The following is a 115,343-nucleotide window of genomic DNA, read 5'->3' as shown; positions in this document are numbered from 1 at the left end:
AATAAAAATGTAACCGAAATTTTCCCGCCGGATGTTCGTGATGAGCTCGTCACCCATATCGAGGTCAAGAATAAAAATGATGTCGTTTCGGATGTGATGATTCAATATTTATGCAAACCGGATATTCGTATTGAACGGATTCATAAAAATGGTTTGGTTGGAACGTTATGTCTTCCCGCCGGAGAGGGGCCGTTTCCTTCCATTTTAATTCTGAATGGTTCCGGTGGTGGTATAAATGAACCGAGGGCGGCAATTTGGGCTTCCCATGGTTATGCAGCATTTGCATTGGGGTATTTCAAGGTAGAGGGATTATCGAATTATATTTCAAATACGCCGCTCGAATATTTCAAAAAAGGTCTGGATTTTTTACATCAGGAGGTTCGTCCTCGCGATGATTTTGTGGCAATTGCCGGTCAATCGCGCGGCGGTGAATTGGCTTTGTTAATCGCCAGCCTTTATCCCGAAGACATTTCCGCTGTCATTGCCTACCTTCCCGGCAGTGTGGTTCACAGTGGTCAAAATGCATCCGATCCGGCAGTTGGCCGAAACGGTCCGGCATGGTTGAAAGACGGCAAACCCTTAACGCATTTGATTGATGGTAACCGGACAGCAACATGGGAACCGTTTGACAATGGCCCTGAGCCGCACCGCCATGAATTGGCATTGCGCACGGCTTTGGCAGATGACGAGGCAGTGGAACGCGCACGCATAAAGGTAGAAAATATTAAAAGTCCGATCATTTTGCTATCGGCTACAGATGATGGTTCGTGGCCTTCAAGTTTCTATTGTTCAATGGTTGTAAACCGACTTGCAGCATCAAACTACCCTTATAATGTCGAATGGTATGACTATTCGGGTGCGGGACATGCAATCGTCTTTCCATATGTTCCGACCACTGCCATCAGTTATAGCCATCCGGTTTCCAAAAAGGTGAGTACCGGCGGTGGAACGCCGGAACGCAATGCATTTGCCAATGAGGATTCATGGAATAAAGTATTGTCTTTTGCAGAAAGTGCTTCAAAAGGGTAAAAAATAAAGAGAGGAGGAAGGGGGGGCGGTAGAAAGCGTTTTGCAAAATGTCTCGATGCATAGATTTTTATTAAGTGACGACTGACAGGCGCTAAACTCCAAATCTTCAAGCATTGTAGCCTCTTCCTGCCTTGGCTTGATGATACGATCACTGGCTACAATCAACAGTTGACGTATCATTCCTTTCACTTTGCTAAGTATATGACTTAATGGCTGCTTCAGTCATTGTTACTTTGCTTGTCGGGATAACGTGTTGTAACTGCAAGCCGCGGCTGGAAGCTGCGTTACGAATAAATGAAGCCGCGTTAGGAATAAATAATGTGGCCTTTGAATATCCGTCCTTAAGTTGCCTGAAAGGACTTTGTTGGTCTGAAAAAGCCGATTTTCCATCTCTTCCGACGTATTTGTTTCTTCAGTTATCAAATGTCTGGTCTGAACGCGGCGGTATTTGGAACTCGTTCAAACGCATGGTAATAGCCACTACTATTGCGAATATTGACCACAATAAGTTTGATGTTTTTTCGCAATAGGACGTGCGTAATATCTGCAATCTTTCCTGCAATCGGGTTCTTGCGCTGGTTGCTTAATTTATTTGAAGTTTGCAACGAGAGATAAGGCGCAATTACCACCAATATTTTGGCCAGTTTTTACCCGCGCCGATGTTGTTCACAACGAATGCAATAGCAACAAGAATGACAGAGCCAAGGAAAACAGGTGCGAATAGAAATGACCAACCGGGACAACTCGCCAAAAACACGACTATTGGATCCGCGCCGGCGGGAGCATGAATGGTTCTGGTGAACTACATGAGACCTATAGCCAAACCGACAGCAAGACCCGTTTCCCAAACCCCGTGACCGATCAGGTGGAAAACAGCCAAGCCTACGAATGTCGAAAGAAGATGACCGCCTATCACGCTTCCAGGCTGCGCCAGCGGAGATTCGGGCAATGCGTAGAGCAATACGCATGTGGCGCCAAAGGGAGCCATGATGAGCGGAACATGATAATGCCCGGACATAAATGCCAAAATTGATATGCTGACCATGCCACCGGCAAATCCTGTCAGAATTTGCAATGACGAAGGTCTGGCCGGTGCTTTCGAGGTAAGGAAAAACGTCATTCGGCTTTTGGGGGCATCGGTAAGATCACTCATTTAGCTATTTCTCCGGTAAGGGGTTGAATTTTGTATAAGAATGAGATTAATGTTAAGACTTAACAGACCTGTCTGTTATTTTTGAAACTTAACAGACCTGTAAGTAAATTATCAATATGCTGCAATCATAGATGTTGCGTGTAAATGGAAATATTTTTCTAAAAAAATGGCTTAAGGTAGAATAATGACACTAACTAAAGAAATGCCATCAAAAAAAGAGGCAGGGCAACGGGTAAGTAAAAGACAGGTTTTATTGGAAACCGCCTTGCGACTGTTCAATGAACATGGTTACGCCAATGTTGGTGTGGACCGGATAGTAGGGGAAGCAAAGATTGCAAAGCCGACATTATACGCCCAGTTCGGAACAAAAAATGGTCTCATAGAGGAAGCTTTAAAGCTCCGAGATGATAATTTTATGGACAGCCTACAAACTTATGTTGACCAAGCGCCTGACGGAGCTGTTTCAAAAGTTACCGCTATTCTGGAGTGGCATAAAAAGTGGTTTACCGAACCCGATTTTTTTGGCTGTATGTTTATAAAAGCTTCGGAAGAGTTCGGAAAAACGAATGAACAGATTTCCGCGATCGTAAAAAAACATAAGGATTCTATTTATAACCTGATTCATCAGGTGATAGAGCATGATTGCAAGGAAAAAACAGATCAAGTCGCTTCAGTAATCATGATTATACTGGAAGGATTGATTGTTAATTATAATATTTACGGTGATTTAAAGCCGTATGAAGTAGCAACCACAACTGTAAAAGAATTGCTGAACTCAATAAGTCATCGACTGAACAAGGATGAAAGATAATGTATACGCTTCACATTGCAAATAAGAACTATTCGTCGTGGTCCTTAAGACCGTGGGTTCTTCTAAAGACACTGCAAATACCATTTAAAGAAAGCCAACATTTTCTTTCAGGGGACACCACCTATCGCAATTTCAAAACCTTTTCTCCATCAGGTAGAGTGCCGGTTCTCTATGATAACGATACCATCATTTGGGATAGTCTTGCGATAGTCGAATATCTTTTTGAAAAACATGACAGTGTTTGGCCAATGGATCGTCGTGCAAGAGCTTGGGCCCGAAGCGCAGCAGCAGAAATGCATTCTTCTTTCGAGGCGTTGAGAACACAATGCCAGATGAACTGCTCCGTCGAAGTGAAATTGAATGAAATACCCGAAAACCTCAAGAAGGACATTGACCGTATCGACGAGTTGTTTGAAAGTGGGCTGGATCAATTCGGTGGGCCTTATCTTTCGGGGCACGAATTTACTGCTGTTGATGCATTTTTCTGTCCCGTTGCATTTAGAGTTCGGGCATATAACTTACCTTTAAATACAAGATCCCGAAACTATCTGGATAAATTATTACAATTGCCTGCCATGGAGGAGTGGTTTGATTCAGCGATTAAAGAACCCCGATATGATGTCTACGAGCAGGCAACCAAACAATACGGCTCCATCATAAAAGACATGCGTATTTAACTCTTCATTTGACAGGCTGTGTTCCATATATTTTCGCTATAAACCGGCTTTTACTGTAAAAAGCTTCAAACTACATTCTTTATTTCTTAAGAATTCGATATTTGAAGTGCAATTGACAATCATTGCGTTTCCTCTTGGCCGGACTGAGGGAGAAAAAAATCATTGTGAAATTTTTTAATTATCAGTCAGCTTCAATCCGATGTCGGTTTGTGGCGAGGAACTTTGCAAGTTTAGACATGAACGGGTTTTATTATCGATTGTTCATACAAATCTCGAACAAGAATCCGAGCGGCTCTATTCTTGCATTGAAAAACTGTTACGCTATTTCGTAAGCGTCAGGCGAGGGAAAAATGTCTATACCGCAAAATAAAGATGAATTGCTGAATGCAATCGAAACGACTTTTTCCAAACTTGCTGAAGATTTGCGTAAAGTACCGGCAGATGTTTCCGGCTTGCCGTTGATGGAGGGGCATTCAAAAGGCGAGCTTATGACTGTTTCAAATCTCGTTGCCTATCTTTTGGGGTGGAATAGGCTTGTCCTTAAATGGTTGAAAAGGGATGAAAAGGGCGAACCCGTCGATTTTCCTGAAACCGGCTTCAAGTGGAATGAACTTGGTGAACTCGCCAAAAAATTTTATTCCGATTATCAGAATGTTCCTTTTGCTGATCTTGTTGATCGGCTTTGTCAGGCAAAAGACCAAATTGTTGTCGAAATTTCCAAACGGAATAACAAAGAGCTTTACGAAAAAGAGTGGTGCGGAAAATGGACAATGGGGAGGATGATCCAATTGAACACCTCTTCTCCTTATTCCAATGCGAGAAACCGCCTGCGGAAATGGTTGAAAAATCTGGCTGCTCAATAGCGATGATTTCAGAGTGCATAAATTGGAAGGCGAATAGACCGGTAGTCGGGCTTTTTAAAACGGCGATCAGGGAAGAAAATTCTGTGAGAAAAATAAAATGCCGCGGAGAGCAAAGAGCTTTCCGCGGCAATGATTTTAGAGTTTAACAGGCTATTCGGATTTATTGTCGCCTTTATTTTGTTTGGCGCTGTCGTCCGTCAATTCATACCACATCGCATTCAATATTGCGAAAGCGGCAGCAAGCGGAAGGCCGAGAGCCCATGAAAAATACCACATGGAATTTCCTTTCAAGAGTAGCAATCAATAGGATTGCTTGTTTCCTTCGATTGTTTTGACGCTGACTTTTCCCCAAAGGATTTTGTAAACCCAGCTTGTGTAGGCCAAGATTGTCGGAACAAAAATGATCGCGACAATCAGCATGACAAAGAGGGTGAAATGGCTCGAGGAAGAATCCCATACCGTAAGGCTCATCACCGGATCAATCGTTGAAGGCAGGATGAACGGGAACATTGCAATGCCAACGCTTGCAATAATGCCGGCAATGCCAAGTCCGTTTGCGATAATGGCAAGAACCGGTTTTCTCATGGACAAGCATGCTACTGCCAATAGCGGTGCAACAAGTCCGATAATCGGAACAAGCCACAAGATCGGTGTTTGATGGTAATTGTCAAGCCAACCGGAAGCGTTGGTTGCAACCTGTTTCATCAACGGGTTTGAAGGGCCATTGGCAACCACACCACCGTTAATATGATAGCCGGTTGTTGCAAGGTTCAACAAAAGCCCGCACAAACCATAAAGAATGGTTGTGAGTACACCGGTAATCATGCCGATTTTGCGTACACGGCTGAAAATCGGATCGTCTGTTTTGACTGCAAGCCAGCTTGCCCCGTGGGTGAGCAGCATGACAATCGAGAGAACCCCGCAAAGGATTGCAAACGGGTTCAACAGTCCGAAGAACGAGCCGCGATAGAAAACCTGCATATCGGGTTTAATCTCGAAGGGAACACCTTGAAGCACATTGCCCATTGCAACACCGAAGATCAGGCTTGGCACAAAGCCACCGACGAAAAGCAGCCAGTCCCAGGTTGACCGCCAGGTTTTGCTTTCGCGTTTGCTGCGGTATTTGAAGCCGACAGGGCGCAGAATAATGCCAACGAGCACAAGGAACATGGCAATATAAAAGCCCGAAAACGAAACGGCGTAAAGTTGTGGCCAAGCGGCAAAAATTGCACCGCCTGCCAAAATCAACCATACCTGATTGCCTTCCCAAACCGGTCCGACTGTGTTGATGACGATGCGTCGTTCAAGATCGGTCTTGCCCACAAAGGGAAGCAACATACCGGTTCCCAGATCGAAACCGTCCATGACTGCAAAGCCGACAAGCACAATGCCAAGCAGCAGCCACCATATGATACGTAACACGTCATATGAAATCAAATCGTGCAAAATCATGATTTTATCCTTTAAGATAATGCTGTGGCAGAGGCGTTGTTTTGAACCTCGCTGTGCTCGTTAAGAACGTCCGGACCTTTTCTGATATATTTCAGCATCAAGCGGACTTCGACGACAAGAAGCGCAGTATAGAGGGCAACAAAGCCGCAAATTGTCAGGAACACTGTCGTAACGCCGAGGTTTGAAACGGCAACGGCGGTCGGAAGAATTCCTTCGATAATCCAGGGCTGACGTCCGATTTCGGCAACAACCCATCCACATTCGACAGAAATCCACGGAAGTGCGATGGCGCAAACAGCAAGTTTAAGCAACCAGCGCCTGTTTTCCAAACGATGACGTGCCGACAGATAGAAGAATGTCGCCATAATCAGGATAAGGGCAAAACCACAGGCAACCATGATACGGAAAGCCCAGAAGATAACCGGAACTTCCGGAACAAGATCCCATGCCGCTTTGCTGATCTGTTCGTCTGTTGCTGTACGCGGATCATCGACATAGCGTTTCAACAAAAGCGCATAACCGAGTGAACGACCGTTATTTTCAAACTGGTCGATTGTTTCTTGCGGAACGGCTGCGCCTTTTGCCTGCTGGATTTTTTCCAGTGCATCATAAGCAAGGATACCTTGTCTGATTTCTTTTTCCGATTGTGCAACAAGATCCTTGATGCCCGGAATCTGTTCGTCAAACGAACGTGTGCCGATAATGCCCATTACCCACGGAATGTGGATAGCAAAATGGGTTTCGCGGTTTTTGACATCGGGAAGACCGAACAATGTGAAAGAAGCCGGAGCTTTTTCAGTATCCCACATGGCTTCGATAGCAGCGAGTTTCATTTTCTGGTGTTCGCCGGAAAGATAGCCGCTTTCATCTCCGAGAACTACAACGGAAAGTGAAGCAGCAAGACCGAATGATGCCGCAACTGTCATCGAGCGTTTGGCAATTTCTTTATAGCGACCTCTCAACAGGTACCAGGCTGAAACGCCAAGAACGAAAGCAGCGGCGGTTGTATAACCGGCTGAAACTGTGTGAACGAATTTCGCTTGCGCAACAGGGTTCAAAACAACCGAGGCGAAGTCGCCCATTTCCATACGCATGGTTTGCGGGTTGAAGGTGGAGGCAACCGGATTTTGCATCCAGCCATTGGCAACCAGAATCCACAAAGCCGAGAAGTTGGAGCCGAAGGCCACGCACCATGTGGCAATCAGGTGTTTAACCTTTGACATGCGGTCCCATCCGAAGAAGAACAGGCCGACAAAGGTTGCTTCCAGAAAGAAAGCCATCAAAGCTTCAATAGCCAAAGGTGCGCCGAAAATATCGCCGACATAATGGCTATAATAGCTCCAGTTCATGCCGAACTGGAATTCCATAACCACGCCGGTTGCGACCCCCAGCGCAAAATTTATACCAAACAGCAGTCCCCAAAACTTGGTCATATCCCGCCAGATCGTTCGACCTGTCATGACATAGACGCTTTCCATAATGGCAAGCAGGATTGATAATCCTAGTGTGAGTGGGACAAACAGAAAATGGTAAAGCGCAGTCGCGGCGAATTGGAACCGTGATAGGCTGACAATGTCAATATCCATAATTCAAGTCCTTACATTGAGTGTTTGTCATAATTGTCCTCGCGTAAACTTTCTAAAACGCGTTGATAGTTTTCGTTCGACCGCTCATAGTCGCCGGTGATGCGGGTGTGATCGAGTGTGATGATGCGGTCGCAACAGGTTGCTTCCCGTTTCAGGTGGGTGACAAGGAGCCAGCTTTTTTCACGCCCATAGTGCTTCATGCGCTCAAGAATATCGCGGGCGGTTCCGCCATCTATATTCTCTGTCGGCTCATCAAGTAGCCACAGGTCGCGTTTCTGCAGGAAAAGGCGTGCCAATGCGAAGCGTCGAGCCTGACCGGTTGAAAGACCGGTCTGGTTTTCACCGACGCTGCTATAAAGGCCGTCTTTGAGATTATCGAGATAGTCGTGTAGCCCCGCGCGCTCCATGGCCTCGACCATGTCTTCGTCAGAGGCGGTCACATTGGCAAGTTTCAGGTTCTCATGCAGAGTGTCTCTAAATATATAGGTATTTTGTTCCAATAATGCTGCTTTTATCGCTGCAATTTTTCCCTCGACAATCATATCTTTTGTCATGAAGAGCGAAATAAGCGAACTTTTGCCAGCACCATTGGGGCCAACAAAGGCTATTTTTTCTCCAGCGCTGACCGTGAAATGAATATCGTTCAAAACTGCCGGTAATTGTGGCTCGTAACTTGCCCGCTTGATGTCGGCCACAGCTACATAACTACATGGCGGTAACTCTTCGCGGGGTTTGGCGGGGTTGGTATTTCCACTTTCGACAAAGGGCGAAAGTCTGCGCAACGCCAATATATAGCGGCCAATCTCACTACACCCCTGATAAAGCGGTTTGACAAGGTCATAAAGTGTCAGTGCGGCCAATATAGAAAGTACAGCAAGCGGCAGGCTGATCGAACCATAGCGATAGAGGAGAACGCTTGTGAGAATAAGCCCGACAAAAATGAGCTTGTCGACAAAAGCACTGATTGCTTCAAGGGCGAGTTGCCGTCTTTTCAACGAAACATCACTTGTTGCAAGGCTGTCTTCCGTGTTCATGACATGATTGGTGAAAGATTGCTGGCAGCCATTCATAACAAGGTCGGTCTGGCCGGAAAGAAGTGCGATCACACGTGTGCGCAGGCTTTCACGGCGTATTGCAAGAGAGGCTGAACGCTTTTCGTCAAGTTTTATGGAAAGGCAGGAAAAAACAATGACAGTGGCAAAAATAACAAGTCCGAAGCCAAGCCCCAAGCCCAAATGAACGGAAGAAAGCACGACTATAATTGTAAAAATTGCAACCAGTGCAACAATGGAAGGGACGATAAGTTTCAGATAAATAAGCTCGTAACTATCAATATCGCCAGTTAGACGGTGCAACAGCCGTGCCGGACGCATGGCAAGATCACGCAAGGATTTTCTTTGGGCAATTGTTTTGAAGAGTTGCAGCCGCAAGCCTCTACTTTGCATGAATGTCGCATCATGATTGACGAGCCGTTCTGCGTAGCGTGCACCGGTTCTCAAAAGCGCGAAAAACCGTATCGCAGCCGAGGGCATAAAAACATCGAAAACACGTGTTGCCGCAATCGTTAAGCCGGCTATTCCGGTTGCTGTAATAAACCAGCCGGATAAGCAAAGAAGACCGATTGTCGAAAGTGCTGTGAGAATGGCAAAGAGAAGCCCCCACAGCATTTTTTTGCGGATAATTTTGTCGCGAGGCGCAATGAGAGCGAGAATGGTTTTCATCTTTCGCTCTCCCTGCAATTCACTTCCGGCGAAAGTTCGATCACCCTGTCCATACGCTTGAAAAGTTCCGGATCGTGGGTTGCAACAAGAAGGCTATTTCCTCCGGAAATTTTTATGAGTGCATCTATAACAATCTTTGCACTTTCAGGGTCGAGATGGGCAGTCGGTTCGTCAATGAGAAGGATATTGCGGCCTTTTTCCAGTGCCAGCCGCACTAAAGAAAGGCGGGCGGCTTCCCCACCCGAAACGCCGGTTCCACCTTCACCAAGGCGCTGGTATTTGCGCTCATTGGCGAAATCGTGCAAATTGGCAAGATCAAGATAATCGTCAATATTATCGAATTTTCTGTTGAACGTTATATTGGATAAAATTGACTGGTCGAACCAATAGGGTTTTGCTCCCATCCAGCCGATTTTGGCTCGGATTTCATCTATATTTGTGCCATTGACGGTCAAGCCGTTGACTTTGATTACCCCCTTGTCGGTCTGAATGAGACCGGCAATGAGCGCAAGCAAAACCGATTTTCCCGCACCACTTTTTCCTGTGAGTGCAACTTTTTCTTGCCTGCCGATTTTGAGCGAAAAGTTTTTGAAAACCGGTTTTTCGGGAATAAAGCCGAATGAGATATTATCAATTTCGATTGCAATGCCACTTTTCGGGGAAGCTATTTCTTTTGGCTTGCTGTCATATGATGGCTGAACAACAGGTGATTGTTGAACATTTTGTAATTGCTCAACATTAGAAGATTGATGAACAATCGTCTCTCCCTTGCCAACAAGTTTTGTGAAATTTTCCATGGCCGCTTTACCTGCAACACGGTCGTGCCAGACACTTGCAAGTTCGCGCAAGGGTTCAAAAAAACTCGGAGCAAGCAAAAGAATGAAGAGGCCTTCGGCAAGGCTGAGCTTGTTTCCCCAAAAGCCGATGGTAATGACACCTAAAAGATGAAAACCGATATAAACGGCCATCAAAGCGACACCGAGAGCCGAAAAAAGTTCCAGCACTGCCGACGACAAAAAAGCAATGCGTAACACCTTCATTGTGCGTGTGATGAGGTCGTCGGATTGGCGGGCAAGGCGTTTCGCACTCCAGAAAGTGGCATCAAGAATGCGCAATGTCTTTATGCCGCGCAAACGATCAAGCAGATAGCCGTTCATCTCGCCCATTTCCTGCCATTGCTCTTTTGCCGCTTTTTGAGCTTTGGCGCCGATAATGGCCCAAAAGAGCGGGATGATCGGTGCGGTTATAAAAAGCAGCAAACAGGCAAGCCATGAAAACGGCAATACCAGACAAAGGATGACAAGCGGAACAACAGCAGCGCGCACCATCAGGGGGCGGTATTTCGCATTCCATGAAACGAGTGTCTCTCCCTGATCGACAAGAATATTGGCTGCCTCGCCGCCCGGCATACGTTTTTTACTTAGAGGAGAAAGAAAATTGAGGTGGGTCAAGCCGCGTTTGCGCCACCCATTCAGGTTCTCGCGGGAATTTTTGAAGAGGTCAAGTTCGCTATAATAGCCGAGACAAGCTTTGATTGCTGCAAGTACAATAATAGCGCAACCGGCAATGATGATGGTTGATAACGCCCCGTCTGCTTTGGCAACAATCAGGCTTAATAAAGCAGCTTCGGCAATCCAGAAGAGTGGCAAAAGACTGAATATGATTTGCGGCAGGGTAAGCCTTGGCTGGAGACCGGCTCTTTCATTTTCCATATCAATTTGACCCGCTTTCACAGTCAAAACATATAAGATCGTTGCGGCAGATTGCCGCAAACACTTACGTCCTCACTTCTTTGTATTTCAGGATTAGGCGTTATCGAATGAATGATAATTATATAGGTATGAGCTCTTGAGCTTTTTATACAAGAGCGGAACGCGTTTTAAAAATTGTATTTGCAAATGTGATTTATTTCTTTAAGCTATAAATCATAAGAGGGAACACTTGGGGAACGACTGATGAATCTGGCACAATTGAATTATGTTCTCGCTGTGGCACAGACAGGCAATTTTACTGTGGCGGCAAAAAACTGCCATGTGACGCAGCCAACCTTGTCAAACAGCATTGCCCAGCTTGAAGACGAGTTTCAGGCACGCATTTTCTCGCGCACGACGCGCCGTGTCGGCCTTACGGCTTTCGGGCAACATATTATGCCCTATATCGAAAAGCTGATCGAGGCTAATTTCAATCTCGTCGACGAAAGCAAAAAATTCAACAATCAGGAAACAAATGTTATCAGAATTGGCAAATCGCCTTTGATGAGCTGCCAATATCTTTCAGCCGTTATGAATGATTTTCGCTCTCGAAATCCGGACAGCGAAATTGTGTTATGCGAACGCAATAGCGGCGATCTCATCGACTTGCTGGAGCAAGGCGAAGTCGATTTTGTCTTTGATGTTGCGCCGGAAAAAAAGCCGACAAGAGCAAGCGAGTTTCTTTATGAAGAGCCGCTTTATTTCATACCGAGCACGGCAAAGCCGATCAGAAATGTCAATGTGGTGCATTTTTCCGATATTGCCGATGAAGTTTTTGTCATGGTCGACGACGAATCCGGTTTGACCAAGTTTATCAGGGAAATGTTCGGGCACCACAATCATGTTCTGAAAGAATATACCGGTAAAACAGTTTCCTATCGTGAACTGGAAAACTGGGCACATTGCGGGCTGGGCGCAGCACTCCTGCCAAAATCGGCAATCACTATGACATCCGGCCAACGTTATATTTTGTGCGATCAGGATGAGCGCCCGATACAAATCCGCTATGAAGCAACGTGGAGGAAAAATATTCCGGTTGCGAGCGGAAAATTGAAAAATTTCCTAAAACAGTAACTAAAACAGGAATTTTGAACAATCAACGAAACTTCTAGCTCTATTTTAGAGGAATATTTTTCCAAAATATCATTGTGATGCGAATCATATCGCTTGCTAACGCTATATAGAGAAAATTTTACCTGAACAGCGATCAGGGAAACCGACATGCTCAGAGCTATCCAATTATCCAAGTTTAAATGAAAGTGGAATTTTCAAGGTTGAAAACCTTGATCGGACAATGTGATTTTCGGGTAAGAAATATCGGTCGATTTCTGTGTTCATCGAAACTGCTTGAAGGTTAATTGACTTTGATGCTCATCGTCTAAGCTGTTTGAATGTGGGGCTGTTTCTAAACTGCTTGAAGGCTAACTGAAGCGTATACTGCTTGAACCTTAATTAACGCCTGCGCCGCTTGAATGTGGATAGACTTTGACACAGATTGACTTCGATAGAAGGAGACATGAACATCGACCGGCTTGAAAACTTGCCAGTTTGGACGTTTGAAGATTTACATCGTTCGTCTTGAAAGTCGGGCGTTTTGAAACGTCAGTGATTTATATCAGTCGGTTTGAAAGTTTGTTACTGTGAAACCTTAACGATTTACATCAGTCGACTTGAAAGCCTGTCAATGCCGACACTCAAAACTTACACCGGTCGCCTCGAACGCGGGTGATTTGAATATTCAGTGATTTATACCGGTCGATTTGAGCACTGCTTTAATCTAAATATTCAAGGCTTATACCCGACGACTTGTTGACGGTCGGCGCTAATTTCCGGTCGGTTTAAACCACAGGCATTTTATCATTCGTAACGCTTCCGCATCGCAGGGGGAGGGCAGTTTAAAAACCGGAAGCATGAGATATTTAATATTGAAGCGCGACATATTTAATATTTTTGATTGCTGCGGAGTGGGAAAGTTTGAGATTTTCTTGGACTTCCGGAAGAGATGCTAAATCTGTTCCGGCGATAGAAAAAATCATCCGGCTTTGAAATGTTCGTGTCCGGTTATTTTAACGACACTGATTATAAAATTGCTGGAATTGCCAAAGGCTTTCGCCGTCATTTTTCAAACTTTTGAAGATGGCGATAAATGATAATCTTTCACAAGATGCTGCATGTCATTTTGTTTGGTCTTGCCTTATAGCTCTGGCCTTGTGGTTAGGTCATGCATTATATTTTTCCCCTCCCGAAGGAGGGAAAAAGTGGGGGACTGAAATGCCCCGCCGAGTGAGAGGGCTTGATTGCCCCTTACAGTCAATTCTTTATTTGTAGCTTAACGGGCAACAGTCCTTTAATTCCTGCTTTGCCTGACGTTTTGCAAAAAGGCTTGAGAGAACAGCGAGGAAAAGTGCTGCAAATGAAAGGCCGGCACCTGCCCAGTTCGGCGAGGCATAGCCGAAGCCAAGGGCGATCACCAAACCACCGAGCCATGAACCCAGCGCATTACCGAGGTTGAAAAAGCCGATATTGACTGCCGAAGCAAGATTGGCACCGCCAGCAGCTTTTGCTCTATCCATAACAAGGCGCTGGATTGGCGAGACGCTCGCAAAACCGAAAGCAGCCATGAAAAATATAGAAAATACATCGGCAATTTTGTTGCCAATTGTAAAGTAGAAAAACAGCATCACAACGGCTTGAGCGAAGAGCGTAATATAAAGAACCGGCATTAATGCACGGTCGGCAAATTTGCCACCCAAATAATTGCCGACAAACAGGCCTCCGCCAAAAATGAACAGAAGAAATGTAACACCCTGATCGGAAAAATGACCAAGCTCTTTGGCCATCGGGGCAATATAGGTAATCGAGGTGAAAAATGCTGCGGGGCCTAAAATAGTAATGCCCATGGCAAGAAGAACATGAACATCGCCAAAAACAAAAAGTTCATTTTTCAACGATTGTTCATGATGTTGTGGCTGTTTTGGAACCAGTCTCGACGTTGCAACAAAAGCAAGCACACCGATAAGCGTAATGAGATAAAAAGTGGTGCGCCATGACGTTACATGGCTGAACCATGTACCGGCAGGAACGCCAATGAAATTGGCTGCTGTCATGCCGCTGAACATGAAGGCGATTGCGCTGGTTCGCTTTTCTTGAGGGACAAGGTCGGCGGCAAGCACAGAAGCAATACCGATGAAAACCCCGTGGCAAAGCGAATTGATAACCCGTCCGAAAATGGCGGTGGTGAAATTGGGTGCAAGCGCCGTCAGAAAATTTCCGACGATGAAAAATGTCAATGCAATAAGCAGCAGTTTTTTCTTTTCGACATTGCTTCCCAATATGATGATAATCGGTGTTCCGAAAAATACACCCAATGCATAAAAGGTTGCCATGAAACCGGCAGCCGAAACCGAAATATGAAAATCTGCCTGAATGGCAGGTAAAAGGCCGGAAATAATATATTCTGTTGTGCCGATACCGAAAGCGGCGATTGCAAAAGCCCATAAAGCAGCTGGCATAATGATATTCCCTGATTTGTTCGATATAGTAAAACAGCTAGGTGAGTAGTGAAAAATATGCTAGAAGGTACTTGTTAGGGACATAGATACCAAAAGGTGACTATTATGCCAAAAAACACCAATGAAAACCTTGTCTTTGTCGAAACCTGTCCGGCACGAAGAATTATGGAATTATTTTCGGTCAAGTGGAAAAGTATGCTTTTGCACGCATTGTTCCATTGGCCGAATGGAAAATGTCGCACTGGTGAACTGCAACGCGCTTTACCCGGAATTTCCAAAAAAATGATGATCCAGACATTGCGTGATCTTGAACAAGGGGGGCTCGTTCGCCGCCATGTTTATACGGTTGTTCCCCCAAAAGTTGAATATTCGCTCACCCCGCTTGGAAAAAGATTTTGCGAGCCGGTTGAAATGCTGTTTGATTGGGGAAAAAGCAACTGCGACGCATTGGAAAAATTTGAAAAAAACCAGCAGAAGAACGCAAAACAGGAATAGAACTCCGTTCATCAATGGGTGACAAAACCAAAGTGAAAACACCCGCGCAAAGAGCTGGCAAAACAATGGCTATTTTTTTTGCTTACCTTTGCGGAAAACATCGGGCGAGTAAGGGAAACGCAAAAAAATTTGTCTTTGTATTCTTGTCTTTTCTGTTTGCCACAGTCAGGCTTTTCAAGGAACAAAATTGTTAGCAATGCTCATGTGGTGGATATTATTGCGGCTATTCATCCCCACATATGTTTTATCCGGTTTTTTAAAACACTCATGTAAAGGAGGGGGATTTTCATTCCCGTCCTTTTAAAATCCGGTTCAAGTCTTCTTTATCAACCGGGTAGCGGTTAACATCAGCCAAGGCGGCGGGCAGCCGCACGAACCGCGCTATCAAGCAAATAGCCGATCAATCCGATAAGCAGGATGGTTGACATCAGCTCAGGATAAGCAAGCCGGTCGCGTGTATCGAGAATGAAATAGCCAAGGCCTGCCGAGACACCCAACATTTCACAAGGCACAATGATAATCCATGCAATGCCGATAGCCAAGCGGATCCCCGTCATCATATGGCTCAGAATCCCCGGAAAAACCACATAGAGCAATGTTTCACTTTGTGTTGCAGCAAGGCTTTTTGCAACCAGCAGAAAATGCCGGTCAAGTTGTTTGACACCTGCTGCCGTGTTGAACATAATCGGCCAGACGGTGGCAAAAGTGAGAAGAAAATAGATCGGCTTGTCGCCAATGCCGAAAACCATGACGGCAATCGGCATCCATGACAAAGGCGAAATCATGCGCAGAAACTGGAATGCCGGACCGGTCGCTCTTTCCACCCACGGCTTGGCGCCGATCAAAAGCCCGACAGGCACACCGATGATGAGCGCAAAAACCAAACCGACAATAATGCGTTTAAGGCTGATGAGAGCGTGAAGAAATAAGTCCGAGCCGGTTAACAAGTGCCAGAAAGTTGGCAATGTTGCCTCAACCGAAAAGCGACTTGCAAAGCTGTTTTTGGCACTCAAAACATCTGTTCCAAGCCACCAAAGGAAAAGAAGTACAACAAGTCCCGACAAACCGGACAAATGGCGAAGGCAGCTTTTCATCACGCTTTCTCCCCGTTAAACTTCAATCTCTTCATTGCGCACGAAACTGTCTTTCATGCCGAAAGCGGGAAGTCCGCCAACTTCGCTTAATGCGTGTTTGACAAATTGGTCATCAACAAGGTCTTTTGCCGCAAAAGCCGGATCAAGTGTTTCAAGAAACGCGTTATCACCCTCAATCAAAGTGTCTTTCAGCCGTCTTACCAGTTCTTCCGTGTAGCTCGGATAAGGATAGGGTTGAAAATCTATGCGCTTTTCAAGCCAGTCTGGGTGAATGATTGCACCCGATTTTTCATAAAACCGGTTATCTTCTTCGCTTGAAACAAGAACACGTTTAAGAACATCGGAACCGAAAGGCATATATTTGTTCGGATTTTCTTTGGAAAGAAGAAGCGCTGTTTCCTCGCGGTTCTTTGCTGTCCACAATTGCGCTTTGACCATGGCGGATACAACTTTTTGCGACCATTCGGGGCGCTCTTTCAGGTCGTTTTCCTGCATACATACAAGACAGCAGGCATGGTCACGCCAGACATCGGCTGTAAATCTTGCAAGTTTTGAAACTTTGGCCGCTTCACCCGCCGCATTGAAGGGTTCAGCAACGATAAAGCCCGAAACCTGACCATTGGCAACCGCCGGTATCATATCCGATGGTGCCATTATCACCATATTGACTTCATTTTTTTCAATTGTGCCGCTTTTTCTCGAAACAGGTGTCAAGCCGTTTTTGCGCAAGATCATTTGTAAAACGACTGTGTGGATTGAATACCAGAATGGTATAGCAACGTTTTTGCCACCAAGATCGGAAATGGAATTGATGTCATTGGCGACAGAAAAACCTGAGCCACTCATATGGTTCCAGGCAACGACTTTAAGCGGCGCTTTGCTTGAATAGCGTGCCCAGATGGCGATTGGTGAAAGAACATGCATCACATTGATCTGGCCGGCAAAAAAAGCTTCTACAATTTGTGACCAGCTACGGAAGAGAACCGGTTTTTCAGCTTTCAAACCTTCGCTTTCAAAAAAACCTTTACCATGAGCCACAAGCAGCGCTGTTGCATCGGTGATTGGCAAGTAGCCGACTTTTACCGGCTCATCCTTTTCTTGTGATTTTGCTCTTCCAATATTTAAAAATGGCAAAGCGCCACTTGCCGTCAATAAAGCCGATAGCCGCAAAATGTCGCGGCGGGAAAAATATTCATCTTTCATATTTCATCTCTTTTTTTAAGTCCTGCATCTCTTAAAGCTGCAAGAATTTCGATACGGATTTTGCCGAGTTCTTCGACAAAGTTATTGCGCGGTTTGGGGAAATTGATTGTCCATGTGCCGATGATGTTTGCCGGTTTTCCGCCAAGCAGAATAACCCGTTCGCTAACAAGCAATGCTTCGTCAATATCGTGCGTGACAAGAAGCGTTGAGGCGGAGAATTCTTTCACCAGTTTAATCAGCAGATTTTGCATATCCTGCCGTGTCAATTCATCAAGTGCGCCAAACGGTTCGTCGAGAAATAGCACTTCCGGATTTCTTGCAAAACAACGCGCCAATCCTGCCCGCTGTGCCATGCCGCCGGAAAGCTCGGAAGGGCGTAGTTTGCGCGCATAATCAAGCCCCACTTCGTGGATCGCTTTATTTACCCGATTTTGCCGTTCGCTTTTTTCAAGCTTTTCACGGTTTTTGAAATCAAGGCCAAAGGCCACATTTTTTTCCAATGTCAGCCACGGCAATAAACCCGGATTTTGAAAGGCCACCGCAATATTCGGATCAACACGGGTAAGTTCTTTACCGTGAACAAAAATATGGCCGCCATTCGGCTTTTGCAGGCCGGAAAGCACACGTAAAAGGCTCGATTTTCCGACACCGCTTGGCCCCAGAATGGAAACTGTTTCATTTCTTCCGATTGCAAGGTTGAAATTTTCAAGAATAGGGGGCGCATCGTCGCGATACCGCAAAACGATGTTTTTTGCTTCAAGAAGGGGAGCTTTTTCTGTCATGAATTAGAATGCATAAAAGGGTTAATCACGCCAAGGCTTTTTTAAGCTGCGTGACACTGGGGGTAATAATGGGAACAAAACTTGCTTCGCGCAAACGACGGGGAAATCCTTCGGCAGTATTCATGAGATAGGCGCCGCCACCACGGGTTTCCAATTCAAGCAGAACCGCTTTCCAGAGCCAGTCTGTCAAACTGATGCGGAGCTTGAATAGATCTTCGGGAGCACTAACAAAATGGTTGTTGTTTACACCTTTGATAAGTGCGTCGCGCAGGCTTGAAAGCTCTTTTTCTGTCTCGTCTATCTCGCCTTTGAGCGACGTTCTTCGGGCATTGAAATGCTTTTTGGCTTCGTCAATAAAGCGCGCTGCCAATCCTGAAAACAGACCGCATTGAAGCGCGATAAAAGCCGGACGCAGTGTTTTTAGCCATTCGGCAATATTGTCATGCAAAATCCTGTCAGCCGTCAAAGCGACTTTATCCATAATGATCGCTTTTGTACCGCTTGAACGCAAAGCCAATAAATCGAGCGATTGGACCTTTACCCCCTTGTCGCTGTTTTCAAGGCTGAAAACAACAGCGCGCCCGTTATCAAGTTCGGCGGCACAGGCTGCAAAAAAGCCTTGGCAGTCGATATTTGTAATCCACGGCATTTTGCCGGTGAGGTGATAAATGCCATTCTCGAACGAAGCAAAATTTTCCATTTTTTCCAAGCCGGAAAGATGCTTCATCAAATTGGAAAGACCGGCAGAACCGGCCATTTTACCTGATGTCAAAAGCGGCAATTGGCGGTGTTTGAGTGCTTCATTCGGGCTTTGCAAAACGCATTCGATATAAGCGCGGTGCGCCCATAAGACGAAGGCAGCCGTGAACGAGGAATAGGCAATGTTGGAAATCGTCAAAATAGCGTCAACAATGGTTTTGCCATCGCCACCGAATTTTTCCGGTACGCCAACACCTGTCAAATTTTCTTCTGCCAAGTGCTTCAATATAATTTTCGAGGATTGAAACGTGGTGTCCCATTCCTCTGCATGGGTTTCAGCCCATGGATAGAGCTTCGTAAACCCCTTCGGATCAGACGATAACACTTTCAAAATAGCCTATTGATGAGGGGGGAGGTAAAAGACAAGTAGCGCTTTTTCTCGCCGCTTTTTGAAGAAAGGCGCGATTGAAAAACGTTGAATTGTAAAGGAAGAGACATTTTAATTCCCCGCAAACTTGCTATGGACGCCGTTAATATTTCTTTTTTTTCAGAAATGTTCAACCTCTAATTTTTTTCATTAAGAAAATCCGCATGAATTTTTTAAAAATTTTAAATGAAAAAAGCCGTTTTAAAATCGGAGACGAGGCGAAAAATCACATTCCTCTTGCGCAAAGGAGGCAAGTTTGCGCCGCACAAAGCCTGAATTATTCTGTTGTTGAACAATTTACGATTAGCAATACGGTTTTTTAAAAAAAATAGTTTTTTAAATTTCCGGTAAAAACCGGAAGCGACATAATTTTTGATGAAAAGAGGGAAACCGGCAAATCGCCATTCATTTTCCAAACGGCAAATTACTGCAATTACGTTTTGGATAAAGCAAAAAACAGGCAATGATTATCATAAAAAACAAGAACTGCTAGAAGGGGATTGCAAGAAGAGGACTGCGAGAAGGGGACAGCGAGAGGGAGACAGCGAGGTGGAGATAGCGAAGTGGGGACAGCGAGAGGGAGACAGCGAGGTGGAGACAGCAAGGTGGGGATTGCGAGATTGGGACAGCGAAGTGGAGACAGCGAGATGGGGACAGCGAGGTGGAGATAGCGAGGTGGAGACAGCAAGATGGGGATTGCGAGATTGGGACAGCGAAGTGGAGACAGCGAAGTGGAGACAGCGAGAGGGAGACAGCGAGAGGGAGACAGCGAGGTGGGGACAGTGAGAGGGAGACAGCGAGGTGGAGACAGCGAAGTGGAGACAGCAAGATGGGGATTGCGAGATTGGGACTGCGCGATGGTGTCACCATTCGGGCAGTCCTTTTTTCAAAAACAATTTTCAACAAAGAAAAAAGAGATTTATGAGGTTTTGATACATTCATCAAAAAATCGGCTATGTCGAGATTTATGCAGTCTTAAATCTCGACACAGTTTTTCAGTCTTTGACGAGCATATCCGCATTGATGTCGGTTATTTTCTTGGCTCCGGTCAGCGTCATGGCAACACGCATTTCCTGAGCTATAAGATCAAGCATATTGGCAACGCCCTTTTCGCCATCGGTCGCCAATGCGTAAGCAAAGGCACGGCCAAGCATAACCGTATCGGCTCCAAGAGCAATCATGCGCACAACATCAAGGCCTGAGCGCACACCGCCGTCAACGAGAACTTTGAGATCGGGTTTCAAGACTTCCGCAATTTTTGGCAATGCCCTGACGGTAGAAGGCACGCCATCAAGCTGGCGCCCGCCATGGTTGGAAACAATAACCCCATCTGCTCCGAAACGCACAGCATCGCGGGCATCTTCAACGTCGAGAATGCCTTTGATAAGCATTGGTCCTTTCCAGAATTCACGAATCCATTCAAGATCTTTCCAGCTTATCGACGGGTCGAAATTGGCGCCAAGCCAACCGATATAATCTTCCAGATTGGTCGGTTTTCCGCGATAGGTGGAAATATTGCCAAGGTCGTGCGGCCGTCCCATGACGCCGACATCATAAGCCCAGGCAGGATGAAGAACGGCTTGTGTGTACTGGCGCAATTTCGCAAACGGGCCAGACATGCCGGAATGGCGGTCGCGATAACGGGCACCGGGAACCGGCATATCGACAGTGAAAACCAGCGTTTTGATTCCTTGTGCGACAGCACGTTCAAGAACATTTTTCATGAAACCACGGTCTTTGAGAACATAAAGCTGGAACCAGATCGGGTTTGGAACTTGTGATTGGACTTCTTCAATCGGGCAGACAGAAACAGTCGAAAGTGTAAAGGGAATGCCGCGTGATTGGGCGGCCTTTGCAGCCTGAACTTCACCTCGGCGCGCATACATGCCGGTAAGCCCCACCGGTGAAAGTGCCACCGGCATTTTCATCTTTTCGCCGAAAAGCTCGGTTTCAAGACTAAGTTCCGACATATTTTTCAAAATGCGTTGGCGAAGCGCAATATCGGAAAGATCGGTTGTGTTGCGTTGCAGGGTACGCTCTGCATAAGCCCCGCCATCAATATAATGGAAAAGAAATGGAGGAAGTTTGCGCCGCGCACCTTCGCGATAATCCGAGATAGAAGATATAATCATTTCGTTACCCGTCTTGGTTGTGTTATGGCTCGAATGCCGGAGCCAATTCGGCAAAGAGATGAATAAAAATTTTATCCTTTGAAAATGTTGATATTAACATTGTGTGTTGTTCGGGGGGCGTAATAAAATTCACCTGTTACGCGCCCCCCGAAAAACCGCGTGATCTTCCCGTTTTATTTCTATGTTTCAAAAAGACTTTCAGTATTTCCGATATTAACAAGAAATAGTAACGGGAAGTAAAATCAATATTACGGGATCATCCACGAAAGAACATATCCCTGAAGCGTTGTCATAATACCGGCAATGGCACAAAGCCCCAGCGAATATTTGACGGTGTAGCGGAAGAGGTCGGATTCTTTCCCGACAAGTCCCACAGCCGCACAGGCAATTGCAATCGACTGCGGCGAAATCATTTTGCCGGTAACCCCGCCTGTACTGTTGACTGCAACAAGCAGAATATCGGAAACGCCGATCTGGTGGGCTGTGGTTGCTTGCAAAGCACCGAACAGAGCATTGGAAGACGTATCCGAACCGGTCACAAAAACACCAAGCCATCCGAGAAATGGCGAAAAGAACGTAAAACTTTTGCCCGTGTGGGACAAAGCCAGTGCCAAAGTGGAAGAAAGCCCCGAATAATTGGCAATGAAAGCAAAAGCAAGAACAATGCCGATCGAATAAATCGGAAGGGCAAGTTCTTTCAGCGTCATGCCGAAAACGCCAATGGCACGAGCAGGGCGCATTTTCAAAACAAAAGTACTGACGATTGCGGCAAGGATAATCGCAGTTCCCGTAGCGGAAAACCAGTCGAATTTATAAACGGCGCTGATTTTGGCATCTGTTGCAACAATGGGCGCTGTTTTGACAATGATATTATTGAGGAATGATACGTCGAAACTCAACACCCAGCTTTCCAAGGCGCCGCCTTTGGCAAAAAGTTTTTTGAAAGGCGCAATGCTCCAAACCATAACAAAAATGGTCAATATGATAAAAGGCGACCATGCTTTGATAATTTCTCCCATTGAATAATGGGGAACATCTTCTTTGGGGGCAGCTTCGTTTTCGTCAAAACGGAAAATGCGTTTTGGCTGCCAGAAACGCAAGAACAGCGGCAAAACAACGAGTGTGGCAATAGCGGCTGTAATATCAGGCAATTCCGGCCCGAAATAATTGGAAGTCAGGAATTGGACAATCGCAAATGTGCCGCCACCGACAAGCACAGCAGGCCAGGTTTCACGGACGCCACGCCAGCCATCCATGATAACGACAAGCATGAAGGGAACAAACACCGAAAGAAAAGGCAATTGGCGCCCTGCCATCTGGCTTAATAAAAACGGGTCGAGATTTGAAACCTGTCCGGCAACAATAATCGGAATGCCCATAGCGCCGAAGGCAACCGGAGCGGTATTGGCAATAAGACAAAGACCGGCTGCATAAAGCGGGCGAAAGCCCAATCCGGCAAGGAGCGCCGCAGTAATGGCAACCGGTGCACCGAAACCGGCAGCACCTTCAAGAAAAGCGCCGAAAGCAAACCCCACCAGAATGAGTTGCAAGCGCTGGTCTTCGGTAATCCCTAGAATGGAATGACGAACAATGTTGAAGTCACCGGTGACAACCGAAATTTTATAAAGAAACACTGCTCCAACAATTATCCATGCGATTGGCCAAAGACCGTAGAAAAAGCCATAAATCGCAGAAGAAACCGCCGGTCCTATCGGCATACCATAGACAAAAACGGCAATCAGGAATGACAGGATAACAGTGATTGTACCAGCCACATGCCCTTTCATACGAAGAAGAGTCAAAGCCAGAAAAAAGAAAATAATCGGTATTGCGGCAATTAATGCCGAAAGCCAAATATTTCCAATCGGAATATAATTCTGCATCCACGTCATTGTTTTGTCCTCCCAATACGTGCGCGATAAATGTTGTCTGGTAAATAATAAGGCTGAATAAAACTAAAACGTCAATTTATTTAAGTTTAAATTTTTCGTATATGAACCGGAAATGTTTTTTTATTGGAAAATATGTAAATTTTTATTGTAAAAATTGTAAAAATGGACGTTTTTTTAAGAGCAAATCCGTTTTTTAAGACATTTGGCAATCGTGTTCCATGATTTTTTGCGGCTATACGCTTAAGCTTCTACAAAACAGGTGGATAGGTATTGGTTTTCCGTGTGCCGCAAAGCGGATAAACACGGTTTTCCTATTAAAGCGGCAATTTTTTGAATAAAGCCCCAATTTTTGAATAAAATGCCGATCTAACAAAGAAGTGTGGTCTCGAAGAGAAGTTGACTCTTAAAAAGGGATAAAGGCCGGTTTTGACGAGTGCTGTTTTTTTCACCTTTATAGCGGAAAAGGGGAAAAGGAAAATCTGACTTCTTTCACTTCTTTGACAGTCGAAAAAGGCCGGGCATTTTTTAAAAAAGGGCGACACCACTTGTTAGAGCCAGTATGTCACCCATACCGGCTTTTCTTTCACTTATATTTTTCACTGGTCACTGGTTACGTGTCAGGTATTTATCACGGCTCGCCAGTCAGGTATTCATCACCGTTCAGGGGCGAAGGGAATCTCGTAGATATTGATGTTCTGTTTTGGCCTTTCCAGCTATCAAGCCGGAATGTCGAATTCATCAAAATCTTTTTCGGTTTTTCCCTGTGCAATAAGTTCGTTATAATATTTGCCGCGAATTTTTTCTATTTCCGTGCTGGCAAGCCCAAGACGCCAATATCCGATGGCTTTGATATTCTGCTTTTTCACATTGCAGTTCACCATAAAGTGTTTCCTGATTGCACGGGCTTCTTCCCGTTCACAGGCAATCCAGATATGGCAATTTTCGGCATCGGTCATCTTTTCAGCCGAATGAACAAGAAAACCGGTTTGCCCCGGATGTTCTTTTTCCTTTCTGACATAGCTATGTATGTCTACCCCCTTTATATCGGGGAGTTCACCGGCTGCTTCTGCCGTGGCGGATTCGATATAGATTTCGGCTTCGGTGTTTTCCGGCCAATGGGAAAGAATGGAAAAAACGGCTGGAATGGCGGTTTCATCGGCAAAGAGCTTCAGTTTTTTATTTTTATATTCTTCTGTTGAAAATTGCGGGCGCGGACCAATCAGATAAGCATGCGCACCGGCTTTCAAAGTTTGAAGCCAGTTGATAGCGGGGCTTTCCCCTTCATGTTTGACAAAATCGACTTCGATTTCATGTGTCGCGGGATCAAAAGAACGGATTGTATAAATCCGGTAAACCTTGCGGCCTTGTCCGGTTTCGCCAATCTCGAAGCGTACGGCAACATTTGCCTGTTGCCATTCAATCGGGTTCGTCGGGTTGATTGTTCCGGTCAAGCGGACGAGATGGGGAAAAGGTTCATAAATCCGGTTGACCGTGAGTTCGAGACGCTCCATCCCGTCCATGTGGTTTTCCGGCGTTAGTTCAGCCGCATTCCTGTTTTCTGTTTTTTCCATCTCTTAAGCTCCCGTGCCGATTGTTTTTTTGTCATAAAATATAGATGAATAAAAATGAATGTAATAGTCAAGTTTTAATAAACCGGTATTGAAGGAAATATTCATGTCTGTCAATCAGGTTTTCATGTCGTTTACCGGCTTGATGGAAGTTTGCCAAAATGAACGGTCCTTTCATTGGAAGACCGGTAAGACAAAAAATGCCAAGTGCCTTCAAATTGCGCCTGTTGGCGGACAAGGTGACGATTAATTTTCCCACAAAAAGCGTGCCTTCAATTTTCCCATAGAGAGCATATTATCGCAATCTTTCCGGCAAAGAGCGTGCTGTCCCATTCTTTCCGGCAAAGACTGTGCTGCCCGTATTCTTTCGCTCAAAGAGCGCGCTGTCGCATTTGGCAAGTCTTGGGGACAAAGCTTGAAGACCAGCTTTTCCAGCCCAAAAAAGCTTGAAAGTTCAAGCTTGATTGGCGGCTGGTGACCCTGCTTTTTGTTCACCTTCGGTTTAATTCAGAATGGCTGCGGTTGGAGGGAATACGCCACGCGCTTTATTCTGGTTATTCCATAATTTTTGATAGAGGCCATCGGCTTTCACCAATGTATCATGGGTTCCTTCTTCGACGATTTTCCCGTTTTTCAGAACGATGATATGGTCTGCCCGACGAATGCTGTTCAGCCGGTGGGCAATGACCACGACCGTGCGGGTTCTGGTTAATGCATTCATGGCGCGTTGGATTTCTGCTTCCGCCGACGGGTCAAGACTTGCGGTTGCCTCGTCAAGAAGCAATATCGGGGCGTTTTTCAAAAAAGCGCGGGCAATGGATATGCGCTGCTGTTCGCCCCCTGAAAGCGAGCTTCCATGCTCGTCAAGCACTGTGTCATAACCTTCCGGCAATGCCATAATGAATTGATGGGCTTCGGCTTGCTTTGCCGCTTCGATGATTTCTTCGCGGCTCGCATCTTCCTTGCCGATTTTGATATTGTCATAAACCGTTCCCGAAAAGAGAAGCACATCCTGAAACACCATGCCGATCAAACGATGAAGATTTTCCGTCCCTATGTCTTTGAGGTCGATATTGCCAATCGTGATTTTACCTTCCGTTCTTTCCCAAAGACGGGCGATAAGGTGGACAAAACTTGTCTTTCCGGCACCGCTCGGCCCAACTATTGCCGTTAATTCCTGCGGCCTGATAACACATAAAATATCATCAAGGACTTTATGTCCGGCCATTTTTGTGTTGCCCGTCTCGTCTTTGTTATTTGTTTCTTTTTTATCATAGCTGAAACCCACATGGTCGAAACGGATTTCATAGTTTTCCGGCATTTCCGGATGTTGCGGCTCTGTTAGTGTCGGTTCATGAAGCAGCGCTTCAATGCGCATGAGTGAACGGTTTGCCAGACGCAACATCAACATTGCCTGACCGACTTCATATAACTGGCGGTAGGCGGGCAATGCAATGATAAGGAAAATCAACAATTGAGCGACTGTGAGCTTGTCATTTGCCAACCAATAAATGCCGAAAATAACCAGACTGATATAGCTCATTTCCAGAACAAAACCGAAGCATGACAGGAAAGGCGAGGTTCTTGTTTCGGCGTGGAACCAGGCATTGCGCTGGTCGTCGAGGATTTTTACAAGTCTTTTCCAGCTATTGCCGAAACGCCCGAAGCTGCGGATAACAGTGATACTTTGCACATATTCAAGCAAAGCCGATTGCACGGCACTATTGGCTTTTGCAAGTTTCAAACCGGCGCTTTTTCCCATAGCGAGCGTCCATAACAAGGCAAGCAAAGTCAAAGGAAAGCCGCAAAGCATGACAATTGCCAGACGAAAGTCGACAAAGAAAAGAAAAATAGTCAGGAAAACCGGCATTGAAAAACCGGCAACAAATGGCTGGATAAAATGCGACCACATATGTTCGACAAAAGTAATATCGGAAGTCAGTCTTCCTGCAAGGTCGCCGCTTCTTTGTTTGTTGAACCAACCCATGGGGAGTTTGCGCAAATGTTCTGCCACATTAAGGCGTGCCTCGCCCATCATTGTGAAAGCACCATTATATATTTTCGGTGCGCCTATCGCGCTTGCACCGATGCGCAACAAAAAGCTCAAAACCATGCCGCCCCCGAAGAAAATAGCGGCTTTGATTGTCAACTCTTTGGCAAAGGCCTGTGTCAACATCATAAAAAGGAAGACAAAGGGAAGAGCTGCAAAAAAACCTTCGACAATCGTCCATAAAATGCCGTGAACGAGTTGTTTGTCGCGCGTTTTCGACAGCCGGAAACCGGACGTTAAAATATCGATTATCATGACTGCCCGCCTTTTTCTGCCAAATTATCCTGTTTTTTTGAAAGGGTTTTGTTGTCTTGCCCGTTGGTGTCGGTTTTTTCTTCGGCTTCTCCTGCCTCTTCTCCGAGCGACCACTCTCCTGCCGAAAGCTGGTCTTGCCATAAAATCCGGTAGGTCTGGCAGTTTTTCAAAAGCTCTTCATGACGGCCTTCGCCCGCTAGCCTGCCATGATCCATCACAATAATCTTGTCGGCAGAAACGAGATTTTGCAAATGATGGCCGACAATGAGAACCGTGCGATTTTTATAAAGTGTTTCGAGTGCCTCATGGATGAGGTTTTCATTTTCCGGATCAAGACTTGAAGTCGGTTCATCAAGGAGCAGGATTGGCGCATTTTTCAAAAAAGCGCGGGCAATCGAAAGCCTTTGGCGTTCGCCACCGGAAAGTTGCGAGCCGCGTTCCTGAAGGAGCGTATCATAACCTTGCGGCAGGGCTTCGATAAAACCGTCTGCTTTGGCAAGGCGGCAGGCCTCTTTAAGTTCTTCATCACTCGCATCGGGTTTTGCAATGCGCAAATTATCGGCAACCGTTCCATAAAGGAGAACAACATCCTGAAAAACAATGCTCGTCTTGTCGAGAAGGTCATCAAGCCGCCAGTCGCGCACATCAAGGCCACCTATGGTTAAATGCCCATGGTCGAATTCATAAAGTCGCGCAACGAGTTTCAGAAGTGTACTTTTGCCCGAACCGCTTGGCCCCACCAATGCCGTAACCTTATCGGCTTTTGCGCTAAAACTGACATGGTCGATCGCCAGTCTTTTGCCGTAACTATAAGAGACATCGTCAAAAACAATTTCATACGGGCCTTCAGGTGTTTTGCTATTGTGATTTTCGATAAGCGGTTTTGCGGTCAAAACTTCATTGATATGATCCATCGCTTCGATATGGTTCATTTTCTCATGAAGTGCCCCTGAAAGGGTCAACAAAGGTTCAAGCACCAGTGGCGAAAGAAGCAAAAATAACACAAAAGTAGCCGCGTCAAGTGAACTGTTCACATAGAATATGGCTCCGATCGGGGCGACCAAAACAAGATTGCCGCGCAGTAAAATAGCAAATGTCATAAACGAGCGCGTTACTCTGGCAGCAAAACTATGCGCCCAGTCCACCGCATTATGGATTGTCTTTGAAAGATTGCCAAAAGAACGCGTATCGAGACCGAAACTTTTGATAACATGTACACCACGGATAAATTCGCTGATCTCGCCTGAAATTTTTTGCTGCAAACCGATCCATTCACGCATGTCATCACCCATGCCGCGTGTCATCCACCATTGGGCAAAAAAGGCAATCGGCAAGGGGATCAAAACAATAATGGCAAGCCGCCAATCGGCAAAAAACAACAGGATAAGCGCCGAGAGTGATACAATAGGAGCAGAACTCAGATTTGGTAAAATATGGGCATAAAGGCTTTCGAGACTGTCAATATCATCATAAAGCGTGCGCCTGAGTTTTCCCGAAGACTGGCTTGCAAAAAACGACAGTGGAACCTCGCCCAGTTTTTGCGCTGCTCTTTTTCTGAGTGTGAAGAGAATGGTGAAGGCCCCTTTATGGGCAAGCATGTCACTTAAAGATACGAATATCCATCTAAGCAAAACAAGGCCGGTTGCAACACCTGCAAGATACCAGATTCTAGTCGTGTTCACCGTCGGTTTCAAAAGCTCGCCGGCAATAAGCGAAATCACATAGAAGGGCGCAATGCTCAAAGCCGCAGCGATAATGGCCGTGATGATGGCGGATCCTGTAAAAAAACGCGAATAGCGTAAAAGCCCCAGAAAAGTGGCAGGCTTTTCACTTTCATAAAATGTCGAATTCATGGATGGTTGTTGGCTCATCACAGCTACCGCAAAAATTGTTAAAAATCGACTATGACTTATTTTTGATAATTTTGGTATAGTTTTATTTGTTTTACCCATGAAAAACTTTTCTTATCCGTTTTATTGCCAGCGATTTCTCATGGATAATTTCAGTGTTCCATGCGGAAAACCGGTCTTCTAACAGGATAATTTTTATAAAAAAAACGCGATAAATTTTATGAAGTTTCCATCAGGCTTTTCAAACCTGTATCACAATCAATCGCAAATATTAGACCAGAATTATTCTTGTTATCCATTTTCTGGAAGTCGAAAAAAATTTTGCATGAGAAAGCTTCAAGGAACTGGCAGAAAGGTCGCAGACTATAAATCGGCGTTCTCGACCGTTAAAAAGGTTTTGTGTCAAGCTTGCAACGTTAGTTGACGGTTTTGATACCCGTGGCACTCAATTCCGCTGTTTTGATGAGGCATAATTTTTAAAAAAATTATGCCTCGAAACATAAGCTTAAACATAATAGGCAAAGTTTGCTATTATTTGTCTTAACTCTACAAATGGATTTCAGAACTTGAAATCGGCTTTTGCCCAGAAGGTGCGCCCCGGTTCTCGCACTTGATAATGGGCGGGAAAACCGAAACCGGCGTCGCCATCACGGTTCAGATGTTCAAAATAATCCTTGTTGAAGAGATTATCGACGCCGCCGGTCAAAGCCACATTTTTTGAAATCTTGTAGCTGCCATTCAAAGAAAAAACACCGAAACCTCTACTTTTATCAAAGTCTTTCCCCACAACGTTGCCTTTGTTTTCGGCAATGCGCGGTTGATCGGCAACAAGCCTTAAAAGGCCGCCAATGCTCCATTTTTCTTTTTGATAGGTGAGGCCGAGCCTTCCCTCCAAGGGTGGAATTTGCGGCAAAGCTTCATTGTCTGTGGTGTTTTTCCCCCACGAATAGGCAAGGCTTGAATCAAACTTCCAGACATTGAAGAACATATGGGAAAGTCCCAACTCGCCCCCCATAATGGTGGCATCGACATTCGATGCTTTTGACTGCCCGCTTGAATAGTCGAAGAGAATATAGTCATCAATCCGGCCGACATAGGCGGAAGCCCAGATATTGCTATTTTCCCCATTATATTGCGCACCGAAATCAAGCTGGGTGGTTTTTTCGGGCTTTATGCCGTCAAATGCATTGAGGGAGTTAGCGTCGGATTGTTTGGGGGAAAACAGTTCCCAATAATCGGGGAAACGCTCGGCATGGCCAAGCCCGATATAGGTTGTGAGCGGTATTTGATCGAGGTCGCGCTCATAACGGAGAAAACCGCTTGGCAATGTTCTGTCACGCTTGTCGCCATCTGTCGGACTTGTGCTTCTCTCATCTTTGGCAGAAGCCCGATCAAGTCTGCCGCCAAAAACAAGGCGTTGATTTTCGGCAAAGGTCCATGTCGCTTCGCTAAACAGTCCGTAATCGAAAAATACCGCATCCTTATCCCAACCGTTAATGCTTATCATATTGCGGCTTTTTCTTTTGCGGTGGGTGTTGGTTTGGAGATCAACACCGCTCACGAGTGATAAATCGCCTAAATCCCAATTGGTGGTAAAGTGGCCGCCCATTGTGCGCCGGTCAAGGCGCGATTCCATCGGCATGGACGACATATCCATCGTGCCACCAGCACCCCCCATACCGCCCATTCCGCCCATGCTTCCCATACCGCCCATTCCACCCATGCCGGTCATCGGATTTCCGCCTCCGCTCATGGCATTTCCCGTCATATGGTTCATATCCATGGCCCCCATAGCCGACATATGCCCCATATGACCGGTTCCCGTTTTGCCTGTGCTGGTGATACCGGTTGGCAGTGGGGAAGCGCTGGCGGCAAGGTGGCGCAAACGGAAATTATCCATAATGTGATCGGCATAGTTATAGTAGAATTGCGCGTCGACCTTGGTAAGCTTGTCATTGATATTTTCTTTGATGAATTTGGCACCAAGCGATTCCCGCTTGAATTGGCTGCCATCCATGGCGCGGCCTGCATAACGGGCTTCACCATCACCGCCGCCGCTCGAAAGCTCGAACAATGTATTTTCGTCTGGCGTCAGCCCCAAAAACATATCGCCATTCCATTTATCCCATTTTGAGGGAACACTATTGCCATCGCCATCATGATAATCATGGGAAAGTGCTTTATTGCCGATAATCCGGACATAGCCGGGGCGTGCCCCGACAGTGCCATCAAGGCGGGATTCAAAACGGCTATTGGAACCGATAACAATACTGGAATCGCCTTTGACGGTCGGTTTTTCAAAATGTTGCGGGTCGCGTTCAAACAAAATTGTTGCCGCCGAACCGGTGGGGCCATAGCGCACGGTTTGAGGCCCCTTCACAACCGTCAGCCGGTCATAGCTTTCAGGCGAGATATAGGATGTCGGATTATCCATCCGTCCCGGACAAGCGCCCATAATCGTGCTGCCATCATTGACAATATTAAGACGCGAGCCGAATTGGCCGCGAAAAACGGGGTCGCCATTGGTGCCGCCATTGCGAATGGTTGCAAAACCGGGAATGGTTTTGAGGTAATCGGCACCGTCCGAAGCGGGAATAGGTTGGCGTGGGGCTTTCGGATTGGTAACAACAGTGACCGGTGAAGACATAGCAGCCGATGTAACGATAACCGGTTTGAGAACCATGTTTCCTTGGTCCTCGGCCTTTGCTGCCTCTTTTTGTGCAGGACTTGTTGTCGGGTTTTGAAGTGGCGTTATCGTGCTCTTCTCATTATTTGCAACCGTTTCGGCTTTTGCGCCCGTCGGCATTAGGATGAGCAGGGTGGAAAGAGTAGCAATTGCACCAATCACGGCAGACGATGATTTTAGTGCGTTCGAGCGTGCACTAAACCGCCTATCGGTTTGAAAGAGAGAATCCATTTTTTAAAATCCATAGAGAAAAAGTGGATTGAAACTTTGTCAGGCATGGAAAACAAACGGGAATTGCCATGGATGGCATTCTCCGAGCCCCGTTTTTTGTGAGGCCATAAACCATGCGTTTTGACGGTGAAAAAAACAGGCTGACCAAGTTTTATAATCACAATTGAAAACTTAAAAAAAATAGCAGCAAACATTTGCGCCACGTCGTTAAAAAGACGGCGCCATTTTTTTAAAAATTCGATGTGATGATATGTTGAACCTGTCAGCTTATGAGTGACAATGGCGGTGAACGCGGCGAGGCGTTGGACTTTACAAAAAACGTGCCGAAGGTTACCGCATCATAGGGCAGTAAAATCTCGACGAGAAAGAGGTTATGTTCGCCGATTTCAACACTATCGGGCGGGGTGAGCATTGATGCGCCGATGCGGCAGGCGTGACACGCACCCAATTCATGACATGAATTGTCATTATGGTGTTTTTTGCTTAATTTTTGCGGTTTTGAAGTTGCGTTTTTTGAGCAAATGTCGCTATCGGAAACCATATGCGAATGGTTCTGCCGAACGCTTTCATGATGGTGAGACGAGTTGCTTGCAAAGCTGTTTGGTAAAACCGGAAAATTGCGATTATGGGCAAAGGCGAGGTTGAGCAGTGCGAAAATGCACAACACCCTGATAACCACGGAAAATGGTTTGCTCGTCCCGACCATTTCTAAAAAACTTTCCCTTTTAAGGAAACTATTCTCCAGTTCGGTTTTTTTTGCAAGATAGACCAAAACAACCAACAGGAATTTTTAAAAAAATCGGCAAAGAAGCGGGGAATAGAAGACCATCGGGAAGTTCGGTAAGGAGGCGGTCAGAGGGGAAATCACACAACGAACGGGAAAGGGAAGCGAGTGTCATAAAAAGGGGAGGGAGGGTGAAGAAAAAGGAAGGTTAAGCAATTCTGAGAAAGAGAGAGGCTTGTCCCACGGATTCAAAGCTTATGTGCTTTTTTCCCCATATATCCGTACGTTTTATTTTCGCGAGTTTTTTAAAAGAACGTGTTTCAGGTAAAGCCCGCTCCTTTATTAATGAATTTTTCTAATAGGCTTTGTGAAAAGAGGCCGGTTTATGAGCGGGCTTCAAGCGTTTATAGATCAAGAAGACATTTCAAAGAGCCTTTGCTTATCTCGTTGCTCTTTCATGATTTTATTGTTCAAGGAGAAATCATGCGCCCTTTTATAATTTGTCATATGATGACATCAATTGACGGAAAAATCGTGGAAGATCATTGGACTGCGCCTTATGACGGGACAAAAAATGATGAGACGACCATTTCCTATTATGACCTTAGCGACAGTTTCAATTGCGACGCGGAAATGCTGGGGCGGGTTACCGTTCAAAGGCATTTTGTAAAGCAGGAATTTAATGACCCAAATCCTGTAAGAGTGATTGACCCGCAACCTTTTATCGGTAAGCGCGAAACAAAACGGTTATGCATTGTTGTGGATCGCCATGGGCGCATCAAATATGAAGGCGACAAAATTTGCGGCGAAAACATTATTGTTGTTTTGGGCAAAAAAATATCGCAAGCCTATCTGGAACATCTTCGTAGCTTGGAAATTTCCTATGTCTTTGCCGGTGAAGATGGAAATGATCTTGTGGAAGCCATGGAAAGTCTTGGGCGTTTCTTCAATATGAAGCGCATTGTTTTGCAAGGTGGCGGCACGATTAACGGAGCATTTCTGGAAAACGGGCTTATTAATGAATTGAGTGTGATGATCTATCCCGGTATTGACGGGCGCAAAGCTGCACCATCCTTATTTGATTGGTCACCTCGCACGGATAATAGCGGAACGGGAAAAACGGTTTTGGTGACAGGAAATCCGGCTGCCGGCCAGTCACTCGAATTGCTGGAGGTAAAAAATGCCGGTCAGGGTGTTATTGCACTGCGCTATAAAATACACCGTGAGAAAATCGGGAATAATAAGCGTTAAAAGCAATAGATCGGGCTTTCGGCGACGTATTTAACAGTTGCCGATGAAAAAACGCAATCATTTAGCCGTTAGAGCATGAAGGAACAGAGTCGATAATTTTGCCGAACGCAATTGATCTTCTGGTTAAAAATTTTTCTTTTGACTAAAACGCATCTTCTGAATGAACCCATAGCACTTTAATATTCGGCTTTGACGGAGATTTAAGAAAAGGGTTGTTTCATCTCTTTTAAAAGTCGGTTGAAGCGGCAAGTTGTTCCTGCCCTTTGAAGTCTTCAAGCCGTTTTTCCAGAACTTCGATGGTGGTTTTTAAAGCACCTGAACCGAGCACCATGCGTAATGGTGCGGGCGTTATATCGACACTTTCGATAATGCGGGCAGCCATACGTTCGGGATCACCTGCGGCCAAACCGTTTTTCCGATCAAGCATTTTCTGGAAAGCGTGGGCAGGCGTGTTGTCATAAGCTTTTATAGGCTTAGCAATTTTTGCGCTTTTATAGCGGAATTCGGTTCTTGCCCCACCGGGTTCGACAATCGTCACGCCAATATTGAATGGCGCCATTTCTTGTGAAAGCGAGTCACAAAATCCTTCTATGCCCCATTTCGTCGCGTGATAAAGCGAATTTCCGGCAAAAGCAACTTCACCACCATAGGAAGAAATCTGGATGATGCGCCCATGTTGTTTTTTCCTCATAACGGGCAAGAAGGCGCGGATAAAGTCGATCGAGCCGGTGAGATTGGTTGCGATAATGTCGTCAATTTCTTCATCCGCCAATTCTTCGGCAGCTCCGAACAATCCATATCCGGCATTGCTGACAATCACATCAATTGTTGAAAACAATTCTTCGGCTTTTTGCCCAAGTTGTTTCACGGCTTTCCGATCTCTCATATCGACAATTTCGACATGAAAATTATCAGGATAGCGGTTAACCAGCTCTTCGACAGGTCGAGTTTTGCGCACAGTTCCCAATACGTTATCGCCGCGGCTTAAAACCTGTTTGACCATTTCATAGCCGAAACCGCTTGAAACGCCGGTTATTACCCAGTTGCGTTTGACCATCTTTTGAAACCCTTTGACAAAATGCACATTCAAATTTGCACAATCCTGATCGACAATGCGTGGTTGCTTATTATGAGCGAGATTAATCCGAAAAGCATGTCTTCTAAAAGAAGGCACGGCAGACTAGGCTTTATGCAAAATTTTCATAAAACAAGCTGATTTGCCAATGTTTATTGCCCGAAAAATTCTTCCAGGCGACAATGGGAGAATGAAAGGGTTAAGCAGTGAGAACAGAAAACTGTAATGAAACAAACCGGAATGGCAAATGGAACGCACCTTTTTAGAGGTCTTATCGGAAAATGAAATTTAAAATGCGCGGGGGCGCGCGCACGCACTCTTATAAAGCCTTATAGCGCAAACAATCGATAACCAGTTGAAAAGCGGCGGTATGTTGGCGTCGTGTCGGATAATAGAGATAATATCCCGGAAAAGGCGGACAATAATTTTCAAGAATGCGTTTAAGCCGCCCTTTTGCTACCCGTTCCACCACAGCATCTTCGGTTGTGTAGGCAATACCGAAACCGGCTTCGGCAGCGTCCAATGCCTGATCGATTGTGTTGAAGCTCAATTGCCCATCGACCCTTATTTTGCATTCATGGCTATTTTCTTCAAATTCCCACACGTAAAAACCGCCGGATGTCGGCAATCGCAGATTGATGCACTGATGCTCAAGAAGATCGCGCGGCGTTTCAGGAACGGAATGGGTTTCAAGATAGTGTGGTGAAGCGACAGCCGCCATGCGGAGATCCGGCCCGATTTTGAGCGCGATCATATCTTTCTCGACCTGTTCACCAAGCCGCACACCGGCATCGAAACGCTCGGCCACAATGTCGGTCAAAGCGTAATCAATTGAAATTTCAAGGTGAATATCAGGATATTTTGCAAGAAGCGGGCAAAGCTTCGGCCATAAAATGGCTTTTGCCGCATAATCGGGCGCAGTTATGCGGATTGTGCCGGATGGGTGGTCGATTGTTTCACAAAGGTTTTTAAGCTCGCTTTCCATCGCCACAAGATGGGGCGTGTAAAGTTCCAAAAGCCGTTCGCCAATATTGGTCGGCGCAACCGAACGTGTGGTGCGGCGCAACAATTGTAAATGCAGGCGATCTTCCAGATTTTTTATCGAATGGCTCAAAGCCGATTGTGATATGTTGAGCTTGCGGGCGGCCTTGGTAAAGCTTTTTTCCTCGGCAACAACCATAAAGGCCATAAGATCGGCGATATTTTCTCGAAGCATAGGCACGCCCTTTGTCATTATGATAAAACAAGTCTAGCATGAGTAACAAAATGGGCTAGCCTGTTTTAATAAAAGCAACATCTATATTTGCCTTGAAGCCGTTCGGGAAGCTCTATTGAACAGTTTGAATAAGCCATAATATATAAAGAACAAAGGCAAAATTGAAGCGAAAACCATTGGCACATTATCCGGCAATAAGAGGCGATAGTTTACAAAGGAACATGACATATAGTTTTTGTGTCATGAACGGTATCAACAGATCAACCGCCAACTGTTCATGAAAATAGCCGGCATTTCCTGTAAAAACACGGTAGAAAATACCGGTGTGGGGCAAACAATGTAAAATGCCGGCGGGATATACGACGTGAAATAACACGCTGAAATACACGACGCACGAAATAAGAAAAAGATAACGACAGACCGGAGAAGCGAGGCGTTATTTTTGCAGTGCCGTATAAGCTCTCATAATCATCCTTTCGGATTGTTTCAGATAGACTTTGAGGAGGCGCGCTGCTTTCTTCGGCTTTTCTTTTTTTAAGCTTTCGACAATATTGCGATTCATGACGACAAAAGGCTGATGAAGCGAGCGCAAGTCGGTCACAAGGCCGAAGATTAATCTGAGTTCGATTGTGAGTTCGACAAAAAGCCGGTCAAGACGCGGGCTATTTCCAAGGCTTACCAGTAATTGATGAAATTCCATATCGGCTGTGCCGACATCCTGCCATTTCTTTTCCTCGCAAAATTGTTCCGATTTTTCCACCACCCGTTCCATCAAGCTGATAGAGGGATGAGGGAAATGCACGTTGCGCACCGCCCCCACTTCGATAATACGGCGCGCATTATAGACATCGACAATCGTATTGAAGTCGGGAACCGCCACAAAAACACCGCGATTGGCACGATATTCGACAAGCCCGTTTTTGGTCAGTATCCGGAATGCTTCACGTAATGTATTGCGTGAGACCGACAGTTTTTTTGTAAGCGTTGCTTCGCTCAAATGCTCGCCCGGATAATACTGGCCATTGATAATACCCGTTTCAATCGCTTTGACAGTCTGGTCAGCAAGCGATATTTCATCTTTGCTGGTTTTCATAATCCTTCCCACCCCTCGATTTTCAAGCGAGTGCAAGCGCTCGCGCAAAGTCTTGAATTGAAATGCATGAAACCGGATAGCAGAACCGCAATCCTCCCGCTTCACCATCCTCCGAATATATTTACAAGTTTATTTGAGAAAGAACATGATTGCAATGTCTAACAATCAAAGTTAGATTGTTCAACAATATAAAATAAACAAGAATCTATATTCGGCAAAGGGAGGGTAGAATGAAATCTATTGATTTGAACAGCGACCTTGGTGAAAGTTTCGGCCCCTGGAAAATGGGGGAAGACAGCGAAATGCTTTCCATTGTAACCAGTGCCAATGTTGCTTGCGGTTTTCATGCCGGTGATCCGGCGGGAATCTTGCGAACACTTGAGGCAGCAAAGAAGAATAATGTGCGCGTCGGTGCCCATATCGGCTATCGTGATCTTGTGGGCTTCGGCCGCCGCAATATGGACCCGACCGATAGCGAATTGACGGGCGACGCCATTTATCAGATCGGAGCGCTTATGGGGCTTGCCAAAGCGGCAGGAACCAAAGTTGTCTATGTCAAGCCCCATGGCGCACTCTATAATACGATTGCCCATGATATGCGCCAGGCAAAAGCCGTTATCAATGCGATCAAGGCGGTCGAGCCGTCACTGGTATTGATGGCATTGGCGGGGTCAGCTCTTATTCCTTTTGCCCGTGAAGCCGGACTTGTTGTGGTGGCAGAAGCTTTTGCCGACCGCGCCTATAATAGTGATGGTACACTTCTATCCCGCCGCGAAAAAGGTGCGGTACTGAGTGACCCCGCTATTGTCGCCGAACGTATGGTGAAATTTGTCGAGACTGGGAAAATTACCGCGATTGATGGCAAAGAGATTACCCTTGATGCACAGTCAATTTGCCTCCATGGCGACAGTCCGAGTGCGGTATTGATGGCCAAAGCTGTCAAATCCGGTCTTGAAAAAGCCGGTGTTTCCTTAAAGCCGTTTGTTGATTGAGGGAGTGTCTTTTTCCCATGCGCTTTCTTGGTGTCAATAATTCGGCCTTTCTGATCGAGCTTGCCGATCTTGAAGAAACATTGGCTTTGTTTGACCGCTTGCAGCAAGAAATCCGGCGCGGAGAGAAAAATCTGCAAGATCAAGAAAAGTTTCAGAGTCAGGACAATCTGCAAGCTATTGTCGAAATTATTCCGGCAGCGCGAACTTTGCTTGTCACTTTTGATCCCCTGCTTGCCGATGAGACCACGTTGGAAACAAAAATTGCGGGATTGAAACTTGAAAAAGGGCAGCAAAAAAGCGGCAAACTTGTCGAAATACCGGTTGTCTATGACGGGGAAGATCTCGAAGACGTTGCCACTCTTTTAAAAATTGACCGTGAAGAGGTTATCCGTCGTCATACGGAAAGTCATTATCAGGTTGCTTTTTGCGGTTTTGCTCCCGGTTTTGCCTATTTGACGGGCGGTGATCCACTTTTTAATGTTCCAAGACGCGCGTCACCACGAAAATCTATTCCTGCCGGTTCTGTAGCACTTGCTGGGAAATTCGGTGGTGTCTATCCGCAACCAAGCCCCGGTGGCTGGCAATTGATCGGGCGGACAGATGTTAAAATGTTTGATCTCGACCGCGACCCGCCTTCACTTCTGAAACCCGGTGACAGAGTGCATTTTGTCGATGTGACGAAAGATTATTCGGCTCGTTCCAATGGGACGACAAGCTTTTCCTTTTCCCCGAATGAAAAAGCCGGAAAATCAGTGCCGGATAGGTCGGGTAGCAAAGCTTTAAAGAACGGTGCTGCAACGAAAGCGATAGAGCAGAATGAAAAGGCCGGTTTGGCAAAAACGGGTGATGAAACCGAAGCGTCAGGAAGCGCGAAAGCAGCAGGCAATGGTAAAGCAGGCAGTCATGACAACGCCGGAATTTTTGTTCCTGAAAAGAGCTTAACGCCTGAAGAAGATGCGGTTTTCAAATTGCTAACAACATTGATGCCGGTTACGTTTCAGGATCGCGGGCGCTTGCTTCAATCCTCGCAAGGGCTTTCCCCTTCAGGGGCACTTGACCAGAAAGCAATGGCCAATGCCAACCGGCTTGTCGGCAATCCTCTTGAACAACCGGTGCTGGAATTTACCTATGGGAATGCGCGTATAAAAGCATTGCAGCCATCGGTTATTGCTTTTACCGGTGCTAACCTGCCAATTACCGTCAAATCGGCAAAAGGCACGGTTTTTGTTTTTGAAAAAAACACACCGCTTTCCATTGATGAAGGCGATGAAATCATTCTTGGACAACCATTGGCAGGCTTTCGCAGCTATATGGCTTTGCGCGGTGGTTTTAAAGTTGAACCGGTTTTAAAAAGTGCATCTTTTGACAGTCTTTCCAATTTGGGGCCAAAACCGCTATCAGCAGGTGACAACATCTTTATAGCCAATGATAGCCCTTTGCAGCCGGTTTTATTGTCGCTTGATGACCCTTACTTCTTGCCGGAAGCAGGCGATCAAGTGGTGCTTGATGTGGTTATGGGGCCGCGTACCGACTGGTTTACAGAGCATTCGATTGCGATGTTTCTTGAAAAACCGTGGCAAGTGACGGCAGCTTCCAACAGAATTGGCATAAGATTACAAAGTGATGCCCGTCTTGAGCGCTCGCGAAGCGATGAATTGCCAAGTGAGGGCACAGTAACGGGTGCAATAGAAGTACCAGCAAATGGCGAGCCGGTTTTGTTTTTGCGTGATCGGCCTGTTACCGGAGGTTATCCGGTCATTGCCAATCTTGTGGAAGATCAGGTCGACCTTGCGGCACAAATTCCGATAGGGGCTTTTATCAAGTTTCGCGCCGTCAAAAATTTTTATGACAGCGAGCAGAAAAGCTTGAAAAACGCTGCCGATAAAACTTCAAAAAAACCATGAAATCAAATGGAAATGGCAAGAACCGGAAAACATAAAGGCGAAAGGCCGTTTTTGGTAAGAAACAAGAGCGCAGGCTCGATCAAGAAAATGATAAATTTACAGTGTTGGGGACGTTCATGAAAAAAATACTGATTGCCAATCGCGGAGAAATTGCATTGCGCATTGTTCGTGCGGCACGCGATTACGGTGTTTTGTCGGTTGCAATTTATGCCGATATTGACAGTTCGGCGCCTTTTGTCAAAGAAGCCGACGAGGCTTATAGCCTCAACGGTAATCGGCCGGAAGAAACCTATCTTGATGGTAACAAAATTATTCAAATTGCCAAACGTTCGGGGGCTGATGCCATTCATCCGGGCTATGGCTTTTTGTCGGAAAGTGCCGAATTTGCCAAAGCGGTAATTGATGCCGGTCTCATCTGGATAGGACCCGATCCGGAAGTGATTGATCTTTTGGGCGACAAGCTCAAAGCCCGTGCAGTTGCAAAAGAGGTAGGTGCGCCTCTTGTTGCCGGTAGCAACGGTATGATTAGAAGTGGCAAGGATGTTGTCGCTTTTGCCGAAAAATATGGTTTTCCTGTTGCGATCAAGGCCGCGCATGGCGGCGGCGGGCGCGGCATGAAGGTTGTTTGGAAACGGGAAGAGGCTGAAGAGCTTTTCCGGTCGGCTGTCCGCGAAGCCGTTCAGGCTTTTGGCCGTGGCGAATGTTATGTGGAACAGTTTCTTGATCGTCCCCGCCATGTCGAAGCGCAGGTCATTGCCGACAAAATGGGGCATGTCGTGGTGCTTGGAACGCGTGATTGTTCATTGCAAAGGCGTAACCAGAAACTTGTCGAGGAAGCACCGGCACCGTTTATTTCCGAAGCGGTTGAAAAACGTTTGAGAGAAGCGGCTACAAATATTTGCCGCCATGTCAATTATAGCGGCGTCGGGACTGTCGAATTTCTGTTGGGGCGCAATGATGTTGTTTCCTTTCTCGAAGTCAATACGAGATTGCAGGTCGAGCATCCTGTGACAGAAGAAACAAGCGGGATTGATGTGGTGGTTGAACAATTCCGTATTGCCGAAGGTTTGCCTTTGACAATTGATAAAACGCCGTCACCTATCGGCCACGCCATCGAATTTCGCATCAATGCCGAGGATGTCGGACGCGGATTTTTGCCGTGTCCTGGAAAAATTACAAAGTTTTCGCCGCCGTCTGGCCCCGGTGTGCGGCTTGATAGCGGTGTGGTCGAAGGCGGTATTGTTGCCCCGCAATTTGACTCGATGATTGCAAAATTGATTATTACCGGAAGAACCCGCGAAGAAGCGTTAAAACGTGCCGCACGGGCTTTGCAAGAATTTGAAATTGAAGGGGTTGCAACGGTCTTGCCATTTGACCGGCTTGTTATTCAACATCCGGATTTTATTGGAGAAAACGGCTTTAAAGTTTATACACGCTGGATCGAAAACGATTTTGCCGAAAAACTGGCTATGGAAAAAAGAGCCGATAAAACTGAGCCGCAAATCGAGCGTTTCGATATTGAAATCGACGGAAAGCGGGTGGAACTCGGTTTGCCGTTCCGGTTTTTGAAATTGCTTGAAGGGGCGGGGAGTGCAGTCAATGGAGCACAAAATCCGCATTCCGAAGGCGGAGAAATCATGAAGGCCGATAAGGGCGCTGGTGATATTGCCGCACCAATTCCCGGAACGATCAAAGCTTGGCTTGTCGAGGACGGCAAAAAAGTCGAAGAAGGTTCGACTGTAGCCGTTATGGAAGCCATGAAAATGGAAACCGGTATCAAAGCCGAAACAAGCGGAACACTGGACATTATAAAACCGGCGGGCAGTATCACCAATGCCGGGGAAGTGATCGCCCGTATCCGATAGAAATCGGAAGCTTTAAAAATCGGCATCCGGAATTTAAAACCGTTTTTAAACCGGAGAAGCCAAGAACGGAAAACCTGCCGGTTTGGCACGTGAAACAAGCGTTCTGGAAGAGAGACCAGCCTATAGAAAGAGGCCGGTTTTCTTCAAGAATGTTAATTTTACAAGTTCAAGCAGTGTTGCGGATATTTTGACTGCCAATTCCCACCATGCTGTGTGTTTTGAGCCGTTCGTTAGAAGCCGGATGTCGTCAGAATATCGGGGGCTTTCCCTTAAGAGAGCAAAAAAAATTCCACGCCCGTAATGCTTTTATAGCCGTCAGCGCCTTTTGTAACAGCGTATTTTCCGATTTTGATCGGGCAATGACTGAAATAGCACGCGCCATGACTGCAAACTTGAGAAAAGATAATTGTTTCTGCCGATCATTCAAAATTTTCAAAGCGGGAGCCAGTCCCGGTTGCACCTATAGAGGATATTGATTATCTCGTAACTGATAAAAAGCCCGATATGATATCGGATGAAGTTTATAACAGTTTGGCGGCAAAGCACTTGTGTAGCTCTTGATCCTTGTCGCAAAAACCGCATTGTTGTTTCGGAGTTCTTCGCGAACATTGCCGTTTTGGAATTTTTCGGCAACAATGCAGGAAAGAGTTGGAAAGGTTACCCGTGTCACCTAAAAATGATTGTTCTAACCCTCTGCCGGAACATTATGTCACCCGTTATTATAAAAGTGGTCCGCTCAATGCGCTCACCGATGTTGCCGGTGTCAAAGTAGGCCATGTCACGATCAAGGAAGGGGATGCTATCCGCACCGGCGTCACAGCGATTGTTCCGCATTCCGACAATATTTTTAAAAACAGGATACCGGCCGGTTTCAGCGCATTTAACGGTTATGGAAAATTTGCAGGCTCTGTTCAGGTGGAAGAACTTGGCGAGCTTGAAACACCGATATTGCTCACCAATACACTTGCAACCGGTCGTGCGATTGAAGCACTGATCTATTACACTTTGCATGAAAAGGGCAATGAAAACGCAACTTCGATTAACGCTGTTGTCGGTGAAACCAATGATTCACGGCTGAATAATATACGGGCTTTGCGTCCGAGCTTTGATGAAATGCTCGAAGCTTTGAAAATTGCCCGCTCCGGCCGTTTTGAAGAAGGGGCGGTGGGAGCCGGTACCGGCACAGTGGCCTTCGGCCTTAAAGGTGGTATTGGCACGGCCTCGCGCCTCGTTAAAATGGGTGACAAAACCTATACAATCGGCATTCTCGTGCAGTCGAATTTTGGTGGGCATCTTGGAATTCTCGAAAAGAGCGACATAAATTATTCCGTACCGGGTGCTGATAAAGACGGGTCGATTATGATGATTGTTGCAACCGATGCGGCCCTCGATTCAAGACAATTGAAACGGCTTGCTAACCGGACATTCGGGGGGCTTGCCAAAAGCGGAGCGGCGTTGAGCAATGGCTCGGGCGATTTTGCCCTTGCTTTTTCTACGGCAAAAGAACTCCGCCATAGGGAAGAAGAATCGCACATGGTTGCTGTTCCCCATATTGACGACCGCGCCCTCTCGCCCATGTTCGAGGCGGTGATAGAAGCAACAGAAGAAAGCATTTTACGGTCTTTATGGATGGCTGAAGATATGTCGGGCGTTAATGCTGCAACCATGAAACCGTCGCATTTTATCTCGCTTGCCACACTTATCAACAATGCCGCAACAAGCTGATTTTTAAAGGAAAATAGGAAGCCCTCAAGCAATTTATATGCCAGTTTTAAAAGTTTTTGAAAAAAACACTTGAACGACAAGCACGATTTAGTGAATAAAACCGGCTTTGACGGTTTTAAAAAAAGGTAAAGCAGGAATGCGCCCGCAAAATATATATTCGGCGGCATTTTTAATCGTGAGCGATCTTTTCTTGTGCCATGGCGGCCAAGAAAGCAAGATTCTGGTGATTGTATCATAGCAAGACAGTTTAAAGGCGTTGTCCATGACAACGGGTTGCTCTGTCCTTGGTTTTGCCTAAAACAACCATAGTGGGTAGAAAGAATTTGAGAAAAAACCTTTCGTTGAATTTTGAGTACGTTAAAAAAGCGGGTGAAGTCAGCTTTTTCAAACGCGTTCCGGAAAGCGGTTGAAATGTCGGAAGAAAAGAGGTTGGTCAATTTGGATGCGCCGCTGTTAAACGTAAAAGGCCTTGATGTCGATTTCAAAACCGAAGACGGCAATTTCCGTGCGGTGAAGTCGCTTGATTTTTCGGTCAATGCCGGTGAAACATTGGCAATAGTGGGCGAAAGCGGTTCAGGAAAATCGGTGACGTCGCTCTCTATCATGCGTCTTATCGAATTCGGCGGTGGTAAAATTTCTTCCGGCGAGGTGCTCTTTAACGACAAGAATGCAGTGCGCGATCTTACAAAGCTCACCCAATCGCAAATGAATAGCGTTCGCGGCAAAAATATTGCGATGATATTTCAGGAACCGATGACATCGCTCAATCCTGTTTTCACCATAGGTGACCAGATTGGCGAGGCGATCCGCCTTCATCAGGGGGGTACGCACAAGGAAGTGCGTCAGGAAGCGCTTGCCATGCTTGAAAAGGTGCGTATTCCCGATGCCAAGGGGCTTCTTGATCGCCACCCGCACCAGCTCTCCGGTGGTATGCGTCAAAGGGTGATGATTGCAATGGCACTTGCCTGTCGCCCGCAGCTTCTCATTGCCGACGAACCGACAACCGCGCTTGATGTAACAATTCAGGCGCAGATTTTGCGCCTTATCCGCATGTTGCAGGACGAGCTTGGTATGGGCGTGGTCTTTATCACCCATGATATGGGTGTGGTTGCCGAGGTTGCCGACCGCGTGCTTGTGATGTGCCGTGGCGACAAGATAGAGGAAGGCACGTCGAACGAAATTTTCAAGCACCCGCAAGCACCTTATACGCAAGCTTTGCTTGCCGCAGTTCCGCAACTTGGTGCACTTGCCAATGAAAAATTGCCACGTCCATTCGATATACGCACAACCGGTAAAGATAAGGTTCAAGCACTGCCGCAGAATACAGTGAGGCAAGATGATGTTGTGCTTGATGTGAAGAAACTTGTAACCCGTTACGATGTCAAAAAGAACTTTTTTGGCAAGGTGACAGGGCGGGTTCATGCTGCCGAGCAGGTGAGCTTTTCCATTAAAGCGGGTGAAACGCTGGCACTTGTCGGTGAAAGCGGTTGCGGCAAATCCACTGTCGGGCGCACGATCATGCAATTGACCGAACCGAGGAGCGGCGAAATTCTGCTTCACGGGCGCGACATTTTAAAAATGGATAATGCCGAGCGCCACAAGATACGCCAGAACATCCAATATGTGTTTCAGGATCCGTTTGCCTCGCTTGATCCGCGCTTGACTGTCGGCTTTTCGATTGCCGAACCTTTGTTGACGCATAAACTCGTTCCCGCAAACAAGGTTGACGAGCGCGTGCAGGAATTGTTGCAGGCGGTAGGCCTGCCGCCACATGTGGCGCGCCGTTACCCGCATGAATTTTCCGGTGGCCAGCGTCAACGCCTGTGTATTGCCCGCGCATTGGCCTGCGGGCCGGAACTCCTCATTGCCGACGAGGCAGTGGCAGCCCTTGATGTTTCCATTCAGGCGCAAATTGTCAATCTATTGATGGACTTGCAAAGAAAATTGGGGTTATCCTATCTTTTTATCAGCCATGATATGGCTGTGGTGGAGCGTATCAGTCACCGTGTGGCGGTGATGTATCTTGGCCAGATTGTCGAAATCGGTCCAAGGCAGGCAGTATTCAATCATCCGCTTCACCCTTATACGCAGCGTTTGCTTGCCGCCGTACCGATAGCCGATCCGGCGCGCCGTTTTATCGAGCGGCCACTTATTGAAGGGGAAGTGCCAAGCCCTGTAAGGGAACCGGGTAATGAACCTTTGGTCGAGCCGCTCATTGAAGTAGAGCCGGAACATTTTGTTGCCTGTCATCCGGTGGGCATTTTTGAACGCGTTGAACAATCGGGTCTATTGTTTGAAGGAGAGGGAAAATGAAGCTTGTTAAACGATATTTTGCAGCCGGACTGGTTTCGGTATTGGCAGCAATGCCGGTTTGGGCTGAAGCCAAACCTTTGGCTGTCGGTGTCGAATTCAACCTCACCAAACTTGACCCCACCAATATCAATGACACATTGACAATGACATCGCTGCGCACAGTCTATCAGGGGCTGTTGGGTTTCGACAAGGATTACAAGATTATTCCGCTTCTGGCCGAACGTTATGAAGCCTCTAGCGACGCCAAGGAATTTACCTTTTATTTGCGTAAAGGCGTCAAATTCCATGACGGTACGGATTTTAACGCCGAGGCAGTGAAATTCAATCTTGACCGTTTGGCCAATCCGGAAAACAAATTGTCGCGGCGGGTGTTGATTTCGATGCTCGACCATGTCGACATTGTCGATGATTATACAATCAAAATTTATCTCAAAGAGCCTTATGGTGCGCTGCCTTCCTCGCTTGCCCACCCCGGCACAATGATGATTTCTCCGGCAGCAATCAAGAAATATGGCAAGGATATTGATCGTCATCCTGTCGGAACCGGACCGTTCAAATTCAAAAGCTGGAGCGGTGATATTTTCGAGGTGACAAAGAACGAAAATTATTGGGGTAAAGTTGCCGATGTCGATGGCGTTGTCATCCGCTCGGTTCCCGAAAGTGGCGCCCGTTTTGCCATGTTGCAGGCCGGCGAATTGCAATATGTGCCGGATTTTCCTTCCGAACTTGTTGAAGTTGCCAAAAAAATACCGACACTTGACGTAACAACAGCCCCGTCGATCTATGAATTTTATACATCGATGAATGTCATGAAAAAACCTTTTGACGACATCAGGGTTCGCAAAGCCCTGAACTATGCCGTCAACAAGGAAGCTTTCTGCAAGGTTGTCCTGAACGGTTATTGTGAACCGGCAACATCGTCGATTCCGCCGCTATTGCGCTTTTATACCAATGTCGGGCAATATGAATATAACCCTGAAAAAGCCAAACAATTGCTGGCCGAGGCAGGCTATGCAAACGGTTTTGAAACAGAGGTTTTTTCAAGAAACAGCACGGCCGTTATTCGTGCCATGCAGTTTTTGCAACAGGAACTTGCCAAGGTCAATGTCAAGGTTACGGTAACGCCGCTTGAAGCCGGTGTCGAGGCTGACCGTGTCTGGGGGGCCGAGACACCTGAAAAATCCGACGTGCAAATGCTTTATAGCGGCTGGTCGGCTTCAACAGGTGATGCCGATTATGGTTTGCGTCCGCTCCTTGCCAGCGAAAGCTTTCCGCCCAATCTCTATAACACCTCCTATTATAAAAATGAAAAGGTCGATCAGGCTCTCGCCGAAGGCATAAAAACCGCCGACGATACAAAACGTGCGGAAGCTTATAAAATTGTCCAGCAAACGGTGTTTGAAGATGCGCCATGGATTTTCCTTGGCGAAAAGCAGAATATTTCTGCGAAAACCAAAAAATTGTCAGGCGTTTATATGTTGCCCGATGGCGGTTTCTCGCTTGATGGCGCCAAATTTACCGATGAATGAAAATAAGGGTGGCAGCCTTGCTGCCGCTTTTTGAAAACTTTTATCATTAAACCAATAAATCTCGACAAACCAACGAAATGGATGATTGATGTTGAATTTGAAACGATTGCTTGCTGCGGGGCTCGTTTGTACCACCATGTTGATGCCGGCTCTGTCAGAAGCCAAAACGTTGACGGTTGCAGTTCCTGTCAATCTGACAAAACTCGACCCGACCAATATCAATGATACATTGACCATGACTTCGCTCCGGACGATTTATGAAGGCTTGTTGGGGTTCGACAAGGATTTGAAAATTGTACCGCTTCTGGCCGAACGTTATGAAGCTTCAAGCGATGCCAAAGAATTTACCTTCTATTTGCGTAAAGGCGTGAAGTTCCATGACGGGGCAGACTTTAATGCGCAGGCAGTCAAAATCAATCTTGAACGGCTTGCAAGTCCTGAAAACAAATTGTCGCGTCGCGTTCTTGTTTCCATGCTCGACCATGTCGACATTGTTGATGATTATACGGTCAAGGTAATCCTCAAAGAACCATATGGGGCTTTTCCTTCTTCCATGGCGCATACCGGAACCATGATGATTTCTCCGGCGGCTCTTGAAAAATATGGTCGCGATATTGACCGCCACCCCGTTGGCACCGGCCCGTTTATTTTCAAAAACCGTTCAAGCGACACGCTTGAAGTCATAAAAAACGACCATTACTGGAATGGCACTGTCGGCGTTGACGGTGTCACCATTCGTTCGGTTCCGGAAAATGGTGCGCGTTTTGCCATGTTGCAGGCGCAAGAAGTGCAATTCGTTCCCGATTTTCCGCCGGAACTTTTTGCCGTTGCGCAGAAGATGCCCAATCTGGTTGTGACCAAAGAACCGTCTATTGCCGAATATTATGTGGCAATCAACACAATGAAAAAGCCGTTTGACGATGTGCGTGTGCGTCAGGCTATGAATTATGCAGTTGATAAAAATGCCTTCTGCAAAGTTGTGATGAACGGTTTTTGCGAACCGGCGACATCACCTATTCCGCCACTCCTGAAATATTACACCAATGTCGGTCAATATGAATATAATATCGAAAAAGCCAAACAGCTTTTGACAGAAGCCGGTTATCCGAATGGTTTCAACACCGAAATTTTCGGCAAAAACAGCACCATGGTCATTCGCGGTTTGCAGTTTTTGCAGCAGCAATTGGCGGCGGTGAATATCAAAGTGAATGTTACACCGCTTGAAGCCGGTGTCGAGGCTGACCGCGTATGGGGCGCAAGAACACCCGAAGAATCGACAGTGCAAATGCAGTTTGGCGGCTGGTCGGCATCAACCGCCGATGCCGATTACGGAATGCGCCCGCTTTTTTCGAGCGAAAGTTTCCCGCCCAATCTCTTCAATGTTGCCTATTATAAAAATGCCGAGGTCGACAAAGATCTTTCAGATGCCGTTAAAACGGCAGATGACACAAAACGCGCCGAACTTTACGGCAAAGCACAAAAGATCATCTTTCAGGATGCACCATGGATATTCCTTGGTCAGAAAGACGTGCTTTCCGGCAAAACAAAGAACCTTGAAGGTGTTTATGCATTGCCGGATGGCGGTTTTCTTTTGAAAGATGCAAAATTTGCCGATTGAGACGGAGTTTTTTGAATTGAACCCGTGGTTAGCAATTGGAACACGGGTTTTTAAACTGGATAATAACGGAGAATAGGCGCGTGTTCGCGCCATTCACTCTAAAGTTCGGGATTTTCGATGTTTGCTTTTATTATCAAACGCCTGCTTTCCATCATACCGGTGATTTTTGTCATATCACTGATCGTATTCGGTTTTGTGCGGCTTTTGCCGGGCGATCCTGCCCGTCTTGCAGCCGGTGTTGATGCCGATGCGGAAACAGTGGAAGCCATGCGCTCGCAACTTGGGCTTGATCGGCCGATATGGGCGCAATATGTGACCTTTGTGGAAAACGCCGTTCATGGTGATTTTGGCGAATCCTTGAAAACCCGCAAACCCGTTTCCTCGGAAATTGGCGAACGTTTTATGCCAACTGTCTGGCTCACCGTTTTTTCGATGATCTGGTCAACCATATTGGGGCTACTCATCGGTGTTTTTTCGGCGGTCAAAAGAGGGCGTTGGCAGGATTATACCGGTATGGTTGTGGCCGTTTCAGGCATTTCATTTCCGGTCTTCTGGCTTGGCCTTCTCTTGATCAATCTCTTTTCTGTGCGCCTTGGCCTTCTGCCAACCGGCGGTTATGGAACGGCACTTCATTTTATCATGCCGTCATTTACACTCGGCGTCGGGGTTGCTGCTGTTATGGCGCGCTTTTCGCGTTCGGCCTTTATCGAAATATCACGTGAGGATTATATCCGCACTGCGCGCGCCAAGGGGGTTCCCGAACGTCTGGTGACATGGAAACACACATTGCGCAATGCGCTTATTCCGGTCATCACCATGGTGGGTCTGCAATTCGGCTTTTTGCTTGGTGGCTCGATTGTTGTCGAAACAGTGTTTTCCTGGCCGGGTCTTGGAAGACTGTTGATCGATTCAGTGTCCTATCGCGACTATCCGGTTCTTCAGGCGCTGATCTTGCTCTTTTCACTAGAGTTCATCCTTATCAATCTTCTGGTTGATGTTCTCTATGCTTTTGTTAATCCGGAGATCCGTTACTCATGAGTGCGAACACTTCATCCGATACACTCGTTGCCGAGGCAACGCGCAAGCCCTTCGGCGAATTTTTGCGCCGTTTCGCGCACCAGAAAGCGGCAATTGTGGCACTTGTTTTTCTGCTTTTGTTGATCGGCTCGGCTATTTTCGCTCCTTTATTCATGACGCTTGATCCCAATAGTGCCGACTATAATGCCATTTTGCAGGGTTCATCTGCCGCCCACTGGGCGGGAACCGATGAATATGGCCGCGACATATTTACCCGCATCATTTATGGCGGGCGTATTTCTCTGGCAGTCGGTTTTCTATCGGTTACGCTTGGCGGTCTTATCGGGGTGTTTCTGGGAATTCTTGCAGGCTTTTATGGCGGCTTTCTTGACTCGCTTATTATGCGCATTTCCGATGTGCTGTTTGCCTTTCCCGGCATTTTGCTTGCCATTGCCGTCATTGCTATTCTGGGGCCGGGAATTGACAATGTAATTTATGCGGTTGCAGTGTTTTCTGTACCCGTTTTTGCCCGCCTTTCGCGCGGGACGACGCTTTCGATGAAAAAGGCTGTCTATATTGATTCAGCGCGCGCCATCGGTGTTTCCGATCATATGATTGTATTGCGCCATTTGCTGCCCGGAACCTTGCCCAATGTGATTGTTTATTTTTCCATGCGTATCGGCACGTCTATTTTAACCGCTGCAAGCCTTTCTTTTATCGGCCTCGGTGCCCAACCACCAAGCTCCGAATGGGGCGCAATGCTTGCAGCAGGCCGCAGCTATATGGGCGTTGCCGACCACCTCACCCTTTATCCGGGTATTGCAATTTTCGTTACGGTTTTGGCCTTCAATGTTTTCGGCGATGGCTTGCGTGACGCGCTCGATCCCAAAATCGACGTCAATTGACCGGCGTCGGAACGCTATTTTTTAAAATAGCCTGAAATGGTTTTTTGAAAGGACTTTGAAATGTCGTCTCCTGTAAAACCGGTTATCGCCATTCATGGTGGCGCCGGCACAATGCGCTCGAAAGATATGACGGAAGAAAAGGAAAAAGCCTATCGTCATGGGCTGACATTGGCACTTGAGGCAGGGCGCGCTGTGCTGAAGGCAAATGGCTCGGCCATTGACGCGGTCACTGCTTCCGTTATGGCACTTGAAGACGATCCGCTTTTCAATGCCGGTCGTGGTGCTGTTTATACCACCAACCGCACGCAGGAAATGGATGCCGCCATCATGGACGGGCGTGACCGCAATGCCGGTGCCGTTGCCGGAATTTTCGGGCCGCGTCATCCGGTTCTTGCAGCCCGCGCTGTTATGGAAAAAACCGAACATGTTTTTCTTGCCGGTGAAGGAGCCAATGAATTTTGCCGCGAGATCGGGCTTGAGATCAAACCGGCCGAATGGTTTTACACCGAACGGCGCATGAAAGCGCTTGAACAGGAAATGGAGCGCCGCCGCAATGGCGGGGAAGAAAATGACCCTTCACGGCGCCATGGCACAGTCGGCGCGGTTGCCTGTGATGTTTTTGGCCATGTAGCGGCGGCAACATCGACCGGCGGAATGACTGCCAAGTTCCCCGGTCGTGTCGGCGATAGTCCGGTTATCGGTGCCGGTACATGGGCAGATGACAAAACCTGTGCAGTTTCGGCAACCGGACATGGCGAATATTTCATCCGCTATGCCGCAGCGCACGAAATCGACGCCCGTATCCGCTGGGGAAAAGAAACACTTGAAGAAGCCGCGCAATCGGTTGTCAAAGATCTTGCAAAAATCGGCGGCGAGGGCGGGCTTATTGCCGTCAATGCCAAGGGCGAAGTGTGCCTGCCTTTCAATAGCGAGGGAATGTATCGCGCATGGATGGGGCAGGATGGTGAAATCCATACCGGTATTTATTGATTTTCCGGCAATTGGTGATTGTTCGTTAAGTTTGTCAAGCGAAGGGGAAACTGTTTCCCTTTGCTTGGCATCTCTGCTTTGAAGTCGGTTTCAGGATTTTATTTCGATACCGGTTTGTAAGCTTTCTTTTCCGGAACATTTTAAGCCGGAAAATCATAAGCCCGCTTTTGTAAAATGTGCCAAGATCAGCGCGGAAATTTGAAGCTTCACAATCGAAAAGCCGGTCATGTTCTACCATTGAAAGCCGGTCATATCTTATATTGTTTGAATGGGGAACCGGTCGCCTCAAAAAGAAGAAAAAGCGGGCTTTCGCCCGCTTTCATGGTTCAAGAAAAGTTCAAGCTTTCTCTCACATGACCGAAGCGGCAAGTGCAGAAACAGCACTCATCCAGCCGATTGCATCACGAACCGAATTGCAGTCAAAGCCGACTGTTACCGCATCAATACGCTTGGCCGGAGGTAGATGTGCGGCCTGATCGGCAAGAGCCGGCAAAAGAACCTCGAATTTCACCATAAAAGGTGGGCGTATAATAAAGGGTTTCATTTCATGCCGGTTCTTGACGGCTTCAAAGGCGGCTGCTTTTATTTTTTCGCACGATTTTGTGGGCGAAAGAGAACGCGCGGCACGATTGGCATAAGCATGTTTGACTGTTGCAAATCTCGCTTTTGGGAAAAATTCCCTGTTTTGTTCTTCAAGGCAATTGTCGCCGGTTAAAAGCCCGACAGGAATACCGAGTTCGCCCGCATAAGCGCCATAAATGCCGGGTTCACCCAATCGTTTGTCGCCAAGATAGACAGCACGGAAAGCGCGGCTGTTGGTGGTGTGGGCAAGCACACCTTCAAGACTTGCTCCGGCATGGTGGCCAACAAGAAAAACCATGTCGAAACCGCCATCGGCAAGACCGCAAGCCATATTTTGCGGTTTCGGTTTTCCCTGAATAAGTTCGGCATCGGGATGGAGGAGTTCGGGAACAAGATTGACCATTGCACCATGGGAATCATTCACAACAACTTCTTTTGCACCGGCTTCAAATGCACCGGTAACAGCAGCATTGACTTCGTTGGTCATCAGGCGGCGTGCCCGTTCATATTCGGCATTGCCGGATGAACATTGCTGAGGGATAACCACACCGGCCACCCCCTCTATATCGGCTGAAATGTAAATTTTCATAAAATTCTCGTTGTCCTGTTTTTTTAAAATCCGCGACCGGTCGAAAGCCGGTGCTTAAAAACAAACAGAAGGTTGGAACCTTCTGCTATAGAGACAAAGAGTATGACAGAAAGTGAATTGGTGATGCAAGGAATAGAAGCGGAAACCTGGGCAAATTCCAGTCCAAGACAGAAAGTTCATTGTTGAAGACAGAAAGTTCCCCGTCGAAGACAAAAGTAACTTGTCGAAGATAAAAGTTTTTCGTGAAAATTTCCGCTTTGGCTATTCCTTGCAATCCCCCGCTAAAGTTTTTTCATATGTCTTTCGGCAAGATAACCGAAACCGACACCGAGTATCAGCCACAATATGGCTTGAATACCGAAAGTCGCAATGCGGAAATGCCATAAAACATCAGCCGAAAAGTCGGCTGGAACTTCGTTGACAACCGGCATAATGAAATAGACGATACCCATGAATACGGCATAGCCGATCATGGCAATAATCGCCGCATTAAGCCCGCCGAATTTGGCTTTAAGCCGGTTTGCCGCAACATAAACCAGAACCATGGCAAGGAGCGACACCAGAATAAGCGCGAAGTAATCTTCGGTACGCGAAACAATGGTTTCCGGTTGCCCGACCGCTGGCGGGTTGGATGGATATTTTAACTGCGGCACCAGTACCACCGAAATAAAGGCAGAAGCCGAAATCAGTAGACTTGTGGCCATGATGTTCAATTTTCCTAACCGTCCGAAGGCATAGCTGCAAAAGCAGGAAAAAAGCCCGCCTGCACCCGCACCAAAAACCACAAGTGCAGTCAAAAGGCCAAAACCGGCTTGTGTTTTTCGGCTGACAACTTCTTCTTCAGCTTCATGGGAATGGCCGCTTTGTGCTTCCTCTGCCGCTTCATGGGATTCTTCAAAAGCAATGGCACGATCAACATAAGGCTCGCCGTAAAGGCGGGCAAATCCGAACGCAATAAGACCGGCAACGAGGCCGACCAACATGCCCCGATAAAGGAGTGAACCCATTATTCTATCTCCTCAGTGACATGGAAAGCCGAGAAGATGGCGCCCATCATGAACAAATTCATGAATGGTGGTGCCGCTGAAAAGCGACAATGCACCTTGCTCTGTGGTGATGAAATAAAGTGCGATGAGGCAAATAAGACCGCCAAATATAGCCCATGGCAAAATGGCTTTGACCGGAATGGTTTTGGCCGGAACAAATATGGTTTGCGGCGCATGCGCCGTTTTAATAGACATGAAACCTCCTTCAGGATAACGCGTCCTTGAGTTTAAGGAAAAAGCAATCAAATCGAAGTTCTGGCTTCTGTCCCATGATTGGTAGACAGTCACAGTGGCGCGACCGCCCCGGATTGACACCGGGTTCCACGAAATTGAATGTGAGGCTCACCATAGTCTCAAGCAAAATCCCTGTCAAATTCTGTTTGAAACTACTAGATTACTGTCTGTGGCAATTTAGAAATTCATCGTGTTTGAAATGCAGAAAAGATCGGGAAGCGAAATGGCGGAAATTATTATTATGACTCATGGCATGACACGCGCCGAACAGCGTGGCATTTTTCCCGGTAATGAAAGTCTTGATAGCGATGTTCTTTTGCCCGAAAAATTTTCGGTTCAAAAGGGCATGAATATTGTTTGCGCCAATCTTACCTCATCTATCCGCACAGTCGAATTATCGGGGCTTGATTTCAAAATAGATTTCTCAATTCCTGTTATCGATTACGGGCATTGGCAAAGAAAAGCCTTGAAGGAACTCGCAAATGAAGAGGAAGACGAGCTTGAGCAATGGCTGAGTGACCCTTATTCAGCCCCGCATGGGGGAACCTCTTTCAAAATCCTTTATGACAAGACCGTAGACTGGCTTGAACAAGTCAATTATGCCGAACCGACATTGATTGTCGCCGACGCCAATTTTTTGCGAATGGTTATGATTGATGTGTTGAAAGCGCCACTTTCGTCTTTGTTTAAAATTGATATTGCTCCGCTCACATCTATAAAATTTGTGAAACGTCACGATCATTCAAAAATTTCATTGTTCCCCTCGAATATGGAATGACTGACAGATCAATAAAACCGTCGCTTTAACCAGAAGTCACGAGTTTCACCCCGCTTTTTTTACGATCGGGCAGGCGGCATTTTTACCATCCTGAGTTATGAAGGCTAGCGGGCGTTCGAGATTTTGCTTTTTTCAAGTCTTACGGGAATAGTCTTCTGTTGGTCAAAATTTTCCATGCAACCGGAAAGTGTTCCCAGATGCACGAGGTTTTCCGAAAAGCGGAAATCGCGCGTAAAAATGGCAAGATTACCCCAAGGAATATAATAGGTAACGTCACCTTTTTCGGGATTAAACCCTTTTGGCTGTGTTTTGACATCAAGCTTTTTCGGCAAGGTGGCAATTTTTTCGGTTTTGTTAAAATCTTCAAGCGTAAGTTCGAGCGGCAACCCACTTATTAAATCACGCGCTTCATCACTGTCATCAAGCTTGATCGTGCAGGTTTTTCCGGTATCGTTAAAAACAATATCGATCTGGTTCATGTCATTTTCACCTTTCAAAGTTTGGCTTTGCGCTTCTTCACTTGAAACAGCTAGAAATGCGAGGCTTGTAAGGAAAAGACCGGAAGATAAACCGAAGAAACCGGTGGCAAGTCGCCGTACAAATTGCTTGTGAAAACCTGCCATTCAAACAAGCCCCTCAATGTTGATACGATAGGTTTTTGCTGCAACTTTATAAAACAGATTGTCTTTTTCTTCTTTTGATGCGCCCGAAACGCATAATTTTAACGCATTCCATAGCGGCACATATCCGCATGAACGCCCGTCCATCGGATAATCGCTTTCCATCATCGAGCGTTCAACGCCGAAAGCTTCTATCGCTGTTTCAATATAAGGCCGCCAGAGTGTGACAAGCTCTTTACTAGTAACGACATCTTTGCGCTCGTGCAAATTGAAACCGAAAAACGGCAGACCTAGCCCGCCAATTTTACAGACGACATTTTGTCGTTTTGCAAGCTCTCGAAGATTGTTTCGCCATGTTTGAAGTGCTTCTTTCTTTTCTCTCTCGTCAAGCCCCAAAGCCATAACGTGCCCCATATTGTTCAATACAATAACAAGGTCGGGAAAAGCATCGGCAAGCTTTGCAATTTGTGGCAATTGGTGGTGAAAAGCGCCAATGTCGAATGTGAGATGGCGCTTTTCAACTTCGGCAAGACCTTTTGTAAAATCGGGGTGGTTTACAAGGTCATGCGGTGGCCTATTGGTCACAAATTTGAATGGCAACGGGCTTTTATCATCAATGATATTTTGTCTGACACCTTTAAAGCGAGTGCCTGCCCGTTCAAGACATGTATCAAGGAGCGGTGCAATTTTTTCGCCAAAACGCAAGTCGGCATATCCGACAATTCCATCTGCTACTTTGATTTTGCCATAAACGCCGCTGTCGGACATTGCCGCTACACCGTTTGCAAATTCCACTTCACCAACAGGGCGCATAACTTCCGGCTCTGAATGAGATATGAAAGCCTGTGTTTCTACATAAACCGAAGCGATAATATTATGGCCAGAGCGGGCATCTTTAAGATAGTCCTTCAAAAGATAAGTAAGCGGAGGACGGTCGAAAAGGTGATGATGGGCATCAATGATCGGCTGAAGCGGTTCGATAACGGTTTCATCCTTGCCTTTGCCAATCTGGCTCATGAGAGATCACCTTTTCCTACCGTTAATTAATCGTCATCATGGTCGATGGCTTTGGCTTCTTCCGGCCCGTAACGGTCGCCATGAATTGGAATTGCCGACAAGGTGCGGTTGATTTTTTCAACATCCGCATCATCCAATGTAATATCCACGGCTGCGAGATTTTCATTAAGATGGGCGAGCTTTGTTGTGCCCGGTATTGGCACAATCCACGGATGTTGTTTTAGTAACCAGGCCAGTGCAAGTTGAGGGCCGGTGACACCTTTATCCAAAGCAAGTTTATCAAGTGCGTCCACAAAGGGGCGGTTCGCTTTCATGTTTTCTGCCGAATAACGCGGCTTGCCATAACGCAAATCGGTTTTCATGAATTTGGTGTTTTCGTTGAGGACACCTGTGAGATAGCCGCGCCCCAACGGGCTGAATGGCACAAAACCGATGCCCATTTCTTCAATTGCCGGGAAAATGCGTTTTTCGGGTTCGCGCCACATTAACGAATATTCGCTTTGTAAAGCTGTGACCGGCTGCACGGCATGAGCGCGCTTGATTGTTTTGACACTTGCTTCCGAAAGGCCGAAATGCAAAACTTTTCCTTGCCTGATAAGGTCTTTGACAGTTCCTGCCACATCTTCGATCGGTACATCCGGATCGACACGATGTTGATAGAGAAGATCAATATGATCGGTGCGCAACCGTTTTAATGAACCTTCAACAACAGCGCGGATATGATCCGGTTTGCTGTTGAAACCCGGTAATTGTTTTCCGTCTACAATGTTGAAACCGAATTTCGTTTCGATCACCACTTCGTTGCGAAAAGGTTCAACAGCTTCGCCAACAAGTGTTTCATTCAAAAGCGGTCCGTAAACTTCCGCCGTGTCAAAAAGTGTCACGCCCTGATCGAAAGCAGTGCGGATGAGCTTGACCATTTCCTGATGGTCGGCAATCGGCCCGTGTGCGCCGGTCATGACCATGCATCCAAGCCCCATAGCAGAGACTTCAAGACTATTTGCACCGGAACCCAGAACACGTTTTTTGCTTATCATTGTTGTTGTCCCTTTAAAATTCTTATGCGACTGCAATTCTTGTGCTCGTGCAGCTTGCGGCAGTGCTGTGAAAAGCGGCGCTGCCATCAATAGAGCCAAAGCGGTGAGAACCTGCCGACGGTTGCCATTCAACGAATGCATGTTTTTTAATTGTTCCATCGTGTTCCATTCCTTCTAATTTTATTCCCTCCCTCAACTCCCTTAAATTTACGTCATGGGGAGAGGAATGTTTACCGAGGTAGAATTGTTTGAAGTGATGAATAGAATTCATGAAAAAAGGAATATCGAGCGGAATACAAAATGAAAGCGTGAGGCGGAAAAGCGAAAGTTAAAACGTGTGGCACAAATTTTATTCAAATCGTTTTGCGACCATTTTGTTTGAAATGATTGTCGCCTCAGCCGGTTTTACAATTCATGAATATCAATCATAGCTTTAATAAAAAAATTCATGAAATCAGAACGATAAAATATTGTTAAAACTTGCGTGTCGGGTGACAGGAAGATAGCGGGTTTTTTGAATAATCAGTCACGGTTTTTTAGAGGTTTTGGCGAAGATGAAAATAGCAATTGTTTATCATAGTGGCTTCGGGCACACGGAAAAATTGGCGCATTATGTCGAAGAGGGAGCGAAAGAAGTACAAAATGCCGAAACATTTTTGATCGGGCTTGATGAAAAACCGGTCAATTGGAACCTGCTTGAAAATGCCGATGCCATTATTTTCGGCTCGCCTACCTATAATGGTACGGTGAGTGCACGTTTCAAACAATTCATGGAAGATTCAACCGGTCCGGCTTTTGTCGAACAGAAATGGCGCAACAAGATTGCAGCAGGTTTTACCAATTCGGGAGCCGAACATGGCGACAAGCTCAACAGTTTGATGACAATGAGCCTTTTTGCCGCCCAACATGCGATGATATGGGTCAATCTCGGTCTGCTTTCGGGTAAAACACGCAATGATCTTAACGGTATCGGAAGCTGGCTCGGTGCCATGGCGCAGTCGGACAATGCGTCACCGGATGTCACCCCGAAAATAGAAGATTTGAACACAGCCAAATATCTCGGACATCATGTGGCAGAAATTACCAAACAATTTTGTAACGGCAAATAAACAGTTCATTGTATAGGTGCGCTTGAAACCACGCGAAAAGCTCGACGCTTTTTAAAATGTTTAGTCATGGTTTCGTTTGGCATTTGTTTTTTCAAATTTGACTGGCAGAGGGTTCAGTTTAAAAAGCCAATGCGCGTTTGAGCTGGCAAACGGGTCTAGCAGGAAAATGTGTGGCTTAAAATTGCCATTTCATGTTTCAAAACTTTTTCTGGTTATTCAACCGTTCCGGTCTGCGGTTAGAGCGAGGCGGTGGCCGCTTTGCTTCAACTTTCACAATTATATTCAACCGAATAAACGGCAAAATGAGAGATGATGCCGGATAAAGCTCTGTTTTCAACAAACTGAACCTTTAAAAACATCCCTCCGATCCCTCATGATTTATAGTTGTCAAATAGAATAACGTCGTTTTAATTCTATGTAACGAACATCCTTTTTAAGGCTGCTATCGGCTTCGACTATTTTTTGCAGAATTTCAGCTATTTTGAAAGGTCGTTGACGAGTAGCATTCGGCGAAACCGTAAATAGTAATTCCAATAATTCTTTCGGGTAATCTTGAATAATTTTATTGCCAAAATAAGGCGTGGTGATGTCACCAAAATCTAATTGGTTTATGTCGTATATTTTATTCAAGTGGTTTATCACTAATTTTAGTAGAACAGGAAATTGCGCACCACTCCATAGAAGTAATTTGCAAAAAATAGCTGATACTTCAGGTGACCAGGCTTTCATCTGCTTTGGCCAAATTTTTAAAAGTTTAGCTAAGCATAATTTCGATTGATCGGAAGGATTATTATTCCTTCTAAATTCAGACGTAAGGTGACTTGAAATGATTATTCGGAATCGATTGTTGGATTTTAATAGTAATTCATGTAATTCTTCATCTGTAATAAGTTTTTCTTCTGTGCTATCATCCGTATTGTCCCATAAATCCAGAATTATCTTAGCATAGCGATCAATATTTTTTAGGTAAAAAGCTGGGAGAGTTTTAACAATTGTGAACAGATCGTCTTTTATGGTTTTAAATATTTCCGTACAAGGAAGCTCGCGAATTTCTAAAAAACCGGACCACGCAGCGTCGCGGTCGATAGATTTGCTGCTGTGAAAAATTGGTAACAAATATTTTTTGGTCCAATCTTTATTGATTAGAAAAAACCAATCAATTTTGGAGAATAAAATAACCAGAACATATTGGCGGGAACTATCTGGCAGCTTCAAGAGAGATTCGATCAAATCGAACCATTCTTTATAAAAACATTGATTGCCAAGGTTTTGCATAAACGGTTTGGTTAAAAGCGCTCGCGCTATCATTCCTGCAGGTGCATTGATTGCTTCGGTAAACTTGTCAATACTTAACTTAGCGATAGATGTACCTTTATCAGGCTGCACTTTCAATATTTCCACAAGTCTGTTTGCAAGACGAAAAAAAACGGGTAGATAATTTTTTTCAAGTTTACCTGCATTATCATCGAGCCAGTAACCAACAGGTTTAATAATTATAGCGATCTGTTCATCCGAATAATTAAGAAGACGATTGGCAATTAAAAGTTTGAAGCGGGTTTGATCGGCTTTGCGAGCTTCCGAATACAAAAATTTCTGCCATGCCCATTCTCGAAAAATACCTTTTTTGCCTTCAAGGCATAATGCAGAAAAAGCACGTACCGGCTTATCTTTTGCCAATTCCTCGAACGGCCTATTAACAATGCGAAAATCATCCCATCCCTGTCGAGTTCTTTCAACTTTGGCCAACAGCTTTGAAAGTGGAATGTTTAATAAAGCAGTATAATCTGTATTGGCTACTATAAATCCGCCATTTGTGAGTTGTTCCGCGGCACGTGCTCTTTCTTCAGTCCATTCAGGTACAATGGAATGCAGTTTTTGAGCTTTTTTTTGTGTTTTTACCGATAATTCACATCCCTCATCTATCAAGCGCTGAAAACGATTTAAGCTTAGCCAAGCGCGGCGTTTTTTTCGGATAAGTTGATCTTTCCCAGGAAAATGAGGTGTATTTTCAAGTAACCGCTTTTCAATTGTAGAGCGGGTGGAACTATCCAGTTTTACCCACCGTTTTGTCAAAATTGACAATAAGTCATCTTCATGTTGGCAATTACCAATTGTTTCATCTGAAAGGGATGAGATAAACTGCCCGAATTCATCATTGGCAACGATTTCTTCCTTTCCTGCTGCCCATATCCTTAAATGGGCAAAGACAATATCATCATCTTGCGGCCATGACAAAAATTCAAATTTTGCCACAGAAGGATCAATTTTACATAGTTGATCAAAAAGTCTCGCAAAATATATGATCATGCCGGAAAGATCAGGCGTTCTTTTAGAAGAGTTTTTATCTTCTTTGTCACAAACAATCGGTTGGAGAGGTAATTGACCATATCTGCCGATTTCCTTTTCGTACAAGATTGCAATTTCTAAATTTCTCCATAGTGCTTTCAGAAACGCATAACACCACTTATCAGGAATATCGAGTGGTTGATCGGAATAGGGATATTCAATAGCGACTGGTGCAAATTGGTTGACATTTTTTCTGTTAATTTTGAGTTTTTGCGGAATTGGTTGGAGATATATAGTAGATTTTACAGAAAAATAAGGGCGCGTTAGTTTTTCGAATTGTTCAACAACTGTTGCATTCCACTCGCCGTTTTTCCATGGTGAAATAGATAAAGCATTACGAAAATAGGTACGTTTTTCCCACGCCGATACTATCAGCTGCCATCGTTGACGAATAAGGGGATTGATAGGGTGCGAATGATTCACTAATTCACGTGAAATTACGTTTATGATGATTTGGTTTAACGAAAATTTAATTACAGCCCAAAATAAAGCAGCAGGCTGATCAAGTACTTTCGTAAACCATAACGTTAATTGTTCAAGACGATTGACAAGTTGCGAAACATTGTTTTGTAATGCATTTATGTTTTGAATGTCTACAGATGCATGGTCACGTGAGTTAATATCAAAAGCATCCCAAGATTTCCAAAAGAATGTTCGCACCATCTGCTCGTTATAACCGAGATCGGAGTCTTGAGGCGATTTATCAGAATCAAGGCCGTATAGAGTATGTATACCCATAAAATTTTTATTTGAGGATGATGGATTTAGTTGATCCGGGATTGTATTACGACAAGAGTCGTCAAAGACATAAAGCCATTCTGCCGAAGGAACCGTTTTTGCTTCTGCAAATTTTTTTGCTCCCTCACTTGATGAAACAATATGTGCAATTTGTCCGCGTTCAAAAGGTTGGAGTGCGCGAGGTTTGCCAGCAAATTTTTTTATGACTTGTTCATACCACTTGTCGGGATTACGTGCTCTTTCCGCCCAGGCTTCAAGCGTTTTCCATAAAATATCGTAACTCCCCGCAGGAAAACAAATAGGCATCACACCTTTGAATTTCCAGCGATTGATGACATCGTCACCATCATCCGACTGGAAAGCATAAATTTTATTATGCGTTGCTTCCATTTTGTGTAAAGCTTCGAGCAAATATTGCACCGGCGGGTCGTCGGCACTGTAGCCGACAAAGACAATTGTGTAATTATCAAGAATTTGGCGAATGAACTGGGTTGCCCAACCTTCGGCAAGATAAGCTCTTCCGAACTGGGATGTCGAAAGAATAAATCCGTCGCCTTCTGCGCCTTTATAATCTTTCGTTGCGAGGCCGTGTAGATAAACAATCCCATCCATCTCGTCGACGCGTGAAGGATCAGGCAATTTTGGCGGCTGCCAGATTTTGAGCTTTTTCCGGCATTGTTCAAACAGGCGGTCAAAATTTGTCGTGACCAACCGGACTTTTCCGTGTCTGTTTGTTGCCAGATCGAGCAAAATTCTGTGCGCTTTTAGGTATTCCGGCTTTTTGGGTGAATCTTGTTTTTCGGGATTCAGAGCTGATGCAACAGCCTCTTCAATATCTCCGGCACGAAAATCTCTTTCTAGCAGACCAAAAATACGATCAGCCGAGATCAAGCCGCTAATGCCCGCATTTTTTTCTATTTCATGCGCCGAGTGTATAAGCCTATAAGCATCGCTATTCTTACCAATTCCCAGATGTTTGGCTACAACATTTGCAAGGCCAAAAAAATCGGGCAAGTTTGCATATGCCCTTGATACGCCGGCACCACAGAAAAAGACCACTTTGCCTTCATCTCTCTCCCACAATAATTCATCGGGAATAGATGGTCCGTCGGCAAAGAATCGCACAGCAAGGTCTCCATTTTGTTTGTTTAAATATTACTATAGACACCTTAAAGTCGTAAATGAAAACGAATTTTCCTTAAAGTGGTAGTTTGTTTTTTACTCTTTTAAAGAGGGTATGGAGACATGAGCTACTAAAGCCAAGAAGTGCAAAACAAAATAACGGTGACGCATTTCGGCTTGATGTTTTAAAGCTTTCAATATTCGAATTTGGCAAAGGGGTGTGTGCGCCCGATGATGAGTACTTAAAAACACCCGTCAATTTTGCGAAAAAATTGCCCCCGAAATTTTATGAAAAAATTCAAGCATACGGCAATCAAACTTTGAAAAGGCCGATCTTCGTTGAGTTGAAGAAGGGGGGAAGCTGTTCAGCGTCATTCATACCAGCGACATTCATCAACACCAGCAACCCAAGCCTGTTTTTCTGACCTAAGACATTATGTTTTCGACTTTAGAAAAATGTGGTGAACAAACAAAATGGGGCGGGGAAGAAAAGAAAAGTTGAGGTCTCGAAAATATTCTTAAAAAAATTGCAGGCAGAAGTTTATCTGCCCGCAAATATGCAATTGCTTTAGTTCTTTGTTGCAGCACTCAAATAACGTTCGCCACTATCAGGGAAAATTGCCACAATCATTTTGCCCTCATTTTCTTCCCGTTCGGCAAGGCGGGTTGCTGTCCATAAAATGGCAGCGGCTGAAACACCGGGGAATATTCCCTCGGTTGTTAAGAGATCACGTTGAACATTAAGAGCATCCGCGGTGTCGAGTGAAAAAATTTCATCAACCACTTCTGCCGCATAGTTCTTTGGCAGAGACTCTGGCGGCACTTCACTTACCTTGTGCACGCCGTCAATTTCATCGGGATAGGGATTTTCTTCACTCGGAAGCGAGGTTTCTGCCGGTTCTGCAATAACAACTTTGATTTTCGGATTTTTCGATTTCAAATATTTTCCGGTTCCTGACACTGTTCCGCCTGTGCCCATGGCACAGACCAGAATATCCACCTGACCGTCTGTATCTTCCCAGATTTCAGGACCGGTCGAGACAATATGAACCTTCGGATTATCGGGATTGGCCAATTGGTCGATAAAAAAGGCGTCCGGATTTTCCGAAACGATGCGGGCAGCCATTTTTTCCAATGCTTCCGGATCCATAAAAAAAGCATTTTCAACCGGAATCACTTCTGCACCATAAAGCTTGAGAAGTTTTATTTTGTCGGCGCTGATATTATCGCTCACATAGAATTTCGTTGCATAGCCTTTGGCTGCTGCCACAGCGGCAAGCGCAATGCCTGTATTGCCGCTTGTAACATCGACAATGGTATCGCCTTTTTTCAACTTGCCGGATTTTTCCGCTTCATTAATCATATTCAAAGCAGCACGGTCTTTTATACTGCCTGCCGGATTGAGATATTCCAGTTTGGCAATAATACGTGATTTCAAATGATGTTTTTTGCCGTAATGATGAAGCTCGACAAGCGGCGTCTTGCCGATGAGTTCGGTGATATTGTGATGGATTTTCATGAAATAATGCTCCGCTATTCTTCTGCCATGCCTTCGGGATTGTTTTCTGAAACGTTGAGTGCTTCATCTTCCAGATGCCATCTGGCGAGAATTTTTTCATAAGCACCCGACTTTATAAGACCATTGATTGCAATGGTAACAGGTTCTGCAAGGCCGCTTGATTTTCTTGTCACAACCGAAACGTCGGAACGATCCGGCCAACCGGCAATAAGTGTTCCGACTTTGCGCAAATTGTTGTCGCGCAATGCAAAATAGACCAATTGCGCATGCGGGCCGACAATGACATCTGCCCGCCCTGACTGGAGAGCAAGCAGTTTTGCAGCACTATCATCATAGTCCTGAAGCACGATCGGCTTCAGCTTTTCATGAGTAACAATATCATTCCAGCGTAACATGATACGCTCCTGATTGGTACCGCCACTTACAATAACCCGATACCCGGCGAGATCTTCCGGCTTTTCAATTTTTTTGATCGGACTATCACTTTTTACATAAAAGCCGTGAATGCCTTGCCGGTAAGTCGAGAAATCGAACTTTTTTTTGCGCGCTTCGGTCACACCGATATTGGCAAGAACGGCATCATATTTTCCCGATGACAGGCCAAGTGACCAATCAATCCACGGTATGGCTACGAGTTCGAGCTGTTTTCCAAGACTTTCAGCTATTGCCGAAGCAAAATCGACTTCCGAGCCGATGGGCGTTTTTGCGTCGCTAGCATAAAATGATAGAGGCGGGTCACTCGGAGCAACAGCAATTGTCAATTTATCTTTATTGGCAAATTGATAATCTTGCGGAATGGCCTTGATTGCATCTTCATTTTTTTCGACGTGAATACGGCCGTCCTGTTCGGTAGAGGTGTCGAAAAAGGGCATCTGGTCAAGCCCCCATACAGTCATCGTCATTCTGAACAGGATAACGATAACCAATAATGGCAATATAATTTTCGATTTCTTCATTATAGTCATCATGCCGGCATTTGAATGTCGGATTTACCGATAATTTCTGGGGCTATCGGTAAATCCGGGATTGAGGTTTGAATGTTGGTTTTACTGTGCTTTGGGCTTGGGCAAGCCCGGAGGATTGATTTGCGATTGCGAAATCGCTTCTTCCCACAAATTCCAACGTTTCAGGATTTTTTCATATGTCCCGTCGGCGATCATATCATTGATGGAATCCGACACCGGTTTGGCGAGCGGGCTGTTCTTCTGTAAGCCCACAGCAATATCAGCGGTTAATGGCCAGCCGCCATTGATAGTGCCAACCAGCCTTGTTTTTCCGGTTGTGGCAGAAATATAGGACTGTATAGCATTAACGCTGAAAATTGCATCGGCACGGTCACTGTCGAGAGCCAGTGTTTGCAAGGGACGGTCATCATAATATTGAACTTCAACCGGTTTTAAACCGGCTTTTACATTCATATCGTTCCATTGCAAAAGCAGTTTTTCCTGATTTGTACCGGCATCGGTAATCACCCGCAAACCGGCAATATCTTTTGCTTCTTTGACTTCTTTTATGGGGCTCGATTTCTTGACATAGATACCGATAATATCATGACGATAAGTGGCAAAATCGAATTTTTCTTTTCGCTCTTCGGTAACTGTCAAATTGGCGATGACAGCGTCATATTTGCCGCTCGATAGACCCAATGGCCAATCGGCCCAGACAATTTCTATCAATTCCAGTTTTTTGCCCATGCGTTCGGCAAGTGCAGAAGCCAGATCTACATCCAGTCCGATCGGAGTTTTTGCGTCGCTTGCATAATCATGCAAGGGCAAACTGCTATTGGTATTGATTGCGATGGTCAATGTATCTTTTTTGACAAAAGGAATATTGGCAACTTCATCAATACGTTGCTGGCTGGCCGCTATATGCGGGCGACCAGGCTGTTCGGGTGAAAAATCGAGCGGTACTGTTTCAGACCGGGAGAGCTGTGAATAGGCGATGCCAATGACGACAAGCGTTACCTTGGCAAAGGTGTTTTTACTAAAGAAACTCATCAAGAAACCTCTCGGTGTTGGGCAAATAGCCTCATCTGGAAATGTTGGATTATTTGAAAACCTTGTTCAGAAAAGCTTTGGTTCTCTGTTGTTTTGTGTGGTTGAAGACCTCTTCGGGACTTCCTGTTTCAACTATTTTTCCGCTTTCCATGAATACGATCGTATCAGCGACCTCGCGGGCAAACCCGATTTCGTGGGTGACGACGATAAGTGTCGAACCGGTACGGGCCAATTCCTTGATGACATCAAGAACCTCTCCGACAAGTTCCGGATCAAGGGCAGAAGTCGGTTCATCAAAAAGCAGAACTTTGGGGCGCAGCGCCAATGCACGGGCAATGGCGACACGTTGTTGTTGCCCACCGGAAAGCTGGCGGGGATAAACATTGGCTTTGTCTTTCAAGCCGACACGCGACAATAAATCGAGTGCGTCTTCAACGGCTTTTTTATGGGGAAGTTTTTTAACCTGAATCGGGGCTTCGATAATGTTTTCGAGAACAGTCAAATGCGGAAACAAATTGAAATTCTGGAACACCATGGCAATATCGGCGCGTTGTTTCAGAATGTCTTTTTCTTTCAGTTCATAAAGCGTATTTGCTTCTCTGCGATAGCCGATCAATTCGCCGTCGACATCAATAAAGCCGCTATCGACGCGTTCAAGGTGGTTGATTGTTCTAAGCAACGTCGATTTACCTGAACCGGAAGGTCCAAGAATAACAGTTACACTACCTGCCGGCACTGTAAGACTGACATTGTCCAACACTTTGTTGGAGCCGAAATATTTCGACACATTGTGAACATTGACTTCGGCACCATCACCCGAATAAAGATTGCCGAAACCCTGATGTTGGCACTCGTCAAGTGAAAAGGCCTCGCCTTCCGCCAATGCCTCGACTTCATCCTTGAAGGTCAATTTATCGTTCGGCTCTGCGGTTGACGGCGTTTTGAAAAATGACAAATGTCCGGCAAGATTGCGCACACGGCGGCCAATTCGCGAGAAAGCCAGTTCCGAAGGGTTGCGTACCGCGCCTTTTGCATAAATGCTTTCAATATAATATTGGGCGATCGAAAGCACTGTCATAATGACAAGATACCAGACGGTTGCAACCATCAAGAGTGGTATGACTTCGAGATTGCGCCGATAGATAACCTGAACAGTGTAAAATAATTCCGGCAGTGCCAAAACGTAAACCATAGAGGTTCCTTTGGCCAAACCGATAATTTCGTTAAAACCGGTTGGTAAAATCGTGCGCATGGCTTGCGGCAAGACAATGCGCAAGACTTGACGCTTTTTCGATAAGCCGAGCGAAGCGGCGGCTTCATGCTGGCCGTTATCGACAGACAAAATGCCGCCGCGAACGATTTCGGCAAAAAACGCCGATTGGTTGAGTGTCAATCCGATAAAAGCGGCAAGAAAAGGCGTCAACAAAGATACCATCGGGTAATTGACGAGTATTTCGCCATTCAACGGATTGGTGAGGCGGATGCTCTCATAAAGATAGCCCAGATTGTTGAGAATGAGCAAAAGCACAATGAGCGGTACGGAGCGGAGTAACCAGATATAGCTCCATGACAGGCCGGAAAGCAGTGGCGATTTTGAAACACGTGCCAACGCCAGACATGTTCCGAGTAACGAACCGGATATGGTCGCAAGAATGGTCAGCAAAATCGTGCGTCCAAGACCGGCAAGAACCGGTTCGGATAAAAACCATGTCGCGAAAACCGACCATCCCCATTTTTCATTCGTAAGAACCGAATATAGAATGGCTCCGATCACAAGAACAGAAAAGACCGTGCCGAACATTCGTAGCGGGTAACGTGCGGGAACAACTTTGCAATCCGAATATTGTTTTTCTTCAAAGTTGAAATTGGCAGATAGATCGGGGGTGTGAATATCTGTTGTTGATGACATGGTTGCTCCTTTTCAAAGGCTGGTTGGCGACAATGCGCTTTGCGCTTTGACAGGTGAGAAGGAACGCAGCCGGTTATCGCGTTCATTATTGTTTTCGGGGCGTTTATCACTAATGTCTTTTTCAAACGGCAAATGCCGATAGGCTTCCCAGTCGCCGTTCAAATCGAATAGATTGGTATAACCGTTTTTCAAATAGAGATTGACAGCTTCCGGCTGGCGGAAACCGGTTGTGAGATAAAGCCGGCGGTAGCCTTGCTGGTGCGCTTGTAATTCAAGTTTTTCAAGAATAAGTGCGGCAAGCCCTTGACGGCGATAACCGTTATCAATCCAGATACGCTTGAGCTCGGCGGTCGTCTCGTTGTAAAATTTGAAAGCGCCGCCACCAATAGTTGTTTCACCATCAATCAATAACAGGAAATTTCCTTTTGGCGGGGCAAAATCTTCGGCCGGATAGCGGTCAAGCTCGGCTTTTGCGCCTTCCTCATCATAAAAACTACCATAACGGCTGTCATATTCTTCTATCAACGCGGCACGCAGCCGCGCTGATCGAGGGTCTTTCAAACTGGTAAAGACAAAATGTTTCATCGGCGTCTCCTGACTCACGAATTGACCGCAAAGGGCAAAACATCATGCGTCCCGCGTGCCCGTTGGACAGTTGTTTTTTGTTCGGAACTGTGCGCTGTCTCCGCTTTGATGAAGGGGATGAATTGGTCTACCGCTTTATCAATGCGGGCGATCAGATCTGGCGATTGTATTTCATTATCCTGCCCGAAATCGCGTGCAGCGGCATAAATTGCTGTTGGCAGACTATGCGCCATGAAGAAACCGAAAAGCGGACGCAATTGATGTTCGACCATCAATGCGTGTCGGTCACCGCCGCCGGTTGCAGAAAGCAGCACAGGTTTTCCATAAAGTCGTTCAGGCTCGATGAGATCAATGAAATGTTTGAACAATCCCGGATAACTTCCTTTATAGACGGGACTGCCGATAATAAGCGCATCTGCCGATGTCAGTTCTTCGATAATCCGTTGGCCATTCGGTTCGAGTTTATCGGCACGCTGGGCAAGTCCCAGCGTGGTTCCGACATCGAGAAGATCATAGCTCACAACCTCTATGCCGAATTTTTTGGCCACCTTTTTGCCGATATGATTGACAAGAGCGGTGGTTTTTGAAGGCCGATTGAAACTGCCGGATAAAGCGATCACTTTGCTCATTTTTTGTCCTTTCGATTTCAAGCAGCAACAATTTGCTCATTTTCTGCGTAACGGTTCGAGGGAATGGCAAGGCCAAGATTTTCACGCAATGTGTTGTGATGGAGCTTGCGATCAAAATAGCCACGTTCTTCAAGGCGAGGCAGGATTTCGGAAGAAAAGTCGTCAAAGCCTTGGCCGCTCACCTGCATGGTGAGAATAAAGCCGTCGGCTGCACCGTTATCGAACCATTCGATGATACGGTTTGTGACGTCGTCATAGCTGCCGATAAAATCGCCATGTTGTGTGGTTTCATTCAATGCCACTTCACGCAAAGTCAGGCCTTGTTCACGAGCTTCCTGTTTGATGCGGTCGCTTGTCGAGCGGAAACTGTTTTTGCCGATGTCACCGATTTCGGGGAAGGGCTTGTCAAGGTCATATTGGGTAAAATCATGATGGTCGAAATAACGGCCAAGATAGGCAAGCGCGTCCTCGATATTGACGAGATTGCGAATAACCCTGAACTTTTCTTCCGCTTCTTCTTTGGTGCGGCCGACAATCGGATTGATGCCGGGTAAAATCTTCACATCATTGAGCGAGCGACCATGTGCAACCGCTCCGTCCTTGACGCGCTTGGCATAGTTTTTTGCCCCTTCAATATCTTTGATATGGGTAAAGACCGCTTCGGCATATTTGGAAGCGAAATGAATGCCGGAGTCGGATGCACCAGCCTGGAAAATGACCGGTTCGCCCTGACGGGAACGCTGGATATTGAGCGGCCCTTCAACCGAGAAAAACTTGCCGTGATGGTTGACGCGGTGCATTTTTTTCGGGTCGAAAAACTGGCCGGTTTCGCGGTTGCGAATAAACGCATCTTCTTCCCATGAAGACCATAATCCTTTCACCACGTCGATATATTCGCTGGCGATTTCATAACGCAATGTATGATCGGGATGGGGGCGGCCATAATTTTTGGCGGTTCCTTCAAGCGGGGTTGTCACAATATTCCATGCAGCCCGCCCGCCACTTAAAAGGTCAAGCGAGGCAAATTGGCGTGCAACCGTGAACGGGTCGCTGTATGAGGTTGAAACTGTGCCACCAAGGCCGATTTTCGACGTATGCGCCGCAAGAAACGATAGAAGAGTGAGCGGTTCAAAACGGTTCAGAAAATGCGGGATCGATTTTTCATTGATGTAAAGCCCGTCAGCAACAAAAACGAAGGCTAGCCCTTCGGCTTCGGCGCGTTTTGCGAGATTGACATTGTAAGCAATGTTGACACTTGCATCTGTCGGAACAGAAGGGTGGCGCCACGAATTCATATGGCCACCTGCACCATGAAGCATGAGACCGAAATTGATTTTGTTATGCGTCATCTTAAATCTCCTCGATAAGGTTCAGGCGGCAATTTTTTCTTGCTCGAAAGCAAGTGCGCCAATTGCATCAATACGTTCTTCAACACTGGTTGCAGGCAGTTCGAGCATAAATTCTCCTATACCGAATTGGTGATGAAGGATTTGAAGCTCTTTGTTGACTGTTGCTGCCGTACCGGCAATGATTTGTGTGCGATGTTGTTCGATCGTGTAATCGGAACGACCGGAAAGACGACCGAAATCTTCTGCTGCTTCCAAAGTGGTCAGCGAAAAAGTTTTGCCATCGGAAAAATGGATTTTGTAAATCGAAATTTCATTGGCGCGCTCTTTTGCACGTTTGTCGGATTTGTCAATAATGGCTGCAAGTGCCAATTGCGGCACACCGCCCGATGTTGCACGCCGATAGGCGGAAACTGTATTCTTCAGTTTTTCTTCGCTTCCGTTCAGATGTCCGGCATAGCTGAACTGCCAGCCGAGACGTGCTGCCAATTTCGCACTCTCGACACTTGCGCCAAGCAGGAAAGTACTTGCGCGAACTTCCGGTTTGGGTGTTGCTGCCAATCCTGCAAAACGGCCTTCCTTTATTTCTTCGCCGCCCAGAAGCTTATCGAGAAGTTCCAGCTTTTCTTCAAAGCCGATGCGTTTTTCATCCGAAAATTCGGCTTGCAGTGCTGCTGTTGTATGCGGCAAACCACCCGGTGTTTTGCCGATTCCGAGGTCAACACGTCCCGGTTCGATAGCCGAAAGCACATTGAATATTTCTGCTATTTTGTAGGGGCTATAATGCTGTAACATGACCCCGCCCGAACCGATACGGATTTTGCTTGTTGCTGCCAACAGATAGGCAACCAGTATTTCAGGCGCACTCGATGCAAATTCTTTTGAGTGATGATGTTCGGCAACCCAGAACCGGCGAAAACCGGCTTTTTCTGCTGCACGTGCTGTTTCTACTGCGTTTTTCAAGGCTTGACCCGCATTGCGGTTGATTTCAAGCGGGCATTTATCCAAAAGGCTCAAGTCATAAACCATTATCTATTCTCCTGCCGGTTAACGGTTTTTATGTCCTTTCCCTCCGGACACCGTTTCGTGTTTTATAATCGGCGGAGATTTTGTATTTTGATAGCCCATCCATTCTATAGATTCGGATATTCTTGAAAAACATTTCTTGCTTTTATCGATTATTTAAATTTCGATGGTAATGAAACGGCAAATTAAAGTCGTATAAGTCGAAGAACCGAAATTTTTCTCATGCGAGGTAATTATGACCAAAGATATTCTGTTTTTATTGCCAAAATCGTTTACTGACGCAAACCACCCCGATAAATTGTTTTATTGTCCGCACTGCCTGCCGATCGAAGGGGCACTTGCTTCTTTTAAAGACCAGCTCCACGATCTTGATGTGCGTCATGAAGAATTTCCGCGTCCGCGCCAAAATGTTATTGCCCTTGCGGGTGAAGACAACCAGTCATTGCCACTTCTCGTTTTAGGCAAAGGGCGTACAACCAGCCATAAGACCGGTGAATATAACGGTCGTCAGCTTGTTGCCGGTTCTGCGCCGATATTGGCAGCATTGGCGGAGCTTTATGGTATTCCTGTGAGCCATTAGAATAGACGCGGTTTTTAAGTGGCAAACAGGCGGAAAACAGATTGCAATATTTGAAAATTCGCCTGTTTATCCAACCCGCAACGCTAAAGCTCATAATATTTGCGATATGATAACGACAGCTATCCGATCATAATAGTAAAAGATCATAATGGTAAAAGTGGCAATTTTCATTTCGTCGATTGCCGCTTTTTCCCGAAAAACATGCCGGTTAAATTCTATCAGCAATAATAAACAGAACTTGTCGCGTCGAGCTTCTTTCCATTCCTGTCAATCAAATCACGGTTTCCCGCCTTGTGCCGGTCAAACGGCCAAGAAACAACTGTTAAAGAACAATGGCGTTAAAGAATAATGGCGTTTTTTTGCCGCTTGTCGGGATAAGACTTGCCTGCCAAATGATTTTCTAAAAAAGTGATGTAGTTGTCCATTTACCGAATATATCAGGAATTATGAGTGGCCGGAATCTATTCAAACGGACGCAATATGGCGGTTACGACAGACTCATGATTTTAGCCTTGGACTTCCGGTAATTCCGATAAACATGCGTCAGATCAAAAACGGTGTTCGGGCGGTGACAAAACAATTGGCCGGACAGTTAAAAAAATAACAAAGGGGAAAAGAAAACGACATTCACTACTTTGCTTCAGACGAAGTTTATGATATGTATTTGGTGTTTTCGTTTTTTAACGAATATTATTCTAACATATCAATGAACTTGCAGTCTTACTTCATGAGCAAGCAAATTTTTTTATTGAGTAAAAACTATTTTCATCTGAAATATTGGTTTTTTTACCGCCTTATTTTTGCCTCTTGTTTTGTTTCATTATGGACATTAACTGCAATTATGGACATTGATCCGAATTGTGGACATTAACCCGAAAAGACACTTCTATTGAAAAGGGAGAACTTTCATGACCAATAAAGTTGCTGTAGTCACAGGTTCCGGACAGGGAATTGGCCGCGCTATTGCTTTGCATCTGGCAAAAGACGGTTTCAATATCGGTCTTGTCGACGTTAAAAAAGACAAGATTGCTGCTGTCGCCAAGGAAATCGAAGCTTTGGGGCAAAAAGCCACAACCATCACCGGTGATATTTCTGTACGTGAAGAAGTCTATGGTGCGATCGAACAGGCCGAAAAAGACCTCGGCGGTTTTGATGTGATGGTCAACAATGCCGGTATTGCACAGGTCAATGCTTTGGCCGATGTAACGCCTGAAGAAGTCGAGAAAATTTTCAAGATCAATGTTCAAGGCGCATTGTGGGGTATTCAGGCTGCTGCCAAGAAATTCATTGCCAGAAAGCAAAAAGGCAAGATTGTCAGTGCTTGTTCTATCGCCGGACAGGAAGGTTATGCAATGCTCGGCATTTATTCGGCAACAAAGTTTGCCGTACGCGCTTTGACACAGGCTGCCGCAAAGGAATATGCTTCCCAAGGGATTACAGTCAATGCCTATTGCCCGGGTGTTGTGGGAACAGATATGTGGGTGGAAATTGACAAACGCTTCCATGAAACCACAGGTGCACCGCTCGGTGAAACCTATAAGAAATTTGTCGGCGGTATTGCGCTTGGCCGCGCCGAAACACCTGACGATGTGGCAAATCTCGTTTCGTTCCTTGCAAGTCCTGCTTCCGATTACATAACCGGCCAATCCATTTTGACCGATGGCGGTATGGTTTATCGTTGATAAGTTTTCAACAATTCAAACGTGTGAAAAAGCCGGCAATTTTGTCGGCTTTTTTATCGGATTGGTTTGTTATTCAAATAGCGGCAAGGCTGGAAACAATAATCCGGAAAACATGTATTTTTCGACTATGTTATTTTATGAAATTTTTTATGAGTTGAAGTGACGCTTTTGCTTGACCAATTTTGGATGGTTGATTTGCACTAGATTAAACGATCGGAATTGGCCGGAAATTTATGGAAAGCCGGACAAAAGACGAATATCAAAACCCGTTCAACCGGATTGCTTTTTCACAGAAAATCATTGGAACAAAACGGTAAAGTGGCTCTTGTTCTTTGCTGACATCCTCACCTACTTCGACTTTGATGATAGCGTTATAGTTGATAGCTTTACAGCTTTACCGCCCTTATATCATTTTCTTCACGTGTCATATTTTTCACATGTCATTTTCGTCGCATGACATTTTCGTCGCATGACAATTTCTTTTGGCGGTCAAACCAAGGATCCATATGTGAAATTCCCCCTATTTAAAATCGCCATGGTGACCATGGAAACGCAGCGATAGTGCCGTGAGGCAGATTGCGATAGCGCTTTGCGGCGGTCGCTTGAACACTTTCGGGAGTGTTGCGCTGGTGCTTTTCGGCTCACGGCGAAAGTGTACCACGGCTTGCCGGAAGTGCAGCGTGCGGGAGGTGGTGACAGTACATCATAACACACTGTGATAGTGCTCTGGGCAATTGCTGGAATCGCATTCAGGAATGCTATGTTAGTGCTTTACGGCGGACAGCGAAAATGCGTCATGGCGTGCCGGAAGTGCAGCGTGCGGCAAGTGGTGACAGTGTGTCGCAACATGCTGTGATAGTGCCTTGGGCAATTGCTGGAATTGCATTCAGGAATGCTATGTTAGTGCTTTGCAGCGGACAGCCAAAATGCATCGGGGCGTGCCGGAAGTGCAGCGTGCGGAAAGTGGTGACAGTGTGTCGCAACATACTGTGATAGTGCCTTGGGCAATTGCTGGAATCGCATTCAGGAATGCTATGTTAGTGCTTTACGGCGGACAGCGAAAATGCGTCATGGCGTGCCGGAAGTGCAGCGTGCGGGAGGTGGTGTCAGTACATCATAACTCACTGCGATAGTGCCTTGGGCAATCGCTGGAAGCGCATTCAGGAATGTTATGTCAGTGCTTTACGGTGGACAGCGAAAATGCATCGGGGCTTGGCGGATCGGCTGCTTATGGCAGGCGCAAAACTGCATCGGGTTTTGGCTCCGGAAATATATTTCCTGAACATTTCCACGTTCATGTCAAAGCCCTTTTAGCCCCCCAAAAAATTCCCGCTTCTACGTCACTTCATAACAAACTCTCTATACATATTGGCCGTTTACTATCAAAAAATAACATAAAATAACATTATTTTATCATTTATTTGTTATTTTTTGTTAAAATATGTTGAAAAATGTTTTTTTACTGTTTAGTTTGCGGATAGATGGAAAAGGGAGGCAGTGATGCCGGAAAAATATAGTGTCTGTGTTGTAGGGCTTGGATCAATGGGGATGGGGGTTGCACGTTCCTGTATCAAGGCAGGCCTTGTCACCTATGGTGTTGACCTTGATTTGGCAAAATGTCGTGAACTTGTCGAAGCCGGTGCAGCAGGTGCAGGTGCAGGCTGCGAGCAAGCTGGCGAACTTGACGCATTGGTTCTTCTGGTTGTCAATGCCAAGCAATGTAAAGCGGTTTTGTTTGGCGAAAACGGTTTGGCTGATCGTTTGAAACCCGGTACAGTGGTTATGGTTTCTTCCACGATTTCGGCAAATGACGCGAAAGAAATAGCCGGTAAGCTTGAACAAAAGAAGCTTAATGTTCTGGATGCTCCGGTTTCCGGCGGTGCAGTCAAAGCAAATGCGGGCGATATAACCGTTATGGCAGCAGGAAAAATTGAAGCTTTTGACAGGCTTGCCCCCGTTCTGGATGCTGTTGCCAGCAAAGTTTATAATATTGGCGAAGAAATCGGGCTGGGTTCGACAGTCAAGATTATTCACCAATTATTGGCCGGTGTTCATATTGCCGCCGGTGCTGAAGCAATGGCGCTTGCTGCCCGTGCCAATATTCCTCTTGATGTCATGTATGATGTGGTCACCCATGCAGCCGGAAATAGCTGGATGTTTGAAAATCGCATGAAGCATGTGGTTGATGGTGATTATTCACCAAAATCGGCTGTTGATATTTTTGTCAAAGATCTTGGGCTCGTTAATCAAACCGGTTTGGCTTTGAATTTTCCTCTCCCGCTTGCGGCCACTGCCTATACGATGTTTGCCAATGCTTCAAATGCCGGTTTTGGCAAGCTTGATGACTCGGCCGTTATCAAAACATTTTCAGGCATAAAATTGCCGGGTCAGGATGCTTGAAATGAAACTTGGAGTCATTGCCGACGATTTTACCGGAGCAACGGATATTGCAGGATTTCTTGTCAAAAACGGTTTGAAAACCGTGCAATTGAATGGCGTTCCGCGTGAGGGTGTCAACGTTGATGCCGATGCGGTTGTTGTCAGTCTGAAAAGCCGTTCCTGCGCGCCTGAAAAGGCAGTTCACGATAGCCTTGCGGCATTGCAATGGTTGAAAAATCACCACAGTGAACAGTTTTTCTTCAAATATTGTTCAACCTTCGACAGCACTTCCAAAGGGAATATCGGGCCGGTCACGGATGCTCTGCTTGATGCTTTGGGCGAGGATTTTACTGTTATTTGTCCGGTTCTTCCGGTGAACGGACGCACCATTTATTGCGGTTATCTTTTCGTGAATGGAGTGCCTTTGAGCGAATCGGGAATGCGCCATCATCCGGTAACGCCAATGACAGATTCCAATATTATGCGGGTGATGGAAGCACAATCCGAAGGGCGTTGCGGCAATGTTCCAAGCCAAATTATTGATAAAGGCATTGCGGCGGTTAAAAATTGTTTGCAACAATTGCGCCAGAACGGTTTTCGTTATGCTGTTCTGGATGCACTCAATGACAAACATATCGAAATATTGGGAAAGGCCGTTGCCGATATGAAGTTTGTTACCGGCGGTTCCGGCCTTGCCGACGGTATGGCGCGCGCCTGGACAGATTTGCATGGTGATGTCGAACAGGCAGAAGCGGCCGGTCAACCCTTGGAAGGGGCGACGGTGGTTCTTTCCGGTTCCTGTTCGCAAATGACAAATGCGCAAGTTGCAAAATATAAAGAGATGGCGCCTGCATTGGCTGTAGACGTTGGCCGCGCGGTGAGCGACGCGAATTATTTTTCGGAACTCGTCGAATGGGTAAAGCAAAACAGCAACCAGAAATATGCGCCATTGATTTATGCGACAGTAATGCCGGAAGAGCTTTCCAATACGCAAGCAAGCTTTGGAGCAGAAACGGCAAGTCAGGCCATTGAAATGCTTTTTGCAAAAATTGCCAAAACATTGGAAAGCCAGGGCTATCGGCGTTTTATCATTGCAGGTGGCGAAACATCGGGTGCGGTTACTCAGGCGCTTGCGATTGAAGGGTTTAAAATCGGGCCGCAAATTGCCCCCGGTGTGCCGTGGGTCAGAAGTATCGGCAAGTCGCTTTCACTGGCATTGAAGTCAGGCAATTTCGGTGATGAAGATTTTTTCTTTGTCGCCCAACAGATGAAGACGGTTAAAGGGGAGTAATATTATGCCGCGTTTTGCTGCCAATCTTTCTATGATGTTCACCGATGTTCCTTTTATTGAACGTTTTGGCCGTGCCGCCAAAGCCGGATTTGAAGCGGTGGAATTTTTGTTTCCTTATGATTTTGCGCCTGAAAAGGTTGCGGAAGAACTTAAGAAAAACGATTTGAAACAGGCCTTGTTCAACATGCCGGCAGGAAAATGGGATGAAGGCGAACGTGGCATGGCGGCCATTCCCGGACGTGAAAAAGAATTTCGCGACAATGTGGATAAGGCTTTGGAATATGCTTTGGCATTGGATTGCAAATGTCTTCACGCTATGGCGGGTGTGGTGAACGGGCTTGATCGCAATGAATGCGAAAAAACATTTATCGAGAATTTCCGTTATGCGGCAGACAAAGTCGCACCGCATGGAATTACTGTTTTGACGGAGCCGATAAATACCCGCAACATGCCCGGTTATTTCGTCAATCACCAGCTTGATGGCGTAAGGTTGATGGAAGAGGTGGGGCGCAAAAATGTTGCTGTCCAGTTCGACCTTTACCATGCGCAAATTATGGATGGCGATTTAACGCGATTGACAGAAAAAATGGCGGGTAAATTTGCCCATGTGCAGGTGGCTTCTGTGCCGGATCGCCATGAACCGGATGAAGGCGAACTGAATTTTCCCTACCTTTTCGACGTGCTTGATCGGGTGGGATACAAAGGTTTTATCGGTTGCGAATATAATCCGCGCGGCAAAACCGAAGATGGTTTGGGCTGGTTCCAGCCTTATAGCAGAAAATAATCCTTATAGCTGGAAGTCGTCCCGATAGCTGGAAGCAGTCCAGCTAGAAGAAAGTAATCCCGATAACAGGAAGTAGTGATTGTGATACCCGCAGAACGTCAGGCCCTGATTATTCAACATTTGTCGCAACGACATGTCTTGTCGATTGCCGAAATTGCCGACATGTTGGGCGTTTCGCAAATGACTGTCCGGCGGGATATAAGGGCACTTGAAGATCAGGGGCGGGCACTTTCTGTTGCCGGTGGTGTAGAATTGCCGGAGCGCATCTCGCGAGAGCCTTCACATATTGCAAAACGCGCCATGGCGCATAACCAAAAAGTAGCGCTTGGCAGATTTGCCGCAAGCTTTGTAAAGCCCGGACATGTTGTCTATCTTGATGCCGGCACAACAATGTTGGAACTGGCGCGGCAATTGGCAAACATTCCCGACATTATCGTTGTAACCAATGATTTTGTTATAGCAAGTTTTTTAAGTGAGGAAAGCACATGCCGCCTTTATCATACAGGCGGGGAGGTCGAGCGTGAAAACCAGTCCTGTGTGGGAACTTCGGCAGGGCTGACCATTCGCCAGTTCAATTTCGATATAGGTTTTATTTCAACCTCATCATTCGGCACGCGCGGTATCTCGACACCGCAAGAAAATAAAATTCCGGTCAAGCGTGCAGTCGTCGAGAGGTCTTCCCGCCGCATATTGGTAACCGATAGCAGCAAATACGGTCTGGTGGGGACATTCAATGCCATTCCGCTTGAAGCGTTGAATATGGTTATCACCGACGATGGTCTTCCGCAAAATGCACAGGATGCCATTACCGAAAGGGGTATCGAGCTGCGTCTCGTATCCTATGAAGAAAATCCGACAGAGGGGCAAAATCATGGGTAAGATTATTGTAACCGGTGGTGCCGGTTTTCTGGGCAGCCGGCTGATTGCAAATTTACTGAAGGAGCAAGGAAATAAAAGCTTTCCTGCTTTCAAGGAAATTGTTTCTGTCGATCTTGCCGATTGTCCGGTTAAAGATGACCGTGTGAAATCGGTAAGAGGCGATATAGCCAATCCCGACTTTGCCGAAAAAATTGTGACCGCAGACACGGTTGCAATCTATCATATGGCTGCGGTTTTGAGTGGACAATCGGAAGCCGAATTCGACACCGGTATGCGGGTTAATGTCGACGGAACCCGCGCGCTTCTCGAAGCGGCGCGCAAAACCGGAAAAAAACCGTTTTTTATTTACACCTCTTCGCTTGCGGTCTTCGGCGGCCCGATGCCCGATGTCGTACCCGAAGATCTCGCTTTGATGCCGCAATCTTCTTATGGTGCGGAAAAGGCAATCGGAGAATTGCTGGTTTGTGAATATAGCCGCAAAGGATTTGTTGATGGTCGTGTCTGCCGTTTGCCAACAATTGTGGTGCGTCCGGGCAAGCCGAATTCTGCTGCGTCGTCTTTTGCAAGCGGCATTATCCGCGAGCCGCTTTCGGGGATCAAATCGAACAATCCTGTACCGGCATCGACCTTGATGTGGCTTTCATCACCCGATGTTGTGGTCAAAAACCTCACCCATGCTTTGACTGTCGGCGAGCAGAAATTGGGGTTGAAGCGTGTTCTTAACCTGCCCGGATTATGCGTCAGCGTTGATGAAATGCTAGAAAGTCTCGAACGTGTCGCCGGACATGAAACGCGCATGCTTGTGAGTGAACATCCCGAACAGCGTATTATTGATATTGTGTGTTCATGGCCGGGTAATTTCGATGTTTCGCGCCCGCTTTCGTTGGGCTTCATTCGCGACCGCGATTTCGACAGTATCATTCGCCAATATCGGGATGAATTTGTCACCCGATAACGTTGCTTGGAACACTCATAGAAAACGAGGTAGAAATAATGACAGAACAGGAAACCCGCGAGCTTCTTGTTGAACTTGGCGCAAGTCTTTTCCAGCGCGGTTTCAGCGTTGGTAGTGCCGGCAATATTTCTGTGCGACTTGAAGACGGTTATCTCATGACCCCGACCAATTCATCATTGGGAAGGCTTGATAGTAAAACATTGAGCAAGCTCGATCAGAATTGGAACCATATTTCGGGTGATCGCCCTTCCAAAGAAGTGTTCATGCACCGCGCTTTTTTCAGAGCGCGTCCGCAAATAGGCGCAGTCGTTCACCTTCATTCAACATATGCAACGGCTATCAGTTGTATGCCGACAGGGCGCGAAGACCATCCGATTACGCCTTATACGCCTTATTTTGTCATGCGTATCGGCAACAGATTACCCGTTATTCGTTATTACCGGCCGGGTAACAGCGAGATGGAAGAAGAAATATTTGAACAGGCAAAGACAGCTACCGCACTTTTGTTGGCCAACCACGGATCAGTGGTTTCGGCAAAAACACTTGTCGATGCGGTCAATGCTGCCGAAGAGCTTGAAGAGTCAGCCCATCTTGCTTTGATGCTGCAAGATAAACCGGCACGGGCACTCGATAGTGACCAGATTGAAGACTTATTGAGCACATTCAAACAGTAACAAACAGGTAAATCACAGAAAATATGAACCAATAGCGAACATCTACGGGAGGGTTGTCTATGGACACATTGGGTTCACTACAGGAAATTGATCGAAGCAATGAAGATTTTACTTATCGTAAAATTGCATTCCGGATCGTTCCCATTCTCATGATCTGTTATATTGTTGCTTATCTTGATCGTGTGAATGTCGGATTTGCAAAACTACAAATGGAAGTTGATCTCGGCTTTAGCGAAACGGTTTACGGTTTCGGAGCCGGGCTTTTTTTTATCGGGTATTTTTTCTTCGAGGTTCCGAGCAATATTCTGTTGCATAAAGTCGGTGCGCGGTTATGGATTGCCCGTATTTTGATTACCTGGGGAATTTTGTCGGGAATTTTTGCATTCGTGCAAAATGAATGGCAATTTTACAGTTTGCGGTTCCTGTTGGGTGTTGCCGAGGCGGGGTTTTATCCGGGGGTTATTCTCTATCTTACCTATTGGTTCCCTTCCCATCGACGGGCAAAGATGTTCGCAATATTCCAGGCCGGTAGCCCTGCTGCCGGAATATTCGGAAATCCGCTTTCCGGCTGGATCATGAACACATTCCATTCTGTCGATTCCTGGCATGGCTGGCAGTGGATGTTCGTGCTTGAAGCAATTCCTGCTGTTGTTTTGGGCGTTATTGTTCTGCTTTATCTCGATAATAGTGTGAGCGGTGCAAAATGGCTTGACGCCAATGAAAAAGCGATGGTTTCGCAAGATATAGAAGCCGATCATGCAGCGGCAGCCTCGACACATTCATTTACCGGACTTATCAGAAATCCCATGGTCTGGCTTATGTCATTCATTTATTTCTGTTTTGTGATGGGGCAATATGGGTTAACCCTGTGGTTACCGACATTGATTAAAGCATCCGGCGTAGAAGATAATCTGATAATCGGCCTTCTTGGCGCTATTCCTTTTATCTGTGCAATTATTGCCATGGTTTTGTTCTCGCGCAGTGCCGATAAACATCGCGAGCGGCGCTGGCATCTTGTCGTGCCGGCATTGATGGGCGCTTTCGGTTTTATCATTGCAGCAACCGCCACAAGCACGACAGTGTCTATTATTTTTCTGTCTTTTGCGACTGCTGGCGTTTTGTCATGTGCACCGCTTTTCTGGTCGTTGCCGACAGCCATTCTCAGCGGTTCTGCCGCAGCGGCGGGAATTGCAATCATCAATTCGATTGCCAATCTCGCCGGTTTTGCAAGCCCGTGGATGGTTGGCGCTTTGCTTGATCTCACCCATTCTCCGGCTATCGGAATGTATGTTCTTGCAGGTTTTCTGGTTGTGGGGGCTGCGATCGTGCTTTCAATATCGGCTGAAAGAGTAAACCGGTAAAATAACCATAGAGGCAAACCGCTTCGATCTTATGAAGCGGTTTGCCTGTTAGCATAATCGACAACAAAAATATTATTTGAACATGATTATTTTAGTTAATTCACATTGATAAAAAACCAATTCAAATATTATCAATTTGGCCCACACAGTATCACAAAATTTCATTTTATATTGATACATTCAGTATCATACTTTCTTTTTGTTTTAAGTTTGAAACATGATGTTTTGAATTTTTCCGACCGGCTCTCGAACGGGGAAGATTTAATCAATGAACATATGTCTCCCGTCACATATCCATCTTGTCGAAAGACGGTTCATCTCGTTCTCAATCCAAGAAAAAAACCCGATAGAATTTCCGCATTTTAGTTTAGCAGACATGCAACGGCTTGACGTATTGGATAGAGGCTTTTGAAACATCGGCCAGCAGCTTGAATGCGATTATCAGCCCGATTGTGAAGCGTCAGAGGCTCAAAGAACAAAGCGGGAATGAAAAATTTTGGCAGTAGCGATGTCGGCATTAAAGAAGTCGGCATTAATGAGGTCGGCATTAAAGAAGTCGGCATTAAAGAAGTCGGGAATAAAGAAGTCGGCATTAAAGAAGGCGCAATAATAAAGTTTGACGGGATTCTTTAATAATAGAAATTGAAAGAATTTGGCAATAATAGAGCTTGCAATCATGAAGCACAAAAGAGTTCCGCCCGATCAATAGATATTAACGATTGCCAAGAAATTTAGCCCGAACATTGCAAGCGCACATATTGCCGATCATGTGAAAGCTTTTGGTCTTGGTGAAGACTTCTTTGCGGAATGTCTGCTCATAACGAGGGAAAAGCTTAGTTGAAAATAGAGACGTTTATCCCACCTGACAGACGGCATGTAAGCAAAGGAAAGATGAAATGGTTGAGACCAAAAAACAAAACATGGTTAATAAAGGGTTTAAAACCGGTCATACAAAATTCAATTGCCGTATTAAAAATTGAAAATGATTTTTACGTTTATCAATAAAACAATTAAAAAAATATTGATAAATATTTTTTAAAAACAATTTAAAATAACAAAATATAATAAATATTAAATTTTTATATAATAATTTAAAATTAAATAATTATAAAAATATAACAAAAATATAAATAAAATTATAGTTATATAAATTATTAAAAATCAATATGAATATAATTATATTTATTTTGAAAACCACGCCTGAAAGTTTCAATCACAGCATCATATATAATTAAATATATAAATTTATTTTAAATAAACAATTAAATTAATATTTCTATTTTTACAGGTTTATAAAATAATTTTTCTAAATAACCGGTTTCACGGCGCGGTTGCATCGTTTGAAAAAACATTTTTAAGTTGCAATAAAAATAAAAAACAACTAAAAGTAGAAGGCTAACTGACTATTGGCAGTTGCGGATAGTGCCTTAGATGGCATGTATCTGCCGTGTTTTCGCCGGGGGAAATCACAAAATATTGGGTGCCAAACAAGTGGCGTGGCAACGCCATTGCATAATTATCGAGTGATGTAGGAAGCAGGAAATGACAAAGTCGGAAATCATCAAACAACACCCAGCCGTGAAGTTGACCGTTAATAGCGGCTCCGTCGACAGTGGTGGTAAGCCGCATAATTATATCCTCACAGCGGATAAAGAAAGTATTACCAACTATTCCCGTTCCGGTAATGATCTGGTGATCGACTTTGTTAACGGAAAAACTGTTCGCATTGCCAATTTTTTTGCCTCCGGTCACCCGGTTAGCAATTTGATATTCATTGATGATGGTACAACATGGCTCACCGACTTCAGTCAGGCCTTGTCGGATAATGGCGACGGGATTCTCGATACCAATGTTTTCTATGAGGAAATAAAGGATAAAAGCGGCTATTCACAGAATGTATTGTTAGGAATTCTGGGTGCAGCCGCCGGTGCCGGCGGTATTGCTGCGGTTGCTTCGGGTGGTGGCGATGACGATCATGATGAACCGGCTGTTGATAAAACGCCGCCGACTGTTCCGCAATATTACGTCATCAACAATAATGACCCGAAAAATCTTCTGGCTGTCGCAAATGGCGGCTATCTGAATGATACAACGCCGCTATTGTCCGGTAAGGGAACGCCCGGCAATACGGTCAGGATCCATCTTGACGGTTTTCCCGATATGACCACAAAGGTCAATTCGGACGGCACGTGGAGTTACGAGTTACCGAAGTTGAGTGACGGCAAATATACGGCCAAAGTCACCCAGATTGACTCGAACGGGAATGTGAGTGCGGAATCGAAATACGATTTCAATGTTGACACAAAAGCACCGGATGCACCGATTATAGCCAATGCGGTGGATAATGTTTCGCCCGATCCGGTGGGGTCGGACGGTATATTGCATGACGGAGACTATACCAATGACAATACGCCCACATTAACCGGCAAGGGCGAGCCGGGAAGCACAGTCAAGATTTATGATACCGATGACAAAGGCAATAAAACGCTTGTAGGACAGGGTACTGTCGATAAAAATGGCAACTGGTCGGTTGAAACAAACAAAGCTTTAAGTGATGGTCACCATAAACTCACCACGACATTGACAGATCCTGCCGGAAACGAAAGCCAGGGCAGTGATTTCAACGTCAATATAGATTCAAGCAGGCCCGGCCGGATCGAAAATTTCCGCGTCGAGGATAATTATCCCGAAATAACCGGTGCGCTGCCATCGACGGGCGGCACAACCGATGACGATACGCCGGTTTTTGCCGGTAAAATCGGTAAAGACGTCACCCATATCATCATTAAACTCAATGGTCATGAATTTGTCATTGACCGGAACACTTTGAACGAAGCAGGACTTCAAAGAGGGACGGCAGAAAAGGTTATCAAAGACGACGGCACATTCGCCTTCCGCTTGCCTCAAGCCTATAAGCTTACCAATGGCAATTATAATTATGAAGTCTATGTCAAAAATAAAGTCGGGAATGAAAGCGATCATATCAACGGCAATTTCGCTTTTGACCGGACACTTCCCCCCACAATGGGCGACCAAAATCTTGATGTCATTGATAATGTCGGCGCGGTTACCGGATCTTACAAAAATTGGACAACACGCGACAGTGACCATAAGAAAGTGACCGACGATAATCATGCGGTGTTCAAAGGCAGGATTCCGGACGGTTATGATGTTGCAAAGGTCGATCACATCAACATTTATGACGATGGCAAGAAGATTGGCGAAGCCAAGGTCAAGAGTGACGGGAGTTTCGAATATAGTCAGGAGTGGTTGCAAGGCGACCATCGCTTAAGTGCAGCCATTGTCAACAAATTCGGCACAGTCGGTGAACAGTCAAAACCGGATGATTATGATTTCTGGGTTGATCTTAACCGCGCAGGACCACCTTCTATCCAGCAGGTACAGGATGATGAGGGGCATTATCATGAATCGGGTTACCCGACCAATGCCAACAGCTTCTTTATCACGGGTGGCGGGCCGTCTTCAGGGAAAGTAACACTCAGGCTTTATGACAAAGACGGCAATCCGGTCAAGAATTTCAAAGGTGAGCCTTTGGAATGGACGGCCGATGTCACGAAAGATGGGTCATGGTCGGTCAATACAGGTGATTTGTCAAAGCTTAATCCGCCTTTGAAGGACGGAGAATACAGTTTCAAAGCAAGTGCCGTAGACAGTAAAGGCGCCGCAACCGACCCGTCAGGCCCGCATTGGCTGGAACGCGATACGACAGCGCCCGATACGCCGGATGCACCGAAGGCGATGGATAATGTTGGCGAAAAGCAGGGTGAAATCACTGCCGGTGGGACAACCGATGATGACACGCCAACCTTGTCGGGCAAAGGCAAAAAAGGCGAGATTGTCAAGATTTATGACAATGACGGGAAAACGCCGATCGGCGAGACGGTTGTCGGTGATGATGGTACGTGGACTTTTACGCCCAATCCGCCGCTTGAAAGTGGTAACCACAGTTTGACGACGACATTGACAGATTCTGCCGGAAATGAAAGCGAACGGAGTGGTGCTGTCAAAATAACTGTCGACAAATCGGGTGTGAATATCTTTGCCGATGGTGCGCATGATGATGAAGGGGCAATCCGTAAGGATGTCCATGATAATGGCGTAACGGATGATCGCACGCCAACCCTTTACGGGCGTGGCACGCCCAATGAAACAGTCGTAATCACCGACGAAAACGGCAAGGAAATTGGCAAAACCAAAGTCGACGGCAATGGAAATTGGCAGTTGGAGCTTCCAAATCAGGCAGGCGATAATCAGGAAGTTACCCATAGCTATCACGCAAAAATCACCAATGCGGCAGGCAATAGCCAGTCTGTCGATTTCCATTTGACGATTGATACCAAAGCACCGGATGCACCGGCCATTGATAAAGTCATCGACAATGTCGGTAATAAAGATAATGCCGCCAACAGTACAAATGGCAACAAGGAACTTCATAGCGGTGACACCACCGATGATACAACGCCGACATTTTCCGGCAAAGGCACGGCCGGAGATGTCATCAAATTATATGATGGTAACAAACTTGTCGGCCAATCGGTTGTAAAAGACGATGGCACATGGAGCGTTTCGCCAACCAGCCCGATTACCGATCTCAAAGGAACGCATGAATTTACCACGACGGCGACCGATCCGGCAGGTAACGAAAGTAACCATTCGGGCAAGTTCCTGTTAGGTTTCGACACCGAGCCGGTTCCGGCGATGGGCAACAGCAAGGATGAAGTCGATCTCATTGACGATGCGGGGTCCATTGTCGGCTCCTATCGCGACGGTCAGTGGGCGACGCGGCAAGGCCAGCATGGCGAGAAAACTGTTATCACCGACGATACAACGCCGACCCTTAAAGGCCAATTGCCGACAGATTTGCTGAATTCGGGCCGGATTTCGACAATCAATATTTATGACAATGGCCAATTATTGACCAAAATTCCGGTAAGCGAAGACGGACGTTGGGAATATACGCCCACATTGAAAGCCGGTAACAACCACAATTTTGAAGTTGCTTACGAGAACAAGGCTGGCGTTGAAGGGCCGCATACATCATTTCCGTTTGTTCTTGATATGGCAACCGTTGGCCAGACTTCGATCGATTCGGCGACAACAGGCGACACTAATGCACCCTATACATGGGGCAATTCGACGAAGGAAAACATATTCCATCTACAGGGAAGTGCGCCGGCCAATTCGACCATTACTGTTTATCTGAAAGATGATAGCGGCAAGGTCATCCATACATTTGACACCACGCAAAGCAATGGCTCCGGTAGCTGGTCGCAAACGGTGGATTTGAGCACAGTTTCAGTGGAGACACGCAAAGCCATTGCCGATGGTCGTTACAGTTTTGTAGCTGATGCCAGAAATGACGCTGGAACGGTTGGTGCCAAATCCGGCGATAGCTGGGTCAATCGTGATACGACAGCACCGGAAAAACCCGATATTGTCAAAGCGGAAGATAATTCCGGTGACAAGCGCGGAACTATTGAAGAAGGCGGGACTTATGACGAGGATAGCCCGCATCTTTCCGGAAAAGGCGAAAAAAATTCCATTGTTACCATTTATGACGGCGACAAGATTATAGGAGAGACGACCGTCCATGAAAATGGCACATGGTCATGGACGCCCACCACGCCGCTTAAAGCCGGTTCACACAGTATAACAACCACCTTGACCGATGCAGCCGGCAATGTGAGCGATAAAAGTGACCCGTTGGGGTTCAATCTTGATTTGACACCTCCCGAAGTCAAAATCGATCACGCTGTTGACGACTATAACAAAGAGGCGAAAAACATCGCCAATGGTGGTGCTACCAATGATGCAATGCCGAAGCTTGTCGGGCGTGGAACAGCCGGACAAAAAGTGACGATTCTTGATAAGACAACCGGTTCAACCTATGAGACGACGGTCAAGGGGGATGGGACATGGGAATACCAGTTTACGACGCCCCAACAAAATGCCGGTGAAGACAAGATACACGAATATATTGCCTCTTTGACAAATAGTACTGGCAATAAAGTTGAACATCATTTCAGCCTGCATATTGATACAACAGCACCGGCGACACCAAAGCTTGTCGAGGTTATCGACAATGTCGGCAACGATCCGGCAACCTATCCGGATGGCAACCGTTCATTGAACAACAATGATATTACCGACGACACCACGCCGACCTTTAATGGTAAAGGTGTCGCGGGAGACATTATCAAGCTTTATACGGTTAATGAACTTGGCGAGCGCACACTTATCGGCCAGACAATTGTTCATGAGGATGGAACATGGTCTGTCACGCCGACGGTCGCTTTGACCGATGACCCAAATCATAGCCCGACAAAATATACATTTATTGTGACAGAGACGGATAGTGTCGGCAATGAAAGCAATCCGACAGACGGCTATAATCTTTTCATTGACCGCGATCCACCGGTTCTTGACGACAAGACCATCAAGCTTGTCGACAATAAGGAAACGAATGTCGGTGACTTCCCGAACTGGTTCGAGAAGGATGACGGTAAGGGTGAAAAAATCAAGCTTACCAATGATGATACGCCGACAATGAGCGGACGCGCGATTTCAGGCGACACGAAATCGGTCAATATTTATGACAATGGCAAGCTGATCGGTTCTGCCGAAGTTGACGAAAATGGCGACTGGAGTTTCACACCGTCAACAGGACACGGGCTTGGCGATGGCGTGCACGAATGGATAGCGCGTCCGGTTGACAAAGCCGGTAATGAAGGTGCGTCAACGCCTGCCTATAAATTCGAGGTTGATACAAAGGGACCGACAGGAACACTTGGCAGTGACATCGGCTTGTGGGATGACGAGGGGCCACAGACTGGCGAATTTGACGGTGCCAATGGCACCACGGCGTGGAACATAAACGATGCCGGTCATAAAGTAACCGACGATAAAACACCGGAGATCAAAGGCAAACTTCCGGAAGGCAGTGATGTCACGAAAGTGCATATCTATGTTGATGGTACACTTGCCGGTATTGTCGATGTTGCAGCCGATGGCACATGGTCCTATACGCCGCATTTGAGTTCGGGCACACATAAAATCGAAGCCCGTCCGGCCGATAATGCGGGCAATGAAGGTGAAGGCAAAATCTGGAATTTCGACATTGCCGGAGCAGCTCCGGGAATGCCTGCCATTACCGGCATTTACAACAATGACGAAAAACAGATTGATGCATCCCATCCGGATGGCAAGTTCATTGATAAAAACCAGTTTACCAATGATGCCAAACCGCTCATTAAAGGAACCGGTGATGCCGGTTCGTTTATCAACATCTATATTGGCGATAAACTTGTTGCCAAGGGTGTGTCGGTCGGGGGTGACGGCCATTGGGCAGTCGAGATTGATCCGTCATTGGCCGGTATTTTGCCGAATGGCGAGAGCTGGCAAATTCGCGCTTCTGCAAGTGACAGCGCCGGACAGGAATCCGACAAGACAGGTTTCTGGCCGATCAATGTCGATACGTTGAAGCCGCTCACACCGGATTTGCCGAAGTTGGACGACCATATCGGTGATAAACAGGGAGATGTAGCTGAAAACACGACAATTGACGACAAAGCCCCCACAATTCACGGAAAAGCCGGTGAGGGTAATGTTGTTGTCGATATTTATGATACCGTCGATGGCAAGACAAAACATGTTCAGACTGTTATGTCCGATGGTGAAGGAAACTGGAGCTATACCCCAACCGACCTCGGACAGGGCAAACATTCGATTACCACGACTTACACGGATAAGGCTGGCAATATCAGTGACAAGAGTCCTGCATTCGACTTTAACATTGATAGTTCGGCAATTATCGTTTCGATCAATTATGCTGCCGATAATGAAGGCCATATTGTCAAAGATCTTGCAAATGGCGCAACAACGGATGATACGACACCGACGCTTTATGGTACAACCACTTCCAACACAGTTGTCACCATCAAAGAAGGTGACACGGTTATTGGCACGGTTACTTCCGACGGGCATGGCAATTGGTCGTTTGAACTTCCCGAACAAACAAACGGGCACCATGTTTATACCGCTTCTGTGACAGCACAAAACGGCAACAATGCCCATTCTGATTTTGCCCTTGATATTGATAATACGCGGCCTGAAGCACCGGACATTACACGTGTTCAGGATGACGTACCGCTTAACACCGATGATCTGGTTTCGGGTGGCAAAACCAATGATACCAAGCCGACATTTTATGGCAAAGGTAATCCCGGCGATACGATAACCATTTATGACGAGATTGATGGCAAACTGGTCAAGATCGGCACGGCCACTATTGGTAACGATCATAAATGGGTATGCACGGTTGACGAGCTTCTTCCCGGTGCCCATCATTTCAAGCTCCAGACAACCAACAAGCTTGGTGTCGATAGCGAAAAATATACCGAATATGATCTGACGGTGAAGACAGATGCACCGACCGAGACGACGAGCCTTGTTTCGATTAATGAAGATCGGGGTTTGAGTGATAGCGATTTCAAGACCGGTGATGACAGCCTTGTTTTCAAATTCGGTGTTAGTGAAAAATTGCCGGCCGGCTACAAGGTTCAGGTCAATATTGACGGCAAATGGTATGACGCCACCTATGACGAGACTGACGGTTATTGGTATTATGACCACTCGAAAATTCATCTTGCTGAAGGTGTCCACAAGGTTTACGGGCGCGTTGTCGATGATGCAGGCAATGTCAAAGACGGTCCGGCGCAGGATGTCGCAATCGACAAGACTGCGCCGATCGGTGGCAATTATGAAATCGTGATTGACAGCTTTACCGATGATGTCAATGAGGAAGGCGGGTCAAAGAGCCGTTCCAATGGTGAAGCAACCAATGATAATACGCCGACTTTGATGGGGCATACATCGGGCATGAAGGCCGGTGATTATGTCACTGTGCAGGTCAAAATCGGTGACGATTGGGTAACCATCGGCACAGCAAAAGTTGACGGGTCGGGTAATTGGAAGTTCGACGTCAAAGGTATTCCCGGTGGCACGGCAAAAGATCATCTCGATGACGGCTATCACGAATTCAGAGGCGTGATTACGGACGAAGCGGGTAATCTCGGACAAGCTTCTTCAGGCTTTGGCCTCGATGTTGCAACAACACCGCCACCTGTAATCAACGAAAGCGGCCTTGATCTTTTTGACGACCAGTCGCCCGATGTGGGAACAATCAAACGCGGACAAAGCACCGACGACAGCCGTCCGACATTGAAAGGGGCTGCCCATTCGGTTGACCCGACAAAAGTGGGTTCAATCAACCTTTATGACAATGGCAAGCTTGTCGGAACGGGTAAAGTCAATAGTGACGGGTCATGGAGTGTCGAGCCGACAGTACCACTGCGTCAAGGCGATCACAGTTTTGTTGCAAAACCGGTCGATCATGCCGGTAATGAACAATCGCAGGGAACAGCAGCGTGGGATTTCAACTTTGCCGGCCATGCACCGGCTACTCCTTCTATCGTCAATGTTCTTGATGATAATGGTGATACGATCCAGAAAAATGCCGTTACGCGCGATTCCACGCCGCTTATCAAGGGTACAGGCACAACCGGTTCGATTGTTCATATTTTCGTTGACGGAAATGACGTTGCACAGGTCAAAGTGAAGGATGATGGAACATGGGAAACCACCCTTAACGAGCTTTCCAATCCGGCGACAGACCGGAATGGTACCAGTCACAACATTAAAGCCCAAGCAGTGGATCCGGCCGGTAACTGGAGCCATGAAACGGGCGAGTATCCGATCATTGTCGACAGACAAGCACCGGATGCACCCGATGCACCGACGGCCAAAGACGATCAAGGCAATACAATTACCGGAACAACGGCCGATTCAACCCCGATTTTGAACGGAAAGGTCAACGGCAATCAACCCGGTGACAAGGTCAACATCTATCAGGATGGTGTCAAGGTTGGAGAAGTTCCGGTCAATGATGCGGGAGAATGGTCATGGACACCGAAAAATCCGTTAGGAAATGGCAATCACCAGTTCCAGACGTCTGTGAGTGATGCAGCCGGTAATGAAAGCGACAAGGGGGCTGCGACCGATATCATGGTTGACACCAGTACGGTCAATGTCAGCATTGATTATCTTGTTGACGACCAGTCACCGGTCGAAACACATGTTACAAATAATGACAAGACGGATGACAGAACGCCGTTAATTTGCGGAAAGGCAAAACCGAATTCGGTTGTCGTACTCACTTACACCGATGCTGAAAACAATGTGCATCAACTGGCAAGTGTTACAGCCGATGGCGAGGGCAATTGGTCCTATCAGGTCAAGGACAGTGAAAAATTCGGCGAGGGACATTACGTCATCCATGCCGAAAGTAAGGACGCATCAGGAGGAAAAGCAACAGCCGATTTCAATTTTGACGTTGCATTAACAAACGATCAAATGCCGTCTATTGATAAAATAAAGGATGATGTCGGTGCTGTTCAGCAAGATGTTGGATATGGTGGCAGTACGGATGACACAACCCCGACGATTATCGGCAGTGGTGCAAAGCCATATCAGAAAGTCAACATTTATGACGCGGTAGAAGACCGCGATGGTCAAAAAGGTGAAAGCAAGCTGATCGGTTCGGTCACAGCCGATGGTGAAGGCAAATGGAGTTTCACCCCGCCTTCGCCATTAAGCGAAGCCACCCATCATCTTTCAGCCACAACGGTTGACGAAGTGGGCAATGAAAGTCGGCACTCTTCCGATTATAACGTGATTGTCGATATTACATCGCCTGAACCGATCAAAAATGATACAGTTTCGGTGACCGATGATGTCCAAAACGATGCCAATGATTTTATCGGTAAACTTGAAAAAGACCAGTATACCAATGACAACCGTCCCGAATATTCGGGAAAAGCACCTTCCGACGCAAAAACTGTCAATATTTATGACAATGGCAAGCTGATCGGTTCGACCAAGGTCAAGGAAGACGGCACATGGTTATTCACACCTTCCGAAGATAAACCGCTTTCCGAAGGGAAGCACTCGTTGACAGCCCGTCCGGTGGATGCTTCCGGCAATGAGGGTACCGATTGTCAGGGGTCGGAATTTACCGTCGATACAAAGGCTCCCCAATCAACACCGAAAATTGTGGGAATACTTGATGATACCGGCGTGTCGGGATCGGATTTCAATACTTCGGATACCAGGCCTACCATTCTCGTGACTGTCGACGAGCCGATCGCCAGTGACGAACATGTAGAAATTTCGCTTGATAACGGGCAGACATGGATAAAAGCCGATTATAATTCTGAAACCGGACAGTATTATTATTCTGTTCAAAAAGGGCATGAACTGACCGGGCAGGTCTATCACATCAAAGCGCGTGTTGTAGATGCGGCAGGCAATGTCGGTCCGGTGGCCGGACATGATATGACGATTGATACCACGCCGCCGGTTGACGGATACACAGTAACAATCAACAACGCCTATGATGATGTCCCGAACAATGTCGGTGATCTTCCATCAGGAAGTGCAACAAACGACAGCTCGCCCCTCCTTAAAGGCACTGTCACGGGTGCACATGACGGCGATCTTGTTCACCTCTATTATCGTGATGACAAAGGCAATCTCCATAGTGTTGCCGATAATATCCGTCTGACTAAAAACGACGATGGAACCTATACCTGGCAATACCAGCTTTCGGATATTGCCGAAGGCAGTCACCGTTATGTTGCGGTGGTCAAGGATACGGCAGGAAATGAAGGAGCGACAAGTGCCGACTTCTTGTTGGCTGTAGACAAGACTCCTCCCGTCTGGGGGAATGTCGACAATATCGAATTGCGGGATGACCAGCAGCCGGTAACCGGTATTATTCCCCATTCGAACGGTGTCACAGACGACAATTATCCGGAAGTGCATGCAGGACCCGGTACAGTATCGGGTGCGAGCGGTGGCGTTGTAGAACTTTACGACGGAACCACCAAAATCGGCGAAGGGCTTATCGAGTCGGATGGCTCGTTTACGATTATACCCGACAAGGCTATCAACCCCGGACAACACAATTTCCATCTGGTTGCTGTCGATCAGGCCGGAAACCGCACACCGCTCGAAAATGCCGATTGGGATTTCAATTTCGCCGGACACGCTCCGGGCACGCCATCAATTACCAATATTATTGATAATTATAAAAATCCGGATGGTAACCCCGTTTATCTGCAAAAAGGCCAGTCTACAGACGATTCAACACCAACCCTTCACGGCATGGGGACTGTGGGTACGCGTATCCATATTTACCTTGACGGAGAAGAAATCAATACCGAAGACAATCCGGTTATTGTTGCCAAGGATGGCACATGGACTTTCAAACTTCCGGCTGCTTATGCCTTGAAAGATACGTCGACAAACGGTCTTGGAACGCGGCATGGTTTTGTTGTGCAGGCTGTCGACCAGACGGGTGTGGCGAGTTCAAAAACCGGCGAATATCCGATTATTTATGATAATCAAGCGCCAAACCGGCCGGATGTTCCTTCTCTTCAATCCGATCAGGAACCTGAAACCGGTACGATTGCGCAGAATGGAACGACACCCGACCAAACCCCGACATTCAGCGGTACTGTTCAAAACCCGCAAGTGGGCGACAAGGTTACCATTTACAACAAGGTCGGCGATGAATATGTCAAGCTTGGCGAGACAACGGTCGACCCGTCGTCGGGCCAATGGTCGTGGACACCGGAAAATCCGCTTGATAAAGGTAATTACGAATTTGCAACATCGGTCACCGATGCGGCAGGAAATGAAAGTGCAAAAAGCGATTCGACTTCTGTCACTATTGATCCGACAAATGTAAAAGTCAGCGTTCTTTATGCCGTTGATGACGAAAAGGATTATACCGGAAGGATTTCTGACGGTGGTCTCACCAATGACACAACACCGGAACTGCACGGGCGCGCCACGGCAAATTCCACCGTCTCCATCTATACCAATATCAACGGGGCAAAAACACTTATCGGCAAGGCCTATGCGGATGGCGATGGATATTGGACATTCGTGTGGCCGACAGACAAGGCACTTTCCGATGGAAGTCATACAATCATTGCCGAAGGTGGTTCGAACGACTCTGACGAATTTGTACTTAAAGTCGATACACGCAATACCAATATTCCGGTAATTGAAAACGTTGCCGACGATGTCGGTGCCATGCAATCGGACAATATGACATCACCCTCGGCGAGTGACGACACCACCCCGACACTGAAAGGCAGAGGTGCCGAAGCCAATGGTATGGTCAATATTTATGATACGATCAACGGGGTAACGCGCCTTGTTGACAGTGTTCGTGCCGATGCAAGCGGCCATTTTGAATATTCCGTACAAAGCCCGTTACCGGAAGGAGAACATCACTTTACGGCAACATCTGTTGATGCGGCAGGAAACGAAAGCGATCAATCGAATATATTCGACTACACCATTGATTTGACAGCACCGGCGGCGTTGACTGACACCAGTCTTGTTGATGACGTAGATGAAAACACCGGTGTTATTGACGGTTTGACCAATGATAACAAGCCGACCTATAGCGGTTCGGCCAGTGCCGATACCGAAAAGGTCTATATTTACGACCGTGGAATAAAAATCGGCGAAGTCGATGTAATCAAAAATAACGGGCAATATACATGGAGCTATACGCCCGACACGGCTTTAAGTGATGGCGACCATTCGTTCCAGGCCAAACCTGTTGATGCGGTGGGAAATATCGGCATTCCGACCGATGCATGGGATTTCACTGTTCTGAGCGGCTCGATTGCGACAACAGCAAACATTTCGTCTATCACGCAGGATACCGGCTATGACGCGAACGATTTTGTAACCAACGACACCAGACCGACAATTTATATAAATGTGTCCGGAACGCTGAATGCTGCAAATGGTGAAAAAGTCCAGATCAACATTGGCGGTCATTGGTATGACACAACCTATGACGCAGAAAAGGGCTGCTATTTCTTCCGTCCGGTAACCGCTTTACCGTCGGGCAGCGACTATCTTTTAAAAACACGCATCATTGACAATGCAGGTCGTACATCGTCGGTCACCGAAAGAATGATGACAATTGATAACGATGCTCCCGATGGCTCGTTAACACTGGATAAATTCATTGATGATGTTGGTGTTAAAAACGAATTTAACAGTCATACCGAGAAAAACTATACCGACGACCGCACACCCGAATTACATGGAACAGTCACGGGTGCGAAGTCCGGCGATTATGTTGTCATTTATCTTTCGGATAAAAATGGCAATATCCTGAAGGATAAGAATGGCAATCCGATCAAGTTCGGTTCTGTCCATCCTGATGGAACCAATTGGAAATTTACACCCAATCTTGATGCGGCCGATTATCCGGATAATGCGGAATATTATTTTGTTGCAGTGCTTGAGGATACAGCAGGCAATCAGGGGCAAAAATCCGCGCCGCTGGGATTGTTCCTGACAACGCAAGGGCCGGATTGGTTAGGCTCGAAGAGCTATGTTGTCTATGACGACCAGAACCCTGAGACAGGCAATATCGGTGAAAATGGCAAGCCCGCTGTTACCGATGACAATAGGCCGACAGTCAAAGGTGAAGCAGGTTCGCTTGATCCGGCCAAGGTTAAATATGTTCTTCTTTATGATGGAGATCCATCCGACCCTGATGCCAAACCGATTGGCCAGGCAAACGTCAATGAAAATGGCTCCTGGAGTGTGGAGCCTGAAAGTCCTTTGTTACCGGGGCACCACCGTTTCTGGGTTGTTCCTGTCAGCCATGCCGGAGTAACGGGAAAGACAAAATCGGATATATTCGAATTCGATCTTATCGGGCACGCTCCCGGAACACCGTCTATTACCCAGCTTGGCTCCGACGAGAATCCGAACATCAGTTTTCCTGACAACCAGATCCAGCGAAATGGCGTTACCCGCGACGATACTCCCTTTATAAAGGGCACGGGTACCAAAGGGTCAACTGTCAATATTTACGACCGCATCAATGGTGTGGACTACCTGATCGGAAGTGTAAAAGTTGATAACAATGGCAATTGGGAAAAGAGTTTGCAGCGGCTTGACGAAGGTATTCATAATATTTGGGTACAGGCGCAGGACGTAACCGGTACCAAGAGTGCAGCGACAGCACCCTATCCGTTCGAGGTGGATAGAACTGCACCGGACAGTCCCGGACGCGCTACCATTTCAAGCGATGTTGCCCCCAATAAAGCCGTGATCTCCGATGCCTTCACCGATCACGGAACAACAAACGATACAACGCCAACCTTCTCTGGCAAGATAAATAATTGGAAAGACGGCGATGTTGTAACCATTTATGACGGTGACAAAGCAATCGGCGAGACGAAAGTTAATCCGGATGGTACATGGTCGTTCACACCGACAACACCGCTTGATAAAGGCGAACATCATTTTACCACCACAGTAAAAGATGCGGCCGGCAATGAAAGCAATCGCGGCATTGGAACCGATATTACAATAGCCGATAATGGAAATACCGTAACGGTTGATTATGCCGTTGACAATGTGGATCCGCTTAAAGGCCAGATTGCCAATGGCGGGCACACAGACGATACAACGCCCGAGCTTCACGGCACGGCACCGCAAGGCTCGACTGTCACCGTTTATACCGATTCTTCAAAATCAAAGACAATTGGTGACCCGGTCGTTGTCGGGCAAGACGGCAAATGGTCTATCGGTTTGACGGAACAGACCGCCGGCGAACATAATTATTATGTCGAGGCAAAAGACGCCGGTGGCAATGTTCTTGCCGGACAGGATTTCAAACTGAATATTGATAATGGTCAACCGGAACAGCCGACAATTACCGGGGTTATTGATGATGTCGGCCTTATTCAGGGTGTAGTTGCAAATGGTGGCTCCCGTGTCGACAATGGCACGACCGACGATACCAACCCGACGATTAACGGCACGGCACCGAAGAACAGCCTTGTTATCATCTATGATAATGGCAAGGAACTTGGCCGCGTTTATGCCGATGGCAACGGCAACTGGTCTTATACAACCGGACCAATGCTCACCGAAGATGACCACAAGTTTACGGCCGTTTCGCAAAATGCCGTGGGAAAGACCAGCGGCGTTTCAAACGAATATCTTGTTAAGGTCGACATTACCGCACCCAAGGAGATAACCGGCGAGACAGTTCAGGATAATGTTTTGCCGAATAGTGCCAATGGTGAAGACGGTCCGGCCGTTATCACTGTCAATCAAAATGATTACACCAATGATGATAGCCCGATCTTCAGCGGAAACGCACCGAGCGACGCCAAGAAAGTGCGCATTTATGACAATAACAAGTTGATTGCCGAAGTGGATGTGGATAGCGATCATACATGGTTCTGGGAAGCGGGTAACAGAAACTCCGATGCCAAGCTTGCCAATGGTTCACACTCGCTGACAGCCCGTCCGGTGGACGCTGCCGGCAATGAAGGACCGGCATCTAAAGCGCATTCGTTTATTGTTGATAAAACGGTTCCCGGTGCCAAGGCAACACTCGACAGTATTACCGACGATACCGGATTTAAGAGCGGCGACTTCACAACGCAGGATAATACACTGCTCTTCAGCTTCAAAGTGGATGGAACGTTAAAGGATACCGACAAGGTTCAAGCCCTCATCAATAACCAATGGTATGACCTTACCTATAATTCAGCCAATGGAAAGTGGGAACTTGATTGGCGAAATAAGCCCGCCCTTGCTGACGGAAGTTATGTCATCAAGACGCGCGTTATTTCGAGTACCGGCATTTATGATGATGATGCAACCCAAAAGTCGGCAAAAACTGTTGTTATTGATAGCGATGGTTCGGCTCAACATTCCGAATTTGTGGGCTTTACCGGTAAAACCGGTAAAGTCTTCCAGAATGGTGAATATGTCGATGTTACAAATCCTGTTTTGATGGGTAAAATCAGCGGCAATCTTGCCGACCTTGAAGATGGTGCGAAAATCGGCATTTATCGCGATCACGTGCTGTTGGGCTATGTCGACAAAAGCCAGATCGGTAAGGATGGCACATTCAGTTTCAAACTGCCTGATGGCTGCCTGACCGACCGCCACAGCTATATCTTTACCACGGCAATTGTGTCGAATTCCGGTTATGTCGGCGAAGCACACAATGTCGAAGTGCGCGTTGACACGACCGGTGCTGCAAATGTTCCCGATTATGGAATTTCAAACAGAAATACTCAAAGAGGTAGTGGAGATTTAAGTTATACGCAGGCTGTCGCTCTCAACAATAATGGCGAGTGGCAGGTCATTTCCAATTCGAATGTCTGGGTTTTCAACAGTAGCGGCAAGGCCGAAGCCCACTATTTGGATTATCAGACAGGAATTAACAATGGGACTGTTGACGTTTGGGGGTGGGGGCCGGAATATGTTTTGTTCGGTTCCTATACTATGGCCGATTATAACCATGATGGCTACATTGATGTATGGTCAACAAAAACCTCCTATTCCTGGTATACAACCGCCGCCTATGTCGGCACAGGTGACAATCAATGGAATTATGTCGATGTGAAATATGCCGACATGCTCAATGGTGTGTCTATTGAAAACCACCTCGGCGGCATTGCCACTTTCGATATGAATGGCGACGGCTATCTTGATGTCATTCAGGGTGATTCCGGTATTGATTCAGGATCTGTCTTCTTGAACAAGGGTGCGACTTCGTCAAGCCTGAACGGCAACCAGTTTATCGGTATGGGGCGGCAATTCGGCGGTAACCAGTCCGCGCTCACAACCAATTTTATGACCGATCACCATGTGTCGGCAATCGACCTTGACAATAACGGGACGATTGATTTTGCCGGTAACGGGCTGATTAACAATACGACAGGCGTTTCCGGTTTTGGCAACAACTGGTATCAATTGATGACGCTCATGAACAGTGGTGTGTCTGCCCCTAACGGGGTTTATGGTGCCAACTGGTCAGTTGGCCAGCATTTTGACGATTCATTGCCGAGTTACGGTAATGGCACTGATGAGGGAATTGGTCCTGACAACTATAAAAATACCATTTCCATGACATGGGCCGATTATAATGGTGATGGTTATATGGACCTGTTCCTTGCCAAAAATCACCGTAATTGGCATGGCAACAAGGAAAGCCAGATCTTTTATAATAAAGGTGACGGAACCGGGCAATTGCGTGGTGCTTACGGTATGAAGGACGACCTTGACGGTCGCTGGTCGGTTGCTATCGACTGGGATCACGATGGCAAAATGGATATTCTGGAGGTTCCGGGCTTTGGCCAGAGTGCCTCCGGCACGAAACTCTGGCATAATGGCGGCCTCGGTCTTGATGGCGCGGTCCAATGGGATAATTGGGATATTTTCGGTGCGCAGGGTGGCCGTCTTGCCAGTGCCAATGGCGATGTTGATCCAAAGAGCATTAATGGCAGTGGCATTAACTTCATTTATGGCATCGGTGTTGTCGACTATGACTGGGATGGCGCGCTTGATGTCACCATGCAGCGTGACAACGCCCATTCATCGCTCATTTTGTCGAACAAAAACAAGGTGGGTTATGGAACGTCATTGCATTTTCGCATCACCGACAAGGATGGCGCCAATGTGTTCTATAACAATACCGTCCAGCTTTTTGACTCTTCGGGAAAACTGGTTGCCGTGCAGGTTATCAATGCACAAGGTGGCATGGGTGGTTCCGATAATACCGGCCTTGTCCATTTCTATGGCTTGAAAGAAAATGAAACCTATTCGGTTGTTGTCTTGCGCAATACCGAGGGGCAATCGAATGATATTGGCGGCATTGCCCGCACCCGTACAACAGATACAACCGGTTATGGCAAAGAAAACACGATAGAAAATGTCAACACCTCGTGGACAGGTCTTAAAGCTGTTGAAGCCGACCATGCCTATATTCTGAATGCCAATAAGGATGGCGACACGGTCACCACCGGTGCGGGAAATAATGATCCGGCAACCCAGGGCTATCGTCCGGGACTTGTCGGAACCGGTTATAATGATGTTTTCACCGCCGAAGCCGGTAGCCAGAGTTATTCCGGTGGTGGTGGCTGGAGGAATGATGCCGGCGAGAAATACTGGCAGGCAAGCGGTGGTGAAGACATTGTCGATTTTGGCAAGGCAACCAACGGTGTCACAGTCGATCTCGGTAACACCGGCTATCAATCGACAGGTTTCAACAACGCCAAGTTCAATGACATTGAAGGTATTTACGGCAGTAAATTCGACGATACCTTCACCGGTAACAAGAGTGACAATTTCTTTGATGGTCGCGGTGGTAACGACACCTATCACCTTGAATCCGGCGGTCATGATCTTCTGCTTTATCGCCTGATCCAGCAGGATGATGCAACCGGTGGCAATGGCAGTGACACGGCCTATGGCTTCAAGGTAGGAACCTATATTGATGCCGACAAAACCAAAATTGATAATGATGCCGACCGTATTGATGTGAAGGACCTGTTGCAAGGTTACCGTGCCGATGCCGATGGTGCTGCCCATTTTGACGACAAGGGCAAAGCCCAGATCGACTGGGGGGATAATATCAAGGACTTCCTCTCGACCCGCGTTGAAAACGGCAATACGATTTTGAGTATTGACCGTGATGGCAAGGGGAATGCTTTCCAGTCGAGCGACCTTCTGACTTTGAACAATGTCAATACAGATCTGGAGACTTTGTTGGCAAATCATCAAATCATCATCGGTTGATTTTTGCCATGGCGGGAAATTCCCGCCATGGAGAGTGACCTTCGGGCGGGGCGTATCTTTCCCGTTGCAGCGTTAAACCTCAGGTGGAGACAAAAATTGCTGGATCTTAGGCGCGCAAAAAGAATTGCAGTTGCAGGTGGGGGATTGACCGGCTGGTTGGCCGCATTGATGTTGCGACGTGTGTTCAGCCCGAATGTGGAAATCGTGGTTTTGGAAGATCCCGATAATCCGGCTTATTCAGGGGGCGAGGGCGGATCCGGCAATTTTATTGCCAGTCTTGAACGTGCTTCTATCGACATTGATGAATTTGTGCGCGAAACCGATGCAACTTTCAAAATCGGCAATGCCTATCACGGTTGGCGCGCGGACAATGCAAACGATATTTTCTATGAGCTTTTTCCTGCACCCGACGAACATGTCGAAGAGGTTGATTTTTCGTTTCGCGGAGTTTGGCCGTTTCTTGCGACCCGTATTGCAACGGGAACACCTCTTCATACCTTGTTTCCTGGATTTTCACTGGTTGCAACGGGTGCTTCACAAGTCGAAGCCAATGCCGTTTTCAATCTGCGGCGTAGCGGCATAAAACCGACATTCCATTTCAATGTCGGCAAATTTTTGAAGCTTCTGAAAAAAATTGCCCTCTCGCGGCAGATTTCCAGCCGGAGCCGGAAGGTGGTCGAGTTTGTCAAATCCGAAAGTGGCGATGTTGTCGCATTGAAACTTGCCGGTGGTGCCGAAATTTCTGCCGATTTTATCATTGATGCAACCGGTTTCGAGCGGCTTGGTGCAGAAAAGGCCTATAAATCCGTCTGGCGTTCATTTTCATCACAATTGCCGGAAGACCGCTATTTGTCTTTCAAAATTCCCGAAGAAAGGAAAAACCCCTCTCTTGTGAGTGCGGCGGTGGCGCTCGCCAATGGTTATTTATGGCAAGTGCCGTTGAGAGATCATGTCTTTGTGCACTATGTTTTTTCCGGCAAATCAGGCACTGAAACGCAAATCAGGCAAGCGCTTCAATCCTATTTCGGTTTTGCAGTCACGGCGGGCGTAATTTCAACTTACGAAGCGGGGAATTTCAAAACCGTCTGGAACAATAATGTGGTTTCTCTCGGTGTTGCGTCAGGCTTTATCAGTCCGCTTGAGTCTTCATCATTTGCGCATATGTTGCAACAGCTTGGCGAGCTTGAAAGAACGTTCATTGCCTGTCAGGGGATTATCGGCGCTCACACGATCGGGGCTTTCAATGAAGCAAATGACAGAAGCTTTGGCGAAATAGCCGATTTCCAGCGTATGCATTTTGATGGTGGCCGGTCTGACAGCGCATTCTGGCGCGAAGCCGGTCAGGCGAAACGTTCGCCAAATTATGAAGCCATGAAAGCCTGTTTTTCAGAACGGTTACCCCGCATTATCGACATTGCCGGTTATAATAGCGGTTGGTCTCCCCTGTTTCATTTGATGAACTGGCTGTTCGTTGCAGCACCGCTCGGCATCATCAGTGCCGGTGCGGCAATCAGAGATCTCAATTATCTGCCGCCGCGCATCATGGAAAGAATGCAACAATATGGTGCCGAACTTATGCGGATCAATGCGGCAAATGCCAAGCCGCAATGGAAAGATAGCGGAAACATTGAGCCGCGTGAACAGCAAGGCTTTGCCGCCTACCGGAATTATTCAACGGTTCCGGCCGGTGAATTTGGAGTGAAACCCGACAGGCAGTTTTCGGAAAGTTCCGGAACGATAGAAACAGCAGAAGGGAACTTGCGTGCAACACATGGTTAGTTTCAGCCTTTTGCAAAAATATCTGCTGCTTGGAGTAAGCCTGCTTGCCATCGGTATCAGCTTTACCGGTTGCACCACATCCCGATCACAAAGCCCGCGTGTGGTGCGCCATCATCCCGCCCAACCAAATTCCGGAAGTGGCGAGGCGGGGCTTATAGCAGATTCCATGATGTCGGTTGTCGACGAACATAATGTGGCGACCGGAAAAGCTGTCAACAATGAAGCGGAAGGCCAAAAAGCGGCTCAGGTCACAACAGATGCCGCTTCCGGCAATGCCGACAATGCTTTATTCCAGAAGTCGCAAATCACAAATGGTAAAAATAGTCCGGTTACGACAATCGGTTTGAATGGCATTGGCATCAAGGATGCAGTCGGGGTTGCGCTTGCCCGTCACCCCGACATCGGGCGCGCCAATGCGGTTGTTGCTCAAGGCAAGGCACAAATAGCGATTGAAAAATCCGCCTGGTACCCGACGCTGCAATATAGCGTCAATCCCGGTTATAACCGCTATTACAATTCTTCCGGTAACAATAATGACCCCGGTAATGTGCGCGGCACAGTGGGAGCCTCGCAACTTATTTACGATTTTGGCCGCACCTCAAGCCGCATCGGTGCGGCTCGGGCAACCAACGAAAAACAGATGCACGAACTGCAAAGTACTATGGAAGATGTGGCGCAAAATATGGCCAATATTTTCATAGAGCTTTCGGCAGCACAGGATATGATCGGTGCGGCGCAAAGGGAATCCTCACTGCTGCGCGATACGCATGATAAAATTTCCCAGCGTGTCAAAGCCGGTCTTTCCGATGCTTCCGATCTCAATCAGGCGGAAGTGGCGATGCAACGGGCAAAGTCCGATCTCTTGCAGGCGACAACGCGTTTTGATGTGGCTGCGGGAAAATTCGCGCAAATCAGCGGATTTCGCCCGACAAAAGTGGCAACATTGGCTGAAACGAGCCGTTTTATGGACAGTTTGAGCAAGGGCAAGGGCGATGTCGACAAGACACCGGCGGTTCTTGCGGCAGAAGCGGAAGTCAAAGCCTCACAGCAAAGAGTGCGGCTTGCAAAAGCCGATCGTTTTCCCTCGGTGAGCCTTGGCGTCAGCCAATCGGGAGCAACCGGCCAGCGCAATGCCACCAATGACAGCACATTTGTCGGCTTGCAGTTAAGTGGCCAATTATCAACCGGAAAACGCGAAAAATATCAGATAGAGGCGGCCGAAGCGGAACTGCGCGCGGCAAGACAGGCACGCGACAATCAACAGCTTGTTTCGCGTACAACCCGCGGTTCTGCCGAAACGGAAGAAAGAGGGGCCAGCGCACGGATGGATAATGCCAGACAATTGATGGATTTGTCGCTTTCCTCGCGCGATCTCTATTGGCAGCAATATACTTTGAACAAACGCCCTCTTACCGATGTCATCAATGCCGAGAGAGATACGTTTTCTGCCGAAAGCGACCAGATTACAGCAATATCCGACCGGCTCTATGCCAAGGTCAAAGCCTATTATGCGGTGGGGCAGTTGGTCACCCGTCTGCGCGAGCACAATTGAAAGTATCACCATGTCAAGTTTGGAAATCATTTCAAATCGCATTTCGTTTCCTTCGGGCAAGAAAAATAAAAAAGCAACCGGTAATGAACCGGTTCCGAACCGGCCGCAGGCGGGGGGATCCTCGCCATTAAATAATCCGGAAGCTCCGGAACGCGAGCCGCGAAAGGAAGCACGAGCGGAACACGAACCGCAAAAGGAAACCCGACCGGAAGGGGAAGTGGACACCCCGCGCGAAGCCCGAAAAACTGCCGGTATTGCGAAAAGCCAGGATGCCGGATTTGAACAGATCGACGCCGCCTCACTTATTGCCAAATGGGTCGATATTCTATTATTGGCAGCCCGCCAACTTGATATTCCGGTATCCGACGAACTTGTTAGAAATGCCGCCAAATGGAGCGGAAGAGAGGCCACCGAACAATCAATTATTGATGTTGCGCTAGCATCCGGACTTGCGGCAACTTTTGTCGAAGTGAGTGCCGGTGAAATATCGTCAGTGATGCTACCGGCCGTTATACAGGTTGATGGCACTCTGGGGCTTTTGACAGGGCGCGACAAAAACACCGCCATTATCCATTTTGTGGTCAATAATGCCGCATTTGAAAAACGTGTGCCATTTTCTGAAATTGCCAAAGGCGACAAAATCAGATTGCTGCTTGTCGAACGCCATCTGGCTGCCCACGATGACCGGCTTGACGAATATTTGCAAAAAAAACCGAAGTCGTGGTTCAAAGGGCTGTTTGTGAGCAATTGGCCAATATTTCTACAATTGGGGCTTGGCTCGCTTGTTGGCAATCTGCTTGCAATCGGCACGTCGCTTTTTGCCATGCAGGTTTGGGATCGGGTGGTGCCGGGGCGTTCCACCAATACATTATGGGTTCTCGCTTCCGGTGTTGCTCTCGCCCTGCTTCTCGAATTTGTTTTAAAGACAACCCGTGTGGCAGTCACCGATCATTTCGGCAAACAGGCCGACCTCAAATTGTCAGCCATGTTTTTTGCCCGCGTTTTGAATATCCGCAATGATGCGAGGCCAAGGTCACCGGGAACATTGATCTCGCAATTGCGCGATCTCGACCAGATGCGCGAGCTTTTGACATCGAGCACTTTGGGCGTTCTTATCGACCTGCCGTTTGTCGTGTCTTTTCTTTTCATCATCTGGCTCATCGGCGGTGCAATCGTTCTGGTTCCCATTGCCGCCATTCCTTTCATTGTTCTGCCCGGAATTATTGCACAATTTCCGCTGGCCAAGCTTTCCGGTCAGGGGTTGGAAGAATCGGCCATGCGCAATGCCATTTTGATGGAGTCGATCTATCGCGCGGAAGACATCAAATTGTTGCAGGCAGAACCGCGTTTCCGCCGCCTCTGGGATGAAGTCAACAAGGTCAGCAGTAAAATCGGCCTGAAACAGCGCGAAATTGCTTCCATGCTGATGAATTTTTCCCAAACAATGCAGCAGATCGCCTATGTCGGTGTGGTCATCGCCGGCGTTTATGGCATTCTTGATGCCAAGCTCTCTTTCGGTGCTGTTCTTGCCTGTTCAATTCTAACCAGCCGCACCATTGCGCCGCTTGCCCAAATTCCGGCAATTTTAAGCAAGTTGCAAAATGCAAGAGTGGGGAAAAGAGGATTGGACGGGCTCCTTACTTTGCCCGTCGATCACGATAGCGACAAGGATTATTATCATAAGCCGGTTTTGACCGGTCAGTACCAGATGCAGGACCTCGTCTATCTTTATGGCCCGCAGGAAAAACCGGCTTTGATAATCCCCAAGCTCGATATTCGTGCCGGTGAAAAAATTGCCATTCTCGGCCGTGTGGGCGCCGGTAAATCGACGTTACTTCGTTTGTTTGCCGGTCTTTCCGCACCCGTGCAGGGGCGCGTTTTGCTTGATGGCACGCCGATCGGCATGATCGACATTGCCGATGTGCGTCGTGATGTTGGGGCAATGTTTCAGGAATCGAGCCTGTTTTACGGAACCTTGCGCGACAATCTTCTTGCGGCCAATCCTCTAGCAAGCGACGAACAGATTCTTGCGGCGATGCGTTTATCCTCGGCCGATCATCTTCTTCTCAACCAGCCGCACGGGCTTGATCTGAAGCTTCGTGAAAGCGGTGTCGGCCTGTCGGGCGGGCAAAAACAAACATTGATGTTGGCGCGGCTTTTCCTGCGCTCTCCCCGCATTGTGCTTCTCGACGAGCCGACGGCTTCACTGGACGAAGCAACAGAAATTGCCGTGTTGAACCGGATGCAGTCATGGCTTGGCGAGAGAACATTGATTGTTGCCACCCATCGTTATCCGGTTCTGCAACTCGTTGATCGCATTATTGTTGTCGACAATGGCAGAATTGTCCGCGACGGCCCGAAAGATGAAATATTGGGTATCCATCCAGTGAAGCCGGAAGCGGCGGAAACGTCTTTGCGGATGAAACAGAAAGTACAGCAATGAATGTCGATTCACTTGTGAAAATTCACGGCGTCAACCAGCGCGCACGGGCTATTCTATGGATTATCATTGCGATGATTTGCATTTTCATTGTCTGGTCTTATTTCGCGGTGTTGAACGAAGTGGCTATCGGCGAAGGCAAAGTGATGCCCGCTTCAAAAGGCCAGATTATCCAGAATCTGGAAGGCGGTATTCTTGCCGAATTGATGGTGAGGGAAGGTGATGAAGTCAAAGAAGGACAAATTCTCGCTTCACTCGACCCTGCCAAAGCAAAGTCCAATGTTGATGAAACACTTGCCAAAATTGTTGCTCTCAAAGCGCGTGCCGCACGCCTTGACGCTGAAATGAACAATCAGGAAAAAGTCGATTATCCTGAAGATATAAGCGACAAAAAGGAAGTGATTGATCGCGAGACAGAACTTTTTTACACCAATCGTCAGGCTTTCAAGGAAAATGTTCTCAACCTCACAGAACAATTGAAACTTGCCCAGAACGAAGTCGAAATCGCCAAACCGCTTCTTAAAACCGGAGCCGCCAGCGAAGTTGAAGTCTTGAAGCTTCAACAGAATGCAGCCGAACTTTCTTCACGACTTGCTGCCACAAAAAACGAATATTATGTCGCCTTGCGCGGCGATTATACAAAAACCATGGCCGATCTTGAGCCGTTGTTGAAAACAAGGGAAGGACTGGCCGATCAACTGACGCGCACCGTTATCCGCTCGCCGACAAATGGTATTGTCAAAGATATTCGGGTAACCACCATCGGCGGTGTTGTTGCCCCCGGCGGCACGCTCATGGAAATTGTACCTTTGGGCGACCAGCTTCTTATCGAAGCCAAATTGAATCCGCGTGACATTGCCTTTATTCACAAAGACCAGAAAGCAAATGTCAAAATAACGGCCTATGATTCAGCAATCTATGGCTCGTTGCCGGGGCATGTGCAAATGGTTTCACCCGATTCAATCGAGGACGATGTCGACAAGCGCGTTTATTACTATCGCGCTTATATTTTGACCGATCACAGCTACCTTGAAACCAAAGATGGAAAAAAACACCAGATTATTCCGGGAATGGTGGCAACTGCCGAAATCAGCACGGGTGAAAAAACCGTTCTTGATTATCTTATCAAGCCGCTCAATCGGGCGAAGGAGGCACTGCGCGAACGCTAGAAAACAGATCGGAATATAACGAATGGCAAAATCATTGAACGGGAAAAATCATTGAACGGGAAAATCATTGAACGGGAAAAATCATTGAACGGAAAAAATCGGCATTTTGCGGTTTTATTGTGTGTAGCACTCTTTGTTTTGTCCAGTTTTAAAGAATTAAAACAAAGCAAAGTAATTTAGTTTATAGAATATAAAATATTTAAATAATGAAAACAAAAATAAAATGAAAATTATAATCTATAGTTTTTAATTATTTAAATAAAAATATAAATGATAGTTTATTTAAACAAAATTATTACAGGTTAAACGAAACATGTTGAATAAGGTTTGAGCGTAAAGAATGGTCAATATTGCCGAACTTCTCAAGAAGTCGATAGAAAAGCAAAATTTGAAGCCGACCTCGGAAGTGCGTCAGCATATCTATGAGAAAGCGCGTTCTGCAATCAAATCCAAACTTGATGAAATGGATGCGCCGGAACTGGTTCAGCGCTCCTATCTGTTGCAACTCGAAGCAGCGATTTGTGAAGTGGAGTCTTTTTATGTGCTGGAACCGGAATTTTTCGAGCTTAGCCAAGAGAATGTAAGCTGCCATTTTGCCTATCACGCCTATTTGCCGGATTATTTTGGCACGAAACAGGATGTCGCTATTGATATGGCGAAATTGCGCCCGTTAACCGAAAGCCGGACAGGTTTGAAGAAGCTTGAACAGGTCGGTATGAAAGAGCAACCATCCGCACTTGAGAGCGACGACGAAATTAGCGCGCTCCATGAACAGAAATATAATCTGCAAGCTTCACGCGATAGAACCGGCCATGACGGAGCCGATATTGCAGATAAAACGAAAAACAAAGGCGATAATCTTCACGCTTCAGCGATGAATAACGATAGGGGTAGCACGGTCGAGCCTCTCGGCGCCAATTCAAGTAACGCGCCTATCGAACCGTTGATCGAAGGTCTGGAAGACGAGTTCGACAAGCTTTCAAAAAATATAGCCGAAGAAACTGCGGAAGTTGTAACTCATGCCCGGCAGAAGAACGAGCCGGTATTGATTATCAATTCCATGGTTGAAAGCAAAAAGCCGGAAATGGATAGCGAGACCCGTTTGCCGGAACGTGATGATGAAGTGTTATCGGTTTTAACGCAGCCCGATGAGAATGTTGTTCACGGGAAATCGGAACACGAGCAACACAATCCCGATAAAGAGAATAGGGATTGGCAGCAGCGAATGCATATAGGTGCCGAAGACCAATCCGGCAAAAAGTTTTTTAGTGAGTTGCAAAGACAAGGCGTTGAACCTGTTGTTGGAACTATAGAAGAAGAGGTCTCTGTTTTGCCAATGTCTGATGGAGCAGAACCGGAAAATCGTGCAACAACACAAACCGGTTACAGCGAAAAACAGCAAACAGTCTTTATCGAAAAACCGGCAAATGAAATGCCATCGCCAACCGGTGTTTTTCGCCGTTCAGAAGCTCCTCTGTCGACCGGCGACAGAATGAGCGAAGCCGCACATCATGCTGAATCAAGACAGAAGTTTGACGCACAAAACAAGAGTGTCGGAGAACAACAAAGGTTAGAGGCAGGACAAGCGCCCGATAGAAGCAACAGGGATGACAGAACAAACAGCGATGACAGAACAAACAGGGTTGATAGAGAAAACAGTGACAGGAAAGAAAAGCCGGTTTTTTCCGACGTTTTGAAACCTCGACCGAGGGGGGCAATGAGGCCTGACGCAGAGGATTACCCCCTCTATATCGACACACCGGCCAATCCGGTTTCGATCGACAGTTTCTTCAACCAAAACGCTTTTTCCATGGTTGATGCACAAGCCGAAAGAAATGCACGACAGCCTTTCGACAATTCTGCGGGCAGTCGTTATAATATTCAGGAAAATCGCGGGAAGGAGCACCAACAGAGCTTTTTCAAAACCGAAACCGTGGTGATGGCAGAGGCTGTGCCTTTTTCTTCGGTGAAAGAAAATAGCGGCATTTCTTCCTCTGTTTCGGGTGCGCAGGTTAGTTCCTTCAGTGCTGCGACAGTTGTGTTTCCAACAAAAAGAAATCCGGATGAGAAGGCGGTTTCGAGTTCTGTTTCAGGTTCGCATGAAGCTGTTGCACAGCAAATAATGTCAGAAGAAAAACCGGCTTTTTCGGGAAAGCCTTCATCGCGGCAAGAACAACCGGCTCGAAGCACCGTTACTGAAGCGGATATTGTCCGACAATCGTTTGATACCACTAAAACCAATGCCACTCACAATGAGAAGCCATATATCGCTTCCGCCGAAGCAGCTTCCGGTAAAATAGCCGTTGATGATGAAAAAACATTTGCAACCGGATCAGTGAACAAAGCCGCTCCATCCTTTTCTAATGCTGAAGAAACAAACGCGGATATTGACGTTCATACAATCGAAGAAAAAACGGCAATCGAAGAAAAAACGGCAATCGAAGAAAAAACCGCAACCGAAGAAAAAGCCGCAAAACGTATGACTGCGGAAAGCAATGGAACGACTGATAAAGAAGTGGCAGCCTTTCAATTATCACATGAAGACAATTCGACAATGAAAGGTGGAAATAAGAAAAACCAACTCACAACTGCAATTTCAGAAAATAAAACTGCGGAAATAGGTGCGCCCGATATTGCCGACACATTTGAAAAGAACAGAGCCGCGTTTTTCGGAAATCTCGATCATAGGGGTGAAGAACTCGATCATAGGGGAGAAGAAAATGTCACGCAGGATCTCTTTCCAACAGTTCCGGTTGATCGTAAAGGTGCAAAAAGATGGGAAAAGCAGCCATCACGCATGAAAGATTTTCAAGACTATCATGCAAAATTATGGAGCAAACCTTTTATTGCAGCCGCAATTTTTCTCGTTTCTGTGCTTTTAGCCGGCGGCTATTTCTTCAACCGTTCAAAACCGTCTGTAGCGATTGGCGAACCGTTCAAACAAGCAGGGGAAAGCGTGACTGCAAACAGAAATGAAAAGCCTGACCCTGCGCAAACGGCTGCGATCAATCAACCGGCCTCACCTGAAACTGTCGTGGGTTTACTGCGTAAAAAATATGTTCCCTTGGGCAATTTTGAAGATGAACCAAGCTCGACAGACCGGAATTTTCCCGACAAAAAAAATAGCGAGACGCAGAAGGACGGGCTATCCGTTCAATCACAACGGGTAAAAGCGGATGATCGGGAAGAGGCTGAAGAAGCCGTTTTGACACCGAAGGAGAGTGTCAGAACCGGCGCGGTTTCCTATCCGCTATCGGTGATGCGCCCGCAATTGGAAGAGGTCCCGAATAAAAACGTAACAGGGGGAAGCCGGACAGACGCGACTATTCAGCCGGATGATTTTTCCGACAAACAAAGTTCAAATGAAGAAAAACCGGAAGCCGCCCTGTTGTTGCTCACCGACAAGAAGGGCAAACAAGTGAAGTTGCAATCAACTGTAAGCTGGTCACTTAACGCTCCCCATTCAAAAGATAATCCGCTTGATGAAACGGCATTGGTTGGCAATTTCAAAACCGATGACGGAAAATTATCGGCTCGAATGAGTATCCGGAAAAACTATCGCAACAATCTGGGAGCAACCCACCTGATCGATCTTTCATTTTCCCAATCGGACAATTTCGACGGCGGTGTTGTGGTGGATGTCAAAGGTATTTATTATGGCGACAAACCCAATGTTTTGAATAAACAGGCCGCAACAATCGTTGCCGATCTTTATGAAAACAACTTTGTTGCTTCTTTGCGTGATGATGAGGATGATAAAGAAACAAACCGGAATTTTTTAACCCGTTCAGCGGTTATAGGTTTTCAAACGGTTTTTACCGACGGCAAAACGGCACTTTTCATGTTGAACAAATCTGCCTCGGAAAATCGCCTGTTCGATAGTTTCAATGCAAAAACCACCCATTGAAAGATGAATAAATTGTTCACAAAAAACAGACAAGCAATCAGTATTGAAATATGGTCACGGAGGAAAGGAAAGCCGATGCTTTTATAAGGTTTCAGGAATAAAACGCCTATGCTTTCAACCGGTTTATCGTCTCTCGTTATTTTTGTTGCGGTCGATATAATCTATCTGGCGGGTAAATTTTTCCCGGAAGTCGGGTTGTAGAGGCCAGCTTTTCGACTGGAAATAATGCTGCTGCCATGCCAATTCGACAGTTCACCAATCAACCTTCGCTATAGCACCGATTCAAGATATATTGGCGCCGGAATTGAAAGATAATTGCAGCTTAAAATATTCGCGTTTGTTCTTATGCGAGACGAGAAACACAGGTTTGCGACCGTTATGGCGACGATAATGGTAATCAACCATTAAATAAGTCATTGATGAGACGGGTTCCATAAAACGGTCAAAGGAAGAGTTGCGTTTACAAAACAGAAGGAAGAAGAGCCACATTTTCATGAAAACAATTATTACGCTTGGCATTACAGGAAAAACGAACCTTCTCAGAAAGAGGCGAAGAAGCAACAATGGACAGCAAATTACAGCGTGCAATAGAGTGACCAGGTTTTAAGGAACAACCGGAAAGCACCTGCCTATAATCCGTAAAACTTTGATAGCCCGCTATTTTTTAGTTAAAAATAGTATATCAACGTTTTACAAAATCTTATCTATTCATTTATGGCGCAATTCCGCCTATAATATCGATATTATTTAAATAATAGTTTTAAAAATAAGTAAAATTATGATAGGAAATATTGATAATTATCAAATAATATTAAATAGATAAAATTTTTAACAAAAAAATATTATAAAATAGAGTCTAAAATAATATAATCAATTTATAACAAAATACATATTCTTATCTAACTTTATGACTTTTTATTAAATGTTGTGAATTCTTTGCATTCTACTAAACTAATGGTTGAATTTAAAAAAATATGTGATAAGAATATGAAAAATCAACTTGATCGGGCAGAAATAAGTTGATTTTGTTAATCAAGTTTAAAGCAGAGAAATCATCAGATAACTGAACTATTGGTTGAAAAATTGGTTCGTAATTTTCGGTGCTTTTCGTTGATTGTTCATTGAAATAAAACGGCTAAATATTTTTATCGGAATTTATTTTCATAAAAAATGCTGAAAAATCAGCAGGTTAAAAAACCAGAAATTTTCTATTAAGCATTTTTTTTAACCAAAAATTTACCATGTCTTGAAAAGATATAGCAAATCGTTAAAAGATGAAATTGATTCTTAACCGGCAAATATTTGGGAACGTAGGGGGTGAAGTCCAAATCGGGTTGTTAGAAGCAAGATTGTCGGGACGAGTTTTCGGTGATTAACCATTGTAAAGATAAGGCTGATAAAGGTCATGCTTTGTTTCCTTTTTGAGGGGGTCGTATGAGATCTACACGTTCTGTGCTTTATTTTTCACTGCTTCTGGCAATGTTGTCGCTCATCGCATTGCTTTATACGCTGATTTTTCACGGTGATTTTGTAGCACATAATATCATTTTCAACTCGATCATCGCTTGTTTCGATGTCATTGTGTTGTCTTACGCCCTCTACACAATTTTTTATCTCCAACGCGGAATGGTGCAGTGGCAGAAATTCAAGCAAAACTTCCCGCACGAGGGAGACGAGCCGGTCCTCAAAGGCGGTATGCGGTTGTTGCGTGGTCGTTTGCGTGATCTCATCAGCTTTAACGAAGATGAACGTAATTCGGCTATTTCTCTGGTTTCAACCGCGCTTGACTGGCGTGTCGATTTTCTCTTCTACGCTGCC

At 46.4% G+C, this 115,343-nt stretch carries 72 protein-coding genes, 1 pseudogene and 1 riboswitch (2 of these 74 cut by a window edge); of the genes and pseudogenes, 37 read left to right on the top strand and 36 right to left on the bottom strand.

The annotated features are described in order from the left end of the window. Positions 1-1,029, top strand: the 3' portion of a protein-coding gene (locus H3S94_RS10985) for an acyl-CoA thioester hydrolase/BAAT C-terminal domain-containing protein (protein WP_198241084.1). It extends 261 nt beyond the left edge of the window; 1,029 of the gene's 1,290 nt are visible here — the last part of the coding sequence; its start codon lies off the left edge, out of view; it ends in the stop codon at positions 1,027-1,029. 622 nt (positions 1,030-1,651) lie between these two features. Here the strand turns inward: H3S94_RS10985 and H3S94_RS11960 are convergent. After that, positions 1,652-2,017: pseudogene (locus H3S94_RS11960) on the bottom strand (HPP family protein). 349 nt (positions 2,018-2,366) lie between these two features. Here H3S94_RS11960 and H3S94_RS10970 point away from each other — a divergent pair. The 3 genes from H3S94_RS10970 to H3S94_RS10960 all read left to right on the top strand — a co-directional run bounded on the left by H3S94_RS10970 (position 2,367) and on the right by H3S94_RS10960 (position 4,533). Continuing rightward, positions 2,367-2,993 carry a TetR/AcrR family transcriptional regulator gene (locus tag H3S94_RS10970; RefSeq protein WP_198241082.1) on the top strand — a complete coding sequence of 209 codons (627 nt, stop codon included), beginning with the start codon at positions 2,367-2,369 and terminating at the stop codon, positions 2,991-2,993. Then, positions 2,993-3,670, top strand: a complete 678-nt coding sequence (locus H3S94_RS10965; protein WP_198241081.1) for a glutathione S-transferase family protein — start codon at positions 2,993-2,995, stop codon at positions 3,668-3,670. The genes H3S94_RS10970 and H3S94_RS10965 overlap by 1 nt, the downstream gene beginning before the upstream one ends. A 350-nt stretch (positions 3,671-4,020) precedes the next feature. Beyond that, positions 4,021-4,533 carry a ClbS/DfsB family four-helix bundle protein gene (locus tag H3S94_RS10960; protein ID WP_198241080.1) on the top strand — a complete coding sequence of 171 codons (513 nt, stop codon included), beginning with the start codon at positions 4,021-4,023 and terminating at the stop codon, positions 4,531-4,533. Between the two features lie 150 nt (positions 4,534-4,683). On the opposite strand, the gene cydX is transcribed toward H3S94_RS10960, so the two are convergent. Genes cydX through cydD form a run of 5 tightly spaced genes read right to left on the bottom strand, consistent with a single transcriptional unit; the run spans position 4,684 to position 11,004 of the window. After that, a complete protein-coding gene (gene cydX, locus H3S94_RS10955) occupies positions 4,684-4,809 on the bottom strand; it encodes a cytochrome bd-I oxidase subunit CydX (RefSeq protein ID WP_198241105.1) in 126 nt (41 codons plus the stop codon). A 24-nt stretch (positions 4,810-4,833) separates the two neighbouring features. Further along, positions 4,834-5,985 carry a cytochrome d ubiquinol oxidase subunit II gene (gene cydB / locus H3S94_RS10950; protein WP_198241079.1) on the bottom strand — a complete coding sequence of 384 codons (1,152 nt, stop codon included), beginning with the start codon at positions 5,983-5,985 and terminating at the stop codon, positions 4,834-4,836. A gap of 11 nt (positions 5,986-5,996) precedes the next feature. After that, on the bottom strand, positions 5,997-7,571 hold the full coding sequence (locus tag H3S94_RS10945; RefSeq protein WP_198241078.1) for a cytochrome ubiquinol oxidase subunit I: 1,575 nt from the start codon (positions 7,569-7,571) through the stop codon (positions 5,997-5,999). Positions 7,572-7,582: 11 nt separating this feature from the next. Continuing rightward, positions 7,583-9,292, bottom strand: coding sequence for an amino acid ABC transporter ATP-binding/permease protein (locus H3S94_RS10940; protein ID WP_198241076.1), 1,710 nt, complete (start codon positions 9,290-9,292; stop codon positions 7,583-7,585). Next, a complete protein-coding gene (cydD, locus tag H3S94_RS10935; RefSeq protein ID WP_198241075.1) occupies positions 9,289-11,004 on the bottom strand; it encodes a thiol reductant ABC exporter subunit CydD in 1,716 nt (571 codons plus the stop codon). Before cydD ends, H3S94_RS10940 begins: the two co-directional genes overlap by 4 nt. 243 nt (positions 11,005-11,247) lie before the next feature. Between cydD and H3S94_RS10930 the strand changes: the two genes are divergently transcribed. Then, positions 11,248-12,117, top strand: a complete 870-nt coding sequence (locus H3S94_RS10930) for a LysR family transcriptional regulator (protein WP_198241073.1) — start codon at positions 11,248-11,250, stop codon at positions 12,115-12,117. Positions 12,118-13,361: 1,244 nt separating this feature from the next. Here H3S94_RS10930 and H3S94_RS10925 read toward each other — a convergent pair. After that, a complete protein-coding gene (locus tag H3S94_RS10925) occupies positions 13,362-14,555 on the bottom strand; it encodes an MFS transporter (protein ID WP_198241071.1) in 1,194 nt (397 codons plus the stop codon). A gap of 105 nt (positions 14,556-14,660) precedes the next feature. On the opposite strand from H3S94_RS10925, the gene H3S94_RS10920 reads away from it, so the two are divergent. After that, on the top strand, positions 14,661-15,050 hold the full coding sequence (locus H3S94_RS10920; protein ID WP_198241070.1) for a helix-turn-helix domain-containing protein: 390 nt from the start codon (positions 14,661-14,663) through the stop codon (positions 15,048-15,050). Between the two features lie 347 nt (positions 15,051-15,397). Here the strand turns inward: H3S94_RS10920 and H3S94_RS10915 are convergent, their stop codons facing one another. The 7 genes from H3S94_RS10915 to H3S94_RS10885 form a co-directional block, all read right to left on the bottom strand. Then, complete coding sequence (locus tag H3S94_RS10915) at positions 15,398-16,144, bottom strand: ABC transporter permease (protein WP_198241068.1); 747 nt, start codon at positions 16,142-16,144, stop codon at positions 15,398-15,400. A 15-nt stretch (positions 16,145-16,159) separates the two neighbouring features. Further along, positions 16,160-17,347 (bottom strand): ABC transporter substrate-binding protein, encoded by a 1,188-nt coding sequence (locus H3S94_RS10910; protein WP_077993638.1) that lies wholly within the window; start codon positions 17,345-17,347, stop codon positions 16,160-16,162. Then, positions 17,344-18,129, bottom strand: coding sequence for an ABC transporter ATP-binding protein (locus H3S94_RS10905; RefSeq protein ID WP_198241067.1), 786 nt, complete (start codon positions 18,127-18,129; stop codon positions 17,344-17,346). The genes H3S94_RS10910 and H3S94_RS10905 overlap by 4 nt, the downstream gene beginning before the upstream one ends. A gap of 25 nt (positions 18,130-18,154) precedes the next feature. After that, on the bottom strand, positions 18,155-19,213 hold the full coding sequence (locus H3S94_RS10900) for an acyl-CoA dehydrogenase family protein (protein WP_198241066.1): 1,059 nt from the start codon (positions 19,211-19,213) through the stop codon (positions 18,155-18,157). Between the two features lie 1,037 nt (positions 19,214-20,250). Continuing rightward, positions 20,251-21,387, bottom strand: coding sequence for an FMN-dependent L-lactate dehydrogenase LldD (gene lldD / locus H3S94_RS10895; RefSeq protein WP_198231625.1), 1,137 nt, complete (start codon positions 21,385-21,387; stop codon positions 20,251-20,253). A gap of 248 nt (positions 21,388-21,635) precedes the next feature. Then, the gene (locus H3S94_RS10890; protein WP_198231624.1) at positions 21,636-23,279 is read right to left on the bottom strand and encodes a lactate permease LctP family transporter; all 1,644 of its coding nucleotides are present in this window, start codon (positions 23,277-23,279) and stop codon (positions 21,636-21,638) included. A gap of 716 nt (positions 23,280-23,995) precedes the next feature. Then, positions 23,996-24,850 (bottom strand): siderophore-interacting protein, encoded by an 855-nt coding sequence (locus H3S94_RS10885; protein ID WP_198241065.1) that lies wholly within the window; start codon positions 24,848-24,850, stop codon positions 23,996-23,998. A gap of 103 nt (positions 24,851-24,953) precedes the next feature. Between H3S94_RS10885 and H3S94_RS10880 the strand changes: the two genes are divergently transcribed. Then, entirely contained in the window at positions 24,954-25,097 is a 144-nt protein-coding gene (locus tag H3S94_RS10880) for a hypothetical protein (protein WP_198241063.1), read from the top strand. Between the two features lie 252 nt (positions 25,098-25,349). On the opposite strand, the gene H3S94_RS10875 is transcribed toward H3S94_RS10880, so the two are convergent. From H3S94_RS10875 to H3S94_RS10860, 4 genes are all read right to left on the bottom strand, one after another. Next, the gene (locus H3S94_RS10875; RefSeq protein WP_198241061.1) at positions 25,350-27,152 is read right to left on the bottom strand and encodes an ABC transporter ATP-binding protein; all 1,803 of its coding nucleotides are present in this window, start codon (positions 27,150-27,152) and stop codon (positions 25,350-25,352) included. Next, the gene (locus H3S94_RS10870) at positions 27,149-29,023 is read right to left on the bottom strand and encodes an ABC transporter ATP-binding protein (RefSeq protein ID WP_198241059.1); all 1,875 of its coding nucleotides are present in this window, start codon (positions 29,021-29,023) and stop codon (positions 27,149-27,151) included. Before H3S94_RS10870 ends, H3S94_RS10875 begins: the two co-directional genes overlap by 4 nt. A gap of 538 nt (positions 29,024-29,561) precedes the next feature. Next, positions 29,562-31,685: a TonB-dependent copper receptor gene (locus H3S94_RS10865; protein ID WP_246786483.1), complete on the bottom strand. Its 2,124-nt coding sequence runs from the start codon at positions 31,683-31,685 to the stop codon at positions 29,562-29,564. A 496-nt stretch (positions 31,686-32,181) separates the two neighbouring features. After that, positions 32,182-32,625, bottom strand: coding sequence for a hypothetical protein (locus tag H3S94_RS10860; protein ID WP_198241056.1), 444 nt, complete (start codon positions 32,623-32,625; stop codon positions 32,182-32,184). A 501-nt stretch (positions 32,626-33,126) separates the two neighbouring features. Between H3S94_RS10860 and H3S94_RS10855 the strand changes: the two genes are divergently transcribed. Then, a complete protein-coding gene (locus H3S94_RS10855) occupies positions 33,127-33,894 on the top strand; it encodes a dihydrofolate reductase family protein (protein WP_198241054.1) in 768 nt (255 codons plus the stop codon). 226 nt (positions 33,895-34,120) lie between these two features. On the opposite strand, the gene H3S94_RS10850 is transcribed toward H3S94_RS10855, so the two are convergent. From H3S94_RS10850 to H3S94_RS10840, 3 genes are all read right to left on the bottom strand, one after another. Beyond that, positions 34,121-34,951 (bottom strand): SDR family oxidoreductase, encoded by an 831-nt coding sequence (locus tag H3S94_RS10850; protein ID WP_198231616.1) that lies wholly within the window; start codon positions 34,949-34,951, stop codon positions 34,121-34,123. Positions 34,952-35,288: 337 nt separating this feature from the next. Next, entirely contained in the window at positions 35,289-36,185 is an 897-nt protein-coding gene (locus H3S94_RS10845) for a LysR family transcriptional regulator (protein WP_198231615.1), read from the bottom strand. Between the two features lie 436 nt (positions 36,186-36,621). After that, on the bottom strand, positions 36,622-37,278 hold the full coding sequence (locus H3S94_RS10840; protein ID WP_198231614.1) for a GntR family transcriptional regulator: 657 nt from the start codon (positions 37,276-37,278) through the stop codon (positions 36,622-36,624). A 230-nt stretch (positions 37,279-37,508) separates the two neighbouring features. Between H3S94_RS10840 and H3S94_RS10835 the strand changes: the two genes are divergently transcribed. The 10 genes from H3S94_RS10835 to H3S94_RS10790 all read left to right on the top strand — a co-directional run bounded on the left by H3S94_RS10835 (position 37,509) and on the right by H3S94_RS10790 (position 52,136). Beyond that, entirely contained in the window at positions 37,509-38,270 is a 762-nt protein-coding gene (locus H3S94_RS10835) for a LamB/YcsF family protein (RefSeq protein WP_198231613.1), read from the top strand. 17 nt (positions 38,271-38,287) lie between these two features. After that, on the top strand, positions 38,288-40,174 hold the full coding sequence (gene pxpB, locus H3S94_RS10830) for a 5-oxoprolinase subunit PxpB (RefSeq protein ID WP_198231612.1): 1,887 nt from the start codon (positions 38,288-38,290) through the stop codon (positions 40,172-40,174). 116 nt (positions 40,175-40,290) lie between these two features. Continuing rightward, a complete protein-coding gene (locus H3S94_RS10825) occupies positions 40,291-42,039 on the top strand; it encodes a biotin carboxylase N-terminal domain-containing protein (RefSeq protein WP_198231611.1) in 1,749 nt (582 codons plus the stop codon). A gap of 663 nt (positions 42,040-42,702) precedes the next feature. Beyond that, positions 42,703-43,764 carry a P1 family peptidase gene (locus H3S94_RS10820; RefSeq protein WP_369805257.1) on the top strand — a complete coding sequence of 354 codons (1,062 nt, stop codon included), beginning with the start codon at positions 42,703-42,705 and terminating at the stop codon, positions 43,762-43,764. A gap of 411 nt (positions 43,765-44,175) precedes the next feature. After that, entirely contained in the window at positions 44,176-46,077 is a 1,902-nt protein-coding gene (locus H3S94_RS10815) for an ABC transporter ATP-binding protein (RefSeq protein ID WP_198231610.1), read from the top strand. Continuing rightward, complete coding sequence (locus H3S94_RS10810) at positions 46,074-47,606, top strand: glutathione ABC transporter substrate-binding protein (RefSeq protein WP_077993589.1); 1,533 nt, start codon at positions 46,074-46,076, stop codon at positions 47,604-47,606. The genes H3S94_RS10815 and H3S94_RS10810 overlap by 4 nt, the downstream gene beginning before the upstream one ends. An 88-nt stretch (positions 47,607-47,694) precedes the next feature. Then, positions 47,695-49,224 (top strand): glutathione ABC transporter substrate-binding protein, encoded by a 1,530-nt coding sequence (locus tag H3S94_RS10805; protein ID WP_198231609.1) that lies wholly within the window; start codon positions 47,695-47,697, stop codon positions 49,222-49,224. A 117-nt stretch (positions 49,225-49,341) separates the two neighbouring features. Next, the gene (gene gsiC / locus H3S94_RS10800) at positions 49,342-50,262 is read left to right on the top strand and encodes a glutathione ABC transporter permease GsiC (protein ID WP_075915104.1); all 921 of its coding nucleotides are present in this window, start codon (positions 49,342-49,344) and stop codon (positions 50,260-50,262) included. Continuing rightward, positions 50,259-51,146 carry an ABC transporter permease subunit gene (locus tag H3S94_RS10795; protein ID WP_198231608.1) on the top strand — a complete coding sequence of 296 codons (888 nt, stop codon included), beginning with the start codon at positions 50,259-50,261 and terminating at the stop codon, positions 51,144-51,146. The genes gsiC and H3S94_RS10795 overlap by 4 nt, the downstream gene beginning before the upstream one ends. A 60-nt stretch (positions 51,147-51,206) precedes the next feature. Continuing rightward, complete coding sequence (locus H3S94_RS10790) at positions 51,207-52,136, top strand: isoaspartyl peptidase/L-asparaginase family protein (RefSeq protein ID WP_198231607.1); 930 nt, start codon at positions 51,207-51,209, stop codon at positions 52,134-52,136. A 349-nt stretch (positions 52,137-52,485) separates the two neighbouring features. Here H3S94_RS10790 and H3S94_RS10785 read toward each other — a convergent pair whose 3' ends face one another. The 3 genes from H3S94_RS10785 to H3S94_RS10775 all read right to left on the bottom strand — a co-directional run bounded on the left by H3S94_RS10785 (position 52,486) and on the right by H3S94_RS10775 (position 54,548). Then, positions 52,486-53,307 (bottom strand): M55 family metallopeptidase, encoded by an 822-nt coding sequence (locus H3S94_RS10785; RefSeq protein WP_198241052.1) that lies wholly within the window; start codon positions 53,305-53,307, stop codon positions 52,486-52,488. A 281-nt stretch (positions 53,308-53,588) separates the two neighbouring features. Beyond that, positions 53,589-54,317, bottom strand: a complete 729-nt coding sequence (locus H3S94_RS10780) for a CbtA family protein (RefSeq protein ID WP_198231670.1) — start codon at positions 54,315-54,317, stop codon at positions 53,589-53,591. Between the two features lie 9 nt (positions 54,318-54,326). Next, positions 54,327-54,548 carry a CbtB-domain containing protein gene (locus H3S94_RS10775; RefSeq protein ID WP_075915101.1) on the bottom strand — a complete coding sequence of 74 codons (222 nt, stop codon included), beginning with the start codon at positions 54,546-54,548 and terminating at the stop codon, positions 54,327-54,329. 57 nt (positions 54,549-54,605) lie between these two features. Then, positions 54,606-54,676, bottom strand: a riboswitch (cobalamin riboswitch). A gap of 134 nt (positions 54,677-54,810) precedes the next feature. On the opposite strand from H3S94_RS10775, the gene H3S94_RS10770 reads away from it, so the two are divergent. Beyond that, positions 54,811-55,365 (top strand): histidine phosphatase family protein, encoded by a 555-nt coding sequence (locus tag H3S94_RS10770; protein ID WP_198241050.1) that lies wholly within the window; start codon positions 54,811-54,813, stop codon positions 55,363-55,365. 104 nt (positions 55,366-55,469) lie between these two features. On the opposite strand, the gene H3S94_RS10765 is transcribed toward H3S94_RS10770, so the two are convergent. Genes H3S94_RS10765 through H3S94_RS10755 form a run of 3 tightly spaced genes read right to left on the bottom strand, consistent with a single transcriptional unit; the run spans position 55,470 to position 58,039 of the window. After that, the gene (locus H3S94_RS10765) at positions 55,470-55,988 is read right to left on the bottom strand and encodes a cyclophilin-like fold protein (RefSeq protein WP_198241049.1); all 519 of its coding nucleotides are present in this window, start codon (positions 55,986-55,988) and stop codon (positions 55,470-55,472) included. Further along, positions 55,989-57,002, bottom strand: a complete 1,014-nt coding sequence (locus tag H3S94_RS10760; protein ID WP_198241047.1) for an amidohydrolase — start codon at positions 57,000-57,002, stop codon at positions 55,989-55,991. Positions 57,003-57,028: 26 nt separating this feature from the next. Further along, entirely contained in the window at positions 57,029-58,039 is a 1,011-nt protein-coding gene (locus H3S94_RS10755) for an aldo/keto reductase (protein WP_077994663.1), read from the bottom strand. A gap of 554 nt (positions 58,040-58,593) precedes the next feature. On the opposite strand from H3S94_RS10755, the gene H3S94_RS10750 reads away from it, so the two are divergent. Further along, positions 58,594-59,148, top strand: a complete 555-nt coding sequence (locus H3S94_RS10750; RefSeq protein WP_198241045.1) for a flavodoxin family protein — start codon at positions 58,594-58,596, stop codon at positions 59,146-59,148. Positions 59,149-59,535: 387 nt separating this feature from the next. Here H3S94_RS10750 and H3S94_RS10745 read toward each other — a convergent pair whose 3' ends face one another. The 9 genes from H3S94_RS10745 to H3S94_RS10705 form a co-directional block, all read right to left on the bottom strand. Beyond that, entirely contained in the window at positions 59,536-63,357 is a 3,822-nt protein-coding gene (locus H3S94_RS10745; protein ID WP_077993573.1) for an SIR2 family protein, read from the bottom strand. A gap of 565 nt (positions 63,358-63,922) precedes the next feature. After that, positions 63,923-64,873, bottom strand: coding sequence for a PLP-dependent cysteine synthase family protein (locus tag H3S94_RS10740; protein ID WP_077993570.1), 951 nt, complete (start codon positions 64,871-64,873; stop codon positions 63,923-63,925). A 14-nt stretch (positions 64,874-64,887) separates the two neighbouring features. Beyond that, positions 64,888-65,775: an ABC transporter substrate-binding protein gene (locus H3S94_RS10735; RefSeq protein ID WP_225868194.1), complete on the bottom strand. Its 888-nt coding sequence runs from the start codon at positions 65,773-65,775 to the stop codon at positions 64,888-64,890. Between the two features lie 144 nt (positions 65,776-65,919). Beyond that, entirely contained in the window at positions 65,920-66,870 is a 951-nt protein-coding gene (locus tag H3S94_RS10730; protein ID WP_077993568.1) for an ABC transporter substrate-binding protein, read from the bottom strand. 49 nt (positions 66,871-66,919) lie between these two features. Continuing rightward, positions 66,920-68,779, bottom strand: a complete 1,860-nt coding sequence (locus H3S94_RS12060) for an amino acid ABC transporter permease/ATP-binding protein (RefSeq protein ID WP_077993567.1) — start codon at positions 68,777-68,779, stop codon at positions 66,920-66,922. Positions 68,780-68,791: 12 nt separating this feature from the next. Beyond that, complete coding sequence (locus tag H3S94_RS10720) at positions 68,792-69,364, bottom strand: GNAT family N-acetyltransferase (RefSeq protein WP_188318040.1); 573 nt, start codon at positions 69,362-69,364, stop codon at positions 68,792-68,794. Between the two features lie 14 nt (positions 69,365-69,378). Then, on the bottom strand, positions 69,379-69,993 hold the full coding sequence (msuE, locus tag H3S94_RS10715; protein ID WP_077993566.1) for an FMN reductase: 615 nt from the start codon (positions 69,991-69,993) through the stop codon (positions 69,379-69,381). 17 nt (positions 69,994-70,010) lie between these two features. Next, entirely contained in the window at positions 70,011-71,342 is a 1,332-nt protein-coding gene (locus tag H3S94_RS10710; RefSeq protein WP_077993565.1) for an LLM class flavin-dependent oxidoreductase, read from the bottom strand. 21 nt (positions 71,343-71,363) lie between these two features. Further along, positions 71,364-72,368 (bottom strand): MsnO8 family LLM class oxidoreductase, encoded by a 1,005-nt coding sequence (locus H3S94_RS10705; RefSeq protein ID WP_077993564.1) that lies wholly within the window; start codon positions 72,366-72,368, stop codon positions 71,364-71,366. Positions 72,369-72,600: 232 nt separating this feature from the next. Here H3S94_RS10705 and H3S94_RS10700 point away from each other — a divergent pair, with 232 nt between their 5' ends. The 17 genes from H3S94_RS10700 to H3S94_RS10620 all read left to right on the top strand — a co-directional run. Beyond that, positions 72,601-72,945 (top strand): DUF3088 domain-containing protein, encoded by a 345-nt coding sequence (locus H3S94_RS10700; RefSeq protein ID WP_077993563.1) that lies wholly within the window; start codon positions 72,601-72,603, stop codon positions 72,943-72,945. A 908-nt stretch (positions 72,946-73,853) separates the two neighbouring features. After that, positions 73,854-74,627 carry an acetoin reductase gene (locus H3S94_RS10695; RefSeq protein WP_077993560.1) on the top strand — a complete coding sequence of 258 codons (774 nt, stop codon included), beginning with the start codon at positions 73,854-73,856 and terminating at the stop codon, positions 74,625-74,627. Positions 74,628-76,127: 1,500 nt separating this feature from the next. Beyond that, entirely contained in the window at positions 76,128-77,027 is a 900-nt protein-coding gene (gene ltnD, locus H3S94_RS10690; protein WP_198241043.1) for an L-threonate dehydrogenase, read from the top strand. A 1-nt stretch (position 77,028) separates the two neighbouring features. Further along, complete coding sequence (otnK, locus tag H3S94_RS10685; RefSeq protein ID WP_198241041.1) at positions 77,029-78,297, top strand: 3-oxo-tetronate kinase; 1,269 nt, start codon at positions 77,029-77,031, stop codon at positions 78,295-78,297. A gap of 4 nt (positions 78,298-78,301) precedes the next feature. Next, the gene (gene otnI, locus H3S94_RS10680; protein ID WP_198241039.1) at positions 78,302-79,081 is read left to right on the top strand and encodes a 2-oxo-tetronate isomerase; all 780 of its coding nucleotides are present in this window, start codon (positions 78,302-78,304) and stop codon (positions 79,079-79,081) included. Between the two features lie 81 nt (positions 79,082-79,162). Further along, positions 79,163-79,960, top strand: coding sequence for a DeoR/GlpR family DNA-binding transcription regulator (locus H3S94_RS10675; RefSeq protein ID WP_198241104.1), 798 nt, complete (start codon positions 79,163-79,165; stop codon positions 79,958-79,960). Then, complete coding sequence (gene denD, locus H3S94_RS10670; protein ID WP_198241037.1) at positions 79,953-80,915, top strand: D-erythronate dehydrogenase; 963 nt, start codon at positions 79,953-79,955, stop codon at positions 80,913-80,915. Before H3S94_RS10675 ends, denD begins: the two co-directional genes overlap by 8 nt. 38 nt (positions 80,916-80,953) lie before the next feature. After that, positions 80,954-81,589, top strand: coding sequence for an aldolase (locus tag H3S94_RS10665; RefSeq protein WP_077993550.1), 636 nt, complete (start codon positions 80,954-80,956; stop codon positions 81,587-81,589). A 59-nt stretch (positions 81,590-81,648) separates the two neighbouring features. Then, on the top strand, positions 81,649-82,950 hold the full coding sequence (locus H3S94_RS10660) for an MFS transporter (protein WP_077993549.1): 1,302 nt from the start codon (positions 81,649-81,651) through the stop codon (positions 82,948-82,950). Between the two features lie 486 nt (positions 82,951-83,436). Further along, positions 83,437-83,583, top strand: a complete 147-nt coding sequence (locus H3S94_RS10655; RefSeq protein WP_188318039.1) for a hypothetical protein — start codon at positions 83,437-83,439, stop codon at positions 83,581-83,583. 909 nt (positions 83,584-84,492) lie between these two features. Further along, a complete protein-coding gene (locus H3S94_RS10650; RefSeq protein WP_198241035.1) occupies positions 84,493-102,678 on the top strand; it encodes an Ig-like domain-containing protein in 18,186 nt (6,061 codons plus the stop codon). Positions 102,679-102,705: 27 nt separating this feature from the next. Beyond that, entirely contained in the window at positions 102,706-104,457 is a 1,752-nt protein-coding gene (locus H3S94_RS10645; RefSeq protein WP_198231590.1) for a tryptophan 7-halogenase, read from the top strand. After that, entirely contained in the window at positions 104,450-106,009 is a 1,560-nt protein-coding gene (locus H3S94_RS10640; protein ID WP_246786470.1) for a TolC family protein, read from the top strand. The genes H3S94_RS10645 and H3S94_RS10640 overlap by 8 nt, the downstream gene beginning before the upstream one ends. A 10-nt stretch (positions 106,010-106,019) precedes the next feature. Beyond that, positions 106,020-108,452 carry a type I secretion system permease/ATPase gene (locus H3S94_RS10635; protein ID WP_198231589.1) on the top strand — a complete coding sequence of 811 codons (2,433 nt, stop codon included), beginning with the start codon at positions 106,020-106,022 and terminating at the stop codon, positions 108,450-108,452. Beyond that, the gene (locus H3S94_RS10630; RefSeq protein ID WP_077993545.1) at positions 108,449-109,618 is read left to right on the top strand and encodes an HlyD family efflux transporter periplasmic adaptor subunit; all 1,170 of its coding nucleotides are present in this window, start codon (positions 108,449-108,451) and stop codon (positions 109,616-109,618) included. The genes H3S94_RS10635 and H3S94_RS10630 overlap by 4 nt, the downstream gene beginning before the upstream one ends. Positions 109,619-109,958: 340 nt before the next feature. Then, entirely contained in the window at positions 109,959-113,525 is a 3,567-nt protein-coding gene (locus tag H3S94_RS10625; protein WP_198241033.1) for a hypothetical protein, read from the top strand. A 1,434-nt stretch (positions 113,526-114,959) separates the two neighbouring features. Continuing rightward, positions 114,960-115,343, top strand: the start of a protein-coding gene (locus H3S94_RS10620) for a MotA/TolQ/ExbB proton channel family protein (RefSeq protein ID WP_077993543.1). 984 nt of this gene lie beyond the right edge of the window; only the first 384 of its 1,368 coding nucleotides appear in the window; its start codon is at positions 114,960-114,962; its stop codon lies off the right edge, out of view.

Source organism: Bartonella sp. B10834G3, assembly GCF_016102505.1.
Lineage (GTDB): Bacteria > Pseudomonadota > Alphaproteobacteria > Rhizobiales > Rhizobiaceae > Bartonella > Bartonella choladocola.
The sequence above is the reverse complement of the archived record's forward strand: the minus strand, read 5'-3'. Positions and strand labels throughout refer to the sequence as shown.

Bases quoted from the DNA above. Each gene is read 5' to 3' on its own strand.
- H3S94_RS10970 (WP_198241082.1), top strand. From the start codon at position 2,367: ATGACACTAACTAAAGAAATGCCATCAAAAAAAGAGGCAGGGCAACGG.
- H3S94_RS10965 (WP_198241081.1), top strand. From the start codon at position 2,993: ATGTATACGCTTCACATTGCAAATAAGAACTATTCGTCGTGGTCCTTA.
- H3S94_RS10960 (WP_198241080.1), top strand. From the start codon at position 4,021: ATGTCTATACCGCAAAATAAAGATGAATTGCTGAATGCAATCGAAACG.
- cydX (WP_198241105.1), bottom strand. From the start codon at position 4,809: ATGTGGTATTTTTCATGGGCTCTCGGCCTTCCGCTTGCTGCCGCTTTC.
- cydB (WP_198241079.1), bottom strand. From the start codon at position 5,985: ATGATTTTGCACGATTTGATTTCATATGACGTGTTACGTATCATATGG.
- H3S94_RS10945 (WP_198241078.1), bottom strand. From the start codon at position 7,571: ATGGATATTGACATTGTCAGCCTATCACGGTTCCAATTCGCCGCGACT.
- H3S94_RS10940 (WP_198241076.1), bottom strand. From the start codon at position 9,292: ATGAAAACCATTCTCGCTCTCATTGCGCCTCGCGACAAAATTATCCGC.
- cydD (WP_198241075.1), bottom strand. From the start codon at position 11,004: ATGGAAAATGAAAGAGCCGGTCTCCAGCCAAGGCTTACCCTGCCGCAA.
- H3S94_RS10930 (WP_198241073.1), top strand. From the start codon at position 11,248: ATGAATCTGGCACAATTGAATTATGTTCTCGCTGTGGCACAGACAGGC.
- H3S94_RS10925 (WP_198241071.1), bottom strand. From the start codon at position 14,555: ATGCCAGCTGCTTTATGGGCTTTTGCAATCGCCGCTTTCGGTATCGGC.
- H3S94_RS10920 (WP_198241070.1), top strand. From the start codon at position 14,661: ATGCCAAAAAACACCAATGAAAACCTTGTCTTTGTCGAAACCTGTCCG.
- H3S94_RS10915 (WP_198241068.1), bottom strand. From the start codon at position 16,144: ATGAAAAGCTGCCTTCGCCATTTGTCCGGTTTGTCGGGACTTGTTGTA.
- H3S94_RS10910 (WP_077993638.1), bottom strand. From the start codon at position 17,347: ATGAAAGATGAATATTTTTCCCGCCGCGACATTTTGCGGCTATCGGCT.
- H3S94_RS10905 (WP_198241067.1), bottom strand. From the start codon at position 18,129: ATGACAGAAAAAGCTCCCCTTCTTGAAGCAAAAAACATCGTTTTGCGG.
- lldD (WP_198231625.1), bottom strand. From the start codon at position 21,387: ATGATTATATCTTCTATCTCGGATTATCGCGAAGGTGCGCGGCGCAAA.
- H3S94_RS10890 (WP_198231624.1), bottom strand. From the start codon at position 23,279: ATGACGTGGATGCAGAATTATATTCCGATTGGAAATATTTGGCTTTCG.
- H3S94_RS10885 (WP_198241065.1), bottom strand. From the start codon at position 24,850: ATGGAAAAAACAGAAAACAGGAATGCGGCTGAACTAACGCCGGAAAAC.
- H3S94_RS10880 (WP_198241063.1), top strand. From the start codon at position 24,954: ATGTCTGTCAATCAGGTTTTCATGTCGTTTACCGGCTTGATGGAAGTT.
- H3S94_RS10875 (WP_198241061.1), bottom strand. From the start codon at position 27,152: ATGATAATCGATATTTTAACGTCCGGTTTCCGGCTGTCGAAAACGCGC.
- H3S94_RS10870 (WP_198241059.1), bottom strand. From the start codon at position 29,023: ATGAGCCAACAACCATCCATGAATTCGACATTTTATGAAAGTGAAAAG.
- H3S94_RS10865 (WP_246786483.1), bottom strand. From the start codon at position 31,685: ATGGTTCTCAAACCGGTTATCGTTACATCGGCTGCTATGTCTTCACCG.
- H3S94_RS10860 (WP_198241056.1), bottom strand. From the start codon at position 32,625: ATGGTCGGGACGAGCAAACCATTTTCCGTGGTTATCAGGGTGTTGTGC.
- H3S94_RS10855 (WP_198241054.1), top strand. From the start codon at position 33,127: ATGCGCCCTTTTATAATTTGTCATATGATGACATCAATTGACGGAAAA.
- H3S94_RS10850 (WP_198231616.1), bottom strand. From the start codon at position 34,951: ATGGTCAAACGCAACTGGGTAATAACCGGCGTTTCAAGCGGTTTCGGC.
- H3S94_RS10845 (WP_198231615.1), bottom strand. From the start codon at position 36,185: ATGCTTCGAGAAAATATCGCCGATCTTATGGCCTTTATGGTTGTTGCC.
- H3S94_RS10840 (WP_198231614.1), bottom strand. From the start codon at position 37,278: ATGAAAACCAGCAAAGATGAAATATCGCTTGCTGACCAGACTGTCAAA.
- H3S94_RS10835 (WP_198231613.1), top strand. From the start codon at position 37,509: ATGAAATCTATTGATTTGAACAGCGACCTTGGTGAAAGTTTCGGCCCC.
- pxpB (WP_198231612.1), top strand. From the start codon at position 38,288: ATGCGCTTTCTTGGTGTCAATAATTCGGCCTTTCTGATCGAGCTTGCC.
- H3S94_RS10825 (WP_198231611.1), top strand. From the start codon at position 40,291: ATGAAAAAAATACTGATTGCCAATCGCGGAGAAATTGCATTGCGCATT.
- H3S94_RS10815 (WP_198231610.1), top strand. From the start codon at position 44,176: ATGTCGGAAGAAAAGAGGTTGGTCAATTTGGATGCGCCGCTGTTAAAC.
- H3S94_RS10810 (WP_077993589.1), top strand. From the start codon at position 46,074: ATGAAGCTTGTTAAACGATATTTTGCAGCCGGACTGGTTTCGGTATTG.
- H3S94_RS10805 (WP_198231609.1), top strand. From the start codon at position 47,695: ATGTTGAATTTGAAACGATTGCTTGCTGCGGGGCTCGTTTGTACCACC.
- gsiC (WP_075915104.1), top strand. From the start codon at position 49,342: ATGTTTGCTTTTATTATCAAACGCCTGCTTTCCATCATACCGGTGATT.
- H3S94_RS10795 (WP_198231608.1), top strand. From the start codon at position 50,259: ATGAGTGCGAACACTTCATCCGATACACTCGTTGCCGAGGCAACGCGC.
- H3S94_RS10790 (WP_198231607.1), top strand. From the start codon at position 51,207: ATGTCGTCTCCTGTAAAACCGGTTATCGCCATTCATGGTGGCGCCGGC.
- H3S94_RS10785 (WP_198241052.1), bottom strand. From the start codon at position 53,307: ATGAAAATTTACATTTCAGCCGATATAGAGGGGGTGGCCGGTGTGGTT.
- H3S94_RS10775 (WP_075915101.1), bottom strand. From the start codon at position 54,548: ATGTCTATTAAAACGGCGCATGCGCCGCAAACCATATTTGTTCCGGCC.
- H3S94_RS10770 (WP_198241050.1), top strand. From the start codon at position 54,811: ATGGCGGAAATTATTATTATGACTCATGGCATGACACGCGCCGAACAG.
- H3S94_RS10765 (WP_198241049.1), bottom strand. From the start codon at position 55,988: ATGGCAGGTTTTCACAAGCAATTTGTACGGCGACTTGCCACCGGTTTC.
- H3S94_RS10760 (WP_198241047.1), bottom strand. From the start codon at position 57,002: ATGAGCCAGATTGGCAAAGGCAAGGATGAAACCGTTATCGAACCGCTT.
- H3S94_RS10755 (WP_077994663.1), bottom strand. From the start codon at position 58,039: ATGATAAGCAAAAAACGTGTTCTGGGTTCCGGTGCAAATAGTCTTGAA.
- H3S94_RS10750 (WP_198241045.1), top strand. From the start codon at position 58,594: ATGAAAATAGCAATTGTTTATCATAGTGGCTTCGGGCACACGGAAAAA.
- H3S94_RS10740 (WP_077993570.1), bottom strand. From the start codon at position 64,873: ATGAAAATCCATCACAATATCACCGAACTCATCGGCAAGACGCCGCTT.
- H3S94_RS10735 (WP_225868194.1), bottom strand. From the start codon at position 65,775: ATGACGATGACTGTATGGGGGCTTGACCAGATGCCCTTTTTCGACACC.
- H3S94_RS10730 (WP_077993568.1), bottom strand. From the start codon at position 66,870: ATGAGTTTCTTTAGTAAAAACACCTTTGCCAAGGTAACGCTTGTCGTC.
- H3S94_RS12060 (WP_077993567.1), bottom strand. From the start codon at position 68,779: ATGTCATCAACAACAGATATTCACACCCCCGATCTATCTGCCAATTTC.
- H3S94_RS10720 (WP_188318040.1), bottom strand. From the start codon at position 69,364: ATGAAACATTTTGTCTTTACCAGTTTGAAAGACCCTCGATCAGCGCGG.
- msuE (WP_077993566.1), bottom strand. From the start codon at position 69,993: ATGAGCAAAGTGATCGCTTTATCCGGCAGTTTCAATCGGCCTTCAAAA.
- H3S94_RS10710 (WP_077993565.1), bottom strand. From the start codon at position 71,342: ATGACGCATAACAAAATCAATTTCGGTCTCATGCTTCATGGTGCAGGT.
- H3S94_RS10705 (WP_077993564.1), bottom strand. From the start codon at position 72,368: ATGGTTTATGACTTGAGCCTTTTGGATAAATGCCCGCTTGAAATCAAC.
- H3S94_RS10700 (WP_077993563.1), top strand. From the start codon at position 72,601: ATGACCAAAGATATTCTGTTTTTATTGCCAAAATCGTTTACTGACGCA.
- H3S94_RS10695 (WP_077993560.1), top strand. From the start codon at position 73,854: ATGACCAATAAAGTTGCTGTAGTCACAGGTTCCGGACAGGGAATTGGC.
- ltnD (WP_198241043.1), top strand. From the start codon at position 76,128: ATGCCGGAAAAATATAGTGTCTGTGTTGTAGGGCTTGGATCAATGGGG.
- otnK (WP_198241041.1), top strand. From the start codon at position 77,029: ATGAAACTTGGAGTCATTGCCGACGATTTTACCGGAGCAACGGATATT.
- otnI (WP_198241039.1), top strand. From the start codon at position 78,302: ATGCCGCGTTTTGCTGCCAATCTTTCTATGATGTTCACCGATGTTCCT.
- denD (WP_198241037.1), top strand. From the start codon at position 79,953: ATGGGTAAGATTATTGTAACCGGTGGTGCCGGTTTTCTGGGCAGCCGG.
- H3S94_RS10665 (WP_077993550.1), top strand. From the start codon at position 80,954: ATGACAGAACAGGAAACCCGCGAGCTTCTTGTTGAACTTGGCGCAAGT.
- H3S94_RS10660 (WP_077993549.1), top strand. From the start codon at position 81,649: ATGGACACATTGGGTTCACTACAGGAAATTGATCGAAGCAATGAAGAT.
- H3S94_RS10655 (WP_188318039.1), top strand. From the start codon at position 83,437: ATGAAAAATTTTGGCAGTAGCGATGTCGGCATTAAAGAAGTCGGCATT.
- H3S94_RS10650 (WP_198241035.1), top strand. From the start codon at position 84,493: ATGACAAAGTCGGAAATCATCAAACAACACCCAGCCGTGAAGTTGACC.
- H3S94_RS10645 (WP_198231590.1), top strand. From the start codon at position 102,706: ATGGAGAGTGACCTTCGGGCGGGGCGTATCTTTCCCGTTGCAGCGTTA.
- H3S94_RS10640 (WP_246786470.1), top strand. From the start codon at position 104,450: ATGGTTAGTTTCAGCCTTTTGCAAAAATATCTGCTGCTTGGAGTAAGC.
- H3S94_RS10635 (WP_198231589.1), top strand. From the start codon at position 106,020: ATGTCAAGTTTGGAAATCATTTCAAATCGCATTTCGTTTCCTTCGGGC.
- H3S94_RS10630 (WP_077993545.1), top strand. From the start codon at position 108,449: ATGAATGTCGATTCACTTGTGAAAATTCACGGCGTCAACCAGCGCGCA.
- H3S94_RS10625 (WP_198241033.1), top strand. From the start codon at position 109,959: ATGGTCAATATTGCCGAACTTCTCAAGAAGTCGATAGAAAAGCAAAAT.